Below are 115,343 nucleotides of genomic sequence, written 5' to 3' on the forward strand. Positions count from 1 at the left end.
GCTGTCCCTGAGGTTACTAATGCGCCTTCTGATAGTTGTAGTAATTGATAGGTTTGATTCGTTATGATTTTTATATTCGTTTAAAAAAAATATAATTAATATTCTTTTTTGAAGCACTGATATTTCAATTATATTATTTAGATAATGTATTTAAAGTTTAATTTATGTCCGGATATCAGAGATCATTAAAAGTTTGAATATTAGTTTTTTATTTTTTACAAATTCCTTAAGGCAGCAGAATAATATAGTTATTAAGAATAATGAACATTTTATATTCAAAGATATTTATTCAATGGGTTTATATTTAACTTTCAAATCTTACATTAATAAATTTTAAGTAAGTGTTTTATTTAAATATCTTTAAGCAAAATATCTCCTTCTTTTCTATAAATCAGTTGGCGAATTTCTAATGTTTTCTCCCATATATTTTTAATTTTTTCATCGGACTTATCAATCTTAAAATCTTCTGATCCTAATTGATCGATATTATTGAAAAAGAAACTAATGGATATTTTGTTAATATCTATCGAGGGAATGTAAGAAATAACCATCTCATCATTGGAAGGGGTTTCTCTAATAATCTCTGATTTTAAAAGATAATATAATGAATCATTAACTAATTGTGATGGGATCTTAAAGGTTTCAGAAATTTCATCGGCAGTATAAGGCGGTGTTTTTGTTTCAAAGCGTTTTATTATTAAAGTAGCAATAGTTAATAGAATAAAATCTTTATATCTTCTACTAATATTAGAAGTTTCTCTTTCAAAACTAAATTTATTTATATTTTGATATGAATAAGATAGTTGAACTCCAAATAAACAGATAAACCAGCTTAATTGAAGCCAAAATAATAATAAAGGTAAAGCTGCAAAACTTCCATATATTGCATTATATTTTGAAAGCCCTAGTTGCCCTGATATATATAGCATCTGAAAAATCTGGAAACAGGAACCACTTACTAATCCTCCCATTAGCGCAGATTTAAATTTAACTTTTGTATTAGGTATATATATGTATAGAATAGTAAAAAGTAATATGATAATTACAAATGGCACAAATTTAATTATTGGCACTAATACATAATTAAAAAAATCAAAGTTTAAAGAGGAATTTAAAAATATAGTCAATCCAGCATTGCATATAAAAAATATTGGAGTAATTACAATTAAAGCCAGATAATCAGTAAACTTTCTAAATAAACTTCTTCCCTGTTGTATTCTCCATATACTATTAAAATTATCTTCAATATTAGATAATAATGTAATAACTGTATAAAATAAAAGTATGATACCTATGCCTAAAAATATTCCACCTTGTGCATAGCTGATTGAGTGATCGATAAATTTCATAGCCCTAGTTAAAAGTTCTTTTTGTCCTGTAAAGAATTCAAATAATTGACTTTCAACTATATTTTGAAAACCAAATCCTCTAGCTATGGCAAATAAAACTGCTAATAAGGGGATTATTGATAATAATGAATTATAGGTTAATGCTGCTGCTCTTGTATTAATTTGAGAACTATTTATATTTCTAAAAGTTAATAGAAAGGCTTTTACAATATCGTAAATAATAATTTTTCTATTAGATTTTGAACTTGTGTTGATCCTCCAAATCTCATGTGAAAAAAAATTAATTAGATTTTGAATTTTTTGATTTAATTTATGAAGCATAACAATTTAACATTTAATGTAAAAATAGTTAAATTTTAGAAAGTATAATTTACATTAAATTATATAAATCTTTTTAAGAACCTTAAATCTATGATAAATAAAAATATTAGTCTTTTTAAAAAAGGAATTGTATATATAAAAATATCTTACTACATTTGTCCATTGAAAATAAAAACAATAGTAAACAGAATATAAGTTATGTTAATTATCCCTGTAAAAGACGGTGAGTCTATAGATAAGGCTTTAAAAAAATATAAAAGAAAATACGATAAAACCGGTGTTGTTAAAGAATTAAGAAAAAGACAACAATTTATAAAGCCTTCTGTTATTAAAAGACAGCAATTAATAAAGGCTGCTTATAAACAAAGATTACAAACTCAGGATGAGATTTAAGTAAAAATTCATTAAATTATATTAACCTAATATCTAAAAAATGTTTAGATATTAGGTTTTTTTTATGCATAATAAATTTATATCATATTTAAAGCTAGAGAAGAATTATTCAGATCTAACAATTAAAAGTTATGAGAGAGATCTTTTAGACCTCATAAATTATTTACTAGAGATTGAAGGGGTGGAAGATATTAAAAAGGTTCAGACTAAGCATCTTCGAAATTTCATAATAAATTTATCAAAAAAACATCTTTCAGAAAAAACTATAAATAGAAAAATCTCAACTATTCGATCTTACTTTAAATTCCTATTAAAAATTGAATTAATAAATGAAAATCCTGTTGTTCATTTAAAGAATATAAAGTCTAGGAAAATTGCTTATTTACCATATACAGAAAATGAACTTTTAAAACTAAATCAATATTTACAAAATTCTTTGGAGAATTCTGATAATAATTATAAAAAAATATTAGAGTATCTTATTTTTAGAATTTTTTATGAAACAGGAATTAGAAGAATTGAGTTAATAAATATCAAAACTTCACAAATTAATTTTAATAATTCATCTTTAAAAATACTTGGTAAAAGAAATAAAGAAAGAATAGTTCCATTATCTAATCAGCTTTTAGATCTAATTTATTTATTTATCAATAAAAAATATGAACTAGGCATATCAAAGACACAAACTTTATTAACAGATATGCATGGTCAAATTCTTAAAGAAAAGTATGTTTATTATTTAATTAGGGATTTATTAAATCAAGTAACAACAAAAGAAAATAAAAGTCCACATATGTTAAGACATTCATTTGCAACACATTTGTTAAATAATGGAGCAAATTTAAACGTTATAAAAGATCTTCTCGGACATAGCAGTTTAGCCGCTACACAAATCTATACACATAATAGTATTGAAGAACTAAAAAAAAGTTTTAATAAAGCTCATCCTTTAGCAAATAAAAATAGAGATTAAATTTAAAGTTTATATTATTTATAAGGTTGAAATATATATTTTGAAATTAAGATTAATATATATTTGAGATTAATTTAAAGTTTTGTAATTATAAACACTATCTTTATTAAAAAATAAGTAAAAAATAATCAGCTAAAAAAAATACATCTAATTAATTGTTGATCTGTTATTTAATAGGCATATAAAAATAAATATAAATTTTTTTTCTAAAAAAATTTGGAAACAAAAAAAAAAAGTATACCTTTGCAATCCGTTAAGTAATCAATAATTGAAATATTATTTACGGATGTTTCTTTGAAATAGATTTTTTAAATTCTTTGCCGGTATAGCTCAGTTGGCCAGAGCACGTGATTTGTAATCTCGGGGTCGTGGGTTCGAATCCCTCTACCGGCTCAAAAAGAATTATTATATATGGGGAGATACTCAAGTGGCCAACGAGGGCAGACTGTAAATCTGCTGTTTTTAACTTCGGAGGTTCGAATCCTCCTCTCCCCACAAAAAAAAAGTCAAAAATAATTTTGTAATTCAAAAAAAAAAATATAAATTTGCATTCGGAATTACAAAGGTAATTAAATAAGCGGAAGTAGCTCAGTTGGTAGAGCGTCAGCCTTCCAAGCTGAATGTCGCGAGTTCGAACCTCGTCTTCCGCTCTATTTTTATTAGCCGATGTAGCTCAGGGGTAGAGCGCTTCCTTGGTAAGGACGAGGTCACGGGTTCAATTCCCGTCATTGGCTCTCAATACTTATTATAACTACTTTTATATATCAGATTTATTTTTTTTAACATTCGTTTTTTTTTTAATCAAAACTTAAAATATTATTGTATTTTTACAAATACTATTTTGATTTTTAAAAACTAATGAGTATATTTGCACTCATTTTTGGAAAAATAAACAAACATATTTATCATGGCAAAAGAAACTTTTCAGCGTACCAAACCACACCTTAATATAGGTACAATCGGTCATGTTGACCACGGAAAAACAACTTTAACGGCAGCTATAACAAAAGTATTGTCAGACAAGGGATTAGCTCAATCTAGAGATTTCTCTTCTATAGATGCTGCTCCAGAAGAAAAAGAAAGAGGTATTACAATTAATACTTCACACGTAGAATATGAAACAGCGAACCGACACTATGCTCACGTAGATTGTCCAGGACACGCTGACTATGTAAAAAACATGGTTACAGGTGCAGCTCAAATGGATGGTGGTATATTAGTAGTTGCTGCGACTGACGGACCAATGCCTCAGACTAGAGAGCATATACTATTATGTCGTCAGGTAAATGTTCCTAAGATCGTGGTATTTATGAATAAAGTAGATATGGTTGACGATCCTGAATTGCTTGAACTTGTTGAAATTGAAGTAAGGGATTTGTTGTCTTCTTATGAATATGATGGAGATAACACTCCTGTAATTCAAGGTTCTGCTTTAGGTGCTTTAAATGGTGAAGCTAAATGGGTAGAAACTGTTGAAAAATTAATGGATGCTGTAGATAGCTGGATTGAGCAACCACAAAGAGATCAAGATAAACCTTTCTTGATGCCAATAGAAGATGTATTTTCTATTACTGGACGTGGTACTGTAGCGACTGGTCGTATAGAATCCGGGGTAATTAATTCAGGTGAATCTGTAGATATTGTTGGTATGGGTGATGAGAAATTAACATCTACAGTAACTGGTGTTGAAATGTTTAGAAAAATATTAGATAGAGGTGAAGCTGGTGATAATGTTGGATTATTGTTAAGAGGAATTGAAAAAACAGATATTCGTCGTGGTATGGTTATAGCTAAACCAGGATCAATAACTCCACATAAAAAATTCAAAGCTGAAGTTTATATCTTGACTAAGGAAGAAGGTGGACGTCATACTCCATTCCATAACAATTATAGACCTCAATTTTATGTAAGAACAACTGATGTAACAGGAAATATTTCATTACCAGAAGGAACTGAAATGGTTATGCCTGGAGATAATTTAACTATTACTGTAGAATTACATCAGCCAATTGCATTAAACCAAGGTTTAAGATTTGCAATCCGTGAAGGAGGAAGAACTGTTGGTGCTGGTCAAGTAACAGAAATCTTAGATTAAAATAATTTATTAAGAAAGGCTTTTAAAGTCTTTCTTTTTAATGCGGGCGTAGCTCAGTTGGTAGAGCAGTGGTCTCCAAAACCAAAGGTCGAGAGTTCGAATCTTTCCGCCCGCGCAAAAAATATAACAAATGAGCGGATTCATTAACTATCTCAAAGGTTCGATAGAAGAATTCAGAAATCATGTGGAATGGCCTAAATGGTCAGATTTGCAATCGTCTACAACTGTAGTAGCTATAGCCTCTGTAATTTTGGCTATCTTTTGCTTTGGTGTAGATTGGTCTTTTGCAAAATCTCTTCAAAATATTTATTCATTTTTAATAGGTATAAAATCTTAAGATTTTGCAGGTATGGTAGAAGAGATGAAATGGTATGTGCTTAAAGCAATTAGCGGTCAAGAATCTAAAGTTAAAATGTATATTGAAAACGAAGTTTTGAGATCTGAGCATCTAAAAAATAATTTAGGTCAAATTATCATACCAGTAGAAAAAGTAGTCCAAATTAGGAATGGTAAAAAGATAAGAAAAGATAAGGTATATTATCCTGGCTATATTATGATTGAGGCTAATTTAGTGGGAGAGTTACCACATGTAATTAAGAACATACCTGGAGTAATAAGTTTTCTTAGTGCTACAAAGGGTGGAGATCCTCTTCCAATGAGGAAAAATGAAGTTAGCAGAATGTTTGGCAAGATGGACGAGTTGTCAGAGTCAGATGATACGATGAATATTCCTTTTGAAATTTCAGAAACTGTTAAAGTTACTGATGGGCCTTTTAATGGCTTTAACGGTACTATAGAGAAAATTAATGAAGACAAGAGAAAATTGGATGTTATGGTTTTGATATTTGGTAGAAAAACTCCAATCGAACTTAATTTTTCTCAAGTTGAAAAGATATAGGCTGCTTCCACAGATATAAATAAAACATTTTTAATAAAAAATTAAAATGGCAAAGAAAATTTTTAAAATGGTAAAGCTTCAGGTTAAAGGAGGACAAGCAAATCCTTCTCCACCCGTAGGACCTGCATTGGGTGCTGCTGGTGTAAATATCATGGAGTTTTGCAAACAATTTAATGCTCGAACTCAGGAAAAGCAAGGTCAAGTTTTACCAGTTGTTATAACTGTATATGAAGATAAATCTTTTGATTTTGTTGTTAAAACACCACCTGTAACTGTTCAGTTATTAGCAGCATCTAAAGCAAAAAAAGGTTCTGGAGAACCCAATAGAGATAAAGTTGCATCTGTGAATTGGAGTCAAATACAAACAATTGCCGAAGATAAAATGCCGGATTTAAATTGTTTTACTTTGCAATCTGCTATGAGCATGGTTGCTGGTACTGCAAGATCAATGGGTATCAAAGTTACTGGACAAAATCCGTTTAATAATTAATTTTAGAAGAAAGAATTATGGCAGTATTGACGAAAAAACAAAAGGAAGTTGTTTCAAAAGTAGATAAGAACAAACTTTATTCTTTAGAGGAAGCTTCTAAATTAGTAAAAGAAATCAGTTATACTAAATTTGATGCTTCTGTAGATATAGCTGTACGTTTAGGGGTTGATCCACGAAAAGCTAATCAAATGGTTAGAGGTGTGGTTTCATTACCTCATGGTACAGGGAAGGAAACTAAAGTCTTAGCATTAGTAACTCCAGATAAGGAGCAAGAAGCTAAGGACGCTGGTGCAGATTATGTAGGTTTAGATGATTATTTACAAAAGATTAAAGAAGGTTGGACTGATGTGGATGTTATTGTTACTCAACCTCAAGTTATGGGTAAATTAGGTCCATTAGGTAGAATTTTAGGTCCTAGAGGATTAATGCCTAATCCTAAGACAGGAACAGTTACTATGGAAATAGGAAAAGCTGTTTCGGAAGTTAAAGCAGGTAAAATAGATTTTAAAGTTGATAAATATGGAATAGTTCATGCAGCTATTGGAAAAGTTTCTTTCGAAGCTTCTAATATCCAAGAAAATGCTCAAGAAATTATTTCTACACTTATTAAATTAAAGCCTCAGGCTGCAAAGGGAGTATATGTAAAGAGTATTTATCTATCTTCTACAATGAGTCCTGGTATAGCAATTGATCCCAAAAACGTAAATTAATTAAATTTGGAGTAAAATGACAAAGCAAGAAAAAACACAGGTAATAGAAGAGATCCAAACATTATTGAATGAAGTTAATGTTTTATATATTGCTGATACAGATGGATTAAACGCTCAACAAACTTCAGATTTAAGAAGAGCATGTTTTAAAGGAGAAATTTCAATGAAAGTAGTAAAGAATACTTTGTTGAAAAAAGCTATGGATAATGTTGAGGATAAAGATTTTTCTGAATTATATAATACCCTTAAAGGTAATACTACAATATTAATTTCTGAAAAAGCAAATGCTCCAGCAAAATTAATTCAAACATTTAGAAAGAAGACAGCTAAGCCTGTTTTAAAATCAGCTTGGATTGATTCTGCAACATACATAGGTGATGAGCAATTAGATAATCTTGCGAATCTTAAATCTAAAGAAGAACTTGTTGGAGAAATTATTGGATTGTTACAATCACCAATTAAAAATGTTATTTCTTCACTTAAATCTGGAGCTAATACCATAGCAGGATTAGTAAAAACTTTATCTGAAAGAGAATAGTAAAACGCACTCATAAATAATATAGTTGTTTAATAAAAATTAAAAAAAATTAAAATGGCAGATTTAAAACAATTAGCAGAAACTTTAGTTAACTTAACTGTAAAAGAAGTTAGTGAATTAGCTGATATATTAAAAGAAGAATACGGAATTGAGCCAGCAGCAGCAGCAGTAGCTGTAGCAGCAGGTCCTGCAGCAGGCGATGCTGGTGCAGTAGAAGAAAAAACTGAATTTGATGTAATTCTTAAATCAGCAGGTGCTAACAAACTAGCGGTAGTTAAATTAGTTAAAGATTTAACAGGTAAAGGATTAAAAGAAGCTAAAGATGCTGTAGATGCTGCTCCAACAGCAGTTAAAGAAGGTGTAGCTAAAGACGAAGCAGAAAGTCTTAAAAAACAGCTTGAAGAAGCTGGTGCTGAAGTTGAATTAAAATAATTTAATTCATCTAAAAATAAAGGTTTAGACCGCCAATTTCATATTGGTTAGGTCTAAGCCTATTTCTGTTTTAAAAAAGATTTTAAATTATTATATGAGTAAATCATTGGCGTCAAAAACTCAAAACCCAGATAGAATTAGTTTCTCTCATTCTAAAGGACAAATTGAATTTCCTGATTTTTTAGATATTCAGGTTAAATCGTTTCAAGATTTTTTTCAATTAGAAACTCGTCCTGATCAAAGAACAAATGAGGGGCTTTTTAAAACTTTTACTGAAAATTTTCCTATTTCGGATACGAGAAATCAGTTTGTTTTAGAATTTTTAGATTACTTTGTTGATCCTCCTAAATATTCAATAGATGAATGTATAGAAAGAGGTTTGACTTATAGTGTTCCTCTCAAGGCACGCTTAAAGCTTTATTGTACAGATCCTGAACATGAAGATTTTGAAACAGTGGTTCAAGATGTTTATTTAGGACCTATTCCATATATGACTCCTAGTGGATCATTTATAGTTAACGGAGCAGAGAGAGTACTAGTCTCTCAGTTACATCGTTCGCCTGGTGTATTTTTTGGGCAATCATATCATGCAAATGGAGCAAAATTATACTCCTCTAGGATTATTCCTTTTAAGGGGTCATGGATTGAATTTGCGACAGATATTAATGGTGTGATGTACGCCTATATTGATAGAAAGAAAAAACTTCCGATGACGACCTTGCTTAGAGCGATAGGTTATCAGAGTGATAAAGATATATTAGAAATTTTTGATCTTGCAGAAGAAGTTAAGGTTAATAAATCTAACTTGAAAAAAGTTTTAGGAAGAACCTTAGCTGCAAGAGTTTTAAATACATGGTTTGAAGATTTTGTTGACGAGGATACCGGAGAGGTAGTTTCAATTGAACGTAACGAAATTATTTTAGATCGAGAAACTGTACTTGAAAAAGAACATGTAGATTTAATAGTGGATTCAGGGATCAAAACTATTCTTATACACAAAGAGAATAGTGGTGAATTTTCTATTATTCATAACACATTGCAAAAAGATTCAACCAATTCTGAAAAAGAGGCAGTTGAGTATATATACAGACAATTAAGAAATGCAGAACCACCGGATGAAGAAACAGCAAGAGGAATCATTGATAAGCTATTCTTTTCAGATGCTCGTTACTCTTTAGGTGAGGTTGGGCGTTACAGAATAAATAAAAAATTAGGTTTAAACATTCCAGAGGATGTTCAAGTACTTACAAAAGACGATATAATTGAAATTGTAAAGTACCTAATTGAATTAATTAATTCTAAAACAGAGGTTGATGATATAGATCACCTATCCAACCGTAGAGTTAAAACCGTAGGAGAACAATTGGCAGGACAATTCGGAGTAGGTTTGGCTAGAATGGCTAGAACTATTAAAGAGAGAATGAATGTTCGAGATAATGAAGTATTTACGCCTATCGATTTGATTAATGCCAAAACATTAACCTCTGTCATTAATTCTTTCTTTGGAACTAATCAATTGTCTCAATTTATGGATCAAACGAATCCATTATCAGAAGTTACGCATAAAAGACGTATGTCAGCGTTGGGACCTGGTGGATTATCAAGAGAAAGAGCTGGATTTGAAGTAAGAGACGTTCACTACACGCATTACGGTAGAATATGCCCGATTGAAACTCCAGAAGGACCTAACATTGGATTAATATCTTCTTTGGGATGCTATGCTCGTATCAATGATTTAGGCTTTATGGAAACACCGTATAGAAAAGTTGTTGATGGTAAGGTAGACTTAGAATCAGATCCACAGTATTTTACTGCTGAAGAGGAAGAAGATAAAATTGTTGCACAAGCAAATGTTAATATGGACGATCAGGGTAATATTCTTGATGAAAGAGTAATTGCCAGATTAGAAGCAGATTATCCGTCTGTTGAACCTAAAGAAGTAGATTTAATTGATGTAGCACCTAATCAGATTACTGGTATTTCAGCTTCGTTAATTCCTTTCTTAGAACATGACGATGCCAACCGTGCATTGATGGGATCAAACATGATGCGTCAAGCAGTTCCATTATTAAAGCCACAAGCACCAATTGTAGGGACAGGATTAGAGTTTCAAGTAGCTAAGGATTCAAGAATATTAATAAATGCAGAAGGAGAAGGAGTTGTCGAATATGTAGATGCTGATAAAATTACTATCAAGTATGATAGAACAGAAGAAGAAGAACTAATCAGTTTTGAACCGGCTAGTAAAACATATAAGTTAACTAAATTTAGAAAAACTAACCAAAGTACTTCTATAACCTTAAAGCCAATTGTAAGAGTAGGAGATAGAGTAACCAAAGGTCAGGTTTTAACAGAAGGTTATGCGACAGAAGGAGGTGAATTAGCGCTGGGTAGAAACCTTTTGGTAGCATTTATGCCATGGAAAGGATATAACTTTGAGGATGCGATAGTTATCAATCAAAGAGCAGTTAGTGAAGATTGGTTTACATCAATTCATGTAGATGAATATTCGCTTGAAGTAAGAGACACTAAATTAGGTATGGAAGAATTAACTTCAGATATTCCTAACGTAAGTGAAGAAGCTACTAAAGATTTAGATGAAAATGGAATGATCAGGATAGGGGCAGAAGTTATGCCAGGAGATATCTTAGTGGGTAAAATTACCCCTAAAGGAGAATCTGATCCTACTCCAGAAGAGAAATTACTTAGAGCAATATTTGGAGATAAAGCTGGAGATGTTAAAGATGCATCTTTAAAAGCAGAACCTTCTCTTAAAGGTGTAGTAATTGATAAAAAATTATTTACTCGTAATATAAAAGATAAAAGAAAAAGAGGAGACGAAAAAATTAAAATTGAACAATTAGAATCTGAGTTTAAAACCAAATTTAAGGAGGTTAAAGATCAATTATTAGAAAAATTATATGTTCTTCTTAATGGAAAAACTTCGCAAGGAATTTATAATGACTTAAATGAAGAAGTTATTCCAAAAGGTATTAAATTCACTCAAAAACTTCTATCAAGCATAGATGACTATTTCAACCTAACTGGTGGAAGTTGGACATTGGATGAAGACAAGAATAATGCAATAAAAGAATTAATACATAACTATAAAATCAAACATAATGATTTATTAGGTGCATTAAACAGAGAAAGACATACCATATCAGTAGGTGATGAACTACCAACAGGAATCGTTAAGCTAGCTAAGGTATATATTGCCAAGAAAAGAAAATTAAATGTAGGAGATAAAATGGCAGGTCGCCATGGGAATAAAGGTATTGTAGCTAAAATTGTAAGAGATGAGGATATGCCTTTCCTAGAAGATGGAACACCGGTAGATATTGTTTTAAATCCATTAGGAGTACCTTCAAGGATGAATATTGGACAGATCTATGAAACGATATTAGGATGGTGCGGAAAAAAACTAGGAAAAAAATATGCCACTCCAATTTTTGATGGAGCTACTTTCTCACAAATTGATGAGCTTACTAAAGAAGCAGGAGTACCACAATGGGGAACCACCTATTTATATGATGGAGGAACTGGAGAAAGATTTGAGCAACAGGCAACCGTAGGAGTTATTTATATGTTAAAATTAGGACATATGGTTGATGATAAAATGCATGCTCGTTCCATTGGGCCATACTCCCTAATTACTCAACAACCGCTAGGAGGTAAAGCACAGTTTGGAGGACAAAGATTTGGAGAGATGGAGGTTTGGGCGCTTGAAGCGTTTGGAGCATCAAATATTCTGAGAGAGATTATTACCGTAAAATCCGATGATGTAATGGGTAGAGCTAAAACCTACGAATCCATTGTAAAAGGAGAGCCTATGCCTGAACCAGGAATTCCTGAATCATTTAATGTATTTTTACATGAATTACAAGGTCTTGGGTTAGATGTAAGATTAGAAGAATAAATATTTATCTTTCAATCTGTATAAAATTAAAATTTTTCAATTTAATTGATAATAAAATAGAATGGCTGTTAAACAAAAAACTAGCAGATTTAATAAAATTACAATAGGTTTAGCCTCTCCGGAAAGTATTTTACAACAATCCAGAGGAGAAGTTTTAAAACCAGAAACTATTAACTATCGTACGCACAAACCAGAAAGAGATGGATTGTTTTGTGAAAGAATCTTTGGACCTATCAAAGATTATGAGTGTGCTTGCGGTAAATATAAACGTATAAGGTACAAGGGCATTGTATGTGATCGTTGTGGAGTTGAAGTTACAGAGAAGAAAGTAAGGAGAGAAAGAATAGGACATATTAATTTAGTAGTTCCAGTTGCACATATATGGTATTTTAGATCATTGCCTAATAAAATAGGTTATTTGTTAGGTATACCATCTAAAAAATTGGATATGATAATCTACAATGAAAGATTTGTAGTTATTCAAGCAGGAATTGCTAAAAAGCTTAATGGAGAAGAATTGGAACCCAATGAGTTTTTGACGGAAGAGGAATATTTGGATATATTAGAAACTTTACCGATTGAAAATCAATATTTGGATGATTCAGACCCTAATAAGTTTGTAGCTAAGATGGGAGCTGAATGTTTGGAAGAGTTATTGAAAAGAATAGATCTAGATGCTTTATCTTATGATTTAAGACATAAAGCCAATCATGAAACTTCTAAACAGAGAAGAACTGAAGCTTTAAAGAGATTACATGTAGTAGAATCCTTTAGAGATGCAAATAACAATGGAAGGATAAATAGACCGGAATGGATGGTAATGAGGGTTATTCCCGTTATACCTCCGGACTTAAGACCATTAGTACCATTAGACGGAGGTAGATTTGCTACTTCAGATTTAAATGATCTATATAGAAGGGTTATAATAAGAAATAATCGATTAAAAAGGTTAATTGAGATTAAAGCTCCTGAAGTAATATTACGTAATGAAAAGCGGATGTTACAAGAAGCGGTAGACTCATTGTTTGATAATACAAGAAAATCATCAGCAGTTAAGTCAGAATCAAATAGACCATTAAAATCATTATCAGACTCATTAAAAGGTAAGCAAGGACGTTTCCGTCAAAACTTACTAGGTAAACGTGTGGATTATTCTGCACGTTCTGTAATTGTTGTTGGACCATTTTTACAACTTCATGAATGTGGTTTGCCAAAAGATATGGCAGCTGAGCTTTACAAGCCATTTATTATTAGAAAATTAATTGAAAGAGGGATTGTAAAAACGGTTAAATCAGCAAAAAGAATTATAGAGCGAAAAGAGCCTGTCGTTTACGATATATTAGAAAATGTAATGAAAGGACATCCGGTATTGTTGAATAGGGCGCCTACACTTCACCGTTTAGGAATTCAAGCCTTTCAACCAAGGATGATTGAAGGAAAAGCAATACGTCTTCACCCTTTAGTATGTACTGCATTTAACGCGGATTTCGATGGTGACCAAATGGCGGTTCATTTACCATTAGGACCAGAAGCTATTCTAGAAGCACAATTATTAATGCTAGCTTCTCAAAATATTCTGAATCCAGCCAATGGTTCTCCGATTCAAGTACCTTCTCAGGACATGGTTTTAGGTCTATACTATATGACTAAACCTTTGGTACCTACCGATGAGATTAATGTTAAAGGACATGGATCCATCTTTTATTCAGAAGAAGAGGTTGAAATCGCATACAACGAAAAAGCTATTGACTTAAATGCAATTATTAAAGTAAGAGCAAAAGTAAGAGAAGGAGAAGAACTAGTTGAAAAGTTAATTGAAACTACTGTTGGTAGAGTTTTATTTAATAAAATTGTTCCTGAAAAAGTAGGATATATCAATGAAGTTTTAACTAAAAAATCCCTTAGAAATATTATAGGTAATATACTTGAAACTACGGATTTCCCTACTACAGCTAAATTCTTAGATGACATGAAAAATCTAGGATATGCAACAGCTTTTAGAGGTGGATTATCCTTTAGTTTAGGAGATATAATAACTCCAGACGAAAAGAAAATAATGATTCAAGATGCTCATGAACAAGTAGACGGTATTCGATCTAACTATAACATGGGATTAATTACCAACAATGAACGATATAATCAGGTGATTGATGTTTGGACCAATACCAACGCAAGACTAACAGATTTGATAATGCAGAGAATGAAGACGGATAAAGGAGGATTTAATTCTGTGTATATGATGTTGGATTCCGGAGCAAGGGGATCTAAAGAGCAGATACGTCAGTTAGCTGGTATGAGGGGGCTAATGGCAAAACCTCAGAAAGCAGGTTCCTCAGGTGGAGAAATCATTGAAAACCCAATTATTTCAAATTTCCGAGAAGGACTTTCAATTTTAGAATACTTTATCTCTACCCACGGTGCACGTAAAGGTTTGGCAGATACGGCGCTAAAAACAGCAGATGCAGGGTATTTAACCCGTCGTTTGGTTGATGTTGCACAGGATGTTATTATAAACGATGAAGATTGTGGCACGCTACGAGGTATAGAGATATCAGCATTAAAGAAAAATGATGAGATTGTTGAACCACTTTCAGAAAGAATACTTGGTAGAGTTTCCCTTCATGATATTTATCATCCGGACACAGATGAATTGCTTGTAGAAGCAGATCAACTAATTACATCAGAACTGGCAAAAACAATTGAAAAATCCGGAATAGAAGTAGTGGAAGCTAGATCTCCATTAACCTGTGAATCAAAAAGAGGAATTTGTGCTAAATGTTACGGTGTGAATTTGGCAACCAATAAACTGATCAATAAAGGAGAAGCTGTTGGAGTTATTGCAGCTCAGTCAATTGGAGAACCAGGAACACAGTTAACATTAAGAACCTTCCACTTAGGAGGAACAGCAGGTAATGTTGCCGATGTAAATAGTATAGTTGCAAAAAGAGAAGGTAAAGTTGAGTTTGATGATATAAGAACTGTAGAAAGTGAAGATGAGAATGGAAATCCTGTTACCATTGTTGTATCAAGGTCTACAGAATTTAAGCTTTTAAATTCTGAAGGAAATGTATTAATGATTAATAACATTCCTTATGGTTCAAACTTATTAGTTAAACCGGGTCAGGAAGTTAAAAAAGGAGATATCATTTGCAAATGGGATCCATATAACGCAACTATTTTATCAGAAACAGCGGGTAAAATTGAATATGAACAAATAGAGCAAGGTATAACTTATCAACTTGAAATTGATGAACAAACAGGATTTGAAGAAAAAGTTATTTCAGAGTCTAGAAATAAAAAATTAATCCCTACTTTAAAAATTCTAGATACCAGCGGAGAAGTTATCAAAACAATTAACTTACCAGTAGGGGCGCATTTGATTGTAAACGATGGAGAAAAAATTAAGGCTGGAAAAATCTTAGTTAAAATCCCTAGAAGATCGGCTAAGGCTGGAGATATTACAGGAGGTCTACCAAGGGTAACTGAATTATTTGAAGCGAGAAATCCATCCAATCCAGCAGTAGTTTCAGAAATTGATGGGGTAGTTAGTTATGGAAAGATTAAGAGAGGAAATAGAGAAATAGTTATTGAGTCTAAAGGAGGAGAAATTAAGAGATATCTAGTAAAATTATCCAATCAAATTCTTGTACAAGAAAATGATTTCGTGCGTGCAGGAGATCCACTTTCAGACGGAGCTATAACTCCAAATGATATTCTTAATATCAAAGGGCCTACAGCAGTTCAAGAATATCTAGTAAATGAAATACAAGAAGTATATCGTTTACAAGGGGTGAAGATTGATGACAAACACTTTGAAATTATTGTAAGACAGATGATGACAAAAGTTGAAATCGTTGATGCAGGTGATACCAAATTCTTGGAAGGAAATTTAGAACATAAAATTGACTTTATAGAAGAAAATGATAGAATTTTTGGAATGAAAGTAATTGAAGAGCCTGGAGATAGTCAAGAATTAAAAGCTGGACAAATTGTTACAGCAAGAGAATTAAGAGACGAAAATTCTAAATTAAAGAGAGAGGATAAAAAGTTAGTAGAAGCAAGAGAAGCTTTACCAGCAACTGCAAGTCCTGTTTTACAAGGTATTACTAGAGCTTCTTTACAAACTAAATCATTTATATCTGCAGCTTCTTTCCAAGAAACAACTAAAGTTTTAAATGAGGCAGCTGTAGCTGGTAAAATTGATACTTTAAACGGATTAAAAGAAAATGTAATTGTTGGTCATAGAATTCCAGCAGGAACAGGTTTAGCCGAATATCAAAATGTAGTTGTTGGATCAAATAGAGAATTTGAAGAATTAATTAACGAAAAAATTTAATGGTATGGAAAACAACCAAAATCAACAAGACTTAAATATAGAACTTCCTGATGAGATAGCAACAGGGGTGTTTTCAAACTTAGCTTTAATCAACCATTCTCCCACAGAATTTGTTTTAGATTTTATACAAATGATGCCAGGAGTTCAAAAACCAAAAGTTAGATCTAGAGTGATTCTAACTCCTGAACACGCTAAGAGATTGTTAAACGCTCTATCTGAAAATTTAAAAAATTTTGAAAGTCAGTTTGGCAATGTTAAAGACGATGATACATTTCATTTAAACTTTGGACAAAACGGACAAGCTTAAATAGACATTGAATATAAAAAAGGTTGAGTATTAACTCAACCTTTTTTATATCTATTTAATAACTGACTAGTGAATGTATTTCTTTACAATGAGGGAGCAAAGTCTGAGTCCCGTTTAAGAAAGAAAGTTCTGCTATAAAGCTAAATTGGGTAGCAATTCCGCCACATTCAGTAATAAGTTCGGCACAAGCTTTCGCCGTACCACCGGTAGCTAAAATATCATCATGGATTAATATCCGTTGACCTTGGGAAATAAAATGTTTTTTAATTTCAATAGTTGCCTTGTTATACTCTAAATTGTAATTCTTGGAAACAACTGGCGGGGGTAATTTACCAGATTTTCTAATCATAATAAAAGGAACATTTAAAAGTTGAGCAATCTGAGGACCAAATAAAAATCCCCTACTTTCAATCCCACATACAGCATCAACCTTATTCTTACTAAATTTAACAAATTCAAGTACAATTCTATGGCATAATTCTGTATTTAAAAATAAAGAACTAATGTCTTTATATAAAATTCCCTCCTTAGGAAAATCCCTAACATCGGTAATATGTTGTTTAATATCTTCCGTCAAGCTATTCATAAATTATATTTTAATAAATATTTATTTCCAAGAATCATCATTGGTAACTTCTTTAGTCTGGGTATCGGTAATTAGCCAATCTCCATTAATTTTATGGAGTTTAAAATTTTGTTTGAGAGATTTTATTTTGCCACTCTTGTCCTTAATTTGGTATATAGAAAAAACGGTAATCTCATCCTTGTTACGATTGATTAAATCACTTGAAAGAATATTTACAGCTTCAATTGTACCAAAACCATTACTTGTAGAAGAAAATTTTTCTTCATCCCCCCATTTAGGATTTTTGGATAATTTATAAGCTTCAGAATATTTCTTATCTCCAATCAATTGAATAAAATTATTTACATTTTTAACCGCAAGTTGATTGTCCAATTCATCTTCAATAGAGCTAGAGGAATCTTTAGTTTTAGATACTTCAATAGGTATGCCAGCCAATTTACCATATAAATATTTATCACCGGCGGAAGTTTTAACTTCAACATCAAGACTAGAATTAATTATTTTTTCTTTATCAAATAAATTATACATGAATTTTAAACCCTTATTTAGATCAAAGGAAGAAGAAAGTGTTCGATTCGTAGTATAAACAACAGTACCATTGTTGATAAAAGAAATAGAAAAATTTAAAGGTAAATTATTGAAAGTTATTTCTTGGCCTGAATCGTCTACGAGCTTAGGATATATATAAAAGCCTTCATTTAATTCAGGATCAGAGTTTATTGTTGAAAAACGAATGCTTATAGAAGTTGCAGATTCAAGTTGTTGCAAATTTTTTTCCTCCTCAGATAATTTTTTTTCCTCAGTTCTAAGTATAGAAGGATCGAGTGGAATCATTGATGTACTAGACCATGATATTTTGTTTTCTTTAGCTATTTCTTCAGCCATTTCGAAAACTTGTTCAGAGCTTTTATCATTTAAAATTGAATAAAGTTTTTCCCAACGTTGATTTTCATCATCTCCATCAGTTTTAAACTTGTAAATTAGTTTAATGGCTTCTTCTAATTTGTCTTGTTGTAATATTGTCAATTTAGAAGAAATTGATTTTAAGCTTAAATCAAAAGATTCTTTAGAACTACCGTCAATAACTTTATATTCTTTATTACATGAAAGAATAATAAAGAATATGCTATATAAGATTAAGAATGTTTTTTTCATATTAAGAAATTATGTATATAAAAGTACATTAAAAATTTTTAATAAATTGAATAGTAGTAATAGACATTTAAATTATTCTTCACTCAATCTAAAAAAATAGATCATCTTATATAAAATTAAATTTTAAGAAAATTTTTGAATTGATAAAATTTATCTTAATTAAATAAATCTGATAGGTGGTCCAAAAAGATCTTAAAGATTAGTTTTATGAACTATATACTAAATTATTTTTTCTAAAAATACCTTAATAAAAAAAATTATATTATAGTCAATAAAATTTTTATTTGATAGGTTAGAGAGAAATTACCAAAACACTAGTAATTTTTTATTTATATACAGCTATTTAAAAATTTATAAAAAAATAATTTAAATTTTTCAGATTACTAATATAAAGTTATTAGCTCAAAATTAATTTTAATAAGAGGATTTATAAGTGTATAAATTTAAGGTTTTATTTGTCTGGAAATACTTTGTTCTAAAGATATAATAGTTTCCGTTCTTACAATCCCGTTTATTTTTTGAATTTTATTTCTTAAAACATCCATTAGATGATCATTGTCCTTGCAAAGAAGTTTAATGAAAACTGTGTAATTTCCTGTTGTGAAATGAGCTTCAATAATTTCATTAATTTTCAGCATTTCATTAATGGATTCTTGGTACTTTACAGATTTTTCAAGGTATATTCCAACGTATGCAATAGTTTTATAACCTAAGGCTTTATAATTTAATGGAGTAACTGGATTTTTAATAATTTCAGAGGCCTCTAATTTTTTTATTCTTTGATGGATAGCAGTAGATGAAACACCCACTTCTTTAGCTATTTTTGAAATAGAGGTTTTCGCATTACTCATGAGAGAATTTAAGATTATTTTGTCAATTCCATCAAGCTCAAAAGAATATTTTTTAAATTCCCTCATAAAGTTAAACGAGTAATTATAAATTTTGTTTTTACATTAACCCAATAGGATTGAATATGATTTATTTCACAATATCAATAGTTTTAATATCACCATGAATATTTACACGCAAAATATTATTTTTAGTTAAATTCTTTATAGATTTATCCCATTTCTTTCCGCTTAAATTCGCCAGAGACTTAAGAGTATTGATTTCCATAGTAGAATCATTTTTTTCTAAAATCTCTAATATTAATTTCTCTTCATCTGTCAATTCAATAGATAAAGATTTTTTTTCAGGCTTCATTTGAGGGAAAAATAAAACTTCTTGTATGGATGAATTATTTGTTAAGAACATGATTAGGCGATCCATACCAATTCCTAGACCAGAGGTAGGTGGCATTCCAAACTCAAGAGCACGTAAAAAATCCTGATCAATAAACATGGCTTCGTCATCACCTTTTTCTGAAAGTTTAAGTTGCTCTTCAAATCTATTTCTTTGGTCAATGGGGTCGTTTAATTCCGAATAAGCATTTGCAACCTCTTTGCCACATACCATTAATTCAAAACGTTCAGTAAGCTCAGGGTTATCTCTATGTTTTTTTGTAAGAGGAGACATTTCTACAGGATAATCAGTAATAAACGTAGGTTGAATAAAATTTCCTTCACACTTTTCTCCAAAAATTTCATCAATTAATTTACCTTTCCCCATGCTATCATCCACTTCAATACCTAAACTTCTAGCAGCTTCTCTGATTTCAGTTTCTGATTTTCCAGTTATATCAAAACCAGTAAATTTTATTATAGCATCAGTCATAGAAATCCTAGCATAAGGAGCTTTAAAATCAATCTCATGTTCTCCATAAGTAGTTTTAGTTGTTCCGTTTACAGCTATGGCGCAATGTTCCAAAAGTTGTTCGGTAAAGCTCATCATCCAATGATAATCTTTATAAGCTACATAAATTTCCATAGCAGTAAACTCAGGATTATGAGTTCTATCCATTCCCTCATTTCTAAAATTTTTTGAAAATTCATAAACTCCGTCAAAGCCACCAACAATTAATCTCTTTAAATAGAGTTCATTGGCAATACGTAAGTATAATGGAATGTTTAAAGAATTGTGATGAGTAATAAAAGGTCTTGCTGCTGCACCTCCAGGAATAGATTGTAGCACAGGTGTCTCTACTTCAAAATATCCTCTTTCGTTAAAGAAATTCCTCATTGAATTGAATAAAAGAGTTCTTTTAATAAAAATATCTTTAACTTTAGGATTAACAACTAAATCTACATATCGCATTCTGTATCTAAGTTCAGGATCGTTAAAAGCATCATGAACCTTTCCTTCTTCATCAGTTTTAGGAAGAGGAAGTGGACGTAAAGCTTTAGACAATAAGGTAAAATCTTTAACCATAACAGTTTTCTCGCCCAATTTAGTATTGAAAAGCTCTCCTTCAACCCCTATAAAATCACCTAAATCTAAAAGCTTTTTGTAAAAATCGTTATACTTAAACTTATCATCTTCCGGACAAATCACGTCCCTGTTAAAATAAAGTTGAATACGTCCAGTGCTATCTTGCAACTCAGAGAATCCTGCTTTTCCTTGAATTCGGTTAGACATCAGCCTACCTGCGATATAAACCTTTACACCTTCCTTAAAATTGTTACGAATTTCTTCAGTAGTATAATTGATATTAAATTCAGATGCTGGGAAAGGATTTATTCCTGCTGACTTTAATTTTTCTAACTTTTCTCTTCTAATTTTTTCTTGTTCTGAAAGTTGCATATATTGATAACGATTAAGTCTACAAATTTAGAAATATTCTCATTCAAAGCTTAAGTATTTAAATAAAATCTCCTTATTAAAAGTATAATATAATTAAAATTTTGAATTAATATTATCTATATATAAGAAAAAAAATCTATTTTTGCATTCTGTAAAAAAAATGTATACAATATAATTAGAGAATTAAATGTCAGGAATTATTGGAAAAAAAATTGGCATGACTAGCTTATTTGACGAACAAGGTAAAAATATACCTTGTACAGTTATTGAAGCAGGCCCATGTTCAGTTTTACAGGTCAGAACCAAAGAAAAGGATGGCTATTTTGCTGTTCAATTAGGTTTCGATGACAGAAGTGAAAAAAATGTAGGGAAAGCTATGTTAGGTCACTTCAAAAAAGCAGGTTCAACACCAAAAAGAAAAATGGTGGAGTTTTATCACGGTTTTGAAAATTTAAAGTTAGGAGATTCTGTAAAAGTTAATTTATTTTCCGAAGGAGAATATGTTGATGTTACTGGAGTTTCTAAAGGTAAAGGTTTTCAAGGAGTTGTAAAAAGACACGGTTTTGGAGGGGTTATGCAGGCAACTCATGGACAGCATAACCGATTAAGAGCCCCGGGTTCAATAGGAGCTGGGTCTGATCCTTCAAGAGTATTTAAGGGAATGAGGATGGCTGGTAGAATGGGTGGAAACCAAGTAACTGTTCAAAACCTTGAAGTTGTAAAAGTGGACGAAGAAAAGAATCTTTTAGTAGTTAAAGGTGCGGTTCCTGGTCCTAAAAATTCATATATAATAATAAGAAGATGGAATTAGTAGTACTAGATAAAAACGGGAAAGAAACTGGAAGAAAAGTTACTTTGGACGAAAGTATATTTGAAGTGCAGCCTAATGAACATGCGGTATACTTAGAAGTTAAACAATATTTAGCAGCTCAGAGACAAGGGACGCATAAATCTAAAGAAAGATCAGAGCTAAGCGGTTCTACGCGTAAACTTCATCGTCAAAAAGGAACTGGTGGTTCTAGAAAGGGAGATATAAAAAATCCTTTGTTTAAAGGCGGAGCTAGAGTTTTCGGTCCAAGACCTAGAGATTATAGATTTAAATTAAACAAATCTCTTAAACGTTTAGCGAAAAGATCTGTATTAAGTCAAAAATTACAAGACAATAACCTAAAAGTTCTTGAGGATTTAAAATTTGAAGGTCCAAAAACTAAAGAATTCATTCAAGTATTAAGTAACTTAGGTTTAGAAGGTAAAAAGACTCTGTTTGTACTAGGTGAGGCAAATAAATTCGTATATTTGTCATCCAGAAATCTTCAACAAACTAAAGTTTTAACTCATAATGAAATAAGTAGTTATGATATATTGAAAGCAAATGAAGTTGTTCTGTTTGAAGGTTCAGTTGAAAAATTACAAGAAAATTTAAGAAAGTAAAATTATGTCTGTATTAATAAGACCTATCATATCAGAAAAAGCAAATGATATTGCTGAGAAAAGAAATCGATTTACTTTTTTAGTTAATCCTAAAGCTAATAAATCAGAGATAAAATACGCGGTTCAAAAAGCTTATGGGGTAACTGTAGTAGGAGTTAGAACATTAATTTCTCCGCCTTCAGTTAAATCTAAATATACTAAATCAGGTTTACAAGTAGGAAAAACAAATAAAGTTAAAAAAGCAATGGTTGATATTAAAGACGGTGAAACCATTGATGTATTTGGAACTATATAATTTTTAAAAAGAATCATGTCGGTAAGAAAATTAAAACCTATCACCCCCGGACAAAGATTCAGAATTGTTAACAATTTTGAAGAAATCACTACTTCCAAGCCAGAAAAATCTTTATTAAGAAAGATTTCTAAATCTGGAGGTAGAAATAATTCCGGAAAAATGACCATGCGTTATACCGGAGGTGGACACAAGAAACGATACAGAGAGATCGATTTCAAAAGAAATAAGTTTGGCATTCCGGCTACTGTTAAGTCAGTAGAATATGATCCAAACAGAACTGCATTTATTGCCCTTTTGATTTATGCTGATGGAGAAAAACGATATATCGTTGCTCCTCACGGTATTAAAGTTGATCAGAAAGTAATTTCAGGAGATACAGTAGCACCTGAAATCGGTAATGCAATGAAGTTGAAAAACATTCCATTAGGGACTGTAGTATCATGTATTGAATTAAGACCTGGACAAGGTGCAAAAATGGCAAGAAGTGCTGGTACAAGTGCTCAGTTGATTGCTAGAGATGGTAAATATGCGGTTCTTAAAATGCCTTCAGGAGAAACAAGAATGATTTTAGTAGAGTGTTTAGCTACAATAGGTTCTGTTTCCAACTCTGATCATCAATTAACCGTATCTGGTAAAGCAGGTAGAAGCAGATGGTTAGGAAGAAGACCGAGAACAAGACCAGTAGCTATGAACCCGGTTGATCACCCAATGGGTGGTGGAGAAGGTAGATCTACAGGAGGACATCCAAGATCTAGAAAGGGTATGCCAGCAAAAGGATTTAAAACTCGATCAAAGAAAAAAGAATCGAATCGTCACATTTTACAAAAAAGAAAATAATATAGTATGGCACGTTCGTTAAAAAAAGGACCTTACATTCACTATAAGCTAAATAAGAAAGTACAAGCTAACGTAGAGTCAGGTAAAAAAGTAGTTATTAAAACTTGGTCAAGAGCTTCTATGATTTCTCCAGACTTCGTTGGGCAAACCTTTGCAGTACATAACGGTAAACAATTTATTCCTGTATATGTTACAGAGAATATGGTTGGACATAAGTTGGGTGAGTTCTCACCTACACGTGTATTTAGAGGTCATGCCGGTAATAAAAATAAAGGAAATAGATAATATTTGAAGCAATGGGTAAAAGAAAAAAAGATAGTGCATTAGTACGTAAAGAAAATAACAAAGACCTAGCTATTGCTCGCTTAAATAATTGTCCTACCTCTCCAAGAAAAATGAGATTAGTAACAGACATTATTAGAGGTGTCGATGTAGATAAAGCATTATATATATTAAAATATTCTAAAAAGGAAGCTTCTATCAGATTAGAAAAACTCTTACTAAGCGCTATAGCTAATTGGCAAGTTAAAAATGAGGGTAAAGATATAGAAGAAGCGAAACTTTTTGTTAAAGAAATTTTTGTAGATGGAGGTTCTATGTTAAAAAGATTAAGACCGGCCCCTCAAGGTAGAGGGTATAGAATTAGAAAAAGATCTAATCATGTAACAATTATTCTTGGGAACAAAACTGAAGTAAACTAAGTATGGGACAAAAGACAAATCCAATAGGTAATAGATTAGGAATCATAAGAGGATGGGATTCTAATTGGTATGGTGGAAAAAATTTTGGTGATAAAATAGCAGAAGATTTTAAAATCCGTAGATATTTAGAGGCTCGTTTATCAAAAGCAGGTGTTTCCAGAATTTACATCGAAAGAACTTTAAAGCTAATAACTATAACTATAACAACTGCTCGTCCAGGAATTATTATTGGTAAAGGTGGACAAGAAGTTGATAAATTAAAAGAAGAGCTTAAGAAGATCACTAAAAAAGAAATTCAAATAAATATATTTGAAATCAAGAGACCTGAACTAGACGCTAAATTAGTGGCAGAAAGTGTGGCACGTCAAATTGAAAATAGAATTTCTTATAGAAGAGCTGTAAAGATGGCAATAGCCTCTACCATGAGAATGAACGCAGAAGGAATAAAAATTATGATTTCTGGTCGTTTAAATGGAGCTGAGATGGCTAGATCTGAATCTTTTAAAGAAGGTAGAATACCATTGTCAACTTTCCGTGCAGATATTGATTATTACATAGCCGAAGCTCATACTACTTATGGTAGATTGGGGGTTAAGGTTTGGATAATGAAAGGAGAAGTTTATGGGAAAAGAGAATTATCTCCATTGGTAGGTCTTCAGAAAAAGACTCAGAAAAGAAAAGTTAAAGAAAGAAGATAGTTTTATAACATCCTAGATCAGAATCATGTTACAACCAAAAAGAACAAAATTCCGTAAGCAACAAAAAGGTCGTATGAAGGGGCTTTCTTATAGAGGAAACCAATTAGCATATGGTACTTTTGGAATTAAAGCATTAGATCCGGTATTTATAACTGGAAGACAAATAGAAGCGGCTCGTATTGCAGCTACTAGATATATGAAAAGAGAAGGTCAACTTTGGATAAAAATTTTTCCAGATAAACCAATTACTAAAAAACCTGCGGAAGTACGTATGGGTAAAGGTAAAGGTGCAGTTGAATATTGGGTTGCGAGAGTTACACCAGGAAGAATTATTTTCGAGATTGGTGGTGTATCTTATGAAGTAGCAAAAGAAGCATTAAGATTAGCGGCTCAAAAACTTCCGGTAAAAACTAAGTTTGTCGTAGCTAACGATTTTGTAAAACCAGAATAATTAATAAAATCGATGAAAGCAAAAGATATTAAAAACTTAAGTGCAGAAGAATTAAAGCTGAAATTGGCTGAAAAAAAAGCAGAGTATGCAAAGCTAAAATTAGCTCATAAAGTATCTCCAATTGAAAATCCAATTCAATTAAGAGATATTAGAAAAACAATCGCAAGGTTATTAACAGCCTTAAAATAATTAAACATCCGAAAAAGAAATTTAATTTCAACTATGGAAAGAAATTTAAGAAAAGAAAGAATCGGAGTGGTATCTAGTAATAAAATGGATAAGACAGTTGTTATTAGTGAAACAACTAGAATGAAGCATCCTATGTATGGAAAGTTCGTTTTAAAAACTAAGAAATATACTGCTCACGATGAAAAAAATGAGTGCAACGAAGGAGATACTGTACGCATTATGGAAACACGTCCTTTGAGTAAAAATAAAAGATGGAGGTTGGTAGAAATAATAGAAAGAGCTAAATAATTTTAAAATGCTACAGACAGAATCAAGATTAAAAGTTGCAGATAACACAGGAGCTAAAGAGGCCTTAGTTATCAGGGTATTAGGAGGATCTAAAAGAAGATATGCTTCAGTAGGAGACAAAATTGTAGTTACAATTAAAGATGCTACTCCTTCTGGAAATGCTAAAAAAGGACAAGTTTCTAAAGCAGTAGTTGTAAGAACAAAGAAATCTGTTAGAAGAAAAGATGGTTCTTATATAAGTTTTGATGATAACGCATGTGTATTATTAAATACGGCAGGAGAAATGAGAGGAACACGTGTTTTTGGTCCAGTTGCTAGAGAATTGCGTGACAAAGAATATATGAAAATTATATCTTTAGCTCCTGAGGTATTATAATCCAAATTTAATGTTATGACAAAGATTAAAATAAAAAAAGGAGATAAAGTACAAGTTTTAGCTGGTGCATACAAAGGCAAGCAAGGAAATGTATTAGTTGTGTATCCTGAAAAGAATAGAGCAATTGTTGAAGGTGTGAACATAGTAAAAAAACATAAAAAACCTTCAGCAGAAAATCCTCAAGGAAGTATTATTGAAAAAGAAGCTACTATCCATATTTCAAATCTAGCTTTGTTAGATCCTAAATCGGGTAAGCCAACTAGAATTTCTTATAGAATTGAGGAAGGAAAAAAAGTAAGAATTGCTGTTAAATCAGGAGAAGCTATTTAATTTAATAAGATTTAGAATAATTATGCAATATATAGCAAGACCCAAAAAAAAATATAACGAGACAATCAAATCTGCTTTAAAAGAGGAGTTTGGATATAAATCTGTTATGCAAGTACCTAAATTACAAAAAATTGTAATAAGTCAAGGATTAGGTTCTGCAACAGCAGATAAAAAGATTGTAGATTATGCTGTTGAAGAAATTACTTTGATTTCAGGACAAAAAGCAGTACCTTGCATCTCTAAAAAAGACGAAGCAGGTTTTAAACTTAGAAAAGGTATGCCAATAGGCGCTATGGTAACCTTAAGAGGTGACCGTATGTATGAGTTTTTAGATAGACTTGTTTCTTCTGCTTTACCAAGAGTTAGAGATTTTAATGGAATTAAAAACTCTGGGTTTGATGGAAGAGGTAATTATACTTTAGGTATTACCGAACAAATTATCTTTCCAGAAATTAATATTGATAAAGTGAAGAAAATCCAAGGTATGGATATTACTTTTGTAACTAGTGCAAGCACGGATAAAGAAGCTAAAGCATTATTAACCCATTTTGGATTGCCTTTTAAAAAGAATTAAATATTTATGGCTAAAGAATCAATGAAAGCGCGTGAGCGCAAAAGAGAAGCGTTATCAACTAAATACGCTGATAAAAGAAAAGCTTTAAAAGAGGCAGGAGATTATGAAGCTTTACAAAAGTTACCTAAAAATTCATCTCCAGTAAGATTGCATAATAGATGCAAATTAACTGGTAGACCAAGAGGATATATGAGAGTATTTGGTATATCTAGGGTGACTTTTAGAGAAATGGCTAATGATGGTTTAATACCAGGAGTAAAAAAAGCCAGCTGGTAATATAAAATAATAAATATAGATTTTAAAAGTAGAATTTTATTTCTATACTCTAAAATTAAATAAATATGGTTACAGATCCAATTGCAGATTACTTAACACGAGTAAGGAATGCTACAAGAGCAGGTCATAAGGTAGTTGAAATACCTGCTTCAAAAATTAAAAAAGAAATTACAAAAATTCTCTTTGATCAAGGTTATATTCTTAACTATAAGTTTGAAGATGATAAGGTTCAAGGTAAGATTAAAATTGCTTTGAAATATGATAAACTTACAAACTTATCAGCAATAAAATGTATAGAGAGAGCTTCAAAGCCAGGATTAAGAAAATATTCTGGTTCTAAGGAACTTCCAAGAGTATTGAACGGTTTAGGGATCGCTATAATATCGACTTCTAAGGGAGTGATGACGGATAAAAAAGCACGTCAAGAGAATGTAGGTGGGGAAGTTATATGTTATGTTTACTAAAAATTTGAAGAAATGTCAAGAATAGGAAAAGCAATTATAAATATTCCTACAGGTGCTACCTTAGATTATAAAGATAATGTAGTAACAGTAAAAGGGAAGAACGGCGAGCTTAAACAGGAATTAGTAGGAGGAATAACTTTGAAAATTGAAGATGCTCAAGTAACAGTTGAAAGACCATCAGATGCTAAAGAACATAGATCATTACATGGTTTATATCGTGCTTTGATTAATAATATGGTGATAGGAGTTTCAGAAGGTTTTACAAAAAAACTAGAATTGGTTGGTGTTGGATATAGAGCTTCTAATCAAGGTCAAAGATTAGAATTAGCTCTTGGTTTTTCTCACCTTGTAGTATTTGATCTACCTACTGAAATTAAAGTTGAAACTTTAACAGAAAAAGGTAAGAATCCGATCATTACTTTATCTTCATATGATAAACACTTATTAGGTATGGTTTGTGCTAAAATAAGATCTTTACGTAAGCCTGAACCATATAAAGGAAAAGGTATTAGATTTGTAGGTGAACAAATTAGAAGAAAAGCAGGTAAATCTGCATAAAAAAAAGTGTTATGGCATTGACTAAAAAAGAAAAAAGAATAAGAGTTAAAAGGAGAGTTCGTAAAAATATATTCGGAACAGCAGATAAACCAAGATTATCTGTATATAGAAGTAACAAAGAAATATATGCTCAACTTATCGATGATAATACAGGTAAAACTTTAGCTTTCGCTTCTTCTAGAGAAAAAGAAATTTCTGGGAAACAAGGAACTAAAACTGAAATTTCTACATTGGTTGGTAAAGAATTGGCTAAAAAAGCTAAAACAGCTGGTGTAAATACTGTAGTTTTTGATAGGAACGGATTTTTGTATCATGGAAGAGTTAAAGCTTTAGCCGATGGAGCTAGAGAAGAAGGTTTAAATTTTTAATCTGTAGTAAATCATGTTAGGAATAAAAAATATTGAAAGAGTAAAACCCGGTGGTTTAGAACTTGTAGATCGCTTAGTAGGTGTACAAAGAGTAACCAAGGTTACTAAAGGTGGTAGAGCCTTTGGTTTTTCTGCAATTGTAGTTGTAGGAGATGAAAAAGGAGTTGTTGGTTTTGGATTAGGTAAATCTAAAGAGGTTGCAAGTGCAATAGCTAAAGCCATTGAAGATGCAAAAAAAAATCTAGTTAGAGTTCCAATCTTGAACGGTTCTTTACCTCATGAGCAAACAGCTCGCTATGGTGGTGCTAATGTATTTATACGTCCAGCTTCACATGGTACAGGGCTTATAGCAGGTGGTGCAGTACGTGCCGTATTGGAATCTGCTGGGATTAAAGACGTTTTGTCAAAATCTAAAGGCTCATCCAATCCACACAATGTGGTAAAAGCTACCGTTAAAGCATTACTAAATCTTAGAAGTGCAGATGTAATAGCAAGACAGAGAGGGATTTCAATTTCTAAAGTATTTAAAGGTTAAGAATATGGCAGCAACGATAAAAATAACTTTAAAAAGAAGCCCAATTAAAAGAGTTAAAAACCAAAAATTGACTTTAGAGGCTTTAGGTTTAACAAAGTTAAATAAAACGGTTGAGCATAATGTGACACCTCAGATAATGGGAATGGTTGCAGTTGTAAAACATTTAGTAACTGTTGAATAATAAAAAAATTATGAATTTACATACGTTAAGACCTGCTGAAGGTTCTACACATAATAGTAAAAGACTAGGTAGAGGTCAGGGTAGTGGTAAAGGAGGTACTTCTACAAAAGGACATAAAGGAGACAAATCTCGTTCAGGACACAAAGATAAAATCGGCTTTGAAGGAGGTCAAATGCCTTTACAAAGAAGACTACCCAAATTTGGTTTTAAAAATATCAATAGAAAAGAATACGTAGGAATTAATTTAGATACTATTCAATCTCTAATCGATAACAATAAAATCTCTAACGAGATCACTAAAGAAATATTAGTTCAGAATGGATTAGCTTCAAAAAAAGATTTAGTTAAAATTTTAGGTAGAGGAGAGTTAAAATCATCAATTACGGTTAGTGTAGATAAATACACTAAATCTGCTCTTGAAGCTATTGAAAAAGCTGGAGGAAAAGCTAATATTTTATAATAGGGTATGAAAGGATTTATACAGACATTAAAAAATATCTGGAGTATAAAAGAATTAAGAGACAAAATTGTTTTTACATTTTTATTAATATTGGTTTACAGGCTTGGTACACATGTTACTTTGCCTGCAATCAATATGGTGGAAGTAGGAAACGTTTTAAAAGCTTATGAAGAAAATGGAGGCAATAAACAAGCAACAGGTTTATTAACACTATTATCATCTTTTACTGGTGGTGCTTTTAGTAAAGCTTCCATCCTTGCTTTAGGTATTATGCCTTATATATCCGCCTCTATTGTAGTTCAACTTATGGGGCTAGCAATACCATATATTCAAAAATTACAAAAAGAAGGTGAAAGTGGGCGTAAAACTGTTAACCAAATCACAAGATGGCTAACAATATTAATTTGTTTAATACAAGCACCAGCTTATTTAACCTCTATAACTCAAGTTTTCTTGCCTGTGGATAGTTTCCGATCTGCATACTTGGTTGATCCTAATAATATACTTTTGTTTTGGATTCCAAGTGTTTTTATATTAATTTCTGGAACTATTTTTGCCATGTGGATGGGTGAAAAAATAACGGATAAGGGAATAGGAAATGGTATCTCTATACTAATTATGGTTGGTATTTTGGCTGGTTTTCCTACGGCTTTTGTTCAGGAAATAGGTGTTCAAATGGGAAATACTGGTAAAGGACTTATAATGATCTTTGCTGAGGTTATTGTTTGGCTTTTTGTAATTGTTTTATGCATTATGTTAACTGTTGCTGTTAGAAAAGTACCTGTTCAATATGTTAGTAGAACTAAATCAGGTTCATTACGTTCGATTACACAAGCTGCTAGGCAATATATACCATTAAAAGTAAATGCAGCAGGAGTTATGCCAATAATATTTGCTCAAGCTCTAATGTTTATCCCAGGATTACTGGTTAGATCGGAATCAACTACTAATTCTTTCTGGGCAGGTTTTAGTCAAGTTTTTAGCTGGCAGTATAATCTATTGTTTTCTATTTTAATTATAGTATTTACATTCTTTTATACAGCTATAACAATTCCTGTGAATCAGATGGCGGATGATCTTAAAAGAAATGGTGGACTAATTCCAAAAATTAAACCCGGAAAAGAAACGGCAGATTACTTAGATGATGTTCTTTCAAAAATAACTTTACCAGGGGCAATTTTTTTAGCTTTGATAGCTATATTACCGGCTATTGTTAAAATTGTTGGACTTACTGCTACAGATCAATTTGCTTTATTTTTTGGAGGTACATCATTGCTTATAATGGTGGGTGTAATGTTAGATACAGTTCAACAAATTAATACTTATCTATTAAATCATCATTACGATGGATTAATGCAATCAAGATTAAGTAGAAGTTAATCATACATTGATTAAAATATGGCAAAACAAAAACATATAGAGCAAGACGGAACAATTATTGAAGCATTATCCAATGCAATGTTTAGAGTTGAGTTAGAGAATGGGCATATTTTAACTGCTCATATTTCTGGAAAAATGAGAATGCATTATATTAAATTATTACCTGGGGATAAAGTAAGGTTAGAAATGTCTCCCTATGATTTATCCAAAGGTAGAATAACATTTAGATATTAAAAAATAATAAAATGAAAATAAGAGCATCACTTAAGAAAAGAAGTTCAGATGATATAGTTGTTAGACGTAAAGGACGTTTATACATTATTAATAAAAAAAATCCTAAATTAAAACAAAGACAAGGTTAATACTATGGCTAGAATATCCGGTGTAGATTTACCAAAAAATAAAAGAGGAGTTATAGGGCTTACTTATATATATGGTATCGGTAAAAGTACTGCAGCAAAAATTTTAAAAGATGCAGGAATTAGTGAGGATAAAAAAGTTTCCGATTGGAACGATGATGAAATAAATTCCATCAGAAAATTTATTTCTGAAAATGTGAAAGTTGAAGGAGAGTTGCGTTCTGAAATCCAATTAAATATTAAACGTTTAATGGATATTGGTTGTCAAAGAGGAATTCGACACAGATTAGGTTTACCTCTTAGAGGACAGAGAACTAAGAATAATTCTCGTACAAGAAAAGGTAGAAGAAAAACTGTAGCTAATAAGAAAAAAGCCACTAAATAATAATTCATAACATGGCAAAAACAGCATCAAAAACAACTAAAAAAAGAAAAGTTAAGATTGAAGCAGTAGGTGAGGCTCATATTCAGGCTTCATTTAACAATATCATCATTTCTCTAACTAATAAAAATGGTGAAGTTATTTCTTGGGCTTCAGCTGGGAAAATGGGATTTAAAGGTTCTAAAAAGAATACTCCTTATGCAGCTCAAATGGCTGCAGAAAATTGTTCACAAGTAGCATTTGAATTAGGATTAAAAAGAGTTAAAGTTTTTGTTAAAGGTCCTGGAGCTGGTAGAGAATCAGCGATAAGAACCATCCATAATTCTGGTATTGAAGTAAGTGAAATTGTAGATGTAACACCAATTCCACATAATGGATGTAGACCTCCTAAAAGAAGACGAGTTTAATTACTAATTTAATTAATTTATATTTAATGGCAAGATATATTGGTCCAAAAACGAAAATAGCACGAAAATTCGGGCAGGCTATTTATGGGGAAGATAAGTATTTTGAAAGAAGAAAATACCCTCCAGGACAACACGGTCCGAATAAAAGAAGAGGAGCTAAAAAATCTGAATATGCAATTCAGTTAGCTGAAAAACAGAAAGCAAAATATACCTATGGTATATTAGAAAGACAGTTTTTAAATCTTTTCAATAAAGCTCAAAGAAGTAAAGGGATTACAGGGGAAGTTTTGCTACAACTTTGCGAATCTAGGTTAGATAATGTAGTTTATAGATTAGGTTTATCAAACACTAGAGCAGGATCTCGTCAATTAGTTTCTCATAAACATATTACCGTTAATGGAGAAATTGTAAATATTCCTTCTTATTTATTAAATCCTGGAGATGTTATAGGGGTTAGAGAAAAATCAAAGTCATTGCAAGTTATTAAAGATGCATTAACTAATAATTCTCATAAAACTTACGATTGGTTAGTTTGGAATGATGAAAAACTATCGGGTGAATTTAAAATTGCTCCTGAAAGAATTCAAATTCCAGAAGACATCAAAGAACAATTGATTGTCGAATTATATTCTAAATAAAAAATAAAAATTAGCTAAAATTTATATGGCAATTTTAAACTTTATAAAACCTGATAAGGTAATTTTAATTGAATCTGATGATTTCAAAGGAAGATTTGAATTTAGACCATTAGAGCCTGGATTTGGATTGACTGTTGGAAATGCTTTGAGAAGAGTGTTATTATCTTCCTTAGAAGGTTTTGCATTAACCTCTATAAAAATAGAGGGTGTAGAGCATGAATTCTCAACCATTCCTGGAGTTATTGAGGATGTAACTGAAATCATATTGAATTTAAAGAAAGTTAGATTTAAAAATCAGATCAATAAAGGAGGAAATGAAACAGCTACAGCCTCGATTTCAGGTAAAACTGAATTAACTGCTGGAGATTTAGGTAAGTTCATTTCTTCATATCAGGTTCTAAACCCTGATTTGGTGATATGTCACATGGATAAATCTGTTAATTTTAACATTACCTTCACGATAAGTAAAGGTAGAGGATATGTTCCTGCTGAGCAAAATAAATCTAACCATTCACCAATTGGAACCATAGCTATAGACTCTATATATACTCCAATAAGAAATGTTAGTTATAGTATAGAGGATTATCGTGTAGAACAAAGAACAGATTATGAAAAGTTGGTTTTGGATATTCAAACGGATGGTTCAATAGCACCTCAAGATGCATTAACTGAAGCAGCTAAAATTTTGATCAATCACTTTATGCTTTTCTCAGATGAGAGAATAACTCTTGAGGCAGATATTGTTGCTTCGTCAGATACTTATGATGAAGAGGCTCTACATATGAGACAGTTGTTAAAAACTAAACTTGTTGATATGGATCTATCTGTTAGAGCTTTAAATTGTCTTAAAGCGGCTGAAGTTGAAACTTTAGGTGAGTTGGTTTCATTTACTAAATCAGATTTAATGAAGTTTAGAAACTTTGGAAAAAAATCTTTAACCGAATTAGAAGATTTAGTTTATTCTAAAAATCTCACTTTTGGGTTAGATGTTTCAAAATATAAATTAGACGTAGAATAATAAGGAAATTATGAGACACGGAAAAAAGTTTAATCATTTAGGGAGAACGGCCTCTCATCGTAAAGCAATGCTTTCTAATATGGCTGTATCTCTTATCAAGCATAAAAGAATTAATACAACATTAGCGAAAGCTAAAGCACTAAGAGTTTTCATTGAACCAATCTTAACAAAGTCCAAAGAGGATACAACACCTAATAGAAGACTTGCATTTAGTTATCTTCAAGATAAAGAAGCTGTTACTGAGTTATTTAGAGAAATTGCTCCAAAAATTTCTTCTAGAAATGGCGGATACACTAGGATTATTAAGACAGGGTTTCGTTTAGGAGATGCTGCTGATACTGCATTAATAGAATTGGTTGATTTTAATGAAATTTATAATTCTGGTGATACTTCTAAAAAGACAACAAGAAGAAGTCGTAGAGCATCAACAACAAAAAAAGTTGATACTGAAACAGTAAATGAAGTAACATCTGATGAACAAGATGATTTAAATCTTGAAAATAAAGAAGTAAATTCAACTGATAAATAAGAGTATTAATAGCATAAATAAATAAAAAAGAAGATTTTTATAAAATCTTCTTTTTTATTTATTTAAAATTTTGCTTAAAATAGTTTTTTCGTCTATGTAGTTCATACACGCGATATCTTTTCTTAGGCAAGACTTATTTCCATATATTGAGCAAGGTCTGCAAGATAAATCAATTTGAATAACATCTTCAATTTTTTGACCATATCCTAGAAATCCAGCAAATGGATGAGTTGCACCCCATATAGAAATTACTCTAGTTCCAGCAATTGAGGCGATATGCATATTAGCTGAATCCATAGTAATAATAAATTCTAGATTTTTCATTATTTCCATTTGTTCCTTTATGGAGCATTTATCAGCTAAAGAATGTATATATGAATTTGTATCGCTCCATTCTTTTAGAATATTAGATTCATTTGTTCCTCCTCCAAAAAGATAAATTTTATAGTTCTTATTAGCTAGATATAAGCATATTTTTTTCATTCTATCAAGGGGATACATTTTCTCTTTATAGTTAGCAAAAGGAGCAATACCAATATGTTTATTTTTTTTTATAATATCGCTATTCAGTTTATGGGATAATGTTAGATTAAATCCTAATTTCCTAAATACATCTGCATATCTTTCATGCATAGATTTTAAAGGTTTCAGAATTTTATATTTATTAGAAGCGAGCAATTTTTTTTCATTTCTTCCTTTGTTTACTGTAATTTGGGTTTTGATGTAAGGCTTAAGGAAAAATTTTAATATTTTAGTTCTTAAAACATTGTGCAGATCAACAATTGCATCAGCCTTGTATTTTTTTAAAATTCTAGAAAGCTTAAATAATCCTAAAACTCCTTTATAATTGTTAAAATCTACACCTACAAAAACTGAATTTGGTATAGATTCAAAAAAAGGTTTATATAAATCTCTAGATATAATGATTAACTCCAAATCTAAGTTTTTTAGAGCTAATTCTTTTAGAACAGGAACTGTCATTGCTACATCCCCCATTGCTGAAAATCTAAAAACAAGTAATCTTTTTTTTAAATTACTCATGTTTAATGGAATATACAATAGCGTAATATTTTATTTTTTTAATCATAGCTAGTAAACCATTCGCACGGGTAGGAGATAAAAATTCTTGTAATCCTATTTTTTGAATAAAATTTTCATCAGATTTAAGAATATCAGTAATGGGTTGCCCGGAATATATTTTTACTAACAAAGCTAAAATTCCTTTAGGTAAAATAGCATCAGAATCTGCAACAAAAAATAATTTGTCATCATTTTTGGTAACGTCTAACCAAACTTGAGATTGACAACCTTGAATAAGTTTATCTTCTGTTTTATCTTCAACATTCATACCTTTTAAAGATTTACCTAATTCAATGATATATTCGTAACGTTGTTGCCAATCATCAAAAGAATTAAACTCATCAATAATTTCTTGCTGAATTTCGCTAATTATCATTAGTTTAATATTTAATTGATTATGTTAAAACCAGTATAAGGTACTAACACTTTTGGAATGACAATACCTTCATGGGTTTGAAAATTTTCTAAAATAGCAGCTAAAACTCTTGGAAGAGCTAATGAAGATCCATTAAGAGTATGGCAAAGTTGATTTTTGCCTTCTGTTTTGTATCTTAATTTTAAACGATTAGCCTGATAAGTTTCAAAATTGGAGACAGAACTAATTTCCAACCATCTCTCTTGTGCGGCAGACCATACCTCAAAATCATAAGTTATTGCAGAAGTGAAACCTAAATCTCCTCCACATAACCTTAAAATTCTATAAGTTAAATTTAAAGATTCAAGTATTGTTTTTATATGTTCAACCATTTCATCTAAAGCAGAATAAGAATTTTCAGGTTTTTCTATCCTAACAATTTCGACTTTTTCAAATTGATGGAGTCGATTTAATCCTCTAACATCTTTTCCATAAGATCCCGCTTCTCTTCTAAAACATGGAGAATATGCAGTCAATTTTATAGGCAATTCAGCATTATCAATTAATTCATTTCTGTAAATGTTTGTTACAGGTACCTCAGAAGTTGGAATTAAATATAAGTGATCTTCATTTACAAAATACATTTGTCCTTCTTTGTCTGGCAATTGACCTGTACCATAAGCAGAAGTTTCATTAACTACAAAAGGAGGTACAATTTCTGTATAACCTGCTTCAGAATTTTTATCTAAAAAATATTGTATTAAAGCTCGTTGTAAACGCGCGCCTTTGCCCATATATACAGGGAAACCTGCTCCGGTTATTTTTACTCCTAATTCAAAATCAATTAAATTATATTTTTTAGCTAAATCCCAATGAGGTAAGCAATTCTGTATTAAGTTAAAATTAGCTGTGTGCTTATAAATTTCTAAATTATCTTGTTCGCTAGAGCCTTCCGGAACTAAACTGTTGGGTATATTCGGAATTTCGTAGAGATGTTTTAATATAGTGTCTTCAATATTGTTTAATTCATGCTGCAATTCTTTAGTTAAATCTTTTAATTTTAAAGTATTAGATTTCAAAGATTCAACCTCATCTAATTTTTGTTGTTTAATTAAGATTCCAATTTGTTTAGATATATGATTTAACTCAGCGAGTTGGGCTTCCAAATTAAATTTTATTTTTTTTCTAGAATCATCCAATTGAATAATTTCATCAATAAGAGATAAATTATTAAAATTTCTTTTCTTTAAACCATTCAAAACTTTATCTCTATTTTCTTTTATAAAGGAAATTTGTAGCATACTATTTAAAATAAATCTTTTAAGCAAATTTAAAATTTATAAATAATTATAAATAAAAATTAATTTATATTTTTGAATATATTATGAAAGTAAAAATAAATATTCCTATTTATAAAACTGAATTAAGTTCTCTTGAGAAATTTTCATTAGATCGATGTTTAAACGTATTTAAAAATTATACTATTGTTTTAGTACATCCAATTTCACTAAATCTGCCTAAATATATTGAATTTAATGACTCAAATAATATTGAAAAAGAAGGTTTTGATAATTTTTATTTTGAAAGTGTCGAAGGTTATAATAGATTACTACTATCTGTAGATTTTTATCAGCGATTTAAATATTTAGATTATATATTAATATATCAGCTTGATTGTTATGTTTTTAAAGATGAATTATTAAATTGGTGTAATCAAGGATATGATTATATAGGAGCTCCTTGGATATTTACATCAAATATATTAGCCAAAATTAAAAAGAAATTAAATAGCAAAAAATATCTTATTTAGTATAAAACAGGCAATGGAGGATTTTCATTGAGAAAAATTGAGTCAAGTTTAAAAATTGTAGAAGAATTAAAAAGAGAGATTAAAGTTTATCCCTATAATGAAGATGTATTTTGGTCTATAGAGGTAACTAAATATATGTCAGATTTTAAAATTCCTGATTATCCTATAAGTTTAAAATTTGCCATAGATAGAAAGCCTAAATTAGCTTTGAAATTAAATAACAATGAATTACCTTTTGGCTGTCATGGAATAAATAAGCCAAAAGTTATCAATTTTTGGAAAAAGAAATTAAATTTCAAAGATAGTTAAAAGCGTAATAAATAATTTAGATTTATATATGAATTTTTGTACTTTTGTTACAAATAATATTTTAAAATAATGAAGGAAGTTCAATTTAGACAAGCGGTTTGTGAAGCTATGAGTGAGGAGATGAGAAGAGATTCTTCAATTTTCTTAATAGGTGAAGAAGTAGCAAATTATAATGGAGCATACAAAGCTTCCAAAGGTATGTTAGATGAATTTGGACCTAAAAGAGTTATTGATTCCCCTATAGCTGAAAGCGGATTCAGCGGTATAAGCGTTGGCGCAGCAATGAACGGATGTCGCCCTATTGTTGAGTATATGACTTTCAACTTTTCATTGGTTGCCATTGATCAAATTATAAATAATGCGGCTAAGATATATCAAATGTCTGGAGGACAGTGGAATGTTCCCATAGTTTTTCGAGGTCCAACAGGATCTGCGGGGCAATTGGGGGCTACTCATTCACAAGCATTTGAAAGCTGGTTTGCAAATTGTCCAGGTTTAAAAGTTATTGTACCATCCAATCCCTATGATGCAAAAGGTTTGTTGAAATCTGCGATTAGAGATAATGATCCTGTCATATTTATGGAATCAGAGCAGATGTATGGAGACAAAATGGAAATTCCAGAAGATGAATATTTGTTGCCAATAGGTGTGGCTGATATTAAAAAAGAAGGATCAGATGTCACCATAGTTTCTTTTGGGAAAATAATGAAAGTAGCATTACAAGCAGCAGAAGAATTGGAAAAAGAAAATATTCATGCGGAAGTTATTGATTTAAGAACGATAAGACCGTTGGATTATGAAACAATTATAACATCAGTAAAAAAAACAAACAGACTCGTATTGTTGATTGAGGAATGGCCTTTTGCTTCAATCGCTGGTGAAATTGCTTATATGATTCAGCAGAAAGCTTTTGATTATTTAGACGCACCTATTAAAAGAATTACTACTGCAGATACCTCTGCTCCTTATTCAGCACCTTTGTTTAACGAGTGGTATCCAAAAGCTTCTGAAGTAGTTAAGGCTGTTAAAAAATCATTATACAAATAAATTTAAGTTGTTCAATATATATTAGAATATAATAAGGTTTCAAAAATATATTTTTTGAAACCTTATTTTTTAAACTAATTTTTAGCGATAATTAATTATGGATGAAACATGTACATTTTGCGGTAGAAAAAAATCTGAAGTTCAGTTATTAGTAGCTGGTTTAAATGGTCATATTTGTAATGATTGTATAGAACAAGCACATAATATACTTATTCAAGATCAAACACAAGTTAAAAAGCAAGATTTTGAATTTAAAGAACAAAAACCCAAAGAAATAAAAAAATTTTTAGATCAATACGTCATAGGTCAAGAAGAAGCAAAAAAACAATTATCAGTAGCCGTATATAATCATTATAAAAGACTAAAGCACTCTTTAGAGTTAAATAAAGAAGTTGAGATAGAAAAGTCAAATATTTTAATGGTAGGGCAAACAGGAACAGGGAAAACCTTATTAGCAAAATCAATAGCAAAATTGTTGGAGGTACCATTTACCATAGTTGATTCTACGGTGCTTACCGAGGCTGGTTACGTGGGAGAAGATGTTGAAAGTATATTAACCAGATTATTACAAGCCGCCGATTATAATGTTGAAAAAGCTGAACAAGGGATTGTTTTTATTGATGAAATTGATAAAATAAGTAGAAAGAGTGATAATCCAAGTATAACTAGAGATGTTTCTGGAGAGGGTGTTCAACAGGCATTATTGAAATTGTTAGAAGGTAGTGTTATAAACGTTCCGCCTCAAGGAGGAAGAAAACATCCAGACCAAAAATATATACAAGTAAACACTCAAAACATTTTGTTTATAGCTGGAGGAGCTTTCTCGGGTATCGAACGAATAATATCAAATCGATTAAATAAAAGTGTTATTGGTTTTACAAAAGATAAATCTAGTAACTTAGATAATAAAGAAATATTATCTCGAATTAATGCTTTAGATTTAAAAAATTATGGTTTAATTCCTGAACTTTTAGGGCGTTTTCCTGTTGTAACAAGCTTAGAACCTTTAGATAGCCAAGCAATGTTGCAAATTTTAACAGAGCCTAAGAATGCCATCATAAAGCAATACAAAGCCTTATTTGCTTTAGATGGAATTGATATAAAAATTTCTGACGATGTTTTAAGAGAAATTGTTGCAGAAACTGAAATTTTAGGACTTGGTGCAAGAGGTTTAAGAAGTATTTCAGAAAAATTATTTTCAGAGATTAGTTATAATATAGATAATAGTGAAAAAGAAATTTTTATAGACAAGGATAAATATGTTAATTTGGTGAAACAGATAAAAATAAACACTTAAAAAAAAAGTAAATTGAAGTTTTTTTTTATTAGATTTGCATAAAAATATTTTTTACTTTTTTATAACATATTAAAAATAAATATTTAGTAAATGAAAATAAAATTTATACCCTTGCTTTTATTAGGTTCTATTTTTGTAGAGGCGCAAATAACTTCTACGAATGGAGCTTCGGTTTATGTAAGTCCTAATACTCTTGTTTATAGTACTGGAGATGTGAAGGTTTCTAATACGTCCGGAGTATTTACCAATGAAGGTAATATTGAAATTTCCGAAGGCACTATTACTTCTTCTTCGGCAGATAAGTTTGTATTAACATATACAGATACCTCCAACTATGGGCAATTAATTATAAAATCAGCAACAGCAGCAGGTTCTAAGGCAGATGCTGGTGATACTAAAGAGATAACAGTCCAAAAGAATTTATTGGAAAGAATAACTGATGAATTAACTGCTCAAAAATCTCAAATAAATTTTGGTGTCCCTTTTGTAAATTATACTTTTAGCCAGTTAACGAAAGACATTACGGGAAATGATAATGTTACTCCTCCTTCTTTGCCATGTGCACCTCCATGGCAAGAAGGTGCTAGGGCTTATTGCTACAATAAGTCACAATTGTGGAATTCTCATCCTTTATTTGTATGGAACTATAATAACCGACTTCGTTGGGATCCATATGATAAAAATCAATCGCATTTAGAGTTAGGTAAAAGATATATCGTTAGAAGTGAAATTTTTAAAGGTGTTAATCCTAGCTCTTTTACTGGTGTAACTAACTTTAAAGGAATTCCATATGTGGCAGGACAAAAAGAAAATATTCCTAATTCATTACCCTATCAGATTGTAGAGAATTACAATTTTGGAAATGGGATAAGAGAATCTGCATACGGAGTGCGTTACTACACGTATTTGGAAGATCCGTTTGCTTTAAAAGAACTTGAAACTCCAGGTAATAAATTTTCTGCAACTACTACTAACGAGGAATTAGAAAAAGTTGGTTTTGCAAATAATATTTTATATGCCACTAATCCCTATACTTCAAACTTAAATTTAGCAACTTTGACTAATAATTTTGATGGAATGATAGGTGCAGCTGTATCAAGAGGTGTGACCGTGTACTCTCAAGCTAATTCAAGAGAAGATGCACTTTTTTATCTAGTAACTCGTACAGTTGGTGGACAATTAACTGGAGATATTGATCAAGTTACTATTATACCTCCAATGTCTACATTTATCATAAAAACTAATCCAGAAAATAATAAAACTAATTTGGATTTATTTTCACAAAATGCTAGTTTAGCTCAAACCTTTGATTATCCTAAAAAACCTATTTCTAGTACTGTAACTGCAGCAAGTAAAACAAAAGTTAGTTCATTTTCAAGTTCACAAGTTGAAGATTTATATCAACTAAATTTGATTATGTCGGTTGAAGATAAGATTTCTAACACCTATTTAGCTACAGCAGATGAATTTACTACTGGACAATTTAATGATGTTGAAGCAAGTTTGCCATTTGACGGAGATGTGTTTACAAGTGTATATACAATTCCAGAATCTAAAGAAGGTGGAATTAATCCAGGATTTGAAAATTCAAAGTTATATATTAACACTATGAATGTTGCCTCTTCAAAGGTTGCAATACCGGTAGGTGTTAATATATCTGGGGAAGATAAGGGTAAAAGGTTTACATTTACCTCTGAATTAAGATTAAATCAAGTTCCATTATCTATGAATGAAACTAATTATCCAAACCCAGATGCTAAATTTTATTTTCATGATAAAGCCACCAATATAGTAAAAGAAATCGATCAAAACTTTACATACTCTGTGAATCTTGAAGATTCTACTAATGATAGATTTGAGATCTTTTGGTCAGATAGCGGATTAATTTCTAGCGAGGAAGTTACAAATGATGATAATATCATAAATGATACAGTTGTAGATGATAATAATAATTCACTAAATAATTCGAATACTATTAACTCAACCTCAGTTTATAAGTCAGGTTCTGATTACAAGGTTAGGTTTAATTCTAATTGGAAAAAAGCTGATATAACTATTTTTAATGTAGTAGGGCAATTGATATCTAATGAGAAAAATGTAAATACACAAATCGATTATTTATTACCAATTTTTGATAACTATTCATCAGTTTATGTAATTGTTATAGTTAATCCGACAACAGGTGAAAAAATCATTAAAAAAATAGTTAAATAATTTAAATAAGAAAAGATGAGAAAAATTTTTGCTCTTATATTCATAGTTTTATTACATGTAAATTCTTTTGCTTATACACCACTACAAATAGTTATTGAAAATTCAGAAATAAGTGCACCACCAACCCCCAACGAAGCAGTGGGTATTTCTCCATTCGATGTTGGACAACAAGATTATGACAATACTCCTATCGACTTTGTAGTGCCATTCTTATTATTAACTGTAGTAGCTTTAATGATTTATATAGTTAAATACAGAAAACAAAAATTAGTTTAAAAAGAATTATAATTCATAAATTAGCCTTGTTAAATTATAGCAAGGCTTTTTTTATGAAAAAAATATTAATGGGGTGCTTATTTGCAAGCATATTCGCAAATGCGCAATTCACTTTTAAAGGAACAATAAATAATTATCCTAATAAAAGAGTAGTAATTAAAATAAATAAATCCTTAGATGGTATTGTAATAGGAGATCTTACTACGGACGCTAATGGTAAATTTTCATTACCTGTAAAAGAAAATTATACAGGTGTTGTAGAAATGTCTTTGTTTGATGCTAAGAAAAACTATTCTTTTCTTGCAGATAATTCAGATATAGATTTTCAGGCTGAAATTATGTCTGATGGTGATTTAGAAGTTTCAAATCCAGGAAACTTAATAAATAATAAATACCAAGACTTTATTAATTATGAGATTAAAAACGGAGATATTTTATCTCAATTAAAATTGATTAAAAACTGGTATAATCCAAAAGATGAATTTTATAAATCATTAGATAAGGAAATTACAAATATATCATCTACTAAAAAAATTGATATTGATAATTATCCTTTTTTAAATTATTATGTTGAGGCTATGAAATTAGTAAAAGATTCTGAAGCAAATCCAACTCAAAAATCTTTGAATTCTTTACTAAATCATTTTAAAAATTCAGGAGAATACTTTGAAACTTCAGGGCTAGGAAAGTCACTAATATACAATTATCTTAATATTTCCTCCTCTTTAGCTTCTTCTTCTTCAAAAACACAAGCCGAATGGCAAGAAAAATTTGATCATTCAATTGAGAATTTACTCAATGAAGTAGATACTGAGACAGATAGAGGGCAAAATATTTTAGCTGTAACCATAAATTTTCTTAACACTTATGAATTGAAGGATTTGCTTACAAAATACATGAAAAAAGCAGAATCTTTAACGTGTAAAATAACTCCTGAATTATCGGAAGTTATTTATGTAAATAATTCTATTAAAGAAGGAGGAAAAGTTCCTAATATTAAATTTACTCGTAAATTAAATGATAAATATTCATCATTATATGATTTAAAAAATAAGTATAAATTAATATTGGTTTGGGCTTCATGGTGTGGACATTGTCAACATGAAATGCCACGTGTAAAAGAGTTTTATGAGAATTTTAAAAAATCTGGAGGAGAGATCATTGGTTTAGCCGTTGATTACGATGAAAATGATTGGAAAAATGCCATTAAAGAATTGCCATGGTTGAATGATTCAGATTTATTGTATTGGGACAGTCAATTTGTAAAAGAATTAAATATATCAGGTACTCCAACCTTAATTTTAGTTGATAGCAATAATAAAATATTAAAAATATCTTCAAAAATATCTGAAATTAGCAAGGAAATAAAATAAGGAAATAAACTAATTTTATTCTAATCGGATTTTATATACAATAAAATCCGATTTTTTATTTTTGTAAAATGGATGAATTATCTTTAAATACGCCAATTGAATACTTAAATGGTCTAGGTACTGAGAAAGCCAAGTTAATTAAAAGTCATTTAAATATTTATACTTGTGAAGATTTTCTTAATTATTTTCCTTTTAGATATATTGATAAGAGTAAAATTTATTTAGTAAGTCAAATAAATAATTCATCAACGATTGAAATACAATTAAAAGGAAGAATTATTGATATTAAAGAAAAAGTTTTAAAGAAAAGGAAAACATTAAGTGCTATTTTTGAAGATAGCTCAGGCAAAATTGAATTGGTATGGTTTAAATATACCAATTGGTTTATGGATAGCATTCCTTTAAATGTAGAAGTGTTAATTTTTGGTAAAATTAATAAGTTTAATGGTTTGTTAACAATGGCACATCCAGAAGTTGAAAAATTTTCAGAGGTTAATTTTAAAAATGTTGCATTAGATCCTGTTTATTCAAATTCTTTAAAAATTCAAAAACGAGGAATAAATCAACGTTTTATAAAAAAAATAATCAAAGAAATATTAGATAAATTAAAATCTAAAATTTTTGAAAATTTTTCTGAACCCATTATAAAAAATTTTAGATTGATTAGTAGAGTAGAAGCTTATCAAGAAATTCATTTTCCAACAAATTATATAAATCTGCAAAAAGCTGAATATAGAATTAAATTTGAAGAAATATTTTTTTTTCAATTGGGTCTTAGCTTACAAAAATTGTACAGAAAATCAACAATTCCCGGAACACCTTTCCCAAAAGTTGGAAATTATTTTAATAATTTCTATACTAATCACTTACCGTTTCCTTTAACCAGTGCTCAAAAAAAAGTTATAAAAGAAATTAGAAACGATCTGAAAAAAAATGTGCAAATGAATAGACTCTTGCAGGGAGACGTAGGAAGTGGAAAGACAATAGTTGCTTTATTATGTATGTTATTGGCTATGGATAATAATTTTCAAGCATGTATGCTGGCACCAACTGAAATTTTAATTACGCAACATTACAATAGTATTGTAAGTTTATTAAAAGATTTTGATATAACTATAGAATTATTAACTAGTTCTACTACCAGTGCTAAACGTAAGCAAATATTTAATGATTTAGAATCTGGGAAACTTAATATTTTGTTAGGAACTCATGCAATATTAGAAGATAAGGTAAAGTTTAAAAAATTAAGTTTAGCTATCGTTGATGAACAACATAGATTTGGAGTAGAGCAACGATCAAAACTTTGGAAAAAAAATACGATTCCCCCTCACATTTTAGTCATGACAGCAACTCCAATACCTAGAACCTTAGCAATGAGTTATTATAGCGATTTAGATGTATCAATTATTGACGAGTTACCACAAGGTCGTAAACCTATAAAAACGTTTTATAAAATGGATTCAGATCGATTAGCTGTTTTTGGTTTCGTTAAGGAGCAAATTAAAATAGGGCGACAAGTTTATTTTGTTTATCCATTAATTGAAGAAAGTGAAGTTTTAAATTACAAAGATTTAATGGATGGATATGAGAGTATAACCAGATCTTTTCCTATGCCTGAATATCAAGTAAGTATAGTTCATGGTAAGATGAATAAGATAGATAGAGATTATGAAATGAATCGTTTTTTAAATGGAGAAACTCAGATTATGGTAGCAACAACTGTAATAGAAGTGGGCGTAAATGTTCCTAATGCAACTGTAATGGTCATCGAAAGTGCTGAGAAATTTGGTTTGTCTCAACTACATCAATTAAGGGGGAGAGTAGGTAGAGGGTTTGATCAATCATATTGCATATTAATGATAAAATCAGAGCTTTCACCAGAAGCTCAAAAAAGAATTCTTACAATGTGTGAAACTAATGATGGTTTTAAGATAGCCGAAGCTGATTTAGAGATCAGAGGTCCAGGAAATATTTTAGGGACTCAACAAAGTGGGAATATTGAATTTAAAAAAATTAATTTGTTACAGGATAAAGATATAGTAAGTCTTTCTAAGTCATGTATAGACCATTTATTATTAGAGGACCCCAAACTTCAATTAATAAAAAACGAGCCAATTAAAAATTTTTTTATAAAAAATTATAAAAATAAATTTCAATGGTCTATTATTAGCTAACTTTAAATTAGTCTATTCGCATCAGAATAATTTAGCCTTAGAAAAATAAATACAAATAATGAAAATCCTAGCAAGGAGCTGCCACCGTAACTAAAAAAAGGTAATGGAATACCAACAGTAGGAAAAAGTCCTATAACCATTCCAATATTAATTAAAAAATGTATAAGTAATACGGAAGCTAAGCAATAGCCAAATACTCTTGAAAATATACCTTTTTGATTTTCTGCTAAAAAATAAATTCGAGTAATTAATAGAGCATATAGCACTATTAAAATACAACTACCTACGAACCCCCATTCTTCACCTACAGTACAAAAAATATAATCCGTCTGTTGTTCCGGTACGAATCTTCCTGCAGTAACACTTCCTTGTTTATATCCTTTACCCCAAAAACCACCGGAACCAATAGCTGTTTTAGAAAAGTATAAATTGTACCCAATATTATTTCTATATTTAGGAATATCTTCTCCTTCGTATAAGACCATTATACGATCTTTTTGATGTTGAGGTAGTTTTTCAAAAATATATGAAGAAGAAAAGCTAAAAGCTGAGGAAATTACAATAAATGTTCCAATGTAAATTAAATGTAAGGGTTGGCTCCAATTAATTTTTCTTCGCAATAACAAAATGGAGATAGCAATAAAAATAACTATTATAAGAGTAATTATCCATGAAGATATAGCAATAGAAGCTAGAAATATAATTGCAAAATACCCCCCAATAATGAAAATCCATCCAGAAAGCCCTTCTCTATATAAAGCTATAAGGTAAGCTAAGAAAACTAGTATGGAACCTACATCAGGCTGAAGCAGAATTAATATTATTGGGAATCCAATAATTATTGTTGAAACAATTAAGGATTGTATACTTTTTATATTAAAATTTGGAGAACCAATGTAATTGGCAAGCATTAGAGCTGTGCAAATTTTTGAAATTTCCACAGGTTGTAAGCTGAAACCACCAATTCTATACCAAGCCTTAGCACCGTTGATATCTGAACCAAATACTAGCACTCCTGCTAATAATAGTATGCCTAAAATATAAAATAATCCTGCAAAATTTTCAAAAAATTTAGGTCTTACTAAAAATGTACATAGTCCTAAAATTATTGATACTATAAGCCATGAAATTTGTTTCTGTCCAAGATTGCTATCAACGCTATAAATATTAACGCAACCAAATATTGCAATTAATAAGTATAAAAATAGCATGGGACCATCTAATCCTCTGAACAGTTTACTCATTAGTTAAATTAATTTTATTTATTTCGGGAACTGAAGACATTTTAGAATTTATAATTGTATGAATTAGCTTTTGTCTTTCTTTAAAAGAAATTTTACGATTTTGTTGAATTTCTTTTATTTTCTCTTTAACTTCATTAGGCAAATTAGGTGGTATATACATACCAATTCTTTTTAAATAATCATTCCATTGCCTAGTATATTCACTTTGGAAATTAGCTTTTATTATACTTTCTTCCATGGATTTTCTCTCTACATTTCCTGTTAAATATTTTTCAGCAACTAAAGAAGCTATGGGGCCTGCATAAGTCCCCCCAAATCCACCATTTTCAACAACAACAGCTATTGCAATTTTAGGTTTATCTGCGGGAGCAATCAACACAAATATAGAGTGATCTCTACCGTGCGGATTTTGTGAAGTTCCAGTTTTTCCTTCTTGGCTAAACGTTTTTGTATATATTCTACGTCCAGTACCACTTAAAACAACTAATTTCATGCCCTCATTTACTATATCAAAATGCTTTCGATCAACCTTTGTATATTTTGGTTTAATGAAGTTAGGATCTGATATTGGGGTTCCATTTATGGCTTTAACTATATGAGGTGTAAAGAAAAAGCCCCTATTTGCTATGGCAGCGGTATAGTTAGCAATTTGAAGTGGAGTGGCTAAAATTTCTCCTTGCCCAATAGAATTAGAAATTATAGTATAAATATTCCATTTGTCTTTCCCATATCTTTTATTATAATAATTAGCATTTGGTATATTCCCCCTGCTTCCGACAGCGAGATCATTGTTCATATAATCTCCAACTCCGAAGCTTTTCATAATATCACTCCATTCATTGATGCTCTTTTCAATATCATTAGGATATTTACTTAAAATTTTCACATAGGTTTCAGCAAAATAATTGTTACATGATTTTTGAATTGCTTTATCCATTTTAATAGGTGTATAAAAGTATCCACAATGACAAGCAATTTTTCTATTTCCATAATGGAAACCGTGCTTACAAACAAAAGTAGTATTTTCATCAATAACACCCATTTGCATGGCTACTAAACCATTAACTAATTTAAAGGTTGAACCAGGAGGATATGCAGCTTGTGCAGCCCTATCGTACATAGGTTTATTTATAGAATCTACTTGTAAAGCATATATATGCTTATTTTTATCACGACCGATAAATACAGATGGATCTATAACTGGTGAAGATGCCATAGCAAGTATTTCACCATTGTTTGGGTCGATGGCAACAACTCCTCCTCTTTTGTTGGTTAATAATTTTTCAGCATATTCTTGAAGATCATAATCAATGGAGAGAGTAATGTCTTTTCCGGTTTGCATTTTTTGATCGTATTCACCATCTTTATAGGAACCTATACTTCTTGATTTTCTATCTTTTTGAATATATTTAATTCCCTTAATTCCTCTTAAATCCTTTTCATAAGATTTTTCAACTCCAGCCATACCAGCAAGATTTCCTGGTAAATAGTATGTTGAATCTGATTTTATATATTTTTGATTTACTTCATTAACAAACCCTAAAATATTTCCAGCAGATTTAACAAAATAATTTCTTTCTGGCGTTCTAATAATTGAAAAAGCATTATATTTAAAAAGTTTTTCTTGAATTCTAGCAAGATCTTCTTTGCTAAGACCTTTTATAAAAGTGTAGGGAACTAATTTAGAATAATTTTTACCACCTTTAGCTTTTAATGAATTGATTTTAAAGATAAAATCCTCTTTTGAAATATTTACAAGTTTACAAAAGCTTAAAGTATCAAAATCCTTCTCCATGTGTATTTCTGTGAATGTTAATTCATAAGAAGGTGTACTTCCTACTAAAATTTTTCCATTTCTATCCATTATATACCCCCTCAATGGAATTTGGTATTCAGATTTAATAGATGTATTAGCAGCGTTTAGTCTGTATTTTTCAGTTAAAAGTTGTAGATATGCTATTCTTATAATAAATATAAATGAGAATATTGTTAATATCCATATTATAATTTGTTTTTTTTTCATTTTTCAAAATTGTTTTTAAAGAAAATATAGAAAATAATTATATAAATAAAAGAATAGACAGTAGTAATTGCTGTTTCTTTAAGCACATAAATTATTTGACTAAGTTTAAAAACTTCTAACAAAAACAAGCTGAAATGATGAATAAAAATTAAAATTAAAATGTATAATAATAATTGTATAATATTTAAGTCTGAAAATCTTAATAGTTTTAGTTCTTTATTTAAATCAGAAAGATAAAGTATTATTGGGGTTCTTAAATATCCAATTAGTACAGATGCGAAAGCATTTACGCCTCCTGTATCTAAAAAACAATCAATTCCAAAACCTAATAAAAAACAAAATATTAAAAAGAAAAATTTATCTGATTTACCATAGGGAAAAAAAATTATCCAAATTATATATATAATAGGTATATATTTATGATTGGATATTGTAAAATACATATTATTAAATACAAAAACCTGAACCAGTATTAATAAAGGAATAATGAATAAATTATATATAAAAGATTTATTTAACATTTATTGAATGGTATCAATCAAACTTTTAATTTCTTCTCTGTCAATGTTATTAACTATATATACTTTTTGAATATTGCCCATATCTTGAAATAATTCTACGGAAATGTCCCAGTTGCCAGATTCATCATCAATAGTTTTACTACTTATTCTACCTATAAGAATACCCTCTGGGTAAATTCTCGATTTACCATCAGTCTCGATGGTATCTCCGATGTTTATATTTACATACTTAGGTATGTCAGATAGTTTCATGATTCTAGAATCTTCACCATCCCACAACAAAGTTCCGTAATATTTATTAGATCTTAAACGAGCATTAACTTTTGTGTTTTTATTTAATATAGACATAACCTTTGAAAAGTTTGGAGTTGAGTTAACAATCATACCAACAACTCCAGTGGATGTAATCACACCCATTTCAGGTTTGATATTTTGGCTAGTACCTTTATTAATTATTAAATAATTATTTACTCTGTTAATTGAATTTGAAACTATATCAGCTGGGGTGTAATGATAGCTCTGTTTATATTTTGTAGAATCTAATATTTCAATATACTCGGGCTTAATTTTTTTAGATTTACCTAAAAATAAATTTCTGTAATAATTATTTTCTTTTAAAAGTCTATCATTCTCATGTTTAAGATTGAAATAGTATTTAAAATTAGAAATTTTAGAATCTATACTTCCTTTAAAGGAAATAATTTTATTTTCTAATATTGAATTATGATAGATATTTTCACTAAAAGTAAATGTTAGAGCTAAGGTCTGTAAAAATAAAAATAAAAAAAATCTGCTATTTTTTAATAAGAACTTAGATAATACAGACATTTATGCAATTTTAAAAGTTTTTTAATGCTACTTTATTAAAAAATTTTCAAATTTTTCAATGTTTTTAAGAGCTATTCCAGTTCCTCTTACAACCGCTCTTAATGGATCATCAGCTATAAATACAGGTAAACCAGTTTTTCTACTTATCCTTTGGTCAAGCCCTCTAAGCAATGCACCTCCACCAGCTAAATATATGCCTGTATTATATATATCCGCGGATAATTCAGGAGGAGTTCTTGATAAAGTTTCCATAATAGCATCTTCTACTCTAAGGATTGATTTATCAAGGGCTCTAGCCATTTCTTTGTAGTTAACCATAATTTCTTTAGGTTTACCAGTTATGAGGTCTCTACCTTGTACCGGTAAATCATCTGGAGGGCTTTCTAATTCTTCTAAACCTGAACCCACTTCCATTTTTATATGTTCAGCTGTTTTTTCACCTATAAATAGATTATGATGAGTTCTTAGATAATAAACAATATCATTTGTAAATACATCTCCAGCTATTTTAATTGAGTTGTCGCATACAATTCCTCCAAGTGCGATAACAGCAATTTCGGTTGTGCCTCCCCCTATATCAATAATCATATTGCCCTTGGGTTGAGTAACATCAATTCCAACACCAATAGCAGCAGCCATAGGCTCATATATTAATTTAACATCTTTCGCATTTACTTTTGTAGCAGAATCTTTAACTGCTCTTTTTTCAACTTCCGTAATTCCAGACGGAATGCATATAACCATACGTAGTGAAGGAGTAAAAATTTTACCTTTGATCCCAGGGATTTGTTTAATAAATTCTCTAATCATATGTTCAGAGGCACCAAAATCCGCAATTACTCCATCCTTTAAAGGTCTTATAGTCTTAATGTCATCATGAGTTTTTCCTTGCATTTGTTTAGCCATGTCACCAACAGCTATAGGCTTACCAGTTCTTCTGTCTAAGGCTACAATAGAGGGACTATCAACTACGACTTTATTATTATGAATGATTAAAGTATTTGCTGTACCTAAATCAATTGCTATCTCTTGTGTTAGAAAATCAAATAAGCCCATTTATTATTATCAATGTTGTAAAATTTAATGATTAAAGTTAAGTTGTTATATTCTATATCATAGATATTTTAAGAATGATATCTGCAAAGATATAACTTCTTGTTTTAAAAAAAATGACAAGACAGAAAATTATTTTATTTAACTAATATTATTTAATGACAGATTAAATTAATTATTATTAAAATTAAAAATTTAAAGTAAAATATCTTACAAATTATAAATTATAAATATAATTTTGGATTAATTTTTAGATTTTAAAAGTATATCTATGAGTAAAGCTACTTTAATTCTAGGGTCTAATCTTGGAGATAAAATAACAAATATAAATGTTGCAATTTCCCATATTAAGATAAATATTGGACTTATTTTAAAAAAGACTATTATCCATAAAACTATACCTGAAGGATTTAATTCTACGAATAATTTTGTCAACTTAGGTTTGATTGTTGAAACCCATTTGTCTCCATTCAGTTTATTAAAAGAAGTGAAATACATAGAGGAGAAAATGGGCAGAGTATATGATTATGAAATTGAAGACAGATATCAAGATAGAATTATTGACATAGATATTGTATATTTTAACAACTTAAGTTTTAAATCAAATTTGCTTATTGTGCCTCATCAAATGCATGTGAAAAGCAGGAAATTTTCAACTAAAATTTTATATGAATTGCAATGAAAATATTTTTTATATTAAAAAAAAAACAATACTTTTACAGACCAATATAATAATATTGAAATTTACAAATTATAGAATGAAAAATATTTATTAATTTAAAAACAGTTATGAATAAAAGATGTATTCTCTTTGTCTTTATGTTATTTTGTTTAGGATTTAAAGGATTTAGTCAGACAGTTAATAGTGAGAATTTTACGGCGGACTATGTGCCTTTTAATAATACAGATAGACAATTTAATGATTGGTCAGTATCCATTTACGCAGGATTGCCATGGTTACAATCCTCTGATTTTACTTCAATAGATAACGGAGCTAGTGGTAAGTGGAGAACAGGATATGATTTCCAATTATCTATTAATAAACAAATTTCACATGCATTTGCGCTTAGCCTATTAGGGCAATATGGTAAGACTAATCAAGGTTACAGGGATGATGATATCAAAGCGTATACTGATTATTTAGGTATAAGCTTATTAGGAGATTTAAATTTAAGTTCGATATTTAGACGTGTAGATAATAGGTCTCATTATAGGTGGGCTTTACATTTATATGCAGGTGTTGGGACCATTCAATATAAAGCATATACTAAAGATATAGCCGGTGGATGGCCAGATTATGTTCAAATGGCTGATGTTAAATTAGGTGTTGGATCATTTTTTGGTCAAGTCGGCGGAGGATTGGCTTACAAATTAAATAATAGATTTGATTTATTATTAAAAGCCATGTATGTTATTACAGGAGACAATGCCTTTGATGGTTCAGGTGAAACAGGTCCTTGGGCTCATCTACATCCAGGTGGAGACTCAGATAATTTTATTACAACTTCATTAGGTCTTAACTATAAAATAGGTAAGCATAGTGAATTCTTAGGCTGGGTAGATCCATTAAGAGATATTTATACAAAACTTCAAACTCTAGAAGATAAGCAAGTATCTGAAGTTTGTGTTTTTGGCGATAAAGACGACGACGGAGTTTGTGATGATTGGGATAGAGAGTTAAATACTCCTAAAGGTGCAAGAGTGGATGGATCTGGAGTTGCATTGGATGTTGATATGGATGGTGTTATTGATTTATATGATAAATGTCCAACTTTTCCTGGTCCGGCATCAAACGATGGATGTCCATTACCAGAGCAGTTAGCAAAAACTTTAAATGATGATATTATCGTTAAATTAGGAGGGATAAACTTTAATTTTGATTCAGATAGAATTTCGTTAGATTCACAACCTGTTCTTGATCAAGTGGCTGATGCTATTATACAGTATGGTGGAGGTCGTAGTTTCTTAGTTGAAGGGCATACGGACGCTGTAGGTACTCATGAGTATAATATGAATCTATCTAAAAGAAGAGTTGCATCAGTAATTAAATATTTAGCATCAAAAGGAGTTAGTCCATCTCAATTAACAGGTAGAGGTATGGGAGCGACTGATTTAAAGAATCCAGAATGTAATCCTGCCTCTAAATGTCCAGAGTGGAAGAATAAAGAGAATAGAAGAGTGGTATTTAAGCTATTGGAAGAAACCAATTAATATATCTTTATTATCAATAAAAAAACCGATGTACCCATCGGTTTTTTTATTTCTTAATATTAACAATACATAGAAAAGCAAAATTTTATCTTTTAGTTATTTTCTAAAAAACTAAAATAATCCCTTAATATTTTAGCATTTGATGCATTCTTCGTATTGATTTCCAAAATCTTAGGTTGGTTTGAAGAAGAAAAGAATATTGGTAAATGATCTTCTAATTCATCAATACAACTTATTTCTTTATATATAAGATTAAATTCTTCCGAAATTAATTTAGCATTCCTATTATGTTTAGTTACAAAAAACTCATTTAAAGCAGTTGAAATTTGATCAGGACCAGAAATGATATTGAATATGTCTCCACCACCATTGTTCATCAAGATTATTCTGAATGTATTGGGTATATACTTATTCCACAAAGCGTTAATATCATAAAAAAATCCTATATCACCAGTGATTAAAACTGTCGGATTTAATTCAACTGAAGCAAATCCTATAGCAGTAGAACTTGATCCATCGATACCACTGGCTCCTCTATTGCAAAAGACTTTATTTTTAGCATTAAAATTAAATAGTTGAGCATATCGTATGGCTGAGCTATTGGACACTTGTAAATTATAAAAATTTGGAATTTTAGCATCTAAAACCTCCATAACTTTCAAATCTGAGTAACTTGAATTTTTTAAGAATTCATCGTGTTTTAAATTTTTAATTTTTTTGTGATTTAACCATAATGTGGAGTATAATGACTCTTTAGATGGTAGGTCATCCAATTTTTTGAGAAAATTTATAGGATTGGTTTTTATTTTCTCAGTCAGGCAAAAATAAGTATCTGGATGCCAATGTTTATCTAAATGCCAATGTTCTTTTAAATTTGAATTTCTTAGAAATACTTTAATTTTTTTAGATACAATATTCTGCCCAATAGTTAATAATAAATCAGGATTAAATTCTTCATCAATATTCTTATCGGTTAATGATGAAATATACCGATCAATATTAGAGTAAAATAAATCGGACTTTAGATTTGAGGTTGTTTCAGTAAGTACTATGGTATCTTCTCTACGTGCAAGGCTTTCAAGTAAAGAATTTAATTCAGGATTAGGTTGTTGCATTCCCACTAAAATCATCTTTTTCTCATAAGAATTCCACTTATTTATTAGATGGTTCCAATTATAATTATCTGATGCAAATTTTGGAAGTGCTAGTTTTTCAATGTTTATGCTTAATGTATCAGTTAATTCATATAATGGTTCCGAAAAAGGAATATTAATGTGGATGGGACCAGAGCAATTGTAAAGTTGAGTAATTGCTTCTTTGATAGTTGAAAAATTATCATATATCGATCGGTCGTCATTTCCTTCAGATAATTGATATGTTCCATAAATATGATTATGATAAATATTTTTTTGTCTAATGGTTTGCCCATCAAAGATATCAACAAAATTTTCTGGTCTATCAGCCGTCAATACTAGCAATGGAATATTTTGATAATAAGCTTCAATAATTGCTGGATAATAGTTGGCGGAAGCTGTTCCACTTGTACAACAAATAACAATTGGTTTTTTTTTGGATTGAGCCATTCCTAAGGCAAAGAAAGCAGCGGATCTTTCATCAACTATACTATAGCATTTATATCTAGTGTCTTGCGTGAAATGAATCGTTAATGGAGCATTTCTAGAGCCTGGTGATATAATAATATCGTTAATTCCAAATGCGTAAAGCATTTCACCCAATAATTGAACAGAAACTTTTGTACTGTACATAATTCTTTAAAATTTTAAATAAAAAAGAGATTAAATACCTTATTTAATCTCTTATACTAAGTTTAATACTTAAATTCAATATGTTAATAATCCACCATTGACATTTAAAACATGGCCTGTAACATAGTTTGATAAATCACTGGCTAAATAAAGACAGGCATTTGCAATATCTTCTGGTGTTCCACCTCTTTTCAAAGGAATGTTATTTCTCCATTCTTGAATAATTTTTTCATCTAATACCTCCGTCATTTCTGTTTCTATAAATCCAGGAGCGACAACATTACAACGAATATTTCTAGAACCTAATTCAAGCGCTATAGATTTAGAAAATCCTATTATTCCAGCTTTAGAAGCTGCATAATTGCTTTGACCTGCATTTCCTTTAATACCAACAACCGAGCTCATATTAATTATAGAACCCTTTTTTTGCTTCATCATAGGTTTAGTAACAGCTTTGGTAAGATTAAAAACTGAATCCAAGTTTACCCTTAAGACCTCATCCCATTCTTCCTTGCTCATCCTAAGAATTAAATTATCTTTAGTAATACCAGCGTTATTAACTACCGTATCAATATTTCCAAATTCTGCAAGAACATCATCAATTAGTTTTTGTGTAGCATTAAAATCAGAAGCATCCGATTTATATCCTTTAATTTTAACTATGGAAGATAATTCGTTTTCAAGTTCTTTAGCTTTACTTTCAGATGAAGCATAGGTAAAAGCTATATTAGCCCCATGTTCAGCAAAAACTTTAGCAATTCCTTTTCCTATCCCGCGGGTAGCTCCAGTTATAATTGCCGTTTTTCCTTCAAGTAATTTCATATTTAATAAAGTTTAGATTTGAACAAAAATTATAAAAATGTAATATTATTGAGCAATTTCCAAAGACATACTTTTTCCGTTAAAGCTTAACTTATTAATTTTATTAAGCAATTGGGTAGTATAATTTGAATCAACCTCAAAAAAAGTAAATTTATCTCTAATATCAATATCTCCAATATCAGCTCTGGCTCCTTTTGTATTTTTATTAATAAGGTCAATAACCGTAACCTTATTAAGATTATCTTTTTTTCCTAAATTAAAAAAGAAGCGTGTAAAATTTCCTTGTTTTTTATTACGTCTATTATTTGAACGATCGCTGGAAGATTTAGCATTTCGATCTCTTTCTCTTCGGCTTCCTCTATCTCTACTATTATTTCCTCTGTCAGTACTTCTTTCATTTTTGTCAATCGGTGCAATATCTTTCTCGTTTTTATAGAAATTCCAAGTAGATTTTAATTCTAAATACATAATACGTTTGTATAATTCTTCTTTAGAAATAATTGAAAGATCTGGAGTATTTGATAATGTAAAACTTTCTGAATCTAAATTTTCAGTAAGTAATTTATCTGAAAGGTATATTTCTTTTGCCTTAAGAATAGTTTCTTTTGTAGGAATAGGCATTTCTTCCACTTTTATAGAAGTTTCCTTTTTAATCCTATTAAATTTAAACATTTCGCTAGGACGAATAATTGCAATAGAATCTCCATTTTTACCAGCTCTACCAGTTCTACCACTTCTATGTACAAAAACCTCAGGATCATCAGGCAATGAAAAATGAATAACATGCGTCAAATCATTTACATCTAAGCCTCTAGCTGCAACGTCAGTGGCAACAAGAATTTGAAGGTTTTTCAAACGAAACTTTTTCATAACCGTATCTCGTTGAGCTTGAGATAAATCTCCATGAAGAGCATCGCAAGAGTACCCTTGCTGCATAAGAAAGTCTGCAACGCTTTGAGTTTCGACTCTAGTTCTACAAAAAATTATTGAGTATATATCTGGATTGGCATCTAGTATTCTTCTTAAACCGTTATTTTTTTGCCTATCTCTAACAAGTACAAATTTGTGAGTAATATTCTTTTTTACTTCATTGATTCCACCTGCAGAAATTTTATGAGCCCCCTTCATATAATTTTTAGCGATACTTTCTACCTGTTTAGACATTGTGGCGGAAAATAAATAGGTGCGTCGATCTTTTGGAGTTTCAACTAATATGGTTTCTAATTCTTGCTTAAAACCCATGGAAAGCATTTCATCAGCTTCATCTAAAACTAACCATTGAACTTCATTGAGTTTAAGAACCCCTCTTTTTATCATGTCGTTAACACGTCCCGGTGTACCTATCACAATCTGTGGATTCTTTTTTAAACCTTTAATTTGATCTGAAATACTAGAACCTCCATAGACGGCTAAGGACGAAACATTCGACAAATATTTGGAATAATTTGCAATATCCCTTGAAATTTGTAAACATAGTTCCCTAGTAGGGCAAAGTATTAAAGCTTGAACTTTTTTTATATTTTCATCTATTTGCTCCAATATAGGTAAAGAAAATGCTGCTGTTTTGCCAGTACCAGTTTGGGCTAAAGCAATTAAATCTTCTTCTTTTGATAGTAAATAAGGAATAGTTTGTTTTTGTATTTCGGTAGGTTCAGAATAACCTAATTCATTGATGGCCTTTAATATAGAATCTGAAAGACCATACTGCTCGAATAAATTCATTAAAAATTTTTAAAAATGTATACAAAGATAGCACTTGTTTATGAATTAACAATTGCAAAACAAGGTTTTATGTATTTGATTAGAACTATTAACTATACTTTATAATTTCAATGATTTTTTTTACATCTCTAATTTGTATTTTCTTTCCCTTGGTTTCTAAAAGGTTTTCACTTACAAAATTTTTTAAAGTGTGAATAATACTTTCTCTTGAATATCCAATTAAATCAGCAATTTCAGTACGAGAAAGATCAATGCCTTGATAATCTTTATTACAGTATTTTAATACAAACATAGCCACTGCACCTTCAACATTTTTAAAATTTAAATTGATCATCCATTTCATTTCTTCAATTAATTTAGATTCAAAGAGTTGAGTGATTTTTAAATTATATTCAGGATTGCTACTGCAAATTCTGTTGAAAAACGCTTTCGGAATTATGAGAAATTTTGTATTTGTAAGGGTTTGCATACTATAAGGATAGTTTCCTTTTAAAAGATAATCTTTGCCTATGAGGTCATTATGCTTGGGTATGTATAAAATTCTTTTCTTTTCTCCAGATTGAAAGGTTAATTTGCAATATCCTTTAATTATTATATATATATTAACAGCAAAGCTTCCTTGTTTAAAAACACACTCTCGAGCTTCAAAATCTACAATTCTACTATTTTTATGGATTAATTCCTGTTGTTCAATAGGAAGATTCTCATAGCATGGAATTGTATAGGATTTTTTAAGCATTAATCTAAAAAAAAAGTGAATTTTTTCACTTACAAAAGTATATATATTGTTTTTAATTACAAAATAACTTCACTGATATTTAGTCATATTAAGAAAATAATAACTTTAAATTTGTTTATGTAAAAATCAATGTTTATTGAGATATTGTTAAAATATTTTTAACTAATACTATATTTTTTAATGATTTACTAAAATTCAATCAACATTAAAAGACAAATTTAAATGAATATAATTAGTTATTTTTTTGGGGAGTTAAATTCTGAAATTCTAATTTTTATGGAATTAATAGTAGTTTTAGCTGCTATATTTATCGGAGCCAAAAAAGGAGGATTAAGCTTAGGTATTTTTGGCGGATTTGGTTTAGCTATTTTAGTTTTTATTTTTAACCTTAAACCACAATCTCCACCTATAGATGTTATGTTAATGATTGTAGCGGTCATAACAGCAGCAAGCACTTTACAAGCTTCAGGAGGTATTGATTATATGGTTAAAGTAGCCGAAAAACTCTTAAGAGCTTATCCTCCAGCTATAACATTAGTGGCTCCAATTGTATCATATTTATTTACTTTCATTGCAGGAACTGGGCATATTGCTTATGCTCTTCTACCCATCATATCTGAAGTAGCAACAGAAGCAAAGGTTCGTCCTGAAAGACCTTTAAGTATTTCAGTCATTGCATCGCAACAAGCAATTACTGCAAGTCCAATTTCGGCGGCTACTGCAGCTTTACTTAGTGTAATTGCTATTAAAAACCCAAGTATTGGATTATCGGATATTTTAATGATTTCAATACCTTCAACATTAATAGGAGTTATAGTAGCATCAGTTGTACAAATGTTTATTGGTAAAGATTTAGAAAAAGATTCAGCCTATTTAAGTAGAATCAAGAATGGTGAATTAAAAGAGAAAACAGATCTAAATTCTTTAAATTATAAAGTTTCCAAAGGAGCAAAATATTCAGTTTTAATTTTTTTATTGAGTGTATTACTAATTGTTATATTAGGTTCCGTAGATAATTTAAGACCCTCTTGGAACGGTGCTTATATGGAGATGTCACACATTATAGAAATAATTATGCTAGCTTCAGCAGGGCTGATGATACTCATTACAAAAACTAATGTTGTTCAAATAGCTAAAGGGAATATTTTTTCAGCAGGAATGCAGGCAGTAATAGCAATTTTTGGTATAGCTTGGATGGGGGATACTTTTTTCGGAGCAAATATTGATTTCTTTAAAGGATTACTTACCCATATGGTAACAGAACATCCGTGGACGTTTGCTATTGCTCTATTTTTAATGTCAATTATGTTGTTTAGCCAAGCAGCAACAGTAAGAGCATTAATGCCTTTAGGGGTTTCATTAGGTATACCAATTCCTAGTTTAATAGCTATGTTTCCAGCGGTGAATGGATACTTTTTTATTCCAAACTATCCTACCATAGTAGCTGCGATAAATTTTGATAGGACAGGTACTACTAGTATTGGAAAATATGTTATTAATCATTCTTTCCAGATACCAGGATTCATTGCAACGATAATATCTGTTTCTATGGGATTTATTATTGCTTATCTAATACTTTAATCAAACAAAATCAAATAAATAGTTATGTATAGAATAGAAAACGATTTAATAGGGGATTTACAAGTACCAGTAAATGCTTATTACGGAGTTCAAACTCAAAGAGCGGTAAATAATTTCCATATTACCGGGATAAAATTATCGCAGTATCCTGAACTGATTAAAGCACTTGCCTATGTAAAGTGGGCAGCGGCTGAAACCAATTTTGAATTGGGTGTTTTGGATGAAAACATTAAAGATGCAATTGTAAAGGCATGTAAAGAAGTTATTGAGGGGAAATATAACAATGAATTTCCTAGCGATGTTATCCAAGGTGGTGCTGGAACTTCAACCAATATGAATATAAATGAAGTAGTTGCGAATATAGCTTTAGAAATAATGGGACATCAAAAAGGAGAATACCAGTATTGCTCTCCGCATGACCATGTAAACCTTTCGCAGTCCACTAACGATGCTTATCCAACTTCAATAAAGTTAGCAGCTATTAATTCCAATGCGATTTTAATTGAGCATTTACAATTACTTATCAATTCTTTCAGAGAAAAAGGCAAAAGCTTTAAGTCTGTTTTAAAAATGGGAAGAACCCAGTTGCAAGATGCAGTACCAATGACATTGGGGCAAGAATTTGAAGCATTTGCTGAAACTTTAAGCGAAGATGTAGATCGATTAACCCAAAACTCAAATTTATTTTTAGAAATTAATATGGGAGCTACCGCCATTGGTACAGGATTAAATGCTATACCCGGCTATGCAGAATTATGCGCTGAAAAATTGGCTAAAATCTCTGGGCATCCGTTTGTATCTGCAAAAAACTTGGTAGAGGCAACACCGGATACCGGTTCTTATGTAATATATTCATCGGCATTAAAAAGAGTGGCTATTAAGCTTTCCAAAATTTGTAATGATTTAAGACTGCTATCCTCAGGGCCTAGATGTGGATTAAATGAAATAAACTTACCAGCCATGCAGCCCGGATCTTCCATTATGCCTGGAAAAGTAAATCCAGTGATACCTGAAGCCATGAATCAAACCTGCTTTAAAGTCATAGGAAATGATTTAACGGTTACTATGGCAGCAGAGTCTGGACAATTGCAATTAAATGTTATGGAACCTGTAATTGCTTACAGTATTTTAGAATCTGTTCATATATTAATTAATGCCCTAGATTGTTTAAGAATTAATTGTATAGATGGAATTACAGCTAATGAGCAACATTGTAAAGATATGGTATTAAATAGTATAGGAATCGTTACTGCATTAAATCCTTATATTGGATATAAAAATAGTACAAAAGTAGCCAAAGAAGCTTTGGGAAAAAACAAAAGTGTGTATGATCTAGTTCTGGAATACAAACTATTATCAAAAGAAAAGCTAGACGAAATTTTAAATCCTGAAAATATGTTAGGACCGCATAAATATAACTAACAATAATAGTAAAATTATTGTTAAAAAGCCTATGTAATAAATTTCACATAGGCTTTTTAAGTTTTATTTTTTAATAAAAAATAAATAAGTTTAGATAATATATGATTGAAAAAATTAATAATTACATAATTTTTTTGAAAAGGTGTAAAAATCATAGCATTGATTTTCCTGTTTATTATATATTTGCCACGATTCTTAAAACTTTGCAGTTTAAATTTATAAATTGAAATATTAAACCCAAATAAAAATGAATTTAAAAGAATTTAAAAGATTTATAGCTTTAGCGATGGTAGTACTATCTGTACTATTCATTAATGCTCAAAAAAAACCGACAATATATGTTTTAGCTACGGGTGGAACTATTGCAGGAACTGGTGAATCATCAACCTCTTCAGCTTATAAAGCAGGAAGCATAGGGGTTGATCAATTATTGAAAGCTGTACCTGATTTGGCTAAAGTTGCTGATATTAAAAGTGAACAAATTGCTAATATAGGAAGCCAAGACATGAACATTGATGTTTGGTTGAAGTTAGTAAAGCGTATAAATGAGTTAGCGAAAGATGAGAATGTGGCAGGCTTTGTAATTACACATGGAACAGATACCATGGAAGAGACCTCATATTTTTTAAATTTAACAGCTAAAACAAATAAGCCCATTGTATTAGTTGGAGCTATGAGACCTTCAACAGCAATAAGCGCAGATGGACCTAGGAATTTATTTAATGCAGTAGCATGTGCAGCAGATCCGTCCGCTAGTGATCAAGGAGTTATGGTAGTTATGGACGATAAAATTTTAGGAGCAGATGATATTGAAAAAGTCCACACCCTTGAAGTAGGAAGTTTTGATAACCCAAATTATGGATATTTAGGGTTCATATACGATGGGAAACCTTATTTTACAAGAAAATCAACTAAGAAACATACAAATAATTCTGAATTTGATGTTACCAATTTAACGGTTTTACCCAGAGTAGATATTATTACTGGATATGCCAATGCAGATCGATTATTTGTTGATGCAGCAGTTAAAGCAAATACCAAAGGAATAGTATATGGAGGAGTGGGAAATGGAAACATGTCTACCGATGTACTAAATGCATTAACAGAAACAGCTAAAAAAGGTATACCAGTGGTAAGATCGTCTCGACTACCGGTAGGACCAACTGCACAGTGGGATGAAATTGATGATGATGCTAGAAATTTTGCAGCTTCATGGTTTTTAACACCTCAAAAATCTAGGATTTTATTAATGTTAGCCTTAACGAAGACTAAGGATTACAAAGAAATCCAAAGAATGTTTACTGAATACTAATAGATAAGAATATAAATTAAAAAACAAATCAAAAAAACAAATTAAAAAATGAAGAAAACTTTAGCAACTTTCTTTCTCTTTGTATCAATAATAAGTCTTAAAGCACAGGTTCCAGACAGTGTTAAGTCTGCGAATACGAGTACTGAGCCAGGAATAAAAACGGTTGTAGACTATCTTTTAAAAAACAAAGAGTTAATAAATATTAAATTAGATACCCGATTTGATTATCAAGGAGTTTTTAATGAAAAAGAAACAGAACAAAACTCTTTAGTTACTCAAACTCTAAAAATTGTAGCAGACGGCCAAATAACTCCAGGCATAAGATATATGTTGAGACAGAGATTGAATAGACCCCAAACTACATTAGCTAGAGATAATGCCGGTTATGCAACTGATTTTGCATATTTAGAATTTGATGCTGGTAAAAGATGGACATTTAGAGTGGGTAGACAATTTGTAATATTTGGTACATTTGAATACAATTACAATCCTGCGGATGTGTACATACCTAGTATGATCTATAACGATTTAGAAAGTTATGCAACAGGTTTAAATGTATCTTATAAAGTTGCAAAACAAGTTTTCAACGTGCAAGTCGTTAATTCTACAGCACCACAATTTGCAGATAAAAATTACTCAAATAAAGCTTTAGCTGGACTATTTTTATGGGAAGGAGATTTATTTGATGGGGTTGTTAAAACTAGATACGGACTTGGACTTTTTCAACACGACGGAAGTAAGTACTTTGGATGGTACACTTTAGGGAATCAATTAAATATAAATAAATTTTCTACCAATTTAGATTGGTATATAGGTACAAGAACTATGGATTTTAATTCAGTAGTTCCTATTTATAATGAAGGAGATTTAAGAGAGGTAAGAGACCAAGCAGCATCCGTATATATGAAATACGATTTAGGTAAATTCCAACCCATTTTAAGAGGAACTTGGAGTCATAGAAAAGATCTTCAATCAGGAGGCTCTTATTCAATTACGGGTATACAAGGAGGATTAGAATATTATCCATTTAAAGGCAATCCATTGCTTGAAAACTTAAGACTTCACGCAATATATGGATATAATAATACAGATTATTCAGGTGATTTCAAATCTTTAGATAGCTTTGATACTAATTATGTTATAGTAGGTATGAGATGGTTATTTAAAATCATGTAATCTAGATTTAAATAAATAATAAAAAAGAAGAAATAATTTATTTCTTCTTTTTTTGTTTATAAATCACACATTATAATAGTAAAATATCTACTATATAGATTTATAATTTTCCTTTTTTAATATATATTTGTCTTTACAAATAAAGGTACAATTAAATCATTTTTTTATGAAAATATTAATTATTGGGAATGGAGGTAGAGAACATGCAATTGGTTGGAAGATTAAGAAGGATAATCCAGAAGTAACCCTATACTTTAGTAAAGGAAATGCAGGTACAGAAACCTTGGGTGAAAATTTAAACTTACAAACGATTTCACAATTAACCGAATTTGCAGAAAAAACTGAAATTGATTTAACAATTGTAGGATCTGAAGAATTGTTGGTAGATGGTATTGTTGATAGTTTTCAAAGAAATGGTTTAAAAATATTAGGACCACATAAAGCTGCTGCTTTGCTAGAAGGAAGTAAAGAGTTTGCTAAAAATTTTATGCATAAATATGGGGTAAAAACCGCCAAATATAAAGTGTTTAATAATTTTACTGAAGCCCACGAATATGCTAAAGATCATGAATATCCATTAGTAATTAAAGCAGATGGCTTAGCAGCGGGGAAGGGCGTAGTAATTTGCGAGGATCAATACGAAGCTGAAAAAACTTTAGATGATATATTAAATAAAAAAATTTTTGGGGATGCAGGTGCACATGTTGTGATTGAAGAATATTTAGAAGGATTTGAAGCCTCTATCTTATCCATATACAATGGAAAAGATATTTTTCCATTTATATCAGCCAAAGATCACAAAAAAATTGGTGAGGGAGAAACAGGATTAAACACCGGAGGTATGGGCGTAGTTGCACCCAATCCTTATTTTACCAATGAACATTTTGAAGCATTTAAAAAAGATATATTACAACCTACCCTAAAGGGTTTAAAAGAAGAAAAATTATTTTTTGCAGGTGTTATATTTTTCGGTTTAATGATTACTAAAGATGGAGTGTATTTATTAGAGTATAACATGAGAATGGGAGACCCTGAAACTCAAGCAGTACTTCCTTTGTTGAAAAATAACCTTTTAGAGGTATTTAATTCAGCACTTCATGGAGAACCTATAAATTTAGATTGGGAAGAAAAGCATTCCGCATGCGTAGTTTTAACTTCCGGAGGATATCCACTAAATTATGAAAAAGGGTTTGAAATTAGAGGACTTGATAAGGTAAATACCACATGGTTTATAGCAGGAGCAACAAATAAAGAACATAAAATTGTAACCTCTGGAGGAAGAGTTCTTAATGTAGTGGGTGTAGGAAATTCTTTAGAAGATGCAAGAAAGATTGCATACAACGATATTAAAAATGTTCATTTTGATTATGAATATTTTAGACATGATATCGGAGAAATATAGATTTTTTATTTAAAACAAACAAAAAGCGATTAAAAAATTAATCGCTTTTTGTTTATAGAATAATTAAGTATAAAAAATCTTAATCAATTTTATAATATATAACATATAAAATATTTTAATTTGTAATTTTAGATAATTAACATTTAAATAGCTTGATTTAACTTTATGACTTCCATTCAATTTAAAAGAATTACTTCTATAGATATGCTAAGAGGATTAGTTATATTATTGATGCTCTTGGACCATGTAAGAGAAACATTTTTTCTTCATTTACAACTTTCCGATCCTATAGATGTTAGCCAGGTTTCAACTTCACTATTCATAAATAGAACTCTAGCACATATTTGTGCACCATCATTTGTTTTTTTGGCGGGAATATCTGCCTATTTATTTCAGGTAAGTAGAGGTGGAAGCAAAAAAGAAGTATTTAAATTTTTATTTAAAAGAGGAATATTTCTAATTGTATTGGAATTAACCTTAATTAATTACGCATGGACAGGAATTTTTCCTCCCAAAATTATATATCTGCAAGTTATTTGGGCGATAGGAATTAGTATGGTAATTTTATCCGTATTATTATGGATACCTAGAAAATTATTGTTCTTAATAGCAATATCAATTATTGTAGGGCATAATTTATTAGATTCTATTCATTTCAATAAAGATTCAATATTTTATATACCCTGGTCGATTTTACATGATAGAGGATGGATTGAATTTACTTATTTAAAAATCAGAACCTCTTATCCTATACTACCATGGATTGGCGTAATAAGTTTAGGCTACTCTCTAGGTTGGATTTTTAATAAATCAACTCCAAGCCCATTTAGACGTAAAATATTATTATATACCGGGATATTAATGTTCATTCTATTTATGGTTATAAGATATCTAAATTTCTATGGAGAAAAACCTTGGGAATTTTTTACGAACCCCACATTAACGTGGATGAGTTTTTTTAACATAACCAAATATCCACCATCGTTTCTTTTTTTATTATTAACCTTATCGCTAAGTTTTATATTGTTATATATTTTTGAACTGATTAGTACAAAATATGATATTAAATATTTAGAGACTTTAGGTAGTGCACCTATGTTTTTTTATATATTACATCTATATGTATTGAAAATTTTATACATACTTTGTGTTCAAATTTGGGGATACAATCAGGGTGAATATTTTGGTTTTAAAGATGTATGGCAAATTTGGGTAGCTACAATCTGTCTGGCTGTAACTTTATATCCATTAGTACAATGGTTTTCAAAATTTAAAAAAAATCACAAAGAAATTAGATGGCTTAAGTATCTATGATGATCAAGTTATTGTTATTATACTTAAAGATATAGACCTAAAAACTTTAAATTACTTTGGTAAGTGAACGGTTAACTGTGGAAAAGGAATATTAATATTTTCTTTTTCAAATCTTTCATAGATAGTTTCGTTAAGATAATAGTAAACCGTCCAATAATCAGGTGTATTAGCCCAAACAGAAATCAGTATATCTATGGAACTATCATTTAATTTATGGAGACCTATAAAGGGTTGAGGAGTATTTTGAATTAATGGGTTTTCAATAATTATATCATTTAAAATTTGTTTAATTTTAGCCATAGAAGTTCCGTAATCTACCCCTACGGTTATAGCAACCTTACGCATAGTTTGGGTAGAATAATTTAGAATATTCCCTGAAGATAATGGTCCGTTAGGTATAAAAATAGTTTTGTTATCAGAAGTTACCAGAGTTGTATATAAAATTCCAATCGATTTAACTGTACCCTCCGTATTTTGAACAGCAATATAATCACCAATTTTTATGGGTTTATTAAGTAGGATCATAACACCCCCGGCAAAATTGCTAAGATTATCTTTCATAGCCATACCAATGGCTAAACCAGCAGAAGCTAAAATTGCAGCAAAAGAGGTGGTTTGTATGCCTAATATTCCAACAATTACAAGAATTAGTATTATGTTTAAAGAGATATGAATTAAGTTATTTAAAAAACTTTTTACAGATTTATCTATATCTCTAGTATCTAAAATGTGACGAAGAATCTTTTTTAGCCATTTAATTAAAAATCTACCAACAATATATATTAATGTACATATGATAATCTTTAATCCTAAATCAAAGATTAATATCCAAAACTTATCCAGTATTATCTTAATTGTTTCTGTATTTAATATATTCTCCAATTTAATTTGATATAAAAACATGTGATTAATTTAAAGATAGATGTAAATTTAATTAAATATGTTTGATTAGAATAAAATATGGTGTAAATTATTTCATAAATATACGACAAGTTATAAATATTAAAAAATTCATACTTTTGTATAATATATGGATTCAAATAGACAAAGAAAGGTTAATCAACTGTTGCAAGAGGAATTAGCAGAAATTTTTAGACAGCAATCTGCCAATATAGGAAAGAATTTACTGATATCAGTTACAGAAGTTAAAGTGTCGGTAGATTTATCTACCGCCAAAGTTTATTTAAGTATTTTCCCCCCTGAAAAAAGATCTGACCTAATTGAAGAAATAGGTATTGTAAAATCTCAAATAAGAAAGATTTTAGGACTAAAATTAGCGAAACAATTAAGACGTATACCCGAATTAATTTTTCGTTTAGATACTACTCTGGATGATATTGAGAAAATTAATAAAGCCTTAAAAGATGGAGACGAAAACAATATTCTTAATAAGTGAAAAACTTATCCCTTCATATAGCCTTTAGGTATTTTATTTCTAAAAAAAGTACACAAGCAGTTAGCATTATCATGTATACATCTTTGATTGCTATTGCTATTGCTACCTGTGCAATGTTTGTAATACTTTCAGTTTTTAGTGGATTAGAACATTTTAATATAAAATTTTTTAGTGATGTAAATCCCAGTCTTAAAATTTCACCTGCCTCAGGAAAAACCTTAAATAATATTGAGAAACTAAATAAGATTTTATCAACCAATCCTAAAGTAAAATCTTTTACAAAAGTAATTGAGGAAAAAGTTTATGTACATTATAACAATAAAGATGAGATTGCTTATTTAAAAGGAGTAGATGAGAATTTCCTAAACGTCATAAAATTAGATACTTGTTTTCAGGCGGGTAAATTTCCAAGTTCAGCCTCTGACAATGAAGCTGCATTTGGCAATGCATTGGCTTATCGCTTAGGTTTGCCAATCAATGATCAGGAAACGGCTTCTTTATACATGCCTAAACCAGGAAAGGGACTATTAAAGAATACTGATGAAGCTTTTGAAACTACTCAGGTTCACATGACAGGTGTTTTCGCCTTAAACGATCAATATGAAAACTATATTTTCGTACCGTTACAAGTTTCTCAAAAATTACTAAATCTATCTAATAATAGTGCTTTTTCAATTGAAATAAAAGCTCAAGATAAAGATATTAGTTTGCTTCAAGAACAACTAAAAAAAGATTTAGGAACAGACTATATTATATTAAATAGGCAAGAACAAGATGCTTCCTTTCTTAAAATGATGAAGATTGAACAATTATTTATTTATCTTATTTTTATATTAGTTATAATAATTGCATCTTTCAATTTAGCAGGAGCGATTATTATTATTATATTAGATAAAAAAAATCAATCAAGATCTTTAATATCCATGGGTTATACAATACAAAAACTTAAAAATATGTTTTTTGTAACAGGATTAATCATAGCCGTTTTTGGGGTTCTGATTGGAATTATATTAGGAACTCTTTTAACATGGGTTCAATCACATTTTCATTTAGTAATGGCAAATGCCTATATGCCTTTTCCTATACATTTTGAATTTTACAATTATGTTGTTGTTTTAGGTACGACCATAGTTATAAGTACTTTGGTATCGTATTTATCTTCCAGACGTTTAAATTTTAATTAAATCTTAATAATTCTTATAAAATAAATTGCTCAAAAGAATGAAAAAAGTTAGAAAAGCAGTTATACCGGCAGCAGGACTAGGAACAAGATTTTTACCGGCTACAAAAGCGATGGCAAAAGAAATGCTTCCAATTGTAGATAAACCTACGATTCAGTTTATTGTTGAAGAAGCTATTAAATCAGGAATTGAAGATATACTTATAGTAACAGGGAAAGGAAAAAGACCTATTGAAGACCACTTTGATTCTAATCCGGAATTAGAGATAAATCTTAGAGAGAAAGGCAAAAATGAATTATTAAAATTAGTTGAAGAAACTACAGATATTAATTTGCATTTTATACGTCAGTCACACCCTAGAGGTTTAGGACATGCAGTACTTCAGGCAAAAGCCTTTGTAGGAAATGAACCTTTTGTAGTAATGCTTGGAGATGACCTTATGGAAGATTCAATTCCTCTCACTAGGCAATTAATCATGGATTATGAAAAAACCTATGCATCAACCATTGCAGTAATGAAAGTTCCTGAAGAAGAAACTTCTAAATATGGAATTATTGCTCCAGAAAGAATGATTGAAAAAGGGTTATATAATGTTTTAAATTTTGTTGAAAAACCCAATCCAAAGGATGCTCCTAGTAATTTAGCTATTATAGGAAGATATTTATTAACTCCTCAGATATTTGAAATTCTAGAAAATCAAGCTCCAGGTGCGGGTGGGGAAATTCAGCTGACTGATGCAATAGATAATCTAAACAAAGTACAAAGGGTTTTTGCCAGAGAATTTTGTGGAACACGTTACGACGTGGGGGATAAATTCGGATTTATTAAAACAAGTATTCAATACGGTTTAGTACACCCAGACGTTAAAGAGAATTTACATAATTATATTCTTGAATTAGCACAAGAATTACAAAAAAGTAAAAAATAAAATCAACGTACGTAAATTATATTTTTATTGTAAGAAATATTTTCTAAATTTGAGCGTTGTAAATGAAAGTATTTCAATTATATAAAATAAAAATAACACTATTATTGTTTGTAGTTTTACTTCTTTTTAAAGTCGTAAATCTTCAAGAATACTTGCATATACATAAAGATCACGTTGAAAATTCTTCACATAAAAAAAGTTGTGATCTTTGTAATTCTATTTTCCATTATGGAAAAACAGAAGTTTGCCAAAATTTTGAATTTGAAAATTTTCGAATAAAAGTAAACCAATTAGTATTAATTCAAGAGAAATCAATTGGTTTAATAATTTCACTTCACAATAAATATCTTACTACTCAACTCTACAATAGGCCACCGCCAAGTTTATCATAATTCGTGTTATTTTCAGTGATTAAAATATTTAAAAATTAATAATCTAATAATAAATTACAACTTTTCCTTATTTACTAGGGGATCTAGTTTGTAAATTTTTTTATGATTATTTATTCAATATTTTATTTTAAAAATTGAAATGTTTACAATGAAATTATTATGATAAACAATTTTTTATGAAAAAAATTTTAGGGATATTTTTTACATTTTTTATACTTATAAATATTTCATCCCAAACCAACTTGTGCAATTATATCTTTAAAGGTAAAGTTATAGATGGACAAACAAATCAATCGATAAAAAATGCAACAATATTACTTAAATCAGAGAATGGTAATAATTATCCTGAAGTGATCTCAGATAGTTTAGGGAACTTTCTACTAGATTCTGTGTGTGCAGGAAACTATAGGATTTTGGTATCATCGAATAACTATAATTCTAAAGAAGTAGAATTAAATATAAGTGATAATATCTTTCTAGATTTAGATTTATTAAAACTTTCAGAATTAAGTGATGTAATTGTTATAGGCAAAAAGCAATTAAAAAATACACAAACTTCCGTTGAAAATAAATTATCAAAAGATAAGATAAATGCGTATTCGGATACCAATTTAGGAACCCTTTTATCTACTATTGCAGGAGTAAATATACTGAGCACAGGAAACAATGTAGTAAAGCCTGTCATTCATGGAATGCACAGCAGTAGAGTTCCTGTAATGAATAATGGAATCAAACAAGAAGATCAACAATGGGGAATTGAACATGCTCCGGATATAGATTTAAATGTAGCAAATTCTATTTCAATTATAAAAGGAGCCGGAGCGTTGCAATATTCCGGAGATGCAGTTGGAGGGTTGGTATTAATTGAACCTAAAAAATTAACCACTCAAGACACATTGATGGGGAATCTGTTAGGTTCTTATATATCTAACGGTAGAGGTGGAAACATTTCTGCAAACATTGAAAAAGGGTGGGGCAATGGCTTGTCAATGAGATTACAAGGAACATATAAAAACTTGGGAGATCTCTCTGCACCCCATTATAATTTATCCAACACCGGAGTAAAAGAAAATGACTTTTCTTTTCATTTGGGATACAATAAACAAAGATATGGGATTGAAGCTTTTTATAGTTATTACGGGCTTGAATCAGGGATTTTAAAATCTGCGCATATCGGTAATTTAACGAATTTAGTGAATGCTATAAATAGCAGAGAGCCTTCAATCATTGAGAAATATACTAGAAAAATTTCTGCACCCAAACAAAAAATAGAACATAATTTAGCTAAGATAAACACGTATTATCGCTCAACCTTAGGCACCTTTAATTTGGCTTATGCCTTTCAATATAATAAAAGACAAGAATTTGACATTAGAAGAAGCGAATTTAAAAATAAACCGTCTTTAGATTTAGAACTATCAACACAAAATATAAATTTTGATTTTGATCATAACTATTGGGGGAATTTAAAAGGAAAAATGGGGATTTCTTATATCTTTCAAGAAAACAAACCTCAGGCTGGAACAGGAGTTGATCCTTTAATTCCTTATTATAAAAAAAATAGTTTTGGAATTTACTGGCTAGAATCCTATGAGTTGACCAATAAATTAACTCTAGAAGGCGGGGTTAGATATGATTATCAAAAAATAAATGCATTAAAATTTTATAAAAAAGCTAGATGGCGAGCTTTAGGATATGACAGTAAATACTCATCATTAATTAAAGACGATGTAGGTCTAAGTTATTTAGTTAATCCGAAATTAAATTTTAATGGTTATTCCGCAACTTTAGGTTTAAATTATAAAATTAACCATGCCAATCAACTCACCTTTAATTATTCTTTAAGTAGTAGAGCTCCCAATCCAGCCGAATTATTTAGCGATGGATTACACCATTCAGCCGCCGCGATTGAATTGGGTGACTTAGAGTTGGGGAATGAAACAGCAAGTAAATGGATTGCCTCTTTTAAATCAAAATTATTAAACTCCAAATTAGATTTAGAATTGGTGCTTCATTATAATACCATTAAAGATTTTATTAATGAAATACCTGTTGGTGCGGAATACACTATTAGAGGAGCATTTCCTGTTTGGAAATATATTCAAACCAATGCGGAAATATATGGTATGGATATTACAGCAGATTATAGATTTACGAACAATTGGAATCTTTCTTCAAACTTTTCTTATTTAAGGGGACAAGATACCCAAAACCACTTAGCGTTAATTAATATGCCACCGACCAAATGGGTAAATTCAATTGAATATAGAAATGGAAATTTGAATAATTTTTTCGCTAAGTTAACTTCTATATCCGTATTTAAACAAAACCATTTCCCTGATTATAATTTTAATGTTGATATCGTAGAAAATGGACAAATTATTCCTACTCTTTTAGATTTGAGTACTCCGCCTTCAGCCTATCAGTTATTTGATTTTACTACAGGTTTAGCATTTCACGTAACAGATAAAAATCAAATAAAATTGTCATTAACCATTAGAAATATTTTTGATACCTCTTATCGAAATTATATGAATCGATTGAGATATTATTCAGACGAGACAGGCAGAAATATTATATTTCAAATGCAATATGATTTTTAAAACACTTTAAATAATTTAAATAATATGAGAAACATGACTTTTAAAATTACTATTTATTCAATTTTTTTATTCCTTTTAGGGTTTGTAACCTCTTGTTCTTCCGATGACGATCATGTAGTTCAGCCAGAACATGAACACGAAGAAGTTAGTAAAATTGTTTTACATTTTACAAATATTAACAAACCATCGGAAATTATTGAAATTCCTTATGAAGTCCCTGAAGGATCTACACAGTATCCATTAGCTAAAATTAATTTACCAGCTGGTAGTTATAATGTTGAAGCCCATTTATTCGCCCATGAAAATGATCAATATCATGAAATAACAGAAGAAATTTTTAAACACGATGCGGATGACCATTTTATATTTTACCAAATACTAAACGGTAAAGGATTAACCATTGCCTATACAAACAATGATTATGTAGATACTGCAGGCAATAAACTTGGTTATAATACTGTATGGACTGTTACAGATGAAGCAAATAATTTACCGGTTTATTTATATTTACTTCACCAGCCTGCAAATAAAAAACAAGACGCCGTTTCATTACAAGAACTTGGAGGGAATATTGATTTGGAAGCGCACTATCAACTGAACTAATTCATAGATTATTAATGATATAAGGCCCTTGATTAGTCAAGGGCTTTTATATTTCTATAAGAAGATAGTAAATGTATCAAATCCATCATAAACTCTATGATCTATGATATTATAATGAATATAAGAATAAATCTTAATTAAACTTCAAATTTATTGGAAGTATTAAAGGATATATTAAAAAAATGATAATTCTTAATTATTGACCTATCTTGTTTAATATTATAGAGAAATCAGATGATTTTAATTAGTAATTATAATTTATAAACCTCATGGATAAAGTACGTTTACATGCATATATGATTAAATAGAAGAAATAAAAAAGCCTTTGAAAAAATTCAAAGGCTTTTTTTATAAAAAGTATAGCTATTAATTCAAATTAAAAACTAAATTTTTTCATAACACCAACTTTGATAGCTTTACCAAAGGTAAAATCAAAGTCTTTGCTTGTGGTGTAATTTTTATAGTCTGCAGCGACATTAGTTTTTGTATCGCTCCATTCAACTCCACCAAAAGAAACGTTAAGACCAAAATTATTTTTAAAGTTTATAAATAAAGCTGGGGTGAAATCGATATAGTAACCATATTGTCTTTGTCTACCTAAATCGTCGGAATAAGTACTAGCAGTGCTATAATCTCTTACCGTAGAGTTTTGTCTACCTTGAATGTATCCAGCACCTAAGTCTCCATAAATACCAAAAGTTTCACTAAATGGATGGTAGTAACGAATAAAACCACCAATTTTAGTTGTATAATTATTTAATTTATCTTTAAAAGCTAAATCTCCATTGATATCATAAAATTTTTCAGAAGATTCACTGTATGATAAATCAGATTTGATACCTAAATAAAAGTTATTAGCTACTTCGTAAGCTATTACTGGGCTAAAACTAAAAGTATTTGTACTTACATCATCAAAGCCATCCACTCTGCTGTAGCCTAAATCTGTTCCTAACATGATAGACCCTTTTTGGGCATGAACAGACAACACGCTAACAATAGTAAAGGCTACTAATATTATTTTTTTCATGTTGAATTTTATTAAATTTTGAGTAATTGATTTCTTAAAAACTGTTATTTTCTACAAATAATTATAGAGAAAAGTTTTTAGAAATACCGATGTTAAATGCATTACCAAAAGTTAAATCAAATTTACTTGATTTAAGATCGCTCTTATTCTGTTTTAAATGGCTGTATTCTATACCACCAATGTTAAAGTTTAAACCAAAATTGTTTTTAAAGTTGATAAATAATGCAGGAGTAAATCCAATGTAGTAACCATCTGCTTTACCAGCATCTGTTCCGCTAACTGTAGTTTTTAGCTCTTGCCATCCAGCACCAACATTTGCATAAACAGAGAATGTTTCACTTAAAGGTTGAGTATAACGGATGAAACCTCCAATTCTAGTATTTTTATTGGATGTATCATGATCAACATCTTCTTTGGCAAATTTTACATCAGCGGCAATTGTCCAGTTATCAGCAATCTGAACCCCTAAATATGGATTCCAATTGTAAGAATCTAGCTGAGTTTTAGAATCTCCAAATTTAGTTTCATTATGAGAATAACCTATATTACCTCCTAATAAAATACTTCCTTTTTGTGCGTTCATAGTTGACAATCCAAAAACTACTGCTGCAAACAACACTAACTTTTTCATAATTTTCCTTTTTTTATAAAATAATTTAAATTCAAAAATTTATTTAAAATCTAATTCTAAAACCACCATATAAATTTAAGTAGCTAGAATTTTACCTAAGTCTAATATTATAAAATACCATGCCAAAGTTAAAATTTTGTTAACAAACTAAATTTATAGAGAAAATTTAGATGTGGTAAAACTAATATCCTTAACAAAAGTATCACTAATAAGATTTAGCTTTTTAACTAAAAATTCTTTGCAAATATAAAAAAATAGAATAACTATATAATTTTTATATCACATAAATAGTATTTTTTTTATAAAAAACTTTCTTTAATAATATAAAATTAAGTTTTCAATTATAATTAATTGGTTGATATATAGTTATTTGTGTGTAAATTTTTTGATATTTAATTTTATAATAAATAAAAATTATTGTAATAGATTTTTGTTTAAGTGGATTAAAAACACTAAACAATCACATTAAAATGATTTTGCGATTATAATAATTTTTAATATCTAATATAGTTTTTATTGTTTTATTAAGCTAATTGTAGAAAACATTTCTAACTAATTAATATCATATGCCAAATCTATATAAAACTATAGGTGCAATTTTGTCGTGTATGTAATATTGTCTGTATTCTTGGCATTAATTTGATATATATAATGTGCAAAACCTATTGAAAGACTACTTTAAATGCTTGCTTAAAAGAATTCTTGTACTTATCCTTGTCAAAGAAGGATGATTGAATATATATAATTTTAAGTAATCATAAGATTTTTTAGTTGTTTATATTCAGAGATAATAAATTTAGGCAAATCATACATTTAATAATACATATATTTAAAACCCATACTTTTCTTCTCGCTTTTTAAAGGCTTCACGACCGCTTTCCAAAATTTCAGTAACATGCTCTCTTATTCCCATGCTAAATAAAACCCCTGATTCTACATTTTCATTTTTATTTGCATAGGTATTCTCTAAAGCCCCATTCACATATTCAAAACGAAAAGATTTATTTTTCCGATTTTTATCTTGTCCATTTTGATTAGCAATAATAACATTTTCGCTATCTGCTCCAACTACAATATTTGGATTGTGCGTTACAATGATTATTTGTCTATTTTCTTTTCTTTTTCTAATAAATTGAACTAAATCAGTGTAGATGGATCTATTGTCAAGGTTATCTTCTGGCTGATCAATTAAAATAGGGCAATTAGACTCACTAAGTTCTATAAGAAGCTTTAAAAGGGCAAGGTTAGCTTTGCCGGGAGACATATTCGCTATTTCATCATTTCCAATGCTCAATTCCCAATAATCAAAAAACTCGTCTTTAAATAAAGCCTTTACACTGTCTTTGGCTTCCTTATATTTTCGATAGGTAACTTTTCCTTCAAGGTTTAAATCTAGAATATTTTTTATCTCATCAAAATGTTCCTCAAAATTCACATCAGGAAGAAAATTATTTTCTCTTTCAGATAGCAAATTAAACTCACGGAGTTCGTTCGACTTTTGATTAAAGAAATCTAAAAAATTATTTTTGAAGCGATTATAGTAGAATTTAATAGAACCTATCAGTTTTATGTCATTGATTGAAGTAGCTCTTTCATTTAAAATATCTATAATTTTAAATACTTATTATAAGCATTGTTATATCCTTCTAATAAGATCTGTTTTTGAGTATTTTTATTTACCTGTAAGGCTTTAATATTTTCTTCTATATTATTTATTTGAAGAATCTTTTGTATTTCTTTTTTATTTTATTTCAAATATGGTTTTCATTAAATCTCAGTTTATAGCAAGAGGATATTAATAAAAATATATTAAATTGATTGAATTAGTTATAAAAAGTAAGGTATATAAATAGAAATAACACCCTATTACTGCTTGTTTAAATGAACTTTGTTTTATGTTAAATATTTTCTTTCTTCAAACGAATCCATATTTGTCAATCAGTAAGTTATATTTTTTTGTAGGAATTATAATATGGTTAAGTAAACACTAGGACAGATTACCACGATTTTATAATTATCTTTCACATTATCAGAACTTTATTTGCGGTCATAATAAAAAATGAATGGATATTTTAGTATTGTTGGTCAACATATCAAGGTAAACAAATGCTTAATAAAACATATAGTTAGTTTCTTAATTAGGGGTATAGTTCTTATTCTTAATATTGTCAATCTCTGCCATTATGATTGAAGAAAAATTATAATCAGTTAAATCATTTTCATTTATCCATTCTAAACATTGTTGCTTATTAAAATTACTATTTGGGATTACCTCTGATAGAAGGATCGTAGATTGTCTACTTAGTCCTAATGAAAGTAATGATATTTGAGTTTCTTCAGAAACTCCAAACTCTAGCCATAAATTTAAATCTGGAATATTTTCTAAAAGCTCATATTCTTCTTTTTGACTTAAAAAATATTTAAGGATATCAATATAACAAGAGGACTCCTTTACAAAACGAAATCTCGCAAAATTTTCGATCTCAGACATTACCTCACGACAAATAGAATCAATGGATTTTTTATCACCTTTATCTCTATAATATTTAATAGAGTCTCTAATTAGTTTTGATAATGGTTGTCCATCCATCCAATTCAAAATTAAAACTGATCTATATGCTGACAATTTATGATTAAATTTTGCTATTGTTTTTCCAATTCTTCCAATAAGTCTGATATATTCTTCATAACTATTTTCGTCTTCTGGGTATACTGGTATTAAATTCCTAATATCTTTACTATATCTCTCAAAGTATTCCAATAATTCTTGCTGTGCAATTGGAGAAATTCCAGGATTTCGCTCTATTATTGATTTTGGAATCCTAATTGTTGATGAAAGTTTTAAAAATATATTATTCAATCTTTTTTCAAAGTCTTTTCCTATATCCAGCTTATTATTTAAGAATTCGGAATAGTAATAATTAAATGCAAATTCAAAATTCTGTTTTATTTCTGCAATTTCTCTGGGAGAACCATTTTCAATATATTCTATAAATGTAGATTGTTCATTCTTTCTAAGATCATCTAATGCTTTCGTAATTAACTGTTTCTTTTTGTCTGGATTAGGCTTTATATCCCAAAGTTGTGGCTCAATACAAAATATATTTCCAGAGAATTCTTTCCCCCATCTGCCAGCTCTACCTGCTAAATTCCAAAAATCATTTTCATTAAGTGGTTTATTTCTTCCTCTCTGAGGTTTTCTAATAAAAATAGATTTTGCTGGCAAATTCATTTCTTCTAATAGCGTTGAAGTACATATTAGAAAATCAACCTCATTATTTGTAAAAAGTTTTTCTATTTCTTGTCTTATTAATAAAGGAAGATTACCATAGTGTATTGAGATTTTATTATATAATAGTTTTCCTAATATATAATCTTTGTGTATACTATTTTTTACAAGTTTGATTAGCTCTTTAACATTATCTGAAGGCGTCTGTATTTTATTCTCTTTATATATTTGGGATATAATTTTCGCATAGTCTTCTGCTTGTGCTGCACCATTTGCATATATAATATTTCCTCCTTTATCTGCACCCAATTCGTATGCTATATAACCTACTTTTTTGGTTTCATTAGTTGGTCTTTTGTCTTTACACAAGTTGATGTGTCCGATATTATATGTTGATCTTTTTGTAACTAATTCAATATTCCACTTTAATGTATTTCCTTTCTGCTGAGAGATATAAATTAAATTTTGGTTGACAGCAACAAATTCGGTATTTATTACCTCTTTCTTTTTTTTATTTTTTATGATTTCAAGAAGTAATTCAGGATTTGAAGTGAAAGGACTAGAAAAATAAATTTCTACATTAGGATTTAATGAAATTATTTCCTCTAGCTTTCTTTCTAATAATATACCTCTATTATCATTGTCTATTTTATGAGCCTCATCAACTAATAGAAAATCACAAATAAAATCGGGATTGTCTATGTATAATCTATGGAGTCTTTCTTGTGTTAAAACGTATATGTTATGTAATGATTCTTCAATTCTTGGAACAGAGGTAATAGTTATATCTTTAATACGATATTTTTTAGTAAAGTTGTTTAAATCATTTTCAACTTGACTGATCAAAGCTCTAGTCGGAACTATATAAATAATATTTTTTACTCTGGTTATTTTATCTAATAATAACTGATACAAAATAAAAGATTTTCCTGCGGAGGTGGGAGCAGATATACTTATAGAATCATTCAATATAGATTTCTCGTAAACATCTCTCTGAAATCGGTTTAGCGAAACAATGTTTTTATTAATGCTAACTGAATTGAAAATTTTTGTTTTATTTATCTCAAACTTTAGTTTTAGAGGTAGTCTTTCAATTAAATTCTTATCAATAAGTTCTCTTCTGATTGCTAATTCATAAGCAGGAATATTAGTTAGTTTCTGTAATATATAAATTGCTGCTGCTTTTTGTTCATCTGTACAATTGACCAGCAATGATGTTTGGGAAATTCTTAAAGAAGCTTCTAAATGTTCATTATTTGAGGATTCACATAATATACTACTAATACTTAAAACATTGTTCCAATTGATTTTACTATCAATAACCTCTCTTTTTTCATTCCATGCGAGTTTGTCAATTGTCAACGAAACGGACAAAATAAGTATGTACTTATATTGTTCTTGAAAGCTTTCAAGGTTGAATAATCTTTCTGTTAGCATAGGTTTTAATTAAATAATTTTAGAAACTCATTTCTCATTTCTTCTACTGAATCAAAGGGCATTAAAAAAAGATTGATTTCAAATTTTTTTATGTCTGGATAATTTTCAACCTGAGTTTCTATTGACTTTTTCCAACTATTCAATTTTGATTTGAATTCATTCAAAAGTTGGTCAGATTTTTTTCCTTAGGCTTTTTAGGATAGTTTTTAACATCAAAGCCTATAAAACAAACCCCTTTAAAGTTTAGCTTGTTGGAATAATCACTATTTAAATCAAAAAAATTAACAAGAAAATCTTCTAATTTCTTATTATTAATATTATCCGAAATATTAGCTGTAATGAGTTGTAAATCTCTATTTTGTGTTGAATCATAACTATTAGGATCAGTTAAGAAAGGTGTAATACTGCCAAAACAATTACTCAACGCACTCGTTATTGTTTTTTCCATCTTGGACTCTCCCCAATACAAGTCTAAAGAGTCATCTGATTCATTATATTTAAAATGGATTCCATCAGCTCCTTGGTAATGTAATTTACCAGATGTCTTCAATGTCATTTTACTTATAATTTTAGGAAGTTTCAATATATCTTCAGTAAGTATATAAAGTAAGATTTCGCCTAGCTCTCCTGTTTTATCGAGTTCAGTAAATAATTTCTTAGCTTTTTGTTCAAGCTCTAACACTTTTAAGGAAGATCTGTACTTTATCAAGTATTCACTAGCATCCTGTTGCTGTTTTTTAGGAATTGAATAATCTACAATTTTCGTTGCAATGAACTGCAATAAATCTTTCTTTCTGGGATTTCCATTTGCATCAAGTTTGATAAAATAAAAATGAGCAGAGGTTTCAGTAGAATCAATTTTCAGATCCTTTTCGATCAATTCTATTCTTGAAAAAAGTTCATTTTCTCCATTAATTATAAGGTTGTTTATAGCTTCTGTAATCCAATTCATTTAGTAAGTGTTAAGAATTAAGTTAGGGCTAATAATTTATTTACAAACTTATCTTTTCAAATAAAAGCAAAGATGTATTTTCTTTCTACCTCCTCCCTTTCAACACCTCTTCTAAAAGCCGTACCTTTTCCTTTTCGGTTTCCAATAGTTTTTCGTAAAGTTCTACTATTTTATCTAAGGTATTAAAGGTCGGTTGATAATTTTGAGCAACAGAACTATCATTCCACGTCCCTGAAAATATATTAATAGGAGCACCTTCATTAATTTCCGTAATGGCTTCCACCGGAATCTCCAAAGCTTTGGCTAGTTTTTCCAAAACCTCCTGTTCTAGTTTGTCTTTCTTTTCATAGCCCGAAAGGGTAGCCTGTGAAACCCCAATTTTTTCTGCTAAAACCTCTTGGTTAATATTTCTCCACTCTCTCCAGCGTCTTAGGTTTGGTTCATGGTTGGTTCCTTTTATAGTAGTTGCTTCCATCCGTTTATTGTGTATATTATTTACTGTATTTACAAAATTAGCAAAATAAATCCATGTGATATTTAATTTCTTTAGCTAATAATATATTATGGAAGCGGGCTGATATATTATTCCTTTATTTAATAAACTATAGGAAGTATTTAAAGAATAATTACCCCATGTATTGTTCTTTTGTAGCAGTCGTAATACAAAATTTATAAGTGAATGAAAAAATATACACGAAGATTAAAAATTTATACCCACTATTCTCCTGGAAAATATAGAAAAGATTGTAAAGTTCCTTATATACGGCTGCGTGGGAAATGGTTGGAACAGGCCGGTTTTCAAGTGGGGAAACCTATTCTAGTTGTGGTGAATAAACAAAAACTTGTAATACTATTTAGGAAATGTTATAATGAATAGGGGAGAGTATAATAAATAAAAAAATCGCAGTAATACAATTACTGCGATTTTCTTTATTATAAATATTTTCTTTACAAATATTATTATTTTACTTCTTCAAAGTCAACATCTTCAACATTGTCATTTCCTTGTTGGTTGGCTCCTGCATTTGGGTTAGCACCTCCTTGTTGTGCACCGGCGCCTGCATCTGAATTTTGTCCAGCTTTGTATAAATCTTCAGAAGCGGCTGTCCAAGCAGTATTTAATTTCTCCATAGAAGTTTCAATCGCTGGAACGTCTTTTGCTTCATGTGCTTTTTTCAGTTCCGCTAAAGCATCCTCTATCGGCTGTTTTTTGTCTGCCGGTAATTTTTCACCAAACTCTTTCAATTGTTTTTCAGTTTGGAAGATTAAAGAATCTGCAGCATTAACTTTTTCAACCTCTTCTTTACGTTTTTTGTCTGCTTCTGCATTGGCTTCTGCTTCTTTCTTCATTTTTTCAATTTCTGCTTCGCTTAATCCAGAAGAAGCTTGTATTTTAATAGATTGCTCTTTACCTGTACCTTTGTCTTTCGCAGAAACACTTAGTATACCATTGGCATCGATATCAAAAGTTACTTCAATTTGTGGAACCCCTCTAGGAGCTGGTGGAATATCTACCAAATCGAATTTACCAATCTCTTTGTTATCATTAAACATAGGTCTTTCTCCCTGTCCTACTCTTATGGTTACCGCAGGTTGGTTATCTGCCGCTGTAGAGAAAGTCTCTGATTTTTTGGTAGGGATGGTTGTATTAGCTTCAATTAATTTTGTGAAAACTCCTCCATAAGTTTCAATACCTAAAGAAAGTGGAGTAACATCTAATAACAATACATCTTTTACATCACCGGTTAAAACACCTCCTTGTATAGCTGCACCTACTGCCACCACTTCGTCTGGGTTCACCCCTTTCGATGGTTTTTTACCAAAGAATTTTTCTACTTCTTCTTGAATTACTGGAATACGTGTAGAACCTCCTACTAATAATACTTCATCAATATCAGAAGTTTTTAATCCAGCATCTTCCAAGGCTTTTTTACAAGGCTCCATAGATCTTTTAACTAAATCCGCAGCTAATTGTTCAAATTTAGCTCTACTCAAAGTTTTCACTAAGTGTTTAGGTCCTGAAGCAGTAGCCGTAATGTATGGTAAATTAACTTCGGTTTGTGTAGAAGAAGACAATTCAATTTTAGCTTTTTCAGCGGCTTCTTTCAATCTTTGAAGTGCAATAGGATCAGCTTTTAAATCTACCCCTTCTGCAGATTTAAATTCATCCGCTAACCAGTTAATGATTACATCGTCAAAATCATCTCCTCCTAAGTGGGTGTCTCCGTTGGTAGAAAGTACTTCAAATACCCCATCTCCTAAATCTAAGATAGAAATATCAAAAGTTCCACCCCCTAAATCGTAAACCGCAACTTTTTGGTCTTTGTGAGATTTGTCTAAACCGTAAGCCAATGCCGCAGCGGTAGGTTCATTTATAATTCTTTCTACTTTTAAACCGGCAATTTCTCCAGCTTCTTTAGTTGCCTGTCTTTGCGCGTCGTTAAAGTAGGCAGGAACTGTAATTACAGCACGGTCTACAGTTTCTCCAAGAAAATCTTCAGCTGTTTTTTTCATTTTTTGAAGAATCATTGCAGAAATTTCTTGTGGAGTGTAAAGTCTACCATTAATATCTACTCTTGGGGTATCCCCATCTCCTTTAACCACTTTGTAAGGTACTCGTGAAACCTCATTTTCATCCGATGAAAATTTAGTACCCATAAATCTTTTAATAGAATATATGGTATTGTGAGGGTTGGTAACTGCTTGTCTTTTTGCAGGATCCCCAACTTTAATTTCTCCATCTTCCATAAAAGCTACCACAGAAGGAGTAGTTCTTTTACCTTCAGCATTGGTAATTACTGTTGGGTCGCTTCCTTCCATTACAGCCACACATGAATTGGTTGTCCCTAAATCTATGCCTATAATCTTACTCATATCTAAATTTTTTTATATTTTCTATTGTTTAATTAATAATTTTAACTAAATATTTTTTTTCAATGATTATGCCATGTAATAAAATTATTGGTTATTGTCATAATTTTAAGCAAACCATGTCATAATGACATAATTTGAAAATATAAAATTAGTTAACCTTTTTTATAAGGGAATGTTAAATGCTCTAAGGCTTTAATTATTCAAGAGTAATTACCTTTTTAATTAGTTTTTTATTAATGTAAACTAAATTTCTAATAAGCAGTTGAAGATTGAGGTTGGCTGTAGCAGGGATCATAATTTTTTGAATACGCTCTACACTTTTGATTTGTGAGTGTAGTTTATAATAACCGTAGCCTTTTAATAATCCTTTTTCTAGATATAGAAAAGAGTGTTCGTTTTTATTTCTACCGATCCCTAACAGGAGTAGTTTGTCTTCTTTTAAGAAATAATTATTTTTTGAGGTTTCTGTATAAGTAAAATTTTCTAAAAATGATTCTGCTTCTTCAACTGTTGAAAAAGCGAGCCAAGCACTTTTTTTATTTTTATGAGTAATTGGGGCTATTGTAAATTGATCTCCTTTTATAAAAATTCCTTGTAAAAAAGGATAGTTTTCCTTGGTAGCTTTAAATTTTGGAAGAATTGCAATCTCTTCATTGAGCGCCTTTATTTCAGCTATAACAGCACTGCCGGTTAGTTCATAATTTATAGATACAGTTTGTTTAAGTATTATTTTGGATTTTCTATGGTTGTGCGTTAATATTAAACGAGCCTTGATAGATATATTCCTACTCGAAGCTAAGTATATAATAGTTCCATTGGCGTCAAGAAGATAAAAGACACCGGGCAATTGTGGTAAGCTTTTAAGCAGTTTATTAATTTTATTATTTTCTTCCTTTTTATTTGAGGTTTCTTCCTGAATAAAAGAAGTAATAATATTTTTGTTAATATCTTTAGCTAATAATAATTGAAATAGCTGCACGGTTGCTCTAGCATCTCCATGCGCCCGATGCCTATCACTAACAGGGATTCCTAATTCTGAACATAAATTACCTAGAGAGTAGGAAGGCATATTGGGAATTAGTTTCTTTGAAAGGTTAACCGTATCTAAAGTTAATCTTTGATAATTGTAACCCAGTCGTTTAAATTCATTTTTTATAACTCTATAATCGAAATTTGCATTATGAGCAACAATAATAGCATTTTCAGTAATTTCTATAAGCCTCTTCGCTAACTCATAAAATTTGGGTGCTGCTAAAACCATTTTAGAGGTAATACCTGTAAGTTTTTGTACATAAAAATGGATTTTTCTTTCAGGATTCACCATTGAAATAAAAGTATCCGTTACCTTTTCACCATTAAATCTATAAACCGCAATTTCAATGATTCCTTCTTCATTAAATTTTCCACCGGTGGTTTCAATATCTAAGATGGCATAATCCATTGGATAACTATTATTCTTAACTTTTATCTTTTTCTACTAGATCTTCTTTTATTGACACCTAAAGCATTAAACAAGGCTTTCGATCCTTCTCTAACAATGGTTCTTCCCATATCTCTTACAAAAGCAGAATTTAAAATTGTGGAAAATAAAGAGGTATCCTTCGTTGATTTTTTTTGATCGGAAGTTGTTTTTTTCGTTGAGACATCCGATTGTTCTTTTGGGGTAGAATTATTGTTGCTTGATTCCGATAATATTTCAAAAGCTCCTTTCGTTTCCAAGTTTTGTTCATATTTTTTGACTAAATACGAATCGTTAACGATCTCCTCAATTTCTGTTTCAGTTAAAATATTCATTCTGGAACTTGGAGAAATCATAAATGTGTCTGCCAGTGGTGTAGGGATCCCCTTTTCATCTAAAGAAGTTATAAAGGCTTCACCAATTCCCAATTGTTGAATCAATTCATTGGCTTTATAATAGCTAGAAGAAGGATAATTTTCCACAGCCTTATCAATCTCTTTTTTATCTTTAGCCGTGAATCCTCTTAAAGCGTGTTGTATTTTCAAACCCAATTGGCTTAGTATACCCTCAGGAACATCCCCAGGCACTTGTGTACAAAAATATAAACCCACTCCTTTTGAACGAATCAATTTAACCATAGTTTCAATTTGATTGATCAAAACTTTAGAAGCTTCATTGAAAATCAAATGAGCCTCATCAATAAATATGGCAAGTTTGGGTTTGTCTTGGTCGCCTATTTCAGGGAATTTTTGATAAATTTCTGTAAGTAGGCTTAACATAAAGGTGGAAAAAAATAATGGATTATTTTGTATATCTGTTAAGCGTATGATATTTATTACCCCTAAATTATCTTTAAATTTAAGTAGATCGTTAGGATCAAAACTAGGTTCTCCAAAAAAGCAGGAAGCACCTTGTTGTTCTAAGGTAACTATGCTTCTAAGAATGGCTCCTAAAGAACTAGAGGCAATGGATCCATAATGGGTGACCAAATCTTTTTTACCTTCCTCATGATCCGTAACATATTGCAAAACTTTTCTTAAGTCAGAAAGATTTATTAAAGGGAGATTTTTATCTTCACAATATTTAAAAATTATTGATATAATGCTCGTCTGAGTATCGTTTAGTCCTAATATTTTGCTTAATAAAATAGGTCCAAATTCCTTTACTGTGGCACGAAGCCGAACTCCTTTTTCCTTGGAGATTGTTAGTAATTCCACAGGAAAGCCTTGTGCGTTATAGGTAAGTTCAAGACTCTTATAACGTTCCAGAATTTTAGCATTGGAATGATCACCAGGTTTTGCTAAACCACTTAAATCCCCTTTGATATCCATTAATAAAGTTGGAACACCATTAAGAGAGAGTTGCTCTGCAAGTGTTTGTAAAGATTTGGTTTTTCCCGTTCCTGTAGCTCCGGCAATTAAGCCGTGACGGTTAATCATTTTTAAAGGAACTCCTATCTCTACATCTGTCATCACCTCTCTATCTAGCATAGCCTTGCCTAAGACTATTTTTTCTCCTTTAAAAGTGTAACGAGTACTTAGTTCTTTAATAAATTGTTCTTTCATAAGACGGATTAAAAAAATATAAGCGGTAAAGTTAAAAATTTTATTTCTCCATGTGTTATAGAGATTGTAAAAGATTAGTTTATACAATTTTTTTTTATCAAAATAGTTAATACCTCTGAGAGGTTGTATATTAAAAAACTTTATTATTATTTTGCTTAAATATTTAAAAGGAAAGAATGAAGATTAATATCATCAATAAGTCTAAACATAAATTACCAGAATATAAAACGGCATTGGCTGCAGGTATGGATCTGAGAGCAAATTTAGATGAGCCTATAACTTTACGTTCTTTGGAAAGAAAAATTATTCCTACGGGTTTATATTTAGAGATTCCCCCAGGGTATGAAGGACAAATACGTGCGCGTAGCGGTTTAGCTCTAAAGCACGGGATAGGGTGTCCTAATTCTCCCGGAACGATTGATGCCGATTATAGAGGAGAATTAGGAGTAATTTTAGTCAATTGGTCTAAGGATGATTTTGTTATAAATGATGGAGATAGAGTTGCCCAATTGGTTATTTCTAAGCATGAAACCGTTGAATGGGTTGAGGTTGGTGAACTAAACAATACTTCTAGAGGTAATGGAGGCTATGGAAGTTCAGGCATAAATTAAACATATTAAAAGTTAAAATATATATTATAATTAATCATAAAAATACCATGAAAATAATTGTCCCTATGGCGGGAAAAGGTTCACGCTTACGTCCGCATACATTAACAGTACCTAAACCATTAATTCCTATTGCTGGAAAACCAATTGTACAACGTTTAGTTGAAGATATTGCTAAGGTTGTGAATGAAAAGATTGATGAAATAGCTTTTATTATTGGAGATTTTGGTCAAGATGTTGAAAATAAATTAATTAAGGCTGCTGAAAACCTTGGAGCAAAAGCTTCAATTTATTATCAATTAGAGCCTTGTGGAACAGCACACGCAATACATTGCGCTAAGAACAGCATGTCTGGACCTGTAATCATAGCCTTTGCAGATACACTTTTTAGAGCAGATTTTCAACTGGATAAATACTCCGATGGAGTTATATGGGTGAAAAAAGTGGAAAACCCAAGTGCTTTTGGAGTAGTAAAACTTGATGCTTATGGGGTTATTCAGTCAATTGTGGAGAAACCTAAAGAATTTATCTCTGATTTAGCCATTATAGGAATATATTATTTTAAAGAGGCAGAGAAGTTAATGAATGAAATTGATTACCTTATAGATAATAATATTAAATCTGGAGGAGAATACCAATTAACAGATGCCTTAGATAATTTGAAAACAAAGGGAGCAAAGTTTACTTTAGGCAAAGTAGACGATTGGATGGATTGTGGAAATAAAGATGCAACTGTTGAAACGAATTCTAAGATATTAGATTATGAAAAAGACAATGCGATTGAATATCCAGCAAGTGCTGAGATTAAGAACAGCTTAATTATTCCGCCCTGCTATATTGGGGAAAATGTAAAAATTACTAACTCAAAAATAGGTCCTTATGTCTCACTAGGCAATGGTACTAAAATTGATAGTAGTAATATTGAAAATTCTTTAATACAAGAAAATACTCTTATCACTCATGGAAACTTGAACAATTCTATGATAGGAAGTTCAGCAAAATACTTTGGAGTAGCAAGCGCTTTAAGTTTAGGTGATTTTAGTGTTTTAGAAACAAAATAACCTAAATGAAATATATAATCTATTTTGCATTATTAACTATTCTTTTTTCTTGTAATACCCAAAAAGTTAGTACTGAACAAACGAATAAAATCAATTTTGAGAGTGTTAATGAAAAAAGGGTATTTGACAATATCAATAGTTCATTGGAATTTAAGAATTTAAAAATTAAAGCCAATGCAAATATAAAAGTAGGAGAAACAAGTTATCCTTCTGTTTCATTGGTTTTATATTTAGATAGATACAAAGAAATTTGGGGAAATGCATCTTTAATATTGCCTTTAGCAAGAGTTAGTATTACCCCTGAAGCATTTAAGCTGTATGAAAAAATAGGAAAGAGTTATATTGATACAGATTTTAAATATATTAATAGTTTATTAAATGTAGATTTTTTAGATTATTCAAGTATAGAAAATTTATTAACAGGTAAAATGTTTTTAACAATAACTCCTAAGGATTATAAATTTTCAATTGAAAAAAACCAATTTATACTACAATCAATAAAAGATATTCGAGTAGGTGAGGGGAAAAACATTCGTAATTACAAAGTAAAAATTTCATTGGATTCCAACTACAACTTAAAAGAAGTTAAAATGGAAGATAAAAAATACAATTCTTTAATTGAAGTTAGTTACGGTGAATATTTACTCTTTGAAAATTTGAAATTCCCAAAGAATATTAAAATTATCTTAAAAGACCAAAAAGAAGCTTCTATTACTTTAGAATATAATAAATTTGAATCCGTTAAAATGGAAACTCCATTTGATATACCTAAAGGATATACCCAAAGAAAAATAAACTAATGAGTATAAAGTCATATTTTACACTTTTCACAGCTGTATTTTTAGGCTGTATAACCTATGCACAACAGCCTTATAAGAAAGAAAATCTTCAGAAAGAAAGTGCTAAGCTAAGACAAGAAATTGTAGAATTAAATAAAGCTTTATCAATCAGTAAAAATCATTCTCAAAGCTCATTAATTTACATAACTAATTTAAATAAAAAATTAGCAGCAAGAGAAGCTTTAATAAATAACACGAAAAAAGAGTCTAAAGTTTTAGATGATGAAATCTATCTCAATCAATTAGCTATAAACAAATTAAGAAGAGAACTAAAAGATTTAAGGGAGGATTATGCTGAAGTATTAATAAGGTCTTATAAAAACAGATCAGTGCAAAATAAGGTACTTTTTATTTTATCATCCAATGATATTTCCCAGGCCTTTCGAAGAATAAAATATTTACAAAAATATTCTGAATATCAAAATGAAAAAGTAGCTGAAATTGAAGCCAAGCAAGAAGCTATACTTAAAACAATTGAATTAAGAGAAAAAGCGAAAAAAGATAAAATTAACATTCTTGCTCAGCAACAAGCGCAAATAAAAGAAATAAACAAAGACAAAAAAGAAAAAGAAGCAGCTGTTGAACTTTACAATAAACAGCAGGGAGATTTGTTAACAAAAATTAAGGAAAAACAAACGCAACGAAATGCTTTAGATAAACAAGTACAAGCGATTATTGCAGAAGAAATGCGTATAGCAAAAGCTAAAGAAGCAGAGGAAAGAAGAAAAGCTGAATTGGCTGAACTAGCAAGAAGAAAAACCATTGAGGAAGAAAGAGCAAGAAAGGCTAGGGAAGCAGAGTTAGCAGCAAAAAAATTAGCAGAAGAAAAAGCAGCTGCAGCAAGAAAAGCAGCTGCAGAAGCTTTAGCAGCGAAGCAGGCAGCTGAAAAAGAAGCCAATGAAAAAGCCAGAATCGAAGCAGAAAAAATTAGAGTAGCAAGAGAGAAGGCAGCAGAAAAAGCAGCAGCAGAAAAAGTGGCTGCTGATAAACTTGCTGCTGAGAAAGCAGTGAAAGCTAAAGAGGCTGAAAAGATTGCTGATAATAAACGTGCTTCCTTAGGGATTACAAAAACACCCATAACTAATACAGAAACTTTATCTAAAAATTTTGAAGCAAATAAAGGCAGATTGCCTTGGCCAGCTATAGGTACAGTAGTTGCTACTTTTGGGACTTCTCCGCACCCGACTATGCAAAATATAAAAGTTGACCATAAAGGGGTTGAAATAGCAACTTCGCCCGGAAGTTTAGCTAAATCTGTATTTGAAGGAACGGTAAGCAAAGTATTTGCAGTTCCTGGAGGAGGTAAAGCTGTTCTAGTAAACCATGGAAACTATTTTACTTTATATGCAAATTTATCAACGGCTATTGTTTCAGCGGGCGATAAGGTTAAAATAGGCCAGCCTCTAGGGAAAATTTATACTGACGATGCAAATAATACATTATTAGATTTCCAAATTTGGCAGGGACAAGTTCCAGTAAATCCAGCCAATTGGGTTTCAGGAATGTAGAATATATTTTTAAACTTGAGAGTATTAATTCAATATGCATATTGTAATAATAAATATTTATTACCTTTGAAAAAATCTATTAAAGAATAACATCATGAGATTATTTGAGCATCCTATGACAATTGTAATTATACTAGTGGTAGTATTATTATTATTTGGAGGTAAAAAAATTCCAGAATTAATGAGGGGATTAGGTACAGGGTTGAGAGAGTTTAAAGATGCTACCAAGAAAGATGAGGAGGTTAAGAATAAAGAGTCCAATTCCACTAGAGATGAGTTGTAATAACTTAAAATTTTACTCAATTTTTTTATGAATTTTACAGAAAACGCTTGGAGAATTTTTAATCAGTCAATCGAAGATTATCATAAGCTTGACAGGGTAGACCAAGAAATTAAAAATCCATATCCCAATCATTCAATTGAACATCTGCTATATCTAAAAAACTGGATTGATACTGTGCAATGGCATTTAGAGGATTTGATAAGAGATCCTAATATTGATCCTATTAAAGCTTTAGAATTAAAAAGAAAAATTGATGCATCCAATCAAGAAAGAACGGATCGTGTTGAAAATTTAGACGGTTGGTTTTTAGAGAAATTTAAGGATGTGAACATTTTGTCTGATGCTAAAATAAACACCGAAAGTCCTGCTTGGGCTCTTGATAGATTTTCAATCTTAGCCTTAAAAATTTATCATATGAATATGGAGGTTAATCGTGAAGATGCCTCGACTACACACATACAAAATTGCAAAGAAAAACTTTCAATTTTAAAAGAACAACATAAAGATCTATCCATAGCCATTGAAGAATTGTTAGAAGATTATAAACATGGTAGAAAGTATATGAAAGTGTATAAACAAATGAAGATGTATAATGACGAAGACTTAAACCCTATATTGTACAATAAAAAATAATATTAGTATATAACTCTAAAGTATAGTAAATTACGAAATTTATCTTAATTTCGTAATTTTTTTATATAGTCTAGTATCATCTATTAATACTATTAAACCAGTGAAATGCAGAAAATAATCTACACATATATTATTTTAATAGGAGCAATTAATCTGTTTGAAGCACAAGAAAACAAAAAGGTTGATGAATTGGATTCTATCATAGTTCCAAAAAAAGAAAAACATTGGAAAATTATTGGTGAACAATCGTTAACCATAAATCAAAGTTCATTCTCTAATTGGGTAGCAGGAGGTGTAAATTCATTTGGTGCGAGTGCTAAAATTAATTATTCATTCAATTATGAAAAAGGTAAAAACATCTTTAAAAATAAAATAATTTTAGGTTATGGTCAAGTAAGTAACGAAAAGGAAAAACCTAAAAAAACAGATGATGTTATTCATATTGAATCGATGTATGGATATAAAATCAGTAAAAGTTGGTATAGTTCAATAGCATCATCTTTAATTACACAGATGGCCAATGGTTATAATTATGACGCTGATCCGGACTATACAGTTAAGGATAGAAAATCAGCCTTTATGTCACCGGGTTATATAACTTTAGGTTTGGGGTTTGAATATAAGCCCTACGGAAAATTGCAAATTTCCATTTTGCCGGTAACCGCCAAAGCCACGCTTATTTTAGACAAAAAACTACAAAAAAAAGGAGAGTATGGTCTAAAAAAAGATGGAGATAACTTATTTATGGAATTGGGCAACTTATTTACAATTAAATATGATTTTGATTTAATGAAGAATGTATCAACCAACAATACCTTAAGCTTATTTTCTAATTACCTAGAACATGTAGAAAGATTTAACATAGTATACGGAACTATTATTAATATGAAGATTAATAATAGTCTAGCTACTAAACTTACTTTTGATCTTATATATGCACACAACCAAGTACAAAAGGTTCAAATTAAGCAAACCTTTGGCTTAGGAATGTCCTACAAATTTCAAACGGAATAATTAGTTAAATAAATATTTTATACTTGAAATATACTATTTTAATATTTGATAAGCCAATAGAGCTGTGAAATATGCGATTCCAGTCATAGCGATTAATTGAATGATAGGCCACTTCCAAGAAAAAGTTTCTTTTTTCACTACTGCTAGGGTGCTTACACATTGCATAGCAAAAGCATAAAACAACAAAAGTGAAACACCTGAAGCAAAATTAAATGAAGGTTTTCCAGTGTTGGGATTAATATCATTTTTCATTAGCTCTTTCAATTTCACATTGCTATCTGAGTCATTTTCTTCAAGACTATAAATGGAAGCTAATGTACCCACAAAAACTTCTCTTGCTGCAAAAGATGATAAAATAGCAATATCAATTTTCCAATCATATCCCAAAGGTCTGAATACAGGTTCAATAGTTTTACCGAATTTCCCTAAATAGGAATCAGCAAGAGGTACTTCTGCAAAATAATTAGTTTTAGAATTGTTTTTAGAAATTCCAAAGGTTCCCAAAGCCCATAAAACTACACTTACAGCAATAATAATTTTTCCTGCGCTGGTTATAAAACTTAAAGACTTTTCATATAAGCCATAAAATACATTTCTCCAGAATGGTACTTTATAGTTGGGCATATCTAAAACAAGATAACTTTTATATTTAGATTTTATAAGCGCATTAGCAATGGAAGCTCCGAGAAAAGCCATTAAAACACCTAGTAGGTACATCACCATCATAGCTACTCCTTGTAAATTAAAGAAACCTTCTCCTTTGGGTATAATTAAAGAAATAATGATTGAATATACAGGTAAGCGAGCAGAGCAAGTCATAAATGGAGTTACTAAAATGGTAATAAGCCTTTCTTTAGTATTTTCAATATTTCTAGCAGACATTATCCCGGGTATTGCACATGCCACTCCAGATAGTAATGGAACAACACTTTTTCCATTTAGTCCCACGGGTTTAAACCATCGATCCATTAAATAAACAACTCTAGCCATATATCCACTCTCCTCCATTAAAAGCAAGAAAAAAAATAGCAAAGCTATCTGTGGAACAAAGACTATTACCCCACTAACTCCAGGAATAATTCCTTGCGCAATTAAATCTGTAAGAGGACCTTTGGGAAGAAACTTAGAAATCCAAGTGCTGCTATCTGCAAATATACCTTCAATCCAATCTTGAGGATAACTTGATAAATAAAATAAAGATTGGAATATAAAAAAAAGAATTGAAAAGAAAATTAAATATCCCCAAATTTTATGTGTAGCAATTTCATCAATTTTATTTGTTAAAGTTTGATAAGTTGGATCTTTGTATACAATTTTTTCAACAATATTATCTATCTGCTGATGCCTTAAAATAGTCTCTTTAACTTGTAAACGTTTAGGTATAATTTTGTGTTTCTTCTCAATTTCGGAAATAACAGATTTATATTTAAGGGGTATGTTATATGTTTTAACTTGAGTGATAAGTAACCAAGCTATATAATCATTATTAATGGAACAACTTTCTTTAATTTCGTTGATAATAGCTTTATATTCATTTGGGCATTCAAAATGAATTTCTTTTGTAACAGCACTACTAGTAGTTAGTTCATATATTTTATTTTTTAGTTCTTCAACACCCTTATTTTTCCTAGCACTAACCAATACAACAGGAGTGTCAAAATAGGTACTAATATTCTCTTCTCTAATTAGAATACCTTCTTTTTCAATATCATCAATTTGGTTGATTGCTAAAATACAGGGGATTTGTAAATCTCTTATTTGCTTATATAAATATAAACTTCTTTTTATATTATGTACATCTCCAACGACAACTATACAATCAGGATAAAAAGGATTTTTGGTATCTAATAAAGTATTTAATACAACTTCTTCGTCAGCGGAAGAAGGACTTAAGCTATAGGTTCCAGGTAAATCTATAATTCTATAATTTGTATTTTTAAAAGAAAATTCACCTTCTTTTTTTTCAACAGTAATTCCGGGATAATTGCCTGTTTTTTGATGAAGTCCAGTTAATTGATTAAAAAGGGTAGTTTTTCCAGAATTAGGATTCCCTACAAGAACTATAGTTTTTTTTTCCATTATAAAATTTAAGATTTTACCTCAATAAGAATACATTTTGCCTCTTCTTTTCTTAGCATAATAATGCTTTTCTCATTCCCATATTCTATGTATAGAGGACCATTCCATGGGGCTTTTCTTATAAGAGAGATGGAAACTCCAGGTACAATACCCATTTCTAATATTTTCGCAGGAATATCTTCCTCTGAAAAACCAATTACTATTGCTTTTTCAGAAGGTTTTAATAAGGATAATGATTGAGGGTTCATAGATTGACTCAAAGTGAATTGATTGCAAATATAAAAATTATTTAGATTTAATATAAATAAAATTTGAATCTATATAGTATATATGATAATTGTGAATACATAAAAAATAAGTCAATATTTTATTAATATATCTTATTATAACTAAAAATATTAGCTAATATTTTAATAATTTATTAAAATTACTAATAGTTTTGCTTTCAAAGTTTAGAGAATTTTAAATTATATGAGAAATAAAAAGCATTTATTAATATTTATATTCATAATCATGATTTCAATGGTACAAGCTGGAGGTTTTAGAGTATCATTGCAAGGGGTAAGACAAGCAGCTATGGCGCATACTAGTGCACATGTAAGAGATGCAAGCGTTGCTTTCTTTAATCCCGGAGGAATAGCATTTATCCCTTCGAAACTGAGTATATCCGCCGGAGGTTTTTTAGTAGGAACCAAAGTAAATTATCAAAATTTACAAACCCATTATAAGGCAAGTACAGACAATCCAATTAGCACACCAATGACATTTAATGTGGCTTACAAAGCAACCAATCAAATTTCTGTAGCTTTAAGTATTACAACACCTTTTGGAAGCATAGTTAATTGGGGGGAAGATTGGGCAGGAAAAGATTTAATCAACAAAATTGAACTTCAAGCTTTTTATATACAACCTACGGTTGCCTATAGGTTTAATAATTGGATAAGTGTGGGTGCAGGGTTTATATATGCTACAGGGAACGTAAACTTACAAAAATCATTAACACCCGTAAATGGACAAATGAAGTTAGAAGATAAAAATGCATCCGGTAACGGGTTTAATGTAGGAGTGTATCTAAGACCCACTGACAAATTAGATATCAGCGTAGCATATCGATCAAAAGTTGATATGAAAGCAAAAAAAGGAAAAGCTGAATTTGATATTCCTTCTTCATTGGTTGGGGAAAGTCCCTTTTTAACGTCAACAGACCAGTTTAGTGCAACACTACCTTTAGCTTCAGAATTTACACTTGGGCTAACTTATAGAGTATTACCAAAATTATCTATATCCGCCGATTGGAATGTTTCCGGGTGGAATAGATATGAAAATTTAACCTTTAACTTTAAAAAGAATCAGGTAGGTAACTTAGAAAATGATCCTACTGTTTCAATGGTACCCAAAAAATTTAAAAATTCAAATACCTTTAGAATAGGTGGAGAATACTTAGCAACAGAGGATTTAGCCGTTCGTTTAGGATATTATTACGATCAATCGCCCGTTAGGTCAAATTTTTGGAGTCCGGAAACACCTAGTACGAATAATAATGCTGTTACAGGTGGGGTAGGATATAGTTTTTATAATAAAAAACTAATGGTTGACTTATCTGGAATTTACTATGTAGGAAAGTCAAGGAAATTTAATAACGAATTCTATAACTTTAGTGGAGAAGCTAACTTAAGTAGCTTTATTGTTGGACTAGGATTAACTTGGAATCCATTTTAAAAATTAAAAAAACGATGAAAAAAATTTTTTTATATATCTTTCTATTACCCATATTAGCATTAACCGTACATTCTTGTAAAAATAGTTTTGATGAAGATGTCTCAGATGTAGCTATTCAAAAAGGACAGGCAGATTTTTCAAGATATGTTGCGTTAGGGAATTCACTAACTTCAGGTTATAGAGATAACGCTTTATATATATCAGGTCAAAAAGAATCATACCCAGTTATGTTAGCCACTCAAATGAAATACGCTGGAGGAGGTGATTTTAAAGTTCCTTATATGAATGATGAATTAGGGGGGATACCCATGGTGAAAGTTGAAAATAAAAAAATATTAGCAGTAGTAAATGGTAGTTTATCTCCAGTTACAGCCCTTGGGAATGCAAGTACAACCTTAAATAATTTATATTCAGAAGGGCCTTTTCAAAATATGGGAGTTCCGGGAGCTAAATCATTTCATTTGATAGTTCCGGGGTATGGAAATCCTAACAAATTACAATCTCAAGAAGCAAATCCATACTTTGTACGTTTTGCATCTTCACCAGAGTCCTCAGTTTTATCTGATGCAATGTTGCAGAATCCAACTTTTTTTTCATTGTGGATAGGAAATAATGATGTATTGGGCTATGCTACCTCTGGAGGGGACGGCACCAATCCAATTACAGATATTTCTACTTTTGATTCTGCTTATAAAACATTAGTACAAACCCTAACTTCAGGAGGTGCTAAAGGAGTAATTGCGAATATACCAGACGTAACCAGTATTCCTTTTTTTACAACTGTTCCATACAACCCATTATCCCCTCAAGCACTTACAGCAAGCGATCCCAAGCAAATAGATAAAATTAATACTTCATATTCACAGCTGAATCAAATTTTTGAGGCTTTAGGCTACCCAGAAAGAAAGATTGTATATTCATCAACACAATCAAATCCAGTATTAATTAAAGATAAATCTATTAAAGATTTAAGTCAACAATTATCAAATGTACTAATATCCAAAGGAATCCCTTCACAGCAAGCAAATTTTTTAGGAAAGTTGTATGGGCAATCTAGACCAGCAAATTCAAAGGATTATTTGTTATTGACAGCAAGCTCAATTCTTGGAAAGCCCAATCAAGAAGCTATAAAAAATGGTGTTCCAGCAGAACAATCCATTAATGGGGTAACATATCCATTGGAAGACCAATGGGTACTAACAGAAGTAGAAGTAAATCTAATAAAACAGGCAACAATCGCATTCAACAATATAATAAAGAATTACGCAGAACAATATAATTTAGCATTTGTAGATGTCAATAAGCTGATGAATGATTTAAGCAAAAAATCAGGGATTACATATGATGGAGTTAACTATACAAGTAAATTTGTTACAGGAGGAGCTTTCTCTTTAGACGGGGTTCACCCTTCAGGTAGAGGATATGCCTTTATTGCTAATGAATTTATAGAGTCTATTAACAAAAAATATTTATCAAATTTACCTAAAGTAAATCCTAATAATTACAAAGGCGTAGACTTTCCTTAGAAATTTATTTGCAATAATTAGTCTATATCTGAAAAAATTATAAATTTGTGTCATTGTTTTTGGGTAAAAATTTTAATAAGCATAAATGAGTCAACCGGTACATATTTTCTCTACCAGAGAAAATGTAACTTTAGCAGAAAAAATATCACAAAGTTATGGAATGCCATTAGGAAAAATGAGCTTTTTTGATTTTAGTGATGGAGAATATCAACCATGTTTAGAAGAATCTGTAAGAGGTTCAAGAGTTTTTATCATAGGATCAACCTTTCCACCTGCAGATAATTTAATGGAAATGTTATTGATGATTGACGCTGCTAAACGAGCTTCTGCTGATAAAATTACAGCAGTGATCCCATATTTTGGTTTGGCTAGGCAAGATAGGAAGGACAAACCTAGAGTACCTATAGGAGCTAAGTTGGTAGCCAATTTACTAAGTGCTGCCGGAGCGACACGTATAATGACCATGGATTTGCATGCAGATCAAATTCAAGGTTTTTTTGAAATACCGGTGGATCATTTATTTGCATCCAACATCTTTGTGAATTATGTACGTTCATTAAATCTAAAAAATTTAACAATAGCATCTCCGGATATGGGAGGAGCTAAAAGAGCGAGAACCTATGCCAGTCATTTAAATGCTGACGTAGTAATCTGTTATAAAGAAAGAAAAAAGGCTAATAATATTGATTATATGATTTTAATTGGAGACGTTAAAGATAGAAACGTTATTCTAATAGATGATATGATTGATACAGCCGGTACTCTAACAAAGGCTGCTGATATTATTATGGAATCCGGCGCACTAAGTGTTAGAGCTATGGCAACTCATCCTATTCTCTCTGGAGGAGCTTACGAACGAATTAATAATTCAAGATTAGAAGAAGTAATTGTCACAGATTCAATACCATTAAAAAATAATTTGGTAGACAAAATAAAAGTCTTATCTTGTGCACCTCTTTTTGGAGAGATAATGAATCTTGTTCATAATAGAGAATCTATAAGTAAAAAATTTTTAATATAAAATATGAAATCAATTACAATTCAAGGGGAAAAAAGAGAAAGCGTAGGTAAAAAGTCATCCCAAGCTCTACGTAATGCTGAAAAAGTTCCTTGTGTTGTTTATGGAGAAAAAGAAGTATTACACTTCTCAGCAGATGAAAAAAGTTTTAAAAACTTAGTTTATACTCCCGAAGCACACACAGTTACTTTAGAAGTTGATGGAAGAAAGATAGATGCAATTTTACAAGATGTGCAATTTCATCCAGTAACTGATAGAATTATACATGCAGATTTTTATGAGTTAAATCCAGACAAGCCTGTATCAATTGAAGTTCCTGTAATTACAACAGGTAGATCTAAAGGTGTTGTTAGAGGAGGGGTACTACGAGTAAACTTAAGAAAATTAAAGGTAAGAGCGATTCCGGTTAATTTGCCAGATGAAATAGTTATAGATGTAACGCCTTTAAATGTTGGTCATAAGTTTGAAGTTGCTAAACTTAAAAATGACAAATTTCAAATCCTACATCCAGACAACACTGTGGTTGTAGCGGTTAAAACTTCACGTACAGTTAAGGCAGGAGCTGATGACGATGATGAAGAAAATGGAGAAGGTTCAGCAAATGAAAATGCTGAAGGAACTAATTAATACAATTGTTAAAAATAAAAAAAGGGTACTTATTTAAGTATCCTTTTTTTATTTAAAATATTGTGATTTGGATTAAACCAAAAATTACTCTTGAATAGCAAATGCTAATATGAATAATTCAAGTCAAGCAGTCAATATTTTAAATTTATCGCTTGGCTACAATAATGAAAAATTATTAATTAATTTACAAGATATATCTATTGAACTAAATAATAGAAGTTATTGTTTTGTTTTCTTATTTCTGGCAAGCATTACAATGGAAAATAAACCCATTACAATCATAATAACCATTTGCAAGCTATGAGAAAGTATAGCATAAGAATATCCTATGTCTTTCCCTTCCGATGCAGATTTATCTAAGCTTAAGAATAAAGCAGAAAAACCAATCATCATAGCACCGTGGTAGGCGCCAATACCCCCAGAAGCAGGTAGTATCATACCTAAAGAGCCGATTGCAAGTAAGTAAAACCCGGTTTGTATAGGAATAAAAGAAGTTTCAGGTAACGCAAATACAATTAAATAAGAAGCAAAAAAGTAGCATACCCATATTCCTATAGTTAAAAGAGTAAATTTAAGTTTTTGTTTTACTTTTACAATTGAAATAAGTCCAGTAAGAATTCCTTTTAATAGGCTTATTATTTTATTTACTACTGATAGCTGTAAAAGCTTTTTTCTTAAAATTAGAATTAAAGAAAATAGTAATAAAGTAGTAAAACCTATAATATATAAAATTGTATAATTGATTTCAATAGGTTTATCATTAGAACTTATGGAGATACTAATGGCAGATAATAAGGATGAATAATTAAAAATGAAAGCTAATAATAAAAAAAGAAGCATAAAAAGAAGATCAATAACCCTTTCTGTTACAATCGTACCAAAAGATTTTGAAAAAGGAACATTTTCAACCGTTTGAAGTGCAGTTGCTCTACCTATTTCTCCCATTCGTGGTATGCCTAAATTTAGGAAGTAACCAAAAGATAAAGTCCATAATGCATTTGAATTATGAATCTTATATCCCATGGGCTCTAATAGTAAATTCCAACGAATTGCTCTAAGAAAATAAGCTCCTAAGCCAAAACAAGCGGCTAAACCAATCCATAGATAGTTTGCCCTTTTAACTACAGATATAGTTTTTTCAACAAAGTTTCCACCTAAACTTTTTGCGACTAATAGCATAAGACCTCCGGCTACAATTATAGATACTAAGACGGTTAGAGTAGTTTTAATCTTTTTATTCATTCTAAATGCAATTATTAAAATCTAATTTTATATTATCAATAAGCCTAACTTCTCCAGCGTAAACAGTTATAAAGGCTCTATAACTTTTATTTGATTCTAATTTTTCAACAGGGATTAGATTTTCCTCTTCAGCAATAATAAAATAATCCAGTTTAAAGATTGAACTATCATACAATTCTTTAATTTCTGAAATAACTTCACTCACAGGTTTACAATTTTCAATAAGTTTTTTTGCTTTAAGTAAAGATTGATAGATGAATGGAGCTTCTTCTTTGAATGAACCCGATAAACGGCTATTCCTGGAACTCAGAGCAAGACCCGAGTCTTCTCTAAAAATTGGCATTCCAATAATTTTTATAGGAAGTTTTTCATCGTAAACAAATTTTCTAATAATTTGAAGTTGTTGAAAATCTTTTTCACCAAAATAGGCTTTAGAAGGTTTAATTTGTAGAAATAAACGTCTAACTATAGTAATCATACCATCAAAATGTCCCGGTCGTGAATGCCCTTCCATGTGTTCCCCTAAAGTTCCAATATTAAAAACATCTAACTCTAAACCCTCTGGGTACATATCTTGATTCGAAGGAATATAAACGGCGTCACATCCAATACTTTCTAATTTTCTAATATCTTCCAGTTCAGTTTTAGGATATTTTTCAAAATCAGATATATCATTAAATTGAGTTGGATTTACATAAATACTAGCGAGCGTGTACTGGTTTTCTTCTATGGATTTTTGAATTAGAGAAAGATGTCCTTGATGTAGAGCCCCCATAGTTGGCACAAAGCCAAGGGTGAGTTGCTTATCATTTATTGAGCTAGAAAAGTCTGATAAATCTTGCTTATTTCTTAATATAACCATAATCTTAAAATTATTTGTTGCAGTAATGCAACTAATCCATATATAATGCAAACATAGCACATATCATTAATTTTTTGTAACTTTGTAACAACTATTACAATCATTTTTTAAAAATAATGAGTTTACAAAGAATACTTCATGTAACTTCCGAATTAGTTCCTTACTTTAATGAAAACCCTATATCTTCTGGTGTGTACAATGCAGCAAAGCAGATGTTTGCACAAGGGAAAGATGTTAGGATTTTTATGCCAAGATTTGGTTTAATAAATGAGAGGAGATATCAACTCCACGAAGTTATTCGACTGTCGGGAATGAATTTAATCATCAACGATTTAGATCAACCATTGGTAATTAAAGTAGCTTCACTTCCTGGAGAAAGAATGCAGGTTTATTTTATTGAGAATCAAGAATACTTTAAAAGAAAATCTGCCTATTCAGATGATTCTAACCAGTGGTTTGAAGACAATGATGAAAGATCCGTTTTCTTTGCTAAAGGAGTTTTAGAAACTATAAAAAAATTAAATTGGATTCCAGATGTAATACATATTCACGGGTGGATGGCAAGTTTCTTACCTATCTATTTAAAGACTAATTATTCCAATGATGCATTTTTTAGTGACATAAAAATTATATCTTCAGTATATAATCATGGACAAGGCGGTGTGTTTAGTGAGAATTTTAAAAATATTCTTGAATATGATAAGATTGATTTGAATGATTTAAAATACTTAAATTCCAATTCTTACGTTAATGTTGTAAAAGAAGCGATGAAATTTTCTGATGTAGTAGTAAAAGGAGAAGAACTTCTATTAAATGAGTTGGAAGAGCTTTACAATGAATTAGAACAATCCAAATTTGATTTTATTCAGAACGAAGACATTCAGGAAGTTTATCGAGAAGCAAATGGAATAAATATTCAACATTAAATATTTTATGAATATACTTAAAAGTAATATAAAGTTATTGATATTAACAGGAATATCAATAACTTTTTTGTTAAGCTGTGAAAATGATTCAACAGATATAGGTGCAGGATTAATACCAGATCAATCTAAAGGTATGAAAACTACAGTTGATTTAGTTGCTTACACCGTGTCTAATAATGATACTATTAGAGCAGATTATTCAACATTAACCAATGGTTTAATTGGTGTGTATGAAGATAATGTCTTTGGAAAATCCAAAGCTTCGTTTAATACTCAGATTAGATTGGCTGCCAATCATGAGATTAAAGGAAATATACAAGAAGTTGATTCAGTGGTTTTAACTATAAATCCTTCCTTTGGAGCTTCTTTAGGAACGGTTTCAAGCGTTTTGAAACCAGGTAATGGAACAGACACGTTAAAATATACTACTAAATATCCTTTAACCTCTTATTTAGGAAGCACAGAAACTCCTATGCCTATTAACGTTAATAGAATTAATACTTTTTTAGAAACTACCTCATCGGCTTTGTATTCTAATAAAGTTGTTAGCGTAGGTGACTTGTTAGGAACTGCCAGCTTAGGTGGGACCCTTACAAGTATTTCAATAAAAACTAGTGGAGGGGCTGTAGTTACAACTGAATCAAAGCCAGGTTATAGAATACGATTGGATCCTACCTACTTTAAAGAAAACTTCTTTAATAAAAAAGGTGCACCAGAGCTAAGTAATGACGATCTCTTCGTGCAATATTTTAAAGGAATAAGAATTTCTCCAGCTGATGATCGTTCACATTTCATGTTTGATTTTTCAAGAAGCACAATGACATTGGTGGCTTATTATAAATACAAAAATACAAATGCTGATAATTTTGTAAATGCTACTTATGAATTTACCATGGGGAATGAGTTTAATTCTGAGCTTGGTGAATATACTTTTGATAATTCAACCGCTAGCTCTCAATTGAAGGAACAACTGCTTAATCCCAACATAACACAAGGAGAATCTAAATTGTTTTTACAAGGAATGGGAGGTCCGTCTGCGATTATTAAATTGGATGAAACACAGATTTCTGCCATTAGAGATTCAGTCTTACATAAAAATTGGGCAATTGTTAATGCTCAGTTAAAATTTAATGTGGCAGAAACTACGGGAACTAAACCCATTTATATTTATGGGTATAATAGTACTAAAAATTCTTTTTTACCAGATATAACTAGTTTTTCAAGTTTATCGGGTTATAATTTCAATCCTCCTTACAATACAGAAATAAATCCAGGCTATTATATTTTAAACATTACCCAATATGTGAAAAGTATTGTAGAAAAAAATGCTAGTAATGACCTTATTAAGGTTGGTATTGGAAATTTTGAAAAAAATTCTTCAGATCAGTATGTTTCATATGTCAAAACAACAAGAGCATATCAGCCCTACCGATTAGTATTTTATGGAAATAATGAAACTGAAGATAAAAAATTAAAATTAGAAATCACTTATACTAAAAAATAAATTTATAATAATTATGTGTGGAATTACAGGATATATTGGAAATAAATTGGCTTATCCCATAGTTATTAATGGATTAAGACGATTAGAATATAGAGGGTACGATAGTGCAGGAATTGTTTTAAATGAAAATAAAAATTTTAAATTATTTAAGACTAAAGGTAAAGTTTCAGATTTAGAAGAAATATGTAAAGGGCTTAAATCCGATGCAACCGTAGGTGTTGGTCATACTAGATGGGCGACCCACGGAGTTCCAAACGATATTAATTCTCATCCTCATTTATCCAACAATGAGAAGATAGTTTTGGTACATAACGGTATAATTGAAAACTATGATACTTTAAAAATAATGCTAACTTCTAAAGGTTATTCCTTTAAAAGTGATACAGATACAGAGGTATTGGTCAATCTTATACAATTTATGCAGGATACCCAAAAAATTGATTTATCAACGGCTGTTCGTCTAGCATTAAATGAAGTTATAGGAGCTTACGCTATAGCAGTCATGGAAGTAGATCATCCGGAGGAAATTGTAGTGGCAAGATTAAGTAGTCCATTAGCCATAGGAATTGGTGAAAATGAGTACTTTATTGCCTCTGATGCATCTCCGTTTATAGAGTTTACGAAAGAAGCCCTTTATTTAGAAGATGGCGAGATGGCTAATATAAGCTTAAAAGGCGTAGATGTTTTTAAAATTAAAGATAACTCAAAAGTAAATCCAATCATTCAAGAACTTAAATTGAGTTTAGAAGAGATCGAAAAGGGAGGCTATGAACATTTTATGCTAAAAGAAATCCATGAACAACCCAAGTCTATTATGGATACTATGAGAGGAAGGTTGTTAGTGGAAGAAGGCATTATTCAAATGGCAGGTATATGGGACTATCAAGAGAAATTTCTAAATGCAGAAAGAATTATTATTATCTCTTGTGGAACTTCTTGGCATGCTGGTTTGGTAGGAGAATATCTTATTGAAGATTTGGCTAGAATACCTGTAGAAGTTGAATATGCTTCAGAATTCAGATATCGAAATCCAATAATTACAGATAAAGATATTGTAATTGCCATATCACAATCAGGAGAAACAGCAGATTCTTTGGCAGCTTTGAAATTAGCCAAAGAAAAAGGAGCCTTTATATACGGCATCTGTAACGTAGTTGATTCTTCAATCGCTCGATTAACAGACGCCGGCTCTTATACCCATGCAGGACCAGAAATAGGTGTAGCATCAACAAAAGCTTTTACTGCACAATTAGCGGTACTTTCTATGATAGCTATAAAGCTAGCGAAGCATAAAGGAACCATTAGTAAAGAAAAATTCAATTCTTTAATAACGGAATTGGACTCAATTCCTGATAAAATTGAGAAACTAATTAAATCTACCGAAGAACAAATCAAGAATATTTCTTTGCAATACGAAAATGTACATAATTTCTTATATTTAGGGAGAGGATATAATTATCCAATCGCTTTAGAAGGAGCTCTAAAATTAAAGGAAATTTCATATATACATGCGGAAGGTTATCCAGCGGCTGAAATGAAACATGGTCCGATAGCTTTAATTGACGAAAATATGCCGGTGGTGGTTATAGCTCCAAGAACGGAACATTACGAAAAAATAGTAAGTAACATTCAAGAAATAAATTCAAGGAAAGGAAAAGTGATAGCAATCGTCACCGAAGGTGATACCCAAGTTAAAAATATGGTTGCTGAAGCAATTGAAATTCCTGATGTTTCAGAATGTTTTTCCCCGATCTTAGCCTCAATTCCACTTCAGTTACTTGCTTATTATATAGCAATTTTGAGAGGGGTTAACGTTGATCAACCTAGAAATTTAGCAAAATCAGTAACAGTTGAATAATTAAAAAAGGTTTAGATTTCTAAACCTTTTTTTATAAGCTATAATTTTCAAGATTAGAGGAACTTAAAGACTAAAAAAAATTATAAAAATCAGTATTTTTGTAATAAGCAAAGATCAAATACAATGAATAAAAAAGTTATATTAATGATATTAGACGGCTGGGGGATAGCCACTGATAAATCTGTTTCAGCCATTGACCAAGCACATACACCATTTATGGATAGTAACTTCCAAAAATATTCCCATACCACATTAGTAACCTATGGATTAGATGTGGGATTACCTAAAGGGCAAATGGGAAATTCTGAGGTTGGACATATGAATTTAGGAGCAGGGAGAGTAGTTTACCAAAACTTAACTAGGATAAACTTAGCTGTTGAAAATAAGACTTTAAATAAAGAAGTAGAATTGCAAAAAGCTTTTGAATATGCAAAAGCCAATAATAAGCCAGTTCATTTTATTGGTTTAGTTTCAGACGGAGGAGTTCATGCGCATATAGATCATTTAAAATCACTAGTGGAAGCTGCCAATAATTCTGAGGTTAAAGAGGTATTTGTTCATGCGTTTACAGATGGAAGAGATTGTGATCCGCATAGTGGAAAAGGATTTATAAAAGAAACTTTAGATTTTTGTAATACTTATAATGCAAAGTTAGCCACAATTGTAGGAAGGTATTATGCAATGGATAGAGATAAGAGGTGGGAAAGATTAAAACTTGCCTATGATGCCATGGTAAATTCTGAAGGAACCCATACGGATGATCCATTACAAGTAATTGAGCAATCGTATAAAGATGGAATTACTGATGAGTTTTTAAAGCCTATTGTAGTCACTGAAAATGATGTTCCTATTGCTAAAATACAAGAGGGTGATGTAGTAATTTGTTTTAACTTTAGAACAGATAGACCTAGAGAAATTGTAGATGTATTGTCTCAACACGATCATCCAGAAGTGGGCACTAAAAAATTAGATCTCTATTTTGTAACAATGACTGAATATGATGAAACTTTCAAAAATATTCACGTAATTTTTAAAGAAGAAACCATTAAAAATACTTTGGGAGAAGTTATTGCCAATGCTTCTTTAAACCAAATAAGAATTGCAGAAACTGAAAAATATCCGCATGTAACATTCTTTTTTTCAGGCGGAGAAGAAAAAGAGTTTGTCAATGAAAAAAGAATTATGGCACAATCTCCTAAAGATGTTCCAACTTATGACTTAAAACCACAAATGGCAGCTTATGATATACGGGATGCAATAATACCTGAATTAAAAAAACAAGAAGTAGATTTTGTGTGCTTAAATTTTGCTAATACCGATATGGTAGGACACACCGGAGTGTTTGAAGCGGCTATTAAAGCAGCAGAAGTGGTGGATGAATGTGCAAAAGATATTTGTGATGTAGCCTTAGATAATGGTTATACAACAATTATTATTGCCGATCATGGAAATTCTGATAAAATGAAAAATGAAGATGGATCTCCAAATACACAGCATACAACAAACTTAGTACCTTTGGTTATAGTAGATAAAGAGCACTACAATTTAAAACCAGGGAAATTAGGCGACGTAGCCCCAACCATTTTAACTCTTATGGGACTTCCAATTCCTAAAGAAATGACTGGAGATATACTTATTCAAAAGAAAAATTAATACTATAATTTTGCAAAAAGACATTAATAAAATTAATGTCTTTTTTTATACTTAATCTTAAATAAAAATCAAGATTAAGATAATCTATGATTGATAAATTAAATATTAAAATTTAATTATTTAGAATTCATTCGTAAAGTGAAGTTTAACAGAAGGATATTTTTCCTGTGTCATGGTAATGCTAAATGCAGAATCTGCTAGAAAAACCAATTGACCAAATTTATCTTTAGCTAAAAATTTTTGTTTCACACGTTTAAATTCTAAAAATTCTTCAGATTTTTGATCTTCACATTCTACCCAGCAGGCTTTATGAATGCTTACCGGTTCATAGCTACATTTAGCTGAATATTCATGTTCTAATCTGTATTGTATAACTTCGTATTGAAGAGCACCTACAGTTCCAATAATTTTACGATTGTTAATTTCTAAGGTAAACAATTGAGCGACACCCTCATCCATTAGCTGGTCAATACCTTTAGCTAATTGTTTTGTTTTCATGGGATCATCATTATTAATGTAGCGGAAATGTTCCGGTGAAAAGGAAGGAATTCCTTTAAAATTAAGTTTTTCGCCTTCGGTTAGTGTATCTCCAATTCTAAAATTGCCCGTATCATGCAATCCCACGATATCCCCAGGAAAACTCTCTTCAATTACCTCTTTTTTATCAGCAAAAAATGCTGCCGGGCTACTAAATTTTAAAGTTTTGTTTTGTCTTACGTGCAGATAATTGGTATTTCTCTTAAATGTTCCTGAAACAATTTTTACAAAGGCTAAGCGGTCTCTATGTTTAGGATCCATGTTAGCATGAATTTTAAATACAAAACCCGTAAAATTATTTTCTTCTGGTTTTACTAAGCGTATATCGCTCATTTTTGGAAGCGGGTTAGGAGCTATATCAATAAAAGCATCCAATAACTCTTGAACTCCAAAATTATTTAAAGCAGAACCAAAAAACACCGGTTGTAAAGTTCCATCTAAATACTCTTGTTTGGAAAATTCTGGATATACAGATGTAATTAATTCCTGATCTGTTCTTAGGTTTTCAGCGGCTTTATCCCCAATTAATTCATTAATAATAGGGTCATTTATATCTTCAATTTCAATACGATCTCCAACTTTTTGTTTTTTCTCTTCCGTAAAGAATTTTAAATTCTTTTCCCACATATTATAGATTCCTTGAAAATCTAAACCCATACCAATGGGCCAAGAAAGAGGAGTAACTCTTAAGTTTAGTTTTTGCTCAACTTCATCCAATAAGTCAAAAGCATCCTTACCTTCTCGGTCCAATTTATTAATGAAAACCAACATAGGAATGTTTCTCATTCTACAAACCTGCACTAATTTTTCAGTTTGCTCTTCTACCCCTTTAGCAACATCAATAACAACGATTACGGAATCAACAGCTGTTAAAGTTCTATAAGTATCTTCTGCAAAATCTTTATGACCAGGAGTGTCTAAAATGTTTATTTTTTTTCCTTTATAATCAAAAGCCAATACAGAAGTAGCTACAGAAATACCTCTTTGTCGTTCAATTTCCATAAAGTCAGAAGCAGCCCCCTTTTTCACTTTATTGCTTTTAACCGCTCCAGCTTCCTGTATAGCACCTCCAAACAATAATAATTTTTCAGTTAAAGTAGTTTTTCCTGCATCTGGATGGGAAATAATTCCGAATGTTTTTCTTTTGTGTATTTCTTTTTCTAAGGTAGTACTCATGGTATCTTACAGCTAAATATCTGCAAATATAAGATATTTAACAGATTTAGATTCTAAGAGAATAAGACGGTTTTATTTTTATAAACCAAAACCTTACGGTTAATATGGTGCTCTATAGCATGCGATAACACAATTTTCTCTAAATCTTGACCCTTTCTCACTAAATCTTGAATACAGTCTTTATGACTGATACGAGTAATATCTTGTTCTATAATAGGTCCCGCATCCAGTTCTTCAGTTACATAATGGCTGGTAGCCCCAATTAGTTTAACGCCACGTTCGAAAGCAGCATGGTAAGGTTTTGCACCAACGAATGCAGGAAGAAAAGAGTGATGTATGTTGATTATTTTATTTGGATAGCTAAGAATAAAGTCATCCGTAAGGATTTGCATATAACGAGCAAGAACAATAAAATCAATCTCTTTTTCTCTCAAAAGCTCTTTTTGCTTTGCTTCTATAGAAGTTTTATTATCTGAATTCATTTTGAAAACATGGTACTCAATACCAAATTTATCTGCTACCCACCTAAGATCTTCATGATTGCTAATAATTATTGGAATCTGTACTTTCCATTCACCCGCCGTATATCGACCTAGAATATCAAATAAACAATGAGACATTTTTGATACACAGATAGCCATTTTCGGAATATAATCATTAAAATATAATTTAAAATTCATGGAAAGTTTATCTCCATAATTTTTTTTAAAATACTCTGAAATTTCATTTCTAGGAATTGAAAAATCCTTCAAATCCCATTCTACTCGCATAAAAAATATTTTATCTTTAGGATCTACATGCTGTTCCAATTCAATTATATTTCCTCCATAGGAACATATAAATTCTGTAACTGATGCGATAAGTCCAGGTCTATCCGGGCAGTGTATAAGTAGAATAGCATTTGAATTCTTCATTTTGTATTAAGAGTTTTTATTAATTGTATGTTATCTTGAATGATTCGAAAAAATTTTCCTTTTATTAAAGATAAGGATTAAATCTAATCATAGGGCAATACAAAATTAATTTTTGACAAAAGCGAAGAAGAATAAATTTTTGTAGAAACCATAAAATATGTATTAAAACTAAGAAAAACTAAAATTTTGGCTAAGAACAGCCCCTAAATTAGAGACTTAAATGTTTTTTTAAATTAAGTTTAATACACGATGAATAAAACTACTAGTAAGTAAAAAAATCAATAGAACGTACAATTAATTATTAAAAAATAAATAAAAAAGGAGAATAAACTTTTATTCTCCTTTTTTATTAAGCTTATATATACTTATAAAATCTTGCGCCTAATAAATTTGGATCATTCTTTTCAATTTTGTCCAATATGTATTCATTACAAGGAGATATAATAGATTTTTTTAATTCTTTTTTATGTAATGCATGATAAGCATCAAGGTCTATGGGTTTAGAGTCTTTAATGGTTTCAAATAATTTTATTTTTTCAGTTTGAGATTTCCATTCACTTTCAACAATACCTTCAAACGCTTTGGATTTTGAACCGCTTCCGTAGGCTAAAAAACCAAATTTTTCTCCTCTGATTTCTGAATTATTTTTAAAATGATAGTAAAGTGTTGACAATAATCCCATAAATATAGATCCTGTATACATATTTCCTATGTCAGAAGAAGCAATTTCTGCGGGGCTAAATTTTTCTTTAACAAGGGTTTTATACTCTGCGCTCTTTCCAATTTCTTTAATTCTTTCATTATAGGCAGTCAAATCTTCCGGTAATGAATCTTTAAGGTTGGAATCTAAGGCATAAATTTCTGAAAACATTCTTCTTCCTTGAAAAGAATAGGGCAAGTGAACAATTATATTTTTCCAAGCATTGTATAAAGAGCCTTCATAATTTAAAAGTTTTTTTAGTTGAAAGTAGGCTCCTTTTAAACGGTTTTGATAGCAACTATTGGAATATTGCCCTTCAAAAACTGGTTGTTCTTTAAATAAATCAATTTCATTTTCCAGTACGCCAAACCATTCTGGATTGTTCTCTTTACCGGTTACTTCTTTTTTATTTAATGACCTTTTCGGTTTAAAGAAATCAAAAACGCCTTGAGTGCTAGTTCCTATATTATTATCAATAGAAATGATTCTGGGATTGCTGGATAACAGTAGAGCTATTGCGCCAGCCCCTTGGGTATATTCTCCGGTTGAATTTAAGTCGTATTTTGCGAAATCCGTACAAATAACAATGGCTTTTTTATTGGGGTTTACCCTTATAAAGTCTAAACAATTATGCAAAGCATCTACCCCTCCAATACATGCGAAAGTGAGATCGACCACATCGCAATGTTCCATCGATCCTGCTCCATAATAATCTTCCAGTAAGGGAAGTAAAAATGAACCAATGGGTTTAGAGGAGTCTATACCGCTTTCAGTTCCAACGTATATTCTAGCTATATCCTCAGGTTTTAAATTCTCTTGAAATATTAGTTTTCTCAATGCATTGGCTGCAAAAACCACAACATCCTGATGAACATCTGGAAAAGACATTTTTAATAACCCTAGTCCTTTTTCAAGTTTTTCAGGTTCTATATTTCTTGCTAACGCTAAATCTTTTATGGGTAAGTATATTTTTGGTATGTCGAAACTTGCTGCATCAATTCCAACTTTTATGGATGTATTCATAGGTAGGATATTTATTATAATCTTACAAAAATAACAAATAATTAAGAGCCTTTAAATAATTGAATTAAGTTTGTTCTAAGAATTGTTGATTCAATGAAAGTATTATTTCATTTAATTAATAATTTCATTTTTTCTAACCAAGATATAATTTTTTAAAGCTTTTTCGAATTTTTTGTACATAATATCTACCAAAGACTTTGGGGATAAAATTTTGATTGAATCTGCAAAACCTAAAAATTCTCTTATTAGTTCTTGATTAATTACAACCTTTATTTGAAAAGTTTTAGCTCCGTCTTCATGGGATTCTATTATTTGTTGACTTTTATGCAATGGTTTAGTTTCTACATATGGAGCATTGTTTTTGTCTACCCAAAAACGTATGTTTTTAGCTCTAATGTTAGCATTTCTAGTTACACCTACAATATCTTCAAAAAATGATTGAATATTAAACAAGTCATTATCAATAAAATTATCATTTTCAGATATTTCAATTTCCTGAATTCTATCTAAAGCTAAATTATATATAGAGTGATTAAATCTACCAAAAACAAACCAACGGTTCCTATATTCTTTTAACAAGTATGGATGAAATATATAACAACAAGTGGACGTAGCCTTAAACGATTTATATGTGATTTTTAAAACTTTTTTATTATTAATTGCATGGTAGATAGGATCAAGATATTTAAGCCCGGTTAAGTTTTCATTTTTTTCAAAATCAATAACTGGAAATGTTTTTTTCTTTGCCGAAGTAACATGATCTTCCAGACGACTAACAATGTTATCCATTTCGGAAAAGTAAGAAAACCCTTTAAATTGTCTAAGTATTTCAACAGCTTCCGACATGGTTTTTAAGTCTTGTTCTGTTAAGGGCGTATCTGTAATACTATAATTTTCGTCTTCATATTTATAATATTTATGGTCATAAACTACAATAGGAGCATTGTATCCGAGCTTTTCGCTTCGCATCATCTGTATATCCATTTGAACTGTACGCTTACTTATCCCTTTATCAATTCCTTCGTATTCATACAAAGCATCAGAGCAGGCGTCAATTAAATCATTTAAAGTCCACCGACGATATTTATTTCTTAAACAAGTGTCTATGGTTTTATATCGAATTAAAGCATTTCTATTGACTGGCATGTAAATAATATTAGATAAAGTAAAATATTTTTATTAATTTTAAAATTTAAAGTAAAATATAAGTTTCTAAAGATATAAAATAAATTTAATTGCGCAAAAATATTGCGTAGCCTAGGTTTTATCTTTGAATAACATTAAAGGATTTTCTTATCAATTCAATTATCTGAACCATGAAATTTAATCAATTATCTAATAATAAAGATCAAACCGTAAATCATATGGGGGCACTTGCATTTCGTATGGAAAGCGAAATTGAGCTTTATTCAGCAGTGGTAACCTTCATGGTTGATAATTCTTATTATGAGTCTGGGGAAGAACGTTTGGAAAGAATTAAAAAATTAATTGTAGAATGCGATCCTGAATTTGTATGTAAATTAGCTGTATATGCTCGGACGTATATGAACTTGCGTTCGGTACCAATTCTATTAACGGTGGAGTTGGCAAAAATTGTTAGTGGCAATGATTTAATTAGAAAGACAATTGCTAGAATTGTTCGCCGTGCAGATGAAATCAAAGAAGTTTTGGCTTATTACCAAATTGCCAACAACCGTAAACAAGCAAAAAAGTTAAACCAATTGTCTAAGCAAATTCAAAAAGGTTTGGCAGAAGCCTTTAATTCTTTTGATGAATATC

112 protein-coding genes, 5 tRNA genes and 1 pseudogene (1 of these 118 running past the window's edge) are annotated in these 115,343 nt (G+C 30.3%); 83 read left to right on the forward strand and 35 right to left on the reverse strand.

Going from position 1 to position 115,343, the window contains the following annotated elements:
- Positions 1 to 350: 350 nt before the first annotated feature.
- Positions 351 to 1,670 (reverse strand): YihY/virulence factor BrkB family protein, encoded by a 1,320-nt coding sequence (locus ETU10_RS04455; protein ID WP_146262406.1) that lies wholly within the window; start codon positions 1,668 to 1,670, stop codon positions 351 to 353.
- A 198-nt stretch (positions 1,671 to 1,868) separates the two neighbouring features.
- Between ETU10_RS04455 and rpsU the strand changes: the two genes are divergently transcribed.
- The 17 genes from rpsU (at position 1,869) to ETU10_RS04540 (ending at position 16,761) form a co-directional block, all read left to right on the forward strand.
- Entirely contained in the window at positions 1,869 to 2,063 is a 195-nt protein-coding gene (gene rpsU / locus ETU10_RS04460) for a 30S ribosomal protein S21 (RefSeq protein ID WP_146262405.1), read from the forward strand.
- A 64-nt stretch (positions 2,064 to 2,127) separates the two neighbouring features.
- On the forward strand, positions 2,128 to 3,036 hold the full coding sequence (locus tag ETU10_RS04465; protein WP_146310215.1) for a tyrosine-type recombinase/integrase: 909 nt from the start codon (positions 2,128 to 2,130) through the stop codon (positions 3,034 to 3,036).
- Between the two features lie 319 nt (positions 3,037 to 3,355).
- Positions 3,356 to 3,429 (forward strand) — tRNA-Thr (locus tag ETU10_RS04470).
- A gap of 20 nt (positions 3,430 to 3,449) precedes the next feature.
- Positions 3,450 to 3,531, forward strand: a tRNA-Tyr gene (locus tag ETU10_RS04475).
- Between the two features lie 82 nt (positions 3,532 to 3,613).
- A tRNA-Gly gene (locus tag ETU10_RS04480) sits at positions 3,614 to 3,686 on the forward strand.
- A gap of 12 nt (positions 3,687 to 3,698) precedes the next feature.
- A tRNA-Thr gene (locus tag ETU10_RS04485) sits at positions 3,699 to 3,770 on the forward strand.
- Positions 3,771 to 3,943: 173 nt separating this feature from the next.
- Positions 3,944 to 5,131: an elongation factor Tu gene (gene tuf / locus ETU10_RS04490; RefSeq protein ID WP_146262403.1), complete on the forward strand. Its 1,188-nt coding sequence runs from the start codon at positions 3,944 to 3,946 to the stop codon at positions 5,129 to 5,131.
- A 42-nt stretch (positions 5,132 to 5,173) separates the two neighbouring features.
- Positions 5,174 to 5,246 (forward strand) — tRNA-Trp (locus ETU10_RS04495).
- Positions 5,247 to 5,261: 15 nt separating this feature from the next.
- The gene (gene secE, locus ETU10_RS04500; protein WP_146310217.1) at positions 5,262 to 5,468 is read left to right on the forward strand and encodes a preprotein translocase subunit SecE; all 207 of its coding nucleotides are present in this window, start codon (positions 5,262 to 5,264) and stop codon (positions 5,466 to 5,468) included.
- A gap of 12 nt (positions 5,469 to 5,480) precedes the next feature.
- Positions 5,481 to 6,029, forward strand: a complete 549-nt coding sequence (gene nusG, locus ETU10_RS04505) for a transcription termination/antitermination protein NusG (RefSeq protein WP_146262401.1) — start codon at positions 5,481 to 5,483, stop codon at positions 6,027 to 6,029.
- Positions 6,030 to 6,075: 46 nt separating this feature from the next.
- A complete protein-coding gene (gene rplK, locus ETU10_RS04510; protein ID WP_146310219.1) occupies positions 6,076 to 6,519 on the forward strand; it encodes a 50S ribosomal protein L11 in 444 nt (147 codons plus the stop codon).
- Between the two features lie 17 nt (positions 6,520 to 6,536).
- A complete protein-coding gene (rplA, locus tag ETU10_RS04515) occupies positions 6,537 to 7,229 on the forward strand; it encodes a 50S ribosomal protein L1 (RefSeq protein ID WP_146310222.1) in 693 nt (230 codons plus the stop codon).
- Between the two features lie 16 nt (positions 7,230 to 7,245).
- Positions 7,246 to 7,767, forward strand: a complete 522-nt coding sequence (gene rplJ / locus ETU10_RS04520; RefSeq protein WP_146310224.1) for a 50S ribosomal protein L10 — start codon at positions 7,246 to 7,248, stop codon at positions 7,765 to 7,767.
- 54 nt (positions 7,768 to 7,821) lie between these two features.
- Complete coding sequence (gene rplL / locus ETU10_RS04525; RefSeq protein WP_146310226.1) at positions 7,822 to 8,199, forward strand: 50S ribosomal protein L7/L12; 378 nt, start codon at positions 7,822 to 7,824, stop codon at positions 8,197 to 8,199.
- A 94-nt stretch (positions 8,200 to 8,293) separates the two neighbouring features.
- Entirely contained in the window at positions 8,294 to 12,118 is a 3,825-nt protein-coding gene (rpoB, locus tag ETU10_RS04530) for a DNA-directed RNA polymerase subunit beta (RefSeq protein ID WP_146292807.1), read from the forward strand.
- Between the two features lie 61 nt (positions 12,119 to 12,179).
- Positions 12,180 to 16,454 carry a DNA-directed RNA polymerase subunit beta' gene (gene rpoC, locus ETU10_RS04535; protein WP_146310228.1) on the forward strand — a complete coding sequence of 1,425 codons (4,275 nt, stop codon included), beginning with the start codon at positions 12,180 to 12,182 and terminating at the stop codon, positions 16,452 to 16,454.
- 4 nt (positions 16,455 to 16,458) lie between these two features.
- Positions 16,459 to 16,761: a DUF3467 domain-containing protein gene (locus ETU10_RS04540; protein ID WP_146262394.1), complete on the forward strand. Its 303-nt coding sequence runs from the start codon at positions 16,459 to 16,461 to the stop codon at positions 16,759 to 16,761.
- A gap of 55 nt (positions 16,762 to 16,816) precedes the next feature.
- Here ETU10_RS04540 and ETU10_RS04545 read toward each other — a convergent pair whose 3' ends face one another.
- The 4 genes from ETU10_RS04545 to lysS form a co-directional block, all read right to left on the reverse strand.
- A complete protein-coding gene (locus ETU10_RS04545; protein WP_146262393.1) occupies positions 16,817 to 17,347 on the reverse strand; it encodes an adenine phosphoribosyltransferase in 531 nt (176 codons plus the stop codon).
- Positions 17,348 to 17,368: 21 nt separating this feature from the next.
- The gene (locus tag ETU10_RS04550; RefSeq protein ID WP_146310230.1) at positions 17,369 to 18,502 is read right to left on the reverse strand and encodes a hypothetical protein; all 1,134 of its coding nucleotides are present in this window, start codon (positions 18,500 to 18,502) and stop codon (positions 17,369 to 17,371) included.
- Between the two features lie 443 nt (positions 18,503 to 18,945).
- The gene (locus ETU10_RS04555; protein WP_146262391.1) at positions 18,946 to 19,419 is read right to left on the reverse strand and encodes an Lrp/AsnC ligand binding domain-containing protein; all 474 of its coding nucleotides are present in this window, start codon (positions 19,417 to 19,419) and stop codon (positions 18,946 to 18,948) included.
- A gap of 61 nt (positions 19,420 to 19,480) precedes the next feature.
- Positions 19,481 to 21,181 (reverse strand): lysine--tRNA ligase, encoded by a 1,701-nt coding sequence (gene lysS / locus ETU10_RS04560; RefSeq protein ID WP_146310232.1) that lies wholly within the window; start codon positions 21,179 to 21,181, stop codon positions 19,481 to 19,483.
- 187 nt (positions 21,182 to 21,368) lie between these two features.
- Here lysS and rplC point away from each other — a divergent pair, with 187 nt between their 5' ends.
- The 28 genes from rplC (at position 21,369) to rplQ (ending at position 34,906) form a co-directional block, all read left to right on the forward strand.
- The gene (rplC, locus tag ETU10_RS04565; RefSeq protein ID WP_146310234.1) at positions 21,369 to 21,992 is read left to right on the forward strand and encodes a 50S ribosomal protein L3; all 624 of its coding nucleotides are present in this window, start codon (positions 21,369 to 21,371) and stop codon (positions 21,990 to 21,992) included.
- Positions 21,983 to 22,612, forward strand: coding sequence for a 50S ribosomal protein L4 (gene rplD / locus ETU10_RS04570; protein ID WP_146262388.1), 630 nt, complete (start codon positions 21,983 to 21,985; stop codon positions 22,610 to 22,612). The genes rplC and rplD overlap by 10 nt, the downstream gene beginning before the upstream one ends.
- Positions 22,613 to 22,616: 4 nt before the next feature.
- Positions 22,617 to 22,907, forward strand: a complete 291-nt coding sequence (gene rplW / locus ETU10_RS04575) for a 50S ribosomal protein L23 (RefSeq protein ID WP_146262387.1) — start codon at positions 22,617 to 22,619, stop codon at positions 22,905 to 22,907.
- A 15-nt stretch (positions 22,908 to 22,922) separates the two neighbouring features.
- Entirely contained in the window at positions 22,923 to 23,744 is an 822-nt protein-coding gene (gene rplB / locus ETU10_RS04580) for a 50S ribosomal protein L2 (protein WP_146310236.1), read from the forward strand.
- 6 nt (positions 23,745 to 23,750) lie between these two features.
- On the forward strand, positions 23,751 to 24,029 hold the full coding sequence (gene rpsS, locus ETU10_RS04585; protein WP_146262385.1) for a 30S ribosomal protein S19: 279 nt from the start codon (positions 23,751 to 23,753) through the stop codon (positions 24,027 to 24,029).
- Positions 24,030 to 24,040: 11 nt separating this feature from the next.
- On the forward strand, positions 24,041 to 24,445 hold the full coding sequence (rplV, locus tag ETU10_RS04590; protein WP_146310238.1) for a 50S ribosomal protein L22: 405 nt from the start codon (positions 24,041 to 24,043) through the stop codon (positions 24,443 to 24,445).
- A 2-nt stretch (positions 24,446 to 24,447) separates the two neighbouring features.
- Positions 24,448 to 25,143: a 30S ribosomal protein S3 gene (gene rpsC / locus ETU10_RS04595; protein WP_146310240.1), complete on the forward strand. Its 696-nt coding sequence runs from the start codon at positions 24,448 to 24,450 to the stop codon at positions 25,141 to 25,143.
- Positions 25,144 to 25,168: 25 nt separating this feature from the next.
- Complete coding sequence (gene rplP, locus ETU10_RS04600; protein WP_146262383.1) at positions 25,169 to 25,594, forward strand: 50S ribosomal protein L16; 426 nt, start codon at positions 25,169 to 25,171, stop codon at positions 25,592 to 25,594.
- A gap of 12 nt (positions 25,595 to 25,606) precedes the next feature.
- Positions 25,607 to 25,783, forward strand: coding sequence for a 50S ribosomal protein L29 (rpmC, locus tag ETU10_RS04605; RefSeq protein ID WP_146310242.1), 177 nt, complete (start codon positions 25,607 to 25,609; stop codon positions 25,781 to 25,783).
- Between the two features lie 33 nt (positions 25,784 to 25,816).
- Entirely contained in the window at positions 25,817 to 26,071 is a 255-nt protein-coding gene (gene rpsQ, locus ETU10_RS04610; RefSeq protein WP_146310244.1) for a 30S ribosomal protein S17, read from the forward strand.
- A 7-nt stretch (positions 26,072 to 26,078) separates the two neighbouring features.
- On the forward strand, positions 26,079 to 26,447 hold the full coding sequence (rplN, locus tag ETU10_RS04615; protein WP_146262380.1) for a 50S ribosomal protein L14: 369 nt from the start codon (positions 26,079 to 26,081) through the stop codon (positions 26,445 to 26,447).
- A gap of 15 nt (positions 26,448 to 26,462) precedes the next feature.
- Positions 26,463 to 26,777: a 50S ribosomal protein L24 gene (gene rplX / locus ETU10_RS04620; protein WP_221410364.1), complete on the forward strand. Its 315-nt coding sequence runs from the start codon at positions 26,463 to 26,465 to the stop codon at positions 26,775 to 26,777.
- Positions 26,778 to 26,799: 22 nt separating this feature from the next.
- Positions 26,800 to 27,351, forward strand: coding sequence for a 50S ribosomal protein L5 (gene rplE / locus ETU10_RS04625; protein WP_146310246.1), 552 nt, complete (start codon positions 26,800 to 26,802; stop codon positions 27,349 to 27,351).
- Between the two features lie 6 nt (positions 27,352 to 27,357).
- Entirely contained in the window at positions 27,358 to 27,627 is a 270-nt protein-coding gene (gene rpsN / locus ETU10_RS04630; RefSeq protein WP_146262378.1) for a 30S ribosomal protein S14, read from the forward strand.
- A gap of 65 nt (positions 27,628 to 27,692) precedes the next feature.
- Positions 27,693 to 28,091, forward strand: a complete 399-nt coding sequence (gene rpsH, locus ETU10_RS04635) for a 30S ribosomal protein S8 (RefSeq protein ID WP_146262377.1) — start codon at positions 27,693 to 27,695, stop codon at positions 28,089 to 28,091.
- A gap of 12 nt (positions 28,092 to 28,103) precedes the next feature.
- Positions 28,104 to 28,649 (forward strand): 50S ribosomal protein L6, encoded by a 546-nt coding sequence (gene rplF, locus ETU10_RS04640; protein WP_146262376.1) that lies wholly within the window; start codon positions 28,104 to 28,106, stop codon positions 28,647 to 28,649.
- An 11-nt stretch (positions 28,650 to 28,660) separates the two neighbouring features.
- Positions 28,661 to 29,017 (forward strand): 50S ribosomal protein L18, encoded by a 357-nt coding sequence (gene rplR / locus ETU10_RS04645; RefSeq protein ID WP_146262375.1) that lies wholly within the window; start codon positions 28,661 to 28,663, stop codon positions 29,015 to 29,017.
- A 13-nt stretch (positions 29,018 to 29,030) separates the two neighbouring features.
- Positions 29,031 to 29,552, forward strand: coding sequence for a 30S ribosomal protein S5 (rpsE, locus tag ETU10_RS04650; RefSeq protein ID WP_146262374.1), 522 nt, complete (start codon positions 29,031 to 29,033; stop codon positions 29,550 to 29,552).
- A 4-nt stretch (positions 29,553 to 29,556) separates the two neighbouring features.
- Positions 29,557 to 29,733: a 50S ribosomal protein L30 gene (gene rpmD, locus ETU10_RS04655; RefSeq protein WP_146310248.1), complete on the forward strand. Its 177-nt coding sequence runs from the start codon at positions 29,557 to 29,559 to the stop codon at positions 29,731 to 29,733.
- Between the two features lie 10 nt (positions 29,734 to 29,743).
- On the forward strand, positions 29,744 to 30,193 hold the full coding sequence (rplO, locus tag ETU10_RS04660; protein WP_146310250.1) for a 50S ribosomal protein L15: 450 nt from the start codon (positions 29,744 to 29,746) through the stop codon (positions 30,191 to 30,193).
- Positions 30,194 to 30,199: 6 nt separating this feature from the next.
- Positions 30,200 to 31,573 (forward strand): preprotein translocase subunit SecY, encoded by a 1,374-nt coding sequence (gene secY, locus ETU10_RS04665; RefSeq protein WP_146310252.1) that lies wholly within the window; start codon positions 30,200 to 30,202, stop codon positions 31,571 to 31,573.
- 18 nt (positions 31,574 to 31,591) lie between these two features.
- Entirely contained in the window at positions 31,592 to 31,807 is a 216-nt protein-coding gene (gene infA, locus ETU10_RS04670; RefSeq protein ID WP_055425352.1) for a translation initiation factor IF-1, read from the forward strand.
- An 11-nt stretch (positions 31,808 to 31,818) separates the two neighbouring features.
- On the forward strand, positions 31,819 to 31,935 hold the full coding sequence (rpmJ, locus tag ETU10_RS04675) for a 50S ribosomal protein L36 (protein ID WP_146262370.1): 117 nt from the start codon (positions 31,819 to 31,821) through the stop codon (positions 31,933 to 31,935).
- A gap of 4 nt (positions 31,936 to 31,939) precedes the next feature.
- Complete coding sequence (rpsM, locus tag ETU10_RS04680; RefSeq protein ID WP_146262369.1) at positions 31,940 to 32,317, forward strand: 30S ribosomal protein S13; 378 nt, start codon at positions 31,940 to 31,942, stop codon at positions 32,315 to 32,317.
- An 11-nt stretch (positions 32,318 to 32,328) separates the two neighbouring features.
- Positions 32,329 to 32,721: a 30S ribosomal protein S11 gene (gene rpsK / locus ETU10_RS04685; RefSeq protein WP_146262368.1), complete on the forward strand. Its 393-nt coding sequence runs from the start codon at positions 32,329 to 32,331 to the stop codon at positions 32,719 to 32,721.
- A 26-nt stretch (positions 32,722 to 32,747) separates the two neighbouring features.
- On the forward strand, positions 32,748 to 33,359 hold the full coding sequence (rpsD, locus tag ETU10_RS04690; protein WP_146262367.1) for a 30S ribosomal protein S4: 612 nt from the start codon (positions 32,748 to 32,750) through the stop codon (positions 33,357 to 33,359).
- A gap of 25 nt (positions 33,360 to 33,384) precedes the next feature.
- Positions 33,385 to 34,377, forward strand: a complete 993-nt coding sequence (locus ETU10_RS04695) for a DNA-directed RNA polymerase subunit alpha (RefSeq protein WP_146262366.1) — start codon at positions 33,385 to 33,387, stop codon at positions 34,375 to 34,377.
- A 10-nt stretch (positions 34,378 to 34,387) separates the two neighbouring features.
- Positions 34,388 to 34,906 carry a 50S ribosomal protein L17 gene (gene rplQ, locus ETU10_RS04700; RefSeq protein ID WP_146310254.1) on the forward strand — a complete coding sequence of 173 codons (519 nt, stop codon included), beginning with the start codon at positions 34,388 to 34,390 and terminating at the stop codon, positions 34,904 to 34,906.
- Between the two features lie 54 nt (positions 34,907 to 34,960).
- On the opposite strand, the gene ETU10_RS04705 is transcribed toward rplQ, so the two are convergent.
- The 3 genes from ETU10_RS04705 to serS are packed head-to-tail and all read right to left on the reverse strand — an operon-like array spanning position 34,961 to position 37,642.
- Positions 34,961 to 35,947 carry a glycosyltransferase family 9 protein gene (locus ETU10_RS04705; RefSeq protein WP_146310256.1) on the reverse strand — a complete coding sequence of 329 codons (987 nt, stop codon included), beginning with the start codon at positions 35,945 to 35,947 and terminating at the stop codon, positions 34,961 to 34,963.
- Entirely contained in the window at positions 35,940 to 36,362 is a 423-nt protein-coding gene (locus tag ETU10_RS04710; protein WP_146310258.1) for a SufE family protein, read from the reverse strand. The genes ETU10_RS04705 and ETU10_RS04710 overlap by 8 nt, the downstream gene beginning before the upstream one ends.
- 11 nt (positions 36,363 to 36,373) lie before the next feature.
- Entirely contained in the window at positions 36,374 to 37,642 is a 1,269-nt protein-coding gene (gene serS / locus ETU10_RS04715) for a serine--tRNA ligase (RefSeq protein WP_146310260.1), read from the reverse strand.
- Positions 37,643 to 37,725: 83 nt separating this feature from the next.
- Here serS and ETU10_RS11300 point away from each other — a divergent pair.
- The 7 genes and pseudogenes from ETU10_RS11300 (at position 37,726) to recG (ending at position 46,841) form a co-directional block, all read left to right on the forward strand.
- Positions 37,726 to 38,460: pseudogene (locus ETU10_RS11300) on the forward strand (DUF5672 family protein).
- Between the two features lie 69 nt (positions 38,461 to 38,529).
- On the forward strand, positions 38,530 to 39,507 hold the full coding sequence (locus tag ETU10_RS04730; protein ID WP_146292788.1) for a pyruvate dehydrogenase complex E1 component subunit beta: 978 nt from the start codon (positions 38,530 to 38,532) through the stop codon (positions 39,505 to 39,507).
- Between the two features lie 97 nt (positions 39,508 to 39,604).
- Positions 39,605 to 40,804, forward strand: a complete 1,200-nt coding sequence (gene clpX / locus ETU10_RS04735) for an ATP-dependent Clp protease ATP-binding subunit ClpX (protein ID WP_146310266.1) — start codon at positions 39,605 to 39,607, stop codon at positions 40,802 to 40,804.
- Between the two features lie 90 nt (positions 40,805 to 40,894).
- A complete protein-coding gene (locus tag ETU10_RS04740; RefSeq protein WP_146310268.1) occupies positions 40,895 to 43,018 on the forward strand; it encodes a hypothetical protein in 2,124 nt (707 codons plus the stop codon).
- A 15-nt stretch (positions 43,019 to 43,033) separates the two neighbouring features.
- Positions 43,034 to 43,294, forward strand: coding sequence for a hypothetical protein (locus tag ETU10_RS04745; protein ID WP_146310270.1), 261 nt, complete (start codon positions 43,034 to 43,036; stop codon positions 43,292 to 43,294).
- Positions 43,295 to 43,347: 53 nt separating this feature from the next.
- Entirely contained in the window at positions 43,348 to 44,667 is a 1,320-nt protein-coding gene (locus ETU10_RS04750; RefSeq protein ID WP_146310272.1) for a TlpA family protein disulfide reductase, read from the forward strand.
- A gap of 68 nt (positions 44,668 to 44,735) precedes the next feature.
- Positions 44,736 to 46,841, forward strand: a complete 2,106-nt coding sequence (gene recG, locus ETU10_RS04755) for an ATP-dependent DNA helicase RecG (RefSeq protein ID WP_146310275.1) — start codon at positions 44,736 to 44,738, stop codon at positions 46,839 to 46,841.
- Between the two features lie 2 nt (positions 46,842 to 46,843).
- On the opposite strand, the gene rodA is transcribed toward recG, so the two are convergent.
- The 4 genes from rodA to ETU10_RS04775 form a co-directional block, all read right to left on the reverse strand.
- The gene (gene rodA, locus ETU10_RS04760; RefSeq protein WP_146310277.1) at positions 46,844 to 48,085 is read right to left on the reverse strand and encodes a rod shape-determining protein RodA; all 1,242 of its coding nucleotides are present in this window, start codon (positions 48,083 to 48,085) and stop codon (positions 46,844 to 46,846) included.
- Positions 48,078 to 50,108, reverse strand: coding sequence for a peptidoglycan D,D-transpeptidase FtsI family protein (locus ETU10_RS04765; RefSeq protein WP_146310279.1), 2,031 nt, complete (start codon positions 50,106 to 50,108; stop codon positions 48,078 to 48,080). Before ETU10_RS04765 ends, rodA begins: the two co-directional genes overlap by 8 nt.
- A 521-nt stretch (positions 50,109 to 50,629) precedes the next feature.
- Positions 50,630 to 51,457, reverse strand: coding sequence for a rod shape-determining protein MreC (mreC, locus tag ETU10_RS04770; RefSeq protein ID WP_146262351.1), 828 nt, complete (start codon positions 51,455 to 51,457; stop codon positions 50,630 to 50,632).
- Positions 51,458 to 51,484: 27 nt separating this feature from the next.
- The gene (locus tag ETU10_RS04775) at positions 51,485 to 52,513 is read right to left on the reverse strand and encodes a rod shape-determining protein (RefSeq protein WP_146262350.1); all 1,029 of its coding nucleotides are present in this window, start codon (positions 52,511 to 52,513) and stop codon (positions 51,485 to 51,487) included.
- A gap of 268 nt (positions 52,514 to 52,781) precedes the next feature.
- Here ETU10_RS04775 and folK point away from each other — a divergent pair, with 268 nt between their 5' ends.
- Together folK and ETU10_RS04785 are read left to right on the forward strand one after the other, a co-directional pair.
- Positions 52,782 to 53,192 (forward strand): 2-amino-4-hydroxy-6-hydroxymethyldihydropteridine diphosphokinase, encoded by a 411-nt coding sequence (gene folK, locus ETU10_RS04780; protein WP_146310281.1) that lies wholly within the window; start codon positions 52,782 to 52,784, stop codon positions 53,190 to 53,192.
- Between the two features lie 107 nt (positions 53,193 to 53,299).
- Complete coding sequence (locus ETU10_RS04785) at positions 53,300 to 54,721, forward strand: OmpA family protein (protein WP_146310283.1); 1,422 nt, start codon at positions 53,300 to 53,302, stop codon at positions 54,719 to 54,721.
- Between the two features lie 92 nt (positions 54,722 to 54,813).
- Here the strand turns inward: ETU10_RS04785 and menD are convergent, their stop codons facing one another.
- The 4 genes from menD to ETU10_RS04805 all read right to left on the reverse strand — a co-directional run bounded on the left by menD (position 54,814) and on the right by ETU10_RS04805 (position 59,770).
- The gene (menD, locus tag ETU10_RS04790; RefSeq protein WP_146310285.1) at positions 54,814 to 56,487 is read right to left on the reverse strand and encodes a 2-succinyl-5-enolpyruvyl-6-hydroxy-3-cyclohexene-1-carboxylic-acid synthase; all 1,674 of its coding nucleotides are present in this window, start codon (positions 56,485 to 56,487) and stop codon (positions 54,814 to 54,816) included.
- 75 nt (positions 56,488 to 56,562) lie between these two features.
- Complete coding sequence (fabG, locus tag ETU10_RS04795) at positions 56,563 to 57,309, reverse strand: 3-oxoacyl-[acyl-carrier-protein] reductase (RefSeq protein WP_146310287.1); 747 nt, start codon at positions 57,307 to 57,309, stop codon at positions 56,563 to 56,565.
- Positions 57,310 to 57,354: 45 nt separating this feature from the next.
- Positions 57,355 to 59,031: a DEAD/DEAH box helicase gene (locus ETU10_RS04800; protein WP_146292772.1), complete on the reverse strand. Its 1,677-nt coding sequence runs from the start codon at positions 59,029 to 59,031 to the stop codon at positions 57,355 to 57,357.
- A gap of 88 nt (positions 59,032 to 59,119) precedes the next feature.
- Positions 59,120 to 59,770 carry a Crp/Fnr family transcriptional regulator gene (locus ETU10_RS04805; protein WP_146310289.1) on the reverse strand — a complete coding sequence of 217 codons (651 nt, stop codon included), beginning with the start codon at positions 59,768 to 59,770 and terminating at the stop codon, positions 59,120 to 59,122.
- Positions 59,771 to 59,992: 222 nt separating this feature from the next.
- Between ETU10_RS04805 and ETU10_RS04810 the strand changes: the two genes are divergently transcribed.
- The 6 genes from ETU10_RS04810 to ETU10_RS04835 all read left to right on the forward strand — a co-directional run bounded on the left by ETU10_RS04810 (position 59,993) and on the right by ETU10_RS04835 (position 67,977).
- Positions 59,993 to 61,351 (forward strand): anaerobic C4-dicarboxylate transporter family protein, encoded by a 1,359-nt coding sequence (locus tag ETU10_RS04810; RefSeq protein ID WP_246118422.1) that lies wholly within the window; start codon positions 59,993 to 59,995, stop codon positions 61,349 to 61,351.
- An 18-nt stretch (positions 61,352 to 61,369) separates the two neighbouring features.
- A complete protein-coding gene (gene aspA, locus ETU10_RS04815; RefSeq protein ID WP_146310291.1) occupies positions 61,370 to 62,773 on the forward strand; it encodes an aspartate ammonia-lyase in 1,404 nt (467 codons plus the stop codon).
- Positions 62,774 to 63,020: 247 nt separating this feature from the next.
- Positions 63,021 to 64,085 carry a type II asparaginase gene (locus ETU10_RS04820; protein ID WP_146310293.1) on the forward strand — a complete coding sequence of 355 codons (1,065 nt, stop codon included), beginning with the start codon at positions 63,021 to 63,023 and terminating at the stop codon, positions 64,083 to 64,085.
- Positions 64,086 to 64,133: 48 nt separating this feature from the next.
- Complete coding sequence (locus tag ETU10_RS04825) at positions 64,134 to 65,261, forward strand: porin (RefSeq protein ID WP_146262341.1); 1,128 nt, start codon at positions 64,134 to 64,136, stop codon at positions 65,259 to 65,261.
- Positions 65,262 to 65,427: 166 nt separating this feature from the next.
- A complete protein-coding gene (gene purD / locus ETU10_RS04830) occupies positions 65,428 to 66,663 on the forward strand; it encodes a phosphoribosylamine--glycine ligase (RefSeq protein ID WP_146310295.1) in 1,236 nt (411 codons plus the stop codon).
- 165 nt (positions 66,664 to 66,828) lie between these two features.
- Complete coding sequence (locus ETU10_RS04835; RefSeq protein ID WP_146310297.1) at positions 66,829 to 67,977, forward strand: DUF1624 domain-containing protein; 1,149 nt, start codon at positions 66,829 to 66,831, stop codon at positions 67,975 to 67,977.
- Between the two features lie 51 nt (positions 67,978 to 68,028).
- On the opposite strand, the gene ETU10_RS04840 is transcribed toward ETU10_RS04835, so the two are convergent.
- Entirely contained in the window at positions 68,029 to 68,880 is an 852-nt protein-coding gene (locus ETU10_RS04840) for a mechanosensitive ion channel family protein (protein ID WP_146310299.1), read from the reverse strand.
- A gap of 127 nt (positions 68,881 to 69,007) precedes the next feature.
- Between ETU10_RS04840 and rbfA the strand changes: the two genes are divergently transcribed.
- The 6 genes from rbfA (at position 69,008) to ETU10_RS04870 (ending at position 75,080) form a co-directional block, all read left to right on the forward strand.
- Positions 69,008 to 69,373: a 30S ribosome-binding factor RbfA gene (gene rbfA, locus ETU10_RS04845; RefSeq protein ID WP_146310301.1), complete on the forward strand. Its 366-nt coding sequence runs from the start codon at positions 69,008 to 69,010 to the stop codon at positions 69,371 to 69,373.
- Entirely contained in the window at positions 69,370 to 70,557 is a 1,188-nt protein-coding gene (locus ETU10_RS04850) for an ABC transporter permease (RefSeq protein WP_146310304.1), read from the forward strand. Before rbfA ends, ETU10_RS04850 begins: the two co-directional genes overlap by 4 nt.
- 37 nt (positions 70,558 to 70,594) lie before the next feature.
- The gene (gene galU, locus ETU10_RS04855) at positions 70,595 to 71,482 is read left to right on the forward strand and encodes a UTP--glucose-1-phosphate uridylyltransferase GalU (RefSeq protein ID WP_146310306.1); all 888 of its coding nucleotides are present in this window, start codon (positions 70,595 to 70,597) and stop codon (positions 71,480 to 71,482) included.
- A gap of 62 nt (positions 71,483 to 71,544) precedes the next feature.
- The gene (locus tag ETU10_RS04860) at positions 71,545 to 71,874 is read left to right on the forward strand and encodes a hypothetical protein (protein ID WP_146310309.1); all 330 of its coding nucleotides are present in this window, start codon (positions 71,545 to 71,547) and stop codon (positions 71,872 to 71,874) included.
- Positions 71,875 to 72,050: 176 nt separating this feature from the next.
- Positions 72,051 to 74,477, forward strand: a complete 2,427-nt coding sequence (locus ETU10_RS04865) for a TonB-dependent receptor (RefSeq protein WP_146310311.1) — start codon at positions 72,051 to 72,053, stop codon at positions 74,475 to 74,477.
- A 33-nt stretch (positions 74,478 to 74,510) separates the two neighbouring features.
- On the forward strand, positions 74,511 to 75,080 hold the full coding sequence (locus ETU10_RS04870) for a hypothetical protein (RefSeq protein WP_146310313.1): 570 nt from the start codon (positions 74,511 to 74,513) through the stop codon (positions 75,078 to 75,080).
- Positions 75,081 to 75,456: 376 nt separating this feature from the next.
- On the opposite strand, the gene ETU10_RS04875 is transcribed toward ETU10_RS04870, so the two are convergent.
- From ETU10_RS04875 to ETU10_RS04900, 7 genes are all read right to left on the reverse strand, one after another.
- On the reverse strand, positions 75,457 to 76,107 hold the full coding sequence (locus ETU10_RS04875; protein WP_146292738.1) for an outer membrane beta-barrel protein: 651 nt from the start codon (positions 76,105 to 76,107) through the stop codon (positions 75,457 to 75,459).
- Between the two features lie 61 nt (positions 76,108 to 76,168).
- Positions 76,169 to 76,738, reverse strand: coding sequence for an outer membrane beta-barrel protein (locus ETU10_RS04880; protein WP_146262330.1), 570 nt, complete (start codon positions 76,736 to 76,738; stop codon positions 76,169 to 76,171).
- Positions 76,739 to 77,567: 829 nt separating this feature from the next.
- Positions 77,568 to 78,350, reverse strand: a complete 783-nt coding sequence (locus ETU10_RS04885) for an AAA family ATPase (protein WP_146310315.1) — start codon at positions 78,348 to 78,350, stop codon at positions 77,568 to 77,570.
- Positions 78,351 to 78,872: 522 nt separating this feature from the next.
- The gene (locus ETU10_RS04890) at positions 78,873 to 81,404 is read right to left on the reverse strand and encodes a DEAD/DEAH box helicase (protein WP_146310318.1); all 2,532 of its coding nucleotides are present in this window, start codon (positions 81,402 to 81,404) and stop codon (positions 78,873 to 78,875) included.
- A gap of 5 nt (positions 81,405 to 81,409) precedes the next feature.
- Positions 81,410 to 81,568 carry a hypothetical protein gene (locus tag ETU10_RS11155; RefSeq protein WP_185145057.1) on the reverse strand — a complete coding sequence of 53 codons (159 nt, stop codon included), beginning with the start codon at positions 81,566 to 81,568 and terminating at the stop codon, positions 81,410 to 81,412.
- Positions 81,565 to 82,356, reverse strand: a complete 792-nt coding sequence (locus ETU10_RS04895) for a HamA C-terminal domain-containing protein (RefSeq protein WP_146310320.1) — start codon at positions 82,354 to 82,356, stop codon at positions 81,565 to 81,567. Before ETU10_RS04895 ends, ETU10_RS11155 begins: the two co-directional genes overlap by 4 nt.
- An 85-nt stretch (positions 82,357 to 82,441) precedes the next feature.
- Positions 82,442 to 82,831 (reverse strand): helix-turn-helix domain-containing protein, encoded by a 390-nt coding sequence (locus tag ETU10_RS04900; RefSeq protein WP_146310322.1) that lies wholly within the window; start codon positions 82,829 to 82,831, stop codon positions 82,442 to 82,444.
- A gap of 204 nt (positions 82,832 to 83,035) precedes the next feature.
- Between ETU10_RS04900 and ETU10_RS04905 the strand changes: the two genes are divergently transcribed.
- Positions 83,036 to 83,233: a SymE family type I addiction module toxin gene (locus tag ETU10_RS04905; RefSeq protein WP_146310324.1), complete on the forward strand. Its 198-nt coding sequence runs from the start codon at positions 83,036 to 83,038 to the stop codon at positions 83,231 to 83,233.
- Positions 83,234 to 83,316: 83 nt separating this feature from the next.
- Here ETU10_RS04905 and dnaK read toward each other — a convergent pair whose 3' ends face one another.
- From dnaK to ETU10_RS04920, 3 genes are all read right to left on the reverse strand, one after another.
- A complete protein-coding gene (gene dnaK, locus ETU10_RS04910) occupies positions 83,317 to 85,230 on the reverse strand; it encodes a molecular chaperone DnaK (RefSeq protein ID WP_146310326.1) in 1,914 nt (637 codons plus the stop codon).
- Between the two features lie 196 nt (positions 85,231 to 85,426).
- Positions 85,427 to 86,671: an exonuclease domain-containing protein gene (locus ETU10_RS04915; RefSeq protein ID WP_146310328.1), complete on the reverse strand. Its 1,245-nt coding sequence runs from the start codon at positions 86,669 to 86,671 to the stop codon at positions 85,427 to 85,429.
- Between the two features lie 23 nt (positions 86,672 to 86,694).
- Positions 86,695 to 88,254: a helicase HerA-like domain-containing protein gene (locus tag ETU10_RS04920; protein WP_146310330.1), complete on the reverse strand. Its 1,560-nt coding sequence runs from the start codon at positions 88,252 to 88,254 to the stop codon at positions 86,695 to 86,697.
- A gap of 176 nt (positions 88,255 to 88,430) precedes the next feature.
- On the opposite strand from ETU10_RS04920, the gene dut reads away from it, so the two are divergent.
- The 7 genes from dut to ETU10_RS04955 all read left to right on the forward strand — a co-directional run bounded on the left by dut (position 88,431) and on the right by ETU10_RS04955 (position 94,200).
- Positions 88,431 to 88,865 (forward strand): dUTP diphosphatase, encoded by a 435-nt coding sequence (gene dut / locus ETU10_RS04925; RefSeq protein WP_146310332.1) that lies wholly within the window; start codon positions 88,431 to 88,433, stop codon positions 88,863 to 88,865.
- 47 nt (positions 88,866 to 88,912) lie between these two features.
- Positions 88,913 to 89,923 carry a sugar phosphate nucleotidyltransferase gene (locus ETU10_RS04930; protein ID WP_146262321.1) on the forward strand — a complete coding sequence of 337 codons (1,011 nt, stop codon included), beginning with the start codon at positions 88,913 to 88,915 and terminating at the stop codon, positions 89,921 to 89,923.
- A 5-nt stretch (positions 89,924 to 89,928) separates the two neighbouring features.
- Positions 89,929 to 90,723 (forward strand): DUF4292 domain-containing protein, encoded by a 795-nt coding sequence (locus ETU10_RS04935; protein WP_146310334.1) that lies wholly within the window; start codon positions 89,929 to 89,931, stop codon positions 90,721 to 90,723.
- The gene (locus tag ETU10_RS04940; RefSeq protein WP_146310336.1) at positions 90,723 to 92,270 is read left to right on the forward strand and encodes a M23 family metallopeptidase; all 1,548 of its coding nucleotides are present in this window, start codon (positions 90,723 to 90,725) and stop codon (positions 92,268 to 92,270) included. The genes ETU10_RS04935 and ETU10_RS04940 overlap by 1 nt, the downstream gene beginning before the upstream one ends.
- 94 nt (positions 92,271 to 92,364) lie before the next feature.
- A complete protein-coding gene (gene tatA, locus ETU10_RS04945) occupies positions 92,365 to 92,553 on the forward strand; it encodes a twin-arginine translocase TatA/TatE family subunit (RefSeq protein WP_146310338.1) in 189 nt (62 codons plus the stop codon).
- A 27-nt stretch (positions 92,554 to 92,580) separates the two neighbouring features.
- Entirely contained in the window at positions 92,581 to 93,186 is a 606-nt protein-coding gene (locus tag ETU10_RS04950; protein WP_146310340.1) for a DUF4254 domain-containing protein, read from the forward strand.
- A 105-nt stretch (positions 93,187 to 93,291) separates the two neighbouring features.
- Positions 93,292 to 94,200: a DUF3078 domain-containing protein gene (locus ETU10_RS04955; RefSeq protein WP_146310342.1), complete on the forward strand. Its 909-nt coding sequence runs from the start codon at positions 93,292 to 93,294 to the stop codon at positions 94,198 to 94,200.
- Positions 94,201 to 94,233: 33 nt separating this feature from the next.
- Here the strand turns inward: ETU10_RS04955 and feoB are convergent, their stop codons facing one another.
- Both feoB and ETU10_RS04965 read right to left on the reverse strand, forming a co-directional pair.
- The gene (gene feoB / locus ETU10_RS04960) at positions 94,234 to 96,279 is read right to left on the reverse strand and encodes a ferrous iron transport protein B (protein WP_146310344.1); all 2,046 of its coding nucleotides are present in this window, start codon (positions 96,277 to 96,279) and stop codon (positions 94,234 to 94,236) included.
- A gap of 8 nt (positions 96,280 to 96,287) precedes the next feature.
- Entirely contained in the window at positions 96,288 to 96,527 is a 240-nt protein-coding gene (locus ETU10_RS04965) for a FeoA family protein (protein ID WP_146262314.1), read from the reverse strand.
- A 265-nt stretch (positions 96,528 to 96,792) separates the two neighbouring features.
- Between ETU10_RS04965 and ETU10_RS04970 the strand changes: the two genes are divergently transcribed.
- From ETU10_RS04970 to ETU10_RS04985, 4 genes are all read left to right on the forward strand, one after another.
- Complete coding sequence (locus tag ETU10_RS04970) at positions 96,793 to 97,998, forward strand: OmpP1/FadL family transporter (RefSeq protein ID WP_146310346.1); 1,206 nt, start codon at positions 96,793 to 96,795, stop codon at positions 97,996 to 97,998.
- 14 nt (positions 97,999 to 98,012) lie between these two features.
- Positions 98,013 to 99,524, forward strand: coding sequence for an SGNH/GDSL hydrolase family protein (locus tag ETU10_RS04975; protein ID WP_146310348.1), 1,512 nt, complete (start codon positions 98,013 to 98,015; stop codon positions 99,522 to 99,524).
- A gap of 85 nt (positions 99,525 to 99,609) precedes the next feature.
- Positions 99,610 to 100,545 (forward strand): ribose-phosphate pyrophosphokinase, encoded by a 936-nt coding sequence (locus ETU10_RS04980; protein WP_146262311.1) that lies wholly within the window; start codon positions 99,610 to 99,612, stop codon positions 100,543 to 100,545.
- Between the two features lie 3 nt (positions 100,546 to 100,548).
- Complete coding sequence (locus tag ETU10_RS04985; protein WP_146292714.1) at positions 100,549 to 101,169, forward strand: 50S ribosomal protein L25/general stress protein Ctc; 621 nt, start codon at positions 100,549 to 100,551, stop codon at positions 101,167 to 101,169.
- 219 nt (positions 101,170 to 101,388) lie between these two features.
- Here the strand turns inward: ETU10_RS04985 and ETU10_RS04990 are convergent, their stop codons facing one another.
- Together ETU10_RS04990 and panC are read right to left on the reverse strand one after the other, a co-directional pair.
- Entirely contained in the window at positions 101,389 to 102,411 is a 1,023-nt protein-coding gene (locus ETU10_RS04990; RefSeq protein ID WP_146310350.1) for a lysylphosphatidylglycerol synthase transmembrane domain-containing protein, read from the reverse strand.
- Position 102,412: 1 nt separating this feature from the next.
- Entirely contained in the window at positions 102,413 to 103,273 is an 861-nt protein-coding gene (panC, locus tag ETU10_RS04995) for a pantoate--beta-alanine ligase (protein WP_146310352.1), read from the reverse strand.
- 116 nt (positions 103,274 to 103,389) lie between these two features.
- Between panC and ETU10_RS05000 the strand changes: the two genes are divergently transcribed.
- From ETU10_RS05000 to gpmI, 4 genes are all read left to right on the forward strand, one after another.
- On the forward strand, positions 103,390 to 104,199 hold the full coding sequence (locus ETU10_RS05000) for a glycogen/starch synthase (protein WP_146310354.1): 810 nt from the start codon (positions 103,390 to 103,392) through the stop codon (positions 104,197 to 104,199).
- Between the two features lie 7 nt (positions 104,200 to 104,206).
- Positions 104,207 to 105,703: a DUF4270 family protein gene (locus ETU10_RS05005; RefSeq protein WP_146310356.1), complete on the forward strand. Its 1,497-nt coding sequence runs from the start codon at positions 104,207 to 104,209 to the stop codon at positions 105,701 to 105,703.
- Positions 105,704 to 105,716: 13 nt separating this feature from the next.
- A complete protein-coding gene (glmS, locus tag ETU10_RS05010) occupies positions 105,717 to 107,561 on the forward strand; it encodes a glutamine--fructose-6-phosphate transaminase (isomerizing) (protein ID WP_146310358.1) in 1,845 nt (614 codons plus the stop codon).
- Positions 107,562 to 107,684: 123 nt separating this feature from the next.
- Entirely contained in the window at positions 107,685 to 109,214 is a 1,530-nt protein-coding gene (gene gpmI, locus ETU10_RS05015; RefSeq protein WP_146310360.1) for a 2,3-bisphosphoglycerate-independent phosphoglycerate mutase, read from the forward strand.
- Between the two features lie 120 nt (positions 109,215 to 109,334).
- Here the strand turns inward: gpmI and ETU10_RS05020 are convergent, their stop codons facing one another.
- The 4 genes from ETU10_RS05020 to ETU10_RS05035 all read right to left on the reverse strand — a co-directional run bounded on the left by ETU10_RS05020 (position 109,335) and on the right by ETU10_RS05035 (position 114,710).
- Entirely contained in the window at positions 109,335 to 110,927 is a 1,593-nt protein-coding gene (locus ETU10_RS05020) for a peptide chain release factor 3 (RefSeq protein ID WP_146262303.1), read from the reverse strand.
- A 53-nt stretch (positions 110,928 to 110,980) separates the two neighbouring features.
- Positions 110,981 to 111,841, reverse strand: coding sequence for a formyltetrahydrofolate deformylase (purU, locus tag ETU10_RS05025; protein WP_146310362.1), 861 nt, complete (start codon positions 111,839 to 111,841; stop codon positions 110,981 to 110,983).
- A 355-nt stretch (positions 111,842 to 112,196) separates the two neighbouring features.
- The gene (locus ETU10_RS05030) at positions 112,197 to 113,552 is read right to left on the reverse strand and encodes a hydroxymethylglutaryl-CoA synthase family protein (protein ID WP_146310465.1); all 1,356 of its coding nucleotides are present in this window, start codon (positions 113,550 to 113,552) and stop codon (positions 112,197 to 112,199) included.
- A 123-nt stretch (positions 113,553 to 113,675) separates the two neighbouring features.
- Positions 113,676 to 114,710 (reverse strand): helix-turn-helix transcriptional regulator, encoded by a 1,035-nt coding sequence (locus ETU10_RS05035; protein ID WP_146310364.1) that lies wholly within the window; start codon positions 114,708 to 114,710, stop codon positions 113,676 to 113,678.
- A gap of 170 nt (positions 114,711 to 114,880) precedes the next feature.
- Here ETU10_RS05035 and ETU10_RS05040 point away from each other — a divergent pair, with 170 nt between their 5' ends.
- On the forward strand, positions 114,881 to 115,343 hold the beginning of the coding sequence (locus tag ETU10_RS05040) for a TROVE domain-containing protein (RefSeq protein WP_146310366.1). 1,118 nt of this gene lie beyond the right edge of the window; 463 of the gene's 1,581 nt are visible here — the first part of the coding sequence; the start codon lies at positions 114,881 to 114,883; its stop codon lies beyond the right edge, outside the window.

This window comes from Apibacter muscae, from assembly GCF_007845595.1.
GTDB lineage: Bacteria > Bacteroidota > Bacteroidia > Flavobacteriales > Weeksellaceae > Apibacter > Apibacter muscae.

Excerpts from the sequence above, each read along its gene's own strand:
- ETU10_RS04455 (WP_146262406.1), bottom strand. The coding sequence starts at position 1,670 with ATGCTTCATAAATTAAATCAAAAAATTCAAAATCTAATTAATTTTTTT.
- rpsU (WP_146262405.1), top strand. The coding sequence starts at position 1,869 with ATGTTAATTATCCCTGTAAAAGACGGTGAGTCTATAGATAAGGCTTTA.
- ETU10_RS04465 (WP_146310215.1), top strand. The coding sequence starts at position 2,128 with ATGCATAATAAATTTATATCATATTTAAAGCTAGAGAAGAATTATTCA.
- tuf (WP_146262403.1), top strand. The coding sequence starts at position 3,944 with ATGGCAAAAGAAACTTTTCAGCGTACCAAACCACACCTTAATATAGGT.
- secE (WP_146310217.1), top strand. The coding sequence starts at position 5,262 with ATGAGCGGATTCATTAACTATCTCAAAGGTTCGATAGAAGAATTCAGA.
- nusG (WP_146262401.1), top strand. The coding sequence starts at position 5,481 with ATGGTAGAAGAGATGAAATGGTATGTGCTTAAAGCAATTAGCGGTCAA.
- rplK (WP_146310219.1), top strand. The coding sequence starts at position 6,076 with ATGGCAAAGAAAATTTTTAAAATGGTAAAGCTTCAGGTTAAAGGAGGA.
- rplA (WP_146310222.1), top strand. The coding sequence starts at position 6,537 with ATGGCAGTATTGACGAAAAAACAAAAGGAAGTTGTTTCAAAAGTAGAT.
- rplJ (WP_146310224.1), top strand. The coding sequence starts at position 7,246 with ATGACAAAGCAAGAAAAAACACAGGTAATAGAAGAGATCCAAACATTA.
- rplL (WP_146310226.1), top strand. The coding sequence starts at position 7,822 with ATGGCAGATTTAAAACAATTAGCAGAAACTTTAGTTAACTTAACTGTA.
- rpoB (WP_146292807.1), top strand. The coding sequence starts at position 8,294 with ATGAGTAAATCATTGGCGTCAAAAACTCAAAACCCAGATAGAATTAGT.
- rpoC (WP_146310228.1), top strand. The coding sequence starts at position 12,180 with ATGGCTGTTAAACAAAAAACTAGCAGATTTAATAAAATTACAATAGGT.
- ETU10_RS04540 (WP_146262394.1), top strand. The coding sequence starts at position 16,459 with ATGGAAAACAACCAAAATCAACAAGACTTAAATATAGAACTTCCTGAT.
- ETU10_RS04545 (WP_146262393.1), bottom strand. The coding sequence starts at position 17,347 with ATGAATAGCTTGACGGAAGATATTAAACAACATATTACCGATGTTAGG.
- ETU10_RS04550 (WP_146310230.1), bottom strand. The coding sequence starts at position 18,502 with ATGAAAAAAACATTCTTAATCTTATATAGCATATTCTTTATTATTCTT.
- ETU10_RS04555 (WP_146262391.1), bottom strand. The coding sequence starts at position 19,419 with ATGAGGGAATTTAAAAAATATTCTTTTGAGCTTGATGGAATTGACAAA.
- lysS (WP_146310232.1), bottom strand. The coding sequence starts at position 21,181 with ATGCAACTTTCAGAACAAGAAAAAATTAGAAGAGAAAAGTTAGAAAAA.
- rplC (WP_146310234.1), top strand. The coding sequence starts at position 21,369 with ATGTCAGGAATTATTGGAAAAAAAATTGGCATGACTAGCTTATTTGAC.
- rplD (WP_146262388.1), top strand. The coding sequence starts at position 21,983 with ATGGAATTAGTAGTACTAGATAAAAACGGGAAAGAAACTGGAAGAAAA.
- rplW (WP_146262387.1), top strand. The coding sequence starts at position 22,617 with ATGTCTGTATTAATAAGACCTATCATATCAGAAAAAGCAAATGATATT.
- rplB (WP_146310236.1), top strand. The coding sequence starts at position 22,923 with ATGTCGGTAAGAAAATTAAAACCTATCACCCCCGGACAAAGATTCAGA.
- rpsS (WP_146262385.1), top strand. The coding sequence starts at position 23,751 with ATGGCACGTTCGTTAAAAAAAGGACCTTACATTCACTATAAGCTAAAT.
- rplV (WP_146310238.1), top strand. The coding sequence starts at position 24,041 with ATGGGTAAAAGAAAAAAAGATAGTGCATTAGTACGTAAAGAAAATAAC.
- rpsC (WP_146310240.1), top strand. The coding sequence starts at position 24,448 with ATGGGACAAAAGACAAATCCAATAGGTAATAGATTAGGAATCATAAGA.
- rplP (WP_146262383.1), top strand. The coding sequence starts at position 25,169 with ATGTTACAACCAAAAAGAACAAAATTCCGTAAGCAACAAAAAGGTCGT.
- rpmC (WP_146310242.1), top strand. The coding sequence starts at position 25,607 with ATGAAAGCAAAAGATATTAAAAACTTAAGTGCAGAAGAATTAAAGCTG.
- rpsQ (WP_146310244.1), top strand. The coding sequence starts at position 25,817 with ATGGAAAGAAATTTAAGAAAAGAAAGAATCGGAGTGGTATCTAGTAAT.
- rplN (WP_146262380.1), top strand. The coding sequence starts at position 26,079 with ATGCTACAGACAGAATCAAGATTAAAAGTTGCAGATAACACAGGAGCT.
- rplX (WP_221410364.1), top strand. The coding sequence starts at position 26,463 with ATGACAAAGATTAAAATAAAAAAAGGAGATAAAGTACAAGTTTTAGCT.
- rplE (WP_146310246.1), top strand. The coding sequence starts at position 26,800 with ATGCAATATATAGCAAGACCCAAAAAAAAATATAACGAGACAATCAAA.
- rpsN (WP_146262378.1), top strand. The coding sequence starts at position 27,358 with ATGGCTAAAGAATCAATGAAAGCGCGTGAGCGCAAAAGAGAAGCGTTA.
- rpsH (WP_146262377.1), top strand. The coding sequence starts at position 27,693 with ATGGTTACAGATCCAATTGCAGATTACTTAACACGAGTAAGGAATGCT.
- rplF (WP_146262376.1), top strand. The coding sequence starts at position 28,104 with ATGTCAAGAATAGGAAAAGCAATTATAAATATTCCTACAGGTGCTACC.
- rplR (WP_146262375.1), top strand. The coding sequence starts at position 28,661 with ATGGCATTGACTAAAAAAGAAAAAAGAATAAGAGTTAAAAGGAGAGTT.
- rpsE (WP_146262374.1), top strand. The coding sequence starts at position 29,031 with ATGTTAGGAATAAAAAATATTGAAAGAGTAAAACCCGGTGGTTTAGAA.
- rpmD (WP_146310248.1), top strand. The coding sequence starts at position 29,557 with ATGGCAGCAACGATAAAAATAACTTTAAAAAGAAGCCCAATTAAAAGA.
- rplO (WP_146310250.1), top strand. The coding sequence starts at position 29,744 with ATGAATTTACATACGTTAAGACCTGCTGAAGGTTCTACACATAATAGT.
- secY (WP_146310252.1), top strand. The coding sequence starts at position 30,200 with ATGAAAGGATTTATACAGACATTAAAAAATATCTGGAGTATAAAAGAA.
- infA (WP_055425352.1), top strand. The coding sequence starts at position 31,592 with ATGGCAAAACAAAAACATATAGAGCAAGACGGAACAATTATTGAAGCA.
- rpmJ (WP_146262370.1), top strand. The coding sequence starts at position 31,819 with ATGAAAATAAGAGCATCACTTAAGAAAAGAAGTTCAGATGATATAGTT.
- rpsM (WP_146262369.1), top strand. The coding sequence starts at position 31,940 with ATGGCTAGAATATCCGGTGTAGATTTACCAAAAAATAAAAGAGGAGTT.
- rpsK (WP_146262368.1), top strand. The coding sequence starts at position 32,329 with ATGGCAAAAACAGCATCAAAAACAACTAAAAAAAGAAAAGTTAAGATT.
- rpsD (WP_146262367.1), top strand. The coding sequence starts at position 32,748 with ATGGCAAGATATATTGGTCCAAAAACGAAAATAGCACGAAAATTCGGG.
- ETU10_RS04695 (WP_146262366.1), top strand. The coding sequence starts at position 33,385 with ATGGCAATTTTAAACTTTATAAAACCTGATAAGGTAATTTTAATTGAA.
- rplQ (WP_146310254.1), top strand. The coding sequence starts at position 34,388 with ATGAGACACGGAAAAAAGTTTAATCATTTAGGGAGAACGGCCTCTCAT.
- ETU10_RS04705 (WP_146310256.1), bottom strand. The coding sequence starts at position 35,947 with ATGAGTAATTTAAAAAAAAGATTACTTGTTTTTAGATTTTCAGCAATG.
- ETU10_RS04710 (WP_146310258.1), bottom strand. The coding sequence starts at position 36,362 with ATGATAATTAGCGAAATTCAGCAAGAAATTATTGATGAGTTTAATTCT.
- serS (WP_146310260.1), bottom strand. The coding sequence starts at position 37,642 with ATGCTACAAATTTCCTTTATAAAAGAAAATAGAGATAAAGTTTTGAAT.
- ETU10_RS04730 (WP_146292788.1), top strand. The coding sequence starts at position 38,530 with ATGAAGGAAGTTCAATTTAGACAAGCGGTTTGTGAAGCTATGAGTGAG.
- clpX (WP_146310266.1), top strand. The coding sequence starts at position 39,605 with ATGGATGAAACATGTACATTTTGCGGTAGAAAAAAATCTGAAGTTCAG.
- ETU10_RS04740 (WP_146310268.1), top strand. The coding sequence starts at position 40,895 with ATGAAAATAAAATTTATACCCTTGCTTTTATTAGGTTCTATTTTTGTA.
- ETU10_RS04745 (WP_146310270.1), top strand. The coding sequence starts at position 43,034 with ATGAGAAAAATTTTTGCTCTTATATTCATAGTTTTATTACATGTAAAT.
- ETU10_RS04750 (WP_146310272.1), top strand. The coding sequence starts at position 43,348 with ATGAAAAAAATATTAATGGGGTGCTTATTTGCAAGCATATTCGCAAAT.
- recG (WP_146310275.1), top strand. The coding sequence starts at position 44,736 with ATGGATGAATTATCTTTAAATACGCCAATTGAATACTTAAATGGTCTA.
- rodA (WP_146310277.1), bottom strand. The coding sequence starts at position 48,085 with ATGAGTAAACTGTTCAGAGGATTAGATGGTCCCATGCTATTTTTATAC.
- ETU10_RS04765 (WP_146310279.1), bottom strand. The coding sequence starts at position 50,108 with ATGAAAAAAAAACAAATTATAATATGGATATTAACAATATTCTCATTT.
- mreC (WP_146262351.1), bottom strand. The coding sequence starts at position 51,457 with ATGTCTGTATTATCTAAGTTCTTATTAAAAAATAGCAGATTTTTTTTA.
- ETU10_RS04775 (WP_146262350.1), bottom strand. The coding sequence starts at position 52,513 with ATGGGCTTATTTGATTTTCTAACACAAGAGATAGCAATTGATTTAGGT.
- folK (WP_146310281.1), top strand. The coding sequence starts at position 52,782 with ATGAGTAAAGCTACTTTAATTCTAGGGTCTAATCTTGGAGATAAAATA.
- ETU10_RS04785 (WP_146310283.1), top strand. The coding sequence starts at position 53,300 with ATGAATAAAAGATGTATTCTCTTTGTCTTTATGTTATTTTGTTTAGGA.
- menD (WP_146310285.1), bottom strand. The coding sequence starts at position 56,487 with ATGTACAGTACAAAAGTTTCTGTTCAATTATTGGGTGAAATGCTTTAC.
- fabG (WP_146310287.1), bottom strand. The coding sequence starts at position 57,309 with ATGAAATTACTTGAAGGAAAAACGGCAATTATAACTGGAGCTACCCGC.
- ETU10_RS04800 (WP_146292772.1), bottom strand. The coding sequence starts at position 59,031 with ATGAATTTATTCGAGCAGTATGGTCTTTCAGATTCTATATTAAAGGCC.
- ETU10_RS04805 (WP_146310289.1), bottom strand. The coding sequence starts at position 59,770 with ATGCTTAAAAAATCCTATACAATTCCATGCTATGAGAATCTTCCTATT.
- ETU10_RS04810 (WP_246118422.1), top strand. The coding sequence starts at position 59,993 with ATGAATATAATTAGTTATTTTTTTGGGGAGTTAAATTCTGAAATTCTA.
- ETU10_RS04820 (WP_146310293.1), top strand. The coding sequence starts at position 63,021 with ATGAATTTAAAAGAATTTAAAAGATTTATAGCTTTAGCGATGGTAGTA.
- ETU10_RS04825 (WP_146262341.1), top strand. The coding sequence starts at position 64,134 with ATGAAGAAAACTTTAGCAACTTTCTTTCTCTTTGTATCAATAATAAGT.
- purD (WP_146310295.1), top strand. The coding sequence starts at position 65,428 with ATGAAAATATTAATTATTGGGAATGGAGGTAGAGAACATGCAATTGGT.
- ETU10_RS04835 (WP_146310297.1), top strand. The coding sequence starts at position 66,829 with ATGACTTCCATTCAATTTAAAAGAATTACTTCTATAGATATGCTAAGA.
- ETU10_RS04840 (WP_146310299.1), bottom strand. The coding sequence starts at position 68,880 with ATGTTTTTATATCAAATTAAATTGGAGAATATATTAAATACAGAAACA.
- rbfA (WP_146310301.1), top strand. The coding sequence starts at position 69,008 with ATGGATTCAAATAGACAAAGAAAGGTTAATCAACTGTTGCAAGAGGAA.
- galU (WP_146310306.1), top strand. The coding sequence starts at position 70,595 with ATGAAAAAAGTTAGAAAAGCAGTTATACCGGCAGCAGGACTAGGAACA.
- ETU10_RS04860 (WP_146310309.1), top strand. The coding sequence starts at position 71,545 with ATGAAAGTATTTCAATTATATAAAATAAAAATAACACTATTATTGTTT.
- ETU10_RS04865 (WP_146310311.1), top strand. The coding sequence starts at position 72,051 with ATGAAAAAAATTTTAGGGATATTTTTTACATTTTTTATACTTATAAAT.
- ETU10_RS04870 (WP_146310313.1), top strand. The coding sequence starts at position 74,511 with ATGACTTTTAAAATTACTATTTATTCAATTTTTTTATTCCTTTTAGGG.
- ETU10_RS04875 (WP_146292738.1), bottom strand. The coding sequence starts at position 76,107 with ATGAAAAAAATAATATTAGTAGCCTTTACTATTGTTAGCGTGTTGTCT.
- ETU10_RS04880 (WP_146262330.1), bottom strand. The coding sequence starts at position 76,738 with ATGAAAAAGTTAGTGTTGTTTGCAGCAGTAGTTTTTGGATTGTCAACT.
- ETU10_RS04890 (WP_146310318.1), bottom strand. The coding sequence starts at position 81,404 with ATGCTAACAGAAAGATTATTCAACCTTGAAAGCTTTCAAGAACAATAT.
- ETU10_RS04895 (WP_146310320.1), bottom strand. The coding sequence starts at position 82,356 with ATGAATTGGATTACAGAAGCTATAAACAACCTTATAATTAATGGAGAA.
- ETU10_RS04900 (WP_146310322.1), bottom strand. The coding sequence starts at position 82,831 with ATGGAAGCAACTACTATAAAAGGAACCAACCATGAACCAAACCTAAGA.
- ETU10_RS04905 (WP_146310324.1), top strand. The coding sequence starts at position 83,036 with ATGAAAAAATATACACGAAGATTAAAAATTTATACCCACTATTCTCCT.
- dnaK (WP_146310326.1), bottom strand. The coding sequence starts at position 85,230 with ATGAGTAAGATTATAGGCATAGATTTAGGGACAACCAATTCATGTGTG.
- ETU10_RS04915 (WP_146310328.1), bottom strand. The coding sequence starts at position 86,671 with ATGGATTATGCCATCTTAGATATTGAAACCACCGGTGGAAAATTTAAT.
- ETU10_RS04920 (WP_146310330.1), bottom strand. The coding sequence starts at position 88,254 with ATGAAAGAACAATTTATTAAAGAACTAAGTACTCGTTACACTTTTAAA.
- dut (WP_146310332.1), top strand. The coding sequence starts at position 88,431 with ATGAAGATTAATATCATCAATAAGTCTAAACATAAATTACCAGAATAT.
- ETU10_RS04930 (WP_146262321.1), top strand. The coding sequence starts at position 88,913 with ATGAAAATAATTGTCCCTATGGCGGGAAAAGGTTCACGCTTACGTCCG.
- ETU10_RS04935 (WP_146310334.1), top strand. The coding sequence starts at position 89,929 with ATGAAATATATAATCTATTTTGCATTATTAACTATTCTTTTTTCTTGT.
- ETU10_RS04940 (WP_146310336.1), top strand. The coding sequence starts at position 90,723 with ATGAGTATAAAGTCATATTTTACACTTTTCACAGCTGTATTTTTAGGC.
- tatA (WP_146310338.1), top strand. The coding sequence starts at position 92,365 with ATGAGATTATTTGAGCATCCTATGACAATTGTAATTATACTAGTGGTA.
- ETU10_RS04950 (WP_146310340.1), top strand. The coding sequence starts at position 92,581 with ATGAATTTTACAGAAAACGCTTGGAGAATTTTTAATCAGTCAATCGAA.
- ETU10_RS04955 (WP_146310342.1), top strand. The coding sequence starts at position 93,292 with ATGCAGAAAATAATCTACACATATATTATTTTAATAGGAGCAATTAAT.
- feoB (WP_146310344.1), bottom strand. The coding sequence starts at position 96,279 with ATGGAAAAAAAAACTATAGTTCTTGTAGGGAATCCTAATTCTGGAAAA.
- ETU10_RS04965 (WP_146262314.1), bottom strand. The coding sequence starts at position 96,527 with ATGAACCCTCAATCATTATCCTTATTAAAACCTTCTGAAAAAGCAATA.
- ETU10_RS04970 (WP_146310346.1), top strand. The coding sequence starts at position 96,793 with ATGATTTCAATGGTACAAGCTGGAGGTTTTAGAGTATCATTGCAAGGG.
- ETU10_RS04975 (WP_146310348.1), top strand. The coding sequence starts at position 98,013 with ATGAAAAAAATTTTTTTATATATCTTTCTATTACCCATATTAGCATTA.
- ETU10_RS04980 (WP_146262311.1), top strand. The coding sequence starts at position 99,610 with ATGAGTCAACCGGTACATATTTTCTCTACCAGAGAAAATGTAACTTTA.
- ETU10_RS04985 (WP_146292714.1), top strand. The coding sequence starts at position 100,549 with ATGAAATCAATTACAATTCAAGGGGAAAAAAGAGAAAGCGTAGGTAAA.
- ETU10_RS04990 (WP_146310350.1), bottom strand. The coding sequence starts at position 102,411 with ATGAATAAAAAGATTAAAACTACTCTAACCGTCTTAGTATCTATAATT.
- panC (WP_146310352.1), bottom strand. The coding sequence starts at position 103,273 with ATGGTTATATTAAGAAATAAGCAAGATTTATCAGACTTTTCTAGCTCA.
- ETU10_RS05000 (WP_146310354.1), top strand. The coding sequence starts at position 103,390 with ATGAGTTTACAAAGAATACTTCATGTAACTTCCGAATTAGTTCCTTAC.
- ETU10_RS05005 (WP_146310356.1), top strand. The coding sequence starts at position 104,207 with ATGAATATACTTAAAAGTAATATAAAGTTATTGATATTAACAGGAATA.
- glmS (WP_146310358.1), top strand. The coding sequence starts at position 105,717 with ATGTGTGGAATTACAGGATATATTGGAAATAAATTGGCTTATCCCATA.
- gpmI (WP_146310360.1), top strand. The coding sequence starts at position 107,685 with ATGAATAAAAAAGTTATATTAATGATATTAGACGGCTGGGGGATAGCC.
- ETU10_RS05020 (WP_146262303.1), bottom strand. The coding sequence starts at position 110,927 with ATGAGTACTACCTTAGAAAAAGAAATACACAAAAGAAAAACATTCGGA.
- purU (WP_146310362.1), bottom strand. The coding sequence starts at position 111,841 with ATGAAGAATTCAAATGCTATTCTACTTATACACTGCCCGGATAGACCT.
- ETU10_RS05035 (WP_146310364.1), bottom strand. The coding sequence starts at position 114,710 with ATGCCAGTCAATAGAAATGCTTTAATTCGATATAAAACCATAGACACT.